Origin of the sequence: Aureisphaera galaxeae (genome assembly GCF_028561275.1) — a bacterium.
Taxonomy (GTDB): domain Bacteria; phylum Bacteroidota; class Bacteroidia; order Flavobacteriales; family Flavobacteriaceae; genus Aureisphaera; species Aureisphaera galaxeae.
In genome coordinates, this window is the sequence record NZ_JAQQTF010000002.1 from 1,038,086 (window position 1) to 1,122,520 (window position 84,435).

An 84,435-nucleotide genomic window follows, 5' to 3' on the forward strand; every position below is an offset into this window, starting at 1 on the left:
GATGCTCTTTCCGGGAAACATATGAACCGTACAGTTTTCCTGTACATTCACACCATCCTCTAAAATGATCTCGCCCCAGTCACCGCGAATGGCAGCTCCCGGACCTATATAGCAATCCTTTCCAATAATCACATTACCCGTAACCGCAGCTAGCGGATGCACGAAACTTGACTCGTGAACTACAGGTATATGTCCTTTAAAGGAGTAAATCATTATTTAAATCTCTTCAATGTTTCTTTTGTGAAATCAGAAAGCACTAGTCTCCCTGAAATGGCAGCTCTTTCAGCCAATAAATCATCCCAATCTTCCGTTCCTTTCCAGAAGATTTTTTTCATTTCGCGCATGGCTTCTGGATTGTAATTACAAAGATTCTCTGCAAATGCCTGAACGGCTTCATCCAAAGCCTCAGTCGATTCATACACTTGGGCGAACAATCCTTTCTGTCGTGCCCATTCGGCATCATAAAAAGAATTGGCATCGATGGCTATTTGGGACATTCCCGTTAATCCCAATTTACGTTCCACGGCGGGTCCCACTACAAATGGGCCAATCCCTACATTCAATTCACTCAACTTGATAGAGGCATATTTCGTGGCCATACAGTAATCCGTAGCTGATGCTACTCCAACTCCACCGCCAACGGTCTTCCCTTGAATCCTTCCAATGATGAACTTTGGGCATTTGCGCATGGCATTGATTACATTGGCAAAACCACTGAAAAACACACGCCCTGTTTCGGCATCGTTGATATTGATAAGTTCCTTAAAACTAGCTCCTGCACAGAAGGTACGATCGCCACCACTCTTAAGGATAATTACTTTTACTTCATCATTATTTCCGGCATCTGTAATCGTTTGGGCCAATTTGGCCAAAATATCCCCCGGCAAACTGTTATGGGCCGGGTGAAAGAATTCTATGGTTGAGATTCCGTTTTCTATATGTTCTTTTACGTATGGATCGCTCATGTTTTTTATATTCTATCCATTAGGTCTCGACTGCCTGCCCGTCCTGCAGGCGGGCGCTCGACCAGACATTGTTTTAATTAATCTAATAGGTTAAACTGTTCGAAATGGTGGTTTAGATGCTTTCGCTCCAATAAATACCATTCGAATTTATTCAGTTCGCCAAACACCACATTCTTGGTTCTGGCTTCTGGGTTTTGCTTGAAATAGGCTAAGTATTCTTCTCTAGCCTCTAACAATTTAGCTTTCGCCGTTTCCAAATCGGGATGCTTGGCCTTGGTAATCTCAGATCGTTCGGCTAATGGAAAGTCATATCCCGATGGCATTTTCTTATAGTTGTACAGCGTTGCATGTACCTTTTCTAAAATCTTTTCAGGTGTAGAAATCTCAAAATCCTGAATTTCTCCCGATGCAATTCTATAGGTATACTCCAAATGCTCCAACATGGTCTGGGGCGTTAAATCTCCCCAATTTGGTTTAGCATCTTCGGTTAGCTTGGCAAGGCATTCATTTATCTTTTCGGAAGTCATTTCGGTAAAGGTGGTCTGCTTCTTCTGTACCATGGTCAATACCGTAACAATGGCCACCAATTCGTCATCTTCATCGAATACTTCTCCATACCATTTTACAATCCCGCTTGGTAATTCGGTTCCGCGTTGCTCGCGATCTATCTTCTGCTTACAGGTAAGTCGTACATAAATGGTGTCATTGTGATAAATAGGGCGTAAGAATCGGCAGTCTTCCAATCCATAATTCGCCGCTACAGGTCCTTTGTTGGGATATACGAACAATCCTGCTGCTGCACCTAAAATGAAATATCCGTGGGCAGTTCGCTTTTCGAAAATACTTCCGTCTAAAGAAGTAATATCCGTATGCGCATAAAAATGATCCCACGTAAGATTAGCGAAGTTTACAATATCGCTATCGGTAATGGTTCGCTTATGGGTTTTCATGGACATTCCTGGCTCAATATCCTCCCAATGGTATTTAAAAGGATGTTGTTCTGCCTCTTTATAAGCTCCTTTAGGCTGATAAATACCCGTCACCTCAGTTAAAGTTGTAGGCGTCCCCTGAATGGCGCAGCGCTGTAAATAGTGTTTTACCCCACGCATTCCTCCCATTTCTTCTCCACCTCCGGCACGACCTGGGCCTCCATGCACCAAAGTTGGCAACGGAGAACCGTGCCCCGTACTCTGTTTAGCATTTTCTCTATTCAGAATGAGGATACGTCCGTGATGGGAAGCCGCATTTACGGTATATTCTTTGGCGATCTTATCGTCGAAAGTACAGATGGAGGATACCAAAGATCCTTTCCCCATTTGTGAAAGAGTAATGGCTTCGTCCAAATTCTTATACGGCATTAAGGTGCTTACCGGACCAAAGGCTTCTGTAACATGTGCCGCTTCATTTTTGAAAGGATCATCCTCACGAAGTAAGATCGGCTTAAGGAAAGCTCCTTTTTTGGCATCAGCTCCAATGGTTTCTACCTCATCTAAGTTTCCATACACAATATTGGCAGATTCCGCGATCTTGGCTACTTGCTCCCTAACGGAAGCACGTTGCGCATCGCTTACCAAAGCTCCCATTCGCACTTCCTTCAGGCGGGGATCTCCAATAGTGACACGATCCAGCTGCTTACCAAGCGCGATCTGTACGTCTTCCAATACACTTTCTGGAGCAATAATCCTACGGATGGCAGTACACTTTTGCCCAGCCTTTACGGTCATTTCTTTTCGAACTTCTTTGATGAACAAGTCGAACTCAGGAGTCCCAGGAACCGCATCTTCACCCAGAATGGAAGCATTCAAACTATCCGCCTCCATGGTAAAGGGAACAGATTCCTCTATCAATTGTGGGTGGTTCTTCAGTTTTCTTCCAGTGAATGCAGATCCTGTGAATGTAACTACATCCTGAGATTGCACCGTATCCAATATGTTTCGTGCCGTTCCACTAATTAATTGAATGGCACCTTCCGGTAAAATTCCAGAAGCTATGATTTCTTTTACAACCGCTTCGGCCAAATAGGCCGTTTGCGGCGCAGGCAATACAACCGCTGGCATTCCAGCCATCCAGTTTACTGCACACTTTTCTAACATTCCCCATACTGGGAAATTAAATGCATTGATGTGCACGGCAACCCCTCTTTTGGGTACCATGATATGATGGGCCATGAAACGCCCGCCACGGGACAAATCGATTGGGTCTCCTTCTACATGATACGGCTGATTGGGAAACAGTTTTCGCAGGGAAGCATTGGCAAATAAATTACCGAATCCTCCTTCAATATCGATCCAACTGTCAATTCTGGTAGCACCCGTTCTGTAGCTCAGTTCGTAAAATTGTTCTTTACGCTTATTAAGGTACATTGCCAATTTCTTGAGCATCAATCCGCGTTCCTGAAAGGTCATTTTACGAAGGGTATCTCCCTTATCCCTTCCGTACTGAAGGATATCCGGAATATCCAAGCCTTCAACGGTGACACTTGTGAAATGCTCACCCGTAACGGAATCCAGAATAGGAGTTCCTTCTCCCTGGCCGTCTAGCCACTGTCCTTGAACGTAATGTTGTGTTTTTTGCATCATTTTATAGTTTCATAATCTTGAAGCCTCTCGACTGCGCTCGAGGCGACAAAATTTTTATGCGTTTACTCGTATGATTTGTCCGTTGATTTTCCCTTCCACACTTTTGGCATATCCGTTCACCACTTTATTCATAGAAACAGGATCGTGCCCAGGAAAGTAATCTTTATATTTTTCGAAAGCATCTTCTACCAATCCTGCCGATACGGAATTGATCCGAACACCTTCCAATTCCAAGGCTACAGCCTTCACAAAACTGTGAATTCCACCGTTTACCATAGCGGCACTCGTGGTCATATCTACCGGATCATCGGCCAAGATTCCGGTCGTGAGGGTGATAGAGCCTCCTTTTGTTAGGTAATCTTTCCCAATTCGAACGAGATTCACTTGGCCCATCAGTTTACTTCTAATTCCGATGTAAAAATCTTCTTCTGAAAGGTTCTCGAACTTATCCCATTTGGCCTCTCCAGAAACATTGACAATGGCATCCAATTCTCCGATTTGATCCAAAGCCTTTTTGATGGAATCGGAATCGGAAATATCAATCGAAATATCACCACTACTTCTTCCGCCGATAATTACATTGTGTTTCTGTTGAAAGTAAGCTGTCACTTTCTTTCCAATGGTTCCGTTTCCGCCAATGATTAATATTTTCATAGTAAAACCTCTCGACTGCGCTCGAGGTGACTTTTATAAGTTTACATTTTCGATAATAGCAGCATATCCCTGTCCCACTCCTACACACATAGTGATAAGCGCATAGCGTTTTCCTGTTTCCTGCAACTCCAACGCAGCGGAATAGGCAATTCGGGTTCCTGTAACACCCAATGGATGTCCAATAGCTATGGATCCGCCATTCGGGTTAATTCTCGGATCATCATCGGCCAAGCCCCACTCGCGGATACAAGCTAGAGCTTGAGAAGCAAAAGCTTCGTTTAATTCTATCACGTCCATATCCTCCATCTTCAATCCGGCTTTCTCCAATGCCTTATTGCTCGCCTGTACAGGACCAATTCCCATGATTCTAGGCTCTACCCCGACTACAGCAGAACTAACGATGCGCGCCAATGGCTTCAAATTGTATTTCTTTACAGCTTCTTCAGAAGCAACAATGGTAGCGGCTGCTCCGTCATTCAATCCTGATGAATTTCCAGCAGTCACGCTTCCCCCTTCTTTTTTGAAAGCAGGTCGAAGCTTCGCCAAAATCTCTTTGGTAGTCGTTGGTTTTATGAACTCGTCCTGTGCAAAAACAATAGGATCTTTCTTTCGTTGCGGAATGCTTACCTCAACAATTTCCTTGGATAATCTTCCAGATTCCCTGGCCTTGGCAGCCTTCATCTGACTCCAATACGCAAAAGCGTCCTGATCTTCGCGGGAAATATCATATTTCTCCACCAAATTCTCGGCGGTATTTCCCATGCCGTCGGTACCGTATAATTCATGCATTTTCCTGTTCACGAAACGCCACCCGAAACTGGAATCATACATTTTACTGTCGTTTCCAAATGCTGAAGATGGCTTAGCAATTACGTAGGGCCCGCGGGTCATGTTTTCAACCCCCCCAGAGATAAACAGATCGCCATCTCCTGCTTTAATAGCGCGATTGGCTTGAATGATGGCTGACAATCCACTGCTGCACAGCCTATTGACTGTTTCACCGGGCACGGTGAAGGGCAGTCCTGCCAGCAGCAGCGCCATACGCGCTACATTCCTATTATCCTCTCCTGCCTGATTGGCACAGCCCATAATAACATCGTCATAGGCTTCTTTGGGAATATTGGGATTGCGATCTACCAATTCCTTAATAACATGAGCGCCCAAATCGTCTGTACGTACTGGACTTAGGGTTCCTTTGTAATTTCCAATGGGAGTTCGTACTCCGTCTATGATATATGCTTCCATTTTATATTTTCTATTCTTCCCAGTCCTTGCTGGTTCTATATACAACTCCTTTAAAAAGGGCTACTATTTCTTCTCCTCGTTTCACTTCGATCACATTAAAGCCCACTTTCTTTTTTTGCACATCGATCACCGCTTCTGCCGTTAAGTAATCCCCGGCTTCCAAAGCCTCGATGTGATTTACGCTGGTTTCAATAGAAACCGCATATTTTCCATGGGTATTGGCTGCAAATCCGAAAGCCGTATCTGCCAACGAATAACTGATACCTCCATGGGCATATCCCATGCTATTCAACATTTCGGGACGCACTGTTAAAGCCACCTTACATCTACCAATCTCGCACTCCAATATTTCAATCCCGAGCCAGGTACTAAAGGCATCGAGGGATAGCATTTTATAGGGTATCTTTTCTCCTTGCATATTATCTATCGCTATAAATTCTGGCTTCAACTCCTCCAAAATCGGAATGTCTAATTCGCTTCATTTCGTCTTCATCAATACTATCCACCAGAACCCCAGTCTTCCTCTTGTCAACATCTTCTATTCGAATAGGATTTCTACTAAATTCAATCCCTAGTACTTTCCTTCTCAGTAATTCACTCATAAAAGGAAATTCTATGATATCACCTGTTATAAAATCCCCTTCCATAATATGTCCGGCAAAAACCAATCCTCTGCCGGTGATAATAAATTTATCCTCTATATAGTACTTAGCAACTTCCTTCATTAAAAGAAAGATTCCTGGTTCTTATGCATTCTCCTCAATAAAGGCGAACATCTGTATCGATCTTCATGGTATTCGTCATACAAGGCATCTAATTTCTCCACACACCAGTCGATTCCCTGCTCATCGGCCCAAGCCAGCAATCCTTTAGGGTAATTTACCCCTTTGGTCATGGCATTATCGATATCCTCTGCTGAAGCTATGTTCAAAAACAAGGCATCGGCGGCTTCATTAATAAGCATCACCAGCACACGATCAAATATCTTTTGTGCCAAAGCAACATCTTCCTTGGGTTGGGGTTTCTCTGCCCCTTCCGAATAACTGTAATACCCTTTTCCTGTTTTTCGACCCAAATACCCTGCTTCGCTCAAACGCTTTTGGGTAAAGGAAGGTTTGTATCGCGGATCGTAATAGAATTCCTTAAAAACAGTTTCCGTAACCGTGTAATTCACGTCGTTACCAATGAAATCCATCAACTCGAATGGTCCCATTCGGAAACCTCCCAAGCTTCGCAATGCCCAGTCGATGGTAGCGAAATCGGCTATCCCTTCTTCATAAATGCGCAGTGATTCCCCATAAAATGGACGAGCCACACGATTTACAATAAATCCGGGAGTGTCTTTTGCCAATGCTACGGTTTTATTCCAACCTTCTATGGTTTCCATCACCACTTTAGTAGCCTTACTCGAGGTCTGCACTGCAGGGATTACCTCAACCAACTTCATTAAGGGTGCAGGATTGAAAAAGTGAATCCCAATACACCTTTTTGGTCTTTTTAGGGATGCCGCTATGGATGCTATGGACAAGGAGGAAGTATTGGAGGCAATGATGCATCTTCTGGAGACATAGCTTTCCAACTCTTGAAACACCTTCTTCTTAATCTCCAGATTCTCAATAATGGCTTCTATGGTAAGGTCAGAATCGGAAAGGTCTTCCAAAGAATGAACATAGGTAATGTTCCCTTCGATTCTACTTTTCTCATCGGCATCGATCCTTCCTTTCTCTACCAAACGGTTCATGATCTTTACTAAACTGGCCTTGGCTTTTTCCAAAGCTTCTGGTTTTGTATCGAATAATTTTACCTTACAACCAGCCGTGGCTGCAACCTGTGCGATTCCACTTCCCATGGTTCCGCTTCCAATAATTCCGACTTTATGAATTGGAGAATGCTGATTGTTGATTCCTGATTGTTGAGCTGTCATTAACTAAATGATTATTTTGAATTTTATTTTAGTTTCGAACTTGCCGTTTTTATACTCGCCACAAAAATGGAAATGAGTTCATTATTTTCTATAAGTAACTTATCTAATCCTTCTGAATCCAAAATAAGGTTTGCCCCCTTCTGAATTTTCATGTTAACTCCGGTTTCCCTTAGTTCTTTTAAACAAATCTTCATTTTATGCAAAAAAATCTCGTGTTGATTCTCCAGATCTTGCTTCACCATAATTAAGAGCCGAAGAAGTTGCCGAACGAATGAGCTGTTTTGCCAAATGCTCCGCTGCAAACGAGTTATCTAAGCTTTTACACACCGAAATTACATCTATTGCAAATTGTATTAATCTATCTTCAAGGTTGTTCGCTTTCATTCTAAAATCACCAATCAAACATCATAAATCGTTAATCACTTTCCGGTAAAATTCGGTTTGCGTTTTTCTACAAAAGCAGCTACGCCTTCCCTGTAATCATCGCTTTGGGCCGCTTCTATTTGATATTTGGACTCCATGTGCAATTGCGACTGCAAATCGTTGGTCATGGAAGCATTCATCAATTCTTTGGTCATACCTAATGCTTTAGTAGGCATTTGGGCTAATGTATTGGCCAATTGTGAGACACCATCAGCAAATTCCTCTAAGGATAACACCTTGTACACCATTCCCAGTTGTTCGGCCTCTGAAGCGGATACTTTATCACCCAACATCATTAATGCAGATGCTTTCTGAAAACCGATCAATCTTGGTAAGAAAAATGTTCCAGCACTGTCGGGAATCAGTCCGATTTTACTAAAAGCCTGAATAAAACTTGCCTTTTCCGAAGCCACGACAATATCGCAAGCCAAGGCAATGTTGGCTCCTGCTCCAGCTGCTACACCATTCACCGCAGCGATAATAGGCTTTTTGATGTTTCGGATTCTTGAAATAATGGGATTGTAGTGCTCTTCCAATATTTTTTTGAAGCCGGGGTTCAATTCGGGAGTGGTTACCTCCTTTAGATCCTGTCCGGCACAAAAGGCCTTTCCACTTCCTGTAATGACAATAGCACGGATAGCTTCGTCTTTTTCGGCATGATCTAAAGCCGATTGAAACGCCAATGCCATTTCCCTGTTGAAACTGTTGAAAACTTCAGGGCGATTCAAGGTTAGCCTCGCCACACCGTTTTCGATGTTGGTTAGTATTGTTTCCAATTGTTTTGTAGTCTTTATTAACATCCTTCCGTGCCCTTAACGTTTCGACTGCGCTCAACGCAGGCTCGCTCAGGGTGACATCTTGGATGACGTTTATTTTAAACATTTGAAATAATCAAATGGCTCCAAGCAATCATCGCACTTAAAAAGTGCTTTGCAGGCCGTAGAACCAAACTGACTTACCAAATGGGTATTTGTACTCCCACATTGTGGGCACTTTACTATTCTTTTATTTCCTAGCAGCGCATCTTTATCGGCCGTTTCCTCTAAGGGAGCGGCAATACCATAGTCTTCCATCTTGCGCTTACCTGCTTCACTAATCCAATCGGTAGTCCAAGCCGGGGCAAGCACTAATTCTACATGGACTTCTTTTCCAACCTTGGCAAATGCAGTTCTTAGATCATCTCCTATCACATCCATTGCCGGACATCCCGAATAGGTAGGTGTCAATTTAATCTGAACCACACCATCCCGTTCAACCGCTTCTCGAATCACACCCAGATCTAGTACCGTTAATACCGGTATTTCGGGATCTGAAACCAATTCTAAGGTTTCTATTAAGTGAGAATCGATATTCGGATGCAAGGCAATTGTCATGGATCACTAGGTTTTTACCACTGCATATTCGGATAGGTACGCTGCATATATTGTAAATCGGATAATAGATATCCCATATGCTCGGTATGTATGCCTTTCTTTCCTCCATAGCTGAAGTACTTCCGTTCCGGAACTTCCAAAGTAGCTTCCGAAAGTAACTCAGACACCTCTTCATAGTAAGCTTCCTTCAACTTCGAAAGATCAACGCCTATTCCTTCAGTGGCCATTTGCTGATCACCTTCAGACATTTCGAACAATTCATCTGTATATCTCCAAAGTGCGTTAACGGCTTCCTGCATTTTTTTATGACTTTCCTCAGTACCGTCTCCCAAACGTTTTACCCAATCACCGGAAAACCTTTTGTGATAGCTTACTTCCTTGATTCCCTTCTTGGCGATGGCCGAAAGGGTCTCGTCTTTGCTATGCTGTAATTCATTCAGAAATAAAAGATGGAATACATCGAACAGATACTGACGGGCAATTACAAACCCGAAATGTGTATTGGGTTGTTCTACCAACAATACATTTCGGTATTCCCGTTCAAGTCTCAGAAAAGCAACATCGTCCTCAGTGATTTCTTTACCAGAAACCTTAGCAGCATATTGATAATAAGTTCTAGTCTGACCAATTAAATCCAAAGAAATATTGGTACAGGCAATATCCGTCTCCAAACTTGGGCCATGCCCACACAATTCTCCCAATCGCTGTCCTAAAATAAGGCTGTTGTCGGCCAATCCTAATATGTAGGTATATAAAGCTTCGTTCTTCATATTACATGTGCTTTACCTCATCGGGGAGATCGTAAAAAGTAGGATGACGATATACCTTATCCTGAGCAGGTTCGAACATTTCGCCATTGTTTTCGGGGTTTGAAGCCGTAATGTGTTTACTTTCTACCACCCAAATACTCACTCCTTCATTACGACGGGTATATACGTCGCGGGCATTTTCCAGTGCCATATCGGCATCGGCTGCATGCAAACTTCCAAAATGACGGTGCTCCAGTCCATTTTTACTACGGACAAACACTTCCCATAAGGGCCAATTTTTCTTCATATCGCTCAATTAACTTGCTTTAGATACTTTTTTCTTTTCTTGCTTTTCGGCATAGGCCATAGCGGCATCACGCACCCAAGTTCCTCTTTCCCATGCGCCCACACGAGCATTCATACGCTCTTTGTTACAGGGACCATGCCCTTTTACCACTTGCCAGAATTCGTCCCAATCGATTTCACCAAAATCGTAAGATCCTCTTTCCTCGTTCCACTTTAAATCGGGATCGGGAACGGTTATTCCTAAAATATCGGCTTGGGGTACGGTCTGATCTATGAATTGTTGGCGCAACTCATCATTGGTCTTACGCTTCAATTTCCATTTCATGGATTGTTCGGTATGCACAGATTCTGCATCTGTGGGCCCCAACATCATCAAACTAGGCCACCACCAACGGTTCAATGCATCCTGAGCCATTGCCTTTTGCTCTTCGGTTCCATTGCAAAGGGTAAGCATAATTTCATACCCCTGACGCTGATGGAAACTCTCTTCCTTGCAAACACGAACCATGGCACGGGCATAGGGTCCAAAAGAAGTGTTGCACAATGGCACCTGATTAATAATGGCCGCTCCGTCTACCAACCAACCAATGGCACCTATATCGGCCCAAGTCACGGTAGGGTAGTTAAAAATGGAAGAATACTTTGCCTTACCGCTGTGTAACTGATCATACAGTTCGTCACGGGAAACACCCAAGGTTTCGCAGGCAGAATACAAATACAATCCGTGCCCCGCTTCGTCTTGAACTTTGGCCAATAAAGCAGCCTTTCTTCGCAAGGACGGAGCTCTGGTGATCCAATTTCCTTCCGGGAGCATTCCTATTATTTCGGAATGGGCATGTTGGGAAATTTGTCGGATATGTGTCTTGCGATACTTCTCCGGCATCCAATCTTTAGGTTCAATCTTCTCATCGCGTGCAATGCGCGCTTCAAAAATCGCTTCTAGGTTTTTTACTTCTTTTTCACTCATATCTTATGCTTTAAGCTTTTCCAAGCTGTTACACATCAAAATCTACTTTCACCGATTCGGAAGTGGGCACTGCTTGGCAGCTCAGTACAAAATTTTGAGCCACCTCATGTTCTTCCAAGGCATAATTTATTTTCATTTCAACATCACCGTCCAGTATCTGGCACTTGCAGGTGCTACATACCCCTCCTTTACATGCAAAGGGAAGATCGGCACCAGCACCCAAGGCGGCGTCCAAAATGTTGTCATAGTCATCGGTCATGGTGAAGTGGAATTCCTTTCCTCCATCGATAATGGTTACTTCCACTCCTTCCACGCTTTGTTGAGCCAAACGTTCGGCCCGTTTCTTGTCTTCTTCCGAAAGCCCTGTTACAAACAGTTCGAAATGCACCAGTTCTTTAGGCAATCCTGCCTTCACTAAATAATCACCTACGTAATTCACCATTTCTTCAGGTCCACATAAAAACACTTCACTGGTATCCGGAATGTCTATAAACGTTCCCACCAACACTTCCATTTTCGCATCGTCGAAGCGGCCATTGAAAAGCTCGATATCACGTCGTTCCTTGGTCAGGAAATAATAGATTTCCAGCCTTCCAAAGTACTGATTACGAAGCTGTTCCAATTCTTCCTTAAAGATAATGGATTTTGTGGTTCTATTTACATAAAACAGCTTGCAGGTGGACTGTGGTTCTTGGGCCAAATGAGCCTTAATCATGGAGAGTACAGGGGTAATTCCACTACCTGCTGCGAAAAACAGGTAATTCTTGGCAACATCGGTTTGGCAGTCCACACCAAAAGTACCACTAGGAGCCATCACTTCTAAGGTATCTCCTGTCTTTAGCTCTTCATTTACGTAAGTCGAAAATTTCCCACCCGGAATCTGCTTTACAGCCACTCGCCAAGCCCCTTCCAAAGGGCTGGAACATAAACTGTAGGATCGGCGGGTATCTTCGCCAGCGATCTCGGCTTTTAAGGTGAGGTGCTGTCCTTGGCGGAAAGCGAATTCGGAAGTTAATGACTCTGGGATATCGAAGGTGATGACGCTGCAATCGGTGGTTTCCTTATAGATATCTTTGATCGGTATTTTATGGAATGTTGCCACTATATTTTCTGATTGAGGAACACAAAACTAACAATTGTTAGTTAGATATGCAAATGGCGATTCTCCAGACCTTACGTAATGCCGTGTAGCAGTACTTCGGCCATGTCCTTTTTCAGGACATTTACATCCAATTTGCCTCTTTTCTGATACCACAAATACAAGGTTCGAAGGGTAGAAAGAATAGAAAACAAAATGACTTCGGGATGCCGCGGCTGTATTTGCCCCAATTCCACACCTTTTCTAATGATATTTCTGAAGTTCTCTTCGTAATCTTCTCGCATTTGTACAAAATCGATCAAGTCCTGTCCCTGTAGGTGCATCCAATCGTTATTGAGTGCCGCCAGGGCTTCGGAATGGTTCACAGTAATATCAATATGCAATTCGATAAGAGCCTTTACCTTTTCCAAGGGCGAGGAATTGGCTTCTTGTACTCCATTCATGCCCTTGGTGAAGTCCCTTGCCAATTTTAGAATAAGGGATGAAAGGATTTCTTGTTTACTACTTATATGATTGTACAGACTGGCTGCTTTTATGCCCATTTCCTGGGCAATATCCCTTACAGAAACCGCTGTAAACCCTTTTTCTTCAAAGAGCCTAGAGGCTACCGAAATGATCTCTTCCTTACGTGTAGTTCCTTTCATCGCGTGCAAGTTACAAAAATAAGGACGTACATATTTTGGATAGAATGACGGACTGCTTTACTTTTGATTGTCTATGGAACAGAAGATTGAAAGCAACGAATTGATCGACCGGTTACCACCGCACCTTAAGCAGTATATCAAACCGCAAAACTATGAGCAGTACACGCCCATTAATCAAGCGGTTTGGCGTTATGTAATGCGCAAAAATGTAGATTACCTCAGCAAAGTGGCGCACGAAAGCTATGTAGAAGGTTTGCAAAAAACGGGAATCTCCATCGATTCCATTCCGTCCATGTATGGGATGAACCGAATTCTAAAAGAAATCGGTTGGGCTGCCGTAGCCGTAGATGGTTTTATACCACCCAATGCTTTCATGGAGTTCCAAGCCTATAAAGTGCTTGTCATCGCTAGCGATATTCGTCAGTTGGAGAATATTGAGTACACACCAGCACCCGACATTATTCATGAAGGTGCAGGACACGCACCCATCATCGCCAGTCCAGATTATGCGGAATATTTACGTCGTTTTGGAGAAATTGGTGCCAAGGCCATTACCAGTGCCCATGATACTGAAATGTATGAGGCCGTGCGGGAGCTTTCCATTCTGAAAGAAGCCGAAGGAACTCCGCAGGATCAAATCGATGCGGCAGAGCAAAAGGTAGAAGTACTTCAAAACAAAGAAGTAGAACGTTCTGAAATTTCGTTGATCCGTAACCTTCATTGGTGGACGGTAGAATATGGCATGGTAGGAACGGTTGAAGATCCCAAGATTTACGGAGCTGGATTATTATCTTCTATAGGCGAAAGTGAATGGTGCATGAAGGAAGAGGTGAAAAAGATGCCTTATTCCATAGATGCTGCCTACCAAGATTTTGATATTACGAAACCCCAACCTCAACTATACGTAACTCCAGACTTTGCTTACCTACAAGAAGTACTGGAAGAATTCGCCAACACCATGGCGGTTCGTAAAGGAGGGTGGCGTGGCCTTAAAAAGTTGATCGGCTCTAAACAGTTAGGTACTATCGAAATAAGCACGGGGCTTCAAATTTCTGGAGTGTTCACGCGAATGATTCAGAATGAAGACAATGAAGTGGTGTATTTTGAAACCGAAGGCCCCACAGCACTAGCCTACAGAGAAAAAGAAGTTATAGGTCATGGCGTAAGCAGACATACTAACGGATTCCGTTCTCCTTTGGGAAAACTGAAAGGCATTAACCTTGCCATTGAAAATATGGGACCAAGGGACTTACAGGCGTATAATTTTTATGATGGCAAGCCCATTGCGTTCGAATTTGAAAGCGGTATCACCGTAGAAGGTATGAATGTAACGGGAATGCGTAACCTTGGTGGGGAACTGATGCTGATTCAATTTACCGATTGTACAGTTAAATACAAAGGTGAAGTCCTCTTTGCTCCCGAAGATGGTGATTTCGATATGGCTGTAGGAATGGACATCGTATCTGCCTTTGCGGGTGCAGCGGATTATTTAAGTTTCGATTTGGCCACGCATCAAATAAGTGAAACAGAAACGGTGCGGGTCGCACAATCGGAAGAAGAACAAAAGCTCAATGCGCTTTATGGAAAAGTTAGGGACATTCGGGAAGCAGACACACTTGACACAGAATCGCTATTAGCAATTTCTGAAGCACTAAAGAAAGATCATCCCTCAGATTGGCTATTGCCCCTCGAACTATTTGAACTTACCTCTAATTCCTCCATTCTTCAACATTTAGAGGCATTGAAAACCATTCGGCCTGAAATTGCTCATTTAATTGACGGCGGATTGGAATTATTAAAAAAAGAAACTATTCAGTAAAAACGCTATGGGACTATTCGGTTTATTCGGAAATAAGAAAAAGAAAATCGCCGACTTTCAAAATCGTGGCGCCATCATTTTAGATGTGCGAACCAAAGGAGAATACAACAACGGAGCCATTCCTGGCTCTAAGCATATTCCATTGCAACAGGTGTCCGTGCGAATCGCAGACATAAAAAAGTGGAATAAGCCTGTAATTACTTGCTGTGCCAGTGGTGTACGCAGTGGTAGTGCAGCTTCCATTCTACGAGCCAACGGTATAGAAGCCATTAATGGCGGTGGATGGGCCTCTCTTTACAAAAAATTAGAGCATTAGGTCGTTTAAGGACTCTTGAGACTCCAGCACCTCTCCCTTGTACTCCAAAGTCCATCCCATAGAATTGGTGAGGATATAGATTTTCTGTAATTCGGAGATCAGTCTGTTTTGCGCATTGGAGGTTAAATTGGAAGCCTCAATCTTCTTACGTAAAGAATCATCCACCCTCGAAGCAATAACATTAAGGTCTTCGGCAGTGAATTTATTGAAATACCCTTCCTCCATATCATAGTACTCAATTTTCGGGTATACCTTCAATTCCGGCTCAGGGATGTGGGTGATAGTCACCGTTTTCATCTCTTCGGAAATTTCTGTTTGAATAAGACTTAGATCGTACGAAATGGTCGCTTCGGCATTCACAACTACCAACGCTTTTTTGGTGGAAAAGAAATCGAAATAGAGTTTTTTAGAGTCTTCGTAGCTCAATACCTCTGCATAAGAACCTTCGGTAACTACAAGCTTCCCGACATTCTTGAGTTGTTTCTGAATGATGGAGCTATGGCGAATAACGCGTTCCTTCTCATCCTTGCGGTATTCGCAATACTGAACACCAAAAACAAGTACCAATGCTATACCAATGCCGAATAAAATCTTACGCATCCCGAAGTTTTTCAGAAAGATACTGAAAATTTGAGACCGAGTATCAATTTGCCAATTCGACATAAAACAACCCTCCTTCGCTACCTACTTCACCATAGTAACATGGTTACGAAGGTTGAATAGCTCCAGAGGGTTCTCTACTTACTAACCAAATATTGATCTTACTCTTTGATCAGTCGCTTGGTAATCTGTCCACCACTGCCCTCGATGACCAGGGTATAACTGGCCGTGGCTAGGTTGGAGATGTCGAGCGATGTCTCTATCCCTGAATTCCTCAGATCATAGCTCGCCACCTTCCTGCCCACAAGATCGAACACTGTCACCTCCTCAAGTGCAATGCTCTGTGGGTTGCTGATGAACACAACATCCGTCGCGGGGTTCGGGTACACAACGATAGTGGACAGGTCGACCGGAAGGTCGTCCAATCCAAGAGTGCTCTCTACCGTCAGTTCGAACTCGCAGGTGGATGCATTACCATACTCGTCCTCTGCCGTCAGCGTGATGGTGTACACGCCATCCGGCAACAATGTGCCCGCGGCCGGGTCCTGGGAAGTGACCGTCACAGGGTCGGTACAGTTGTCGATGGCCGTGGCCTCGCCCGTAGCGAAGTAGTCCGGCACCTCATAGAACAGCATGCCCGGTCCCGGGTCCACCGTTTGGTCCGCTGGACAGGTGATCACCGGTGCAAGGGTGTCCACTACCGTTACCACTGCGGTACAGCTGGAAAGGTTCCCGCTCGCGTCGTTGGCGAATATCTGCACCGTTACCGGGGTCCCCACATCGTCACAGCTGAACTCGAAGATATCGATGGCCGTGGTAAGCACGCCACAGTTGTCCGAGATCGTCGCCACGTCCTCCGGGGTGATAACGGCCATCCCGTTCTCGTCCAGTTCCACCGTAATGTCCATACAGGCCACCACGGGGTCTATAAGGTCTTCTACCGTTACAGTTGCCGTACAAGTGGCACTGTTGCCGTTCACATCGGTCACCGTTAGGGTAACGGTGTTGTCCCCGATCATGGAGCAATCGAAGGTGTCGATGTCCACCTCGTAGGTATCGATGCCACAGGCATCCGTGGAACCGTTGTCGATATCCGTTGCCGAGATGGTCGCCATCCCGTCGTCATCCAACTGGATGGTGATGTCCTGGCAGAGCACCTCCGGAGCGGTCACGTCCTCAACGGTCACGATGGCCGTACAGGTAGATGTGTTCCCGCTGGTGTCGGTCACGGTAAGGGTCACGGTGTTGTCACCGACGTTGCTGCAGTCGAAGGTATCCATGTCAATGGATGTGGAGGCTACCCCGCAGTTGTCCGCGTTGACCCCTGCGACGTCGTCTGCGGTTATAGTAGCGACTCCAGTATCATCCAATTGTATCGTAATATCCTGGCAAACGGCCACTGGATCCTCATCGTCGTTCACCGTGATGGTGAAGGAACAGACGGTCGTGTTCCCGTTCACATCGGTGGCGGTAAATTCTATAGTGTTCACGCCCGTCGGGAAGTCGCTCCCGGACGGCAGCCCGGCCGTCTGGACAACGGAAAGGATACCGCACTCATCGCTGGCGATGGCATCGCTGAAGACTACCTGGGCGGAGCAAACCCCGGGATCGGTGCCTGTCACCACATCTGCGGGGCATGAGATCACGGGTGCCGTGTTGTCGATCACCGTCACCACAGCGACACAGCTGCTCACGTTTCCGTTGTTGTCGGTCACGGTGAGCGTCACGTCGTTCGGCCCAACATCGGCACAGGTGAAGTCGGTGATGTCGATGGCAAGGCCAGCAACACCACAGGCATCGTTGGAGCCCCCGTCCACATCGGCCGGGGTGATAGAAGCGTTACCGCTGGCATCCAGGAACACGTCGATATCCATGCACACCGCCTCCGGAGCCACGTTGTCCTCAACCGTTACCGTGGCGGTACAAGTACTGCTGTTTCCAGATGGGTCGGTAGCCGTCAGTGTTACCGTATTCGCACCCACATTGCTACAATCGAAAGTGTCGATATCTAGGCTTAGCGTCACACCACAGGCGTCTGAGGAGCCGTTGTCCACATCAGCTGGGGTAATGGTAGCCATACCGTTAGCATCCAATTGTACTGTGATGTCTTGACAAACCACCGTTGGTGCAATATTGTCTTCAACAGTTACTGTACTGGTACAAGTCGCAACGTTTCCATTTACATCGGTCACCGTCACTGTCACTGTGTTGTCCCCAACATCGGCACAGGTGAAATCTGTCTGCGACAGTACCACTGTGTCTACGCCACAATTATCGGATGGATTTAATGGCATAAAGGCCACATAGTCATTGGTAACAGCCCAAGAGTCAAAGTTTCTTCCAGACACAATAGTGGCCTGCGTTCCATCTATATTCTCAATTCCTTGTGTCATGCCATTGTTAGAAGTAACATCGGCACTGTGAATTTCAATAATATTGCTTCCTTCATACAATTTAATCTGGCTCGTTACAATAGGAGTGGAATCGCAACATGCAGGAACATCGGTGAAATCGATGATCAAGATTCTATCAGGAGCGGTTCCTATAGTTTCATAGCTCACCGAACCTGCCCCCGGAGGGAAAAGATCATCCCATGCCAACGCAATAAGATTGTTTGGAGTACTTGTATTGGGTAATTGTTGTCCTTCGCAACATCCACTATCTGTACTACTATTAAACGTTACAAACCCATTGGAAGAAATATAGAAATCGGTATAGGTGTTTCCATAGAAATCAAAGCTAAATCCGATAGGCAATGCCCCAGATACTTGATCATCACTCAATGTAACTAAAGTTCCTGTTGCGGAAATGTCCGTAGGGTTGAATGTACCGGACATGTCTACCGCATAATCGGTGGTAAGCGCAGTTCCCAAAACATCATCTGCGGTAATACTTGCCATCCCATTAGCATCTAATTGAATGGTAGTGTCTTCACAAACAACTTCTGGAGCTTCTGTATCGTTCACTGTAACATTCAAAGCACATGTAGTCGTGTTTCCACTACCATCTTCGACCGTATAGGTAACCAAAGTGGTTCCCACGGGGTAGAAATCGGAAGCACTCTGGCCTCCATTGTAATCGTTGGTAAGGGTGATATTTGAAAAAGTCCCTTGTGACAATTGATAGTAGCTTTCGCAAGAACCAAGGTCATCCACCGAAGTGTCTGCTACCAAAGTAAAGGTTAAATCGGTTCCAAAAGTGGTGATCCATCCATTCCAAGTGGCTTGCGTTACCGTAAAGGATCGGTTAAAAGTACCGCACTGAGGATCCATGTCACATTCAAAGAACACTTGGCTTCCGTCTGGACCATTCAATTCGAAGCATTCAGAACCTGAATTGAAATCACCATTCAATAAAATATCTATAGTAACATCCGCAGAGGCTGTCTCGGCATTAAAATAAACCGTCGGTGTATCTGCCAATTCGCCATTTCCATCGAACACAAAAGGTGTTCTAAGGGTTCCTTCGAAACAATTATCCATTATATCGGGTAATGGAACAGTAACATTTGCACCACATAATCCTAGATCGTTGTCTGTAACTATATCCGTTGGACAAGAAATTACTGGATCTTCGGTATCGTTTACCGTTACATCAAAGGAACAAGTCGAGGTGTTTCCAGCAGCATCGGTTATTTCGAAAGTATTGGTGGTGGTTCCTACCGGGAATTCACTTCCGCTAGGCAATCCAGCGGTTTGCGTCATTGGGAATCCAGCGACCTCGATCACATATTGTCTCGTCACCGTTGAATTAATGTCATTCCACTCTCCATCGGGTCGAATTACCGTGTAATCTTCACCCGCACCTGCATCATTAGGCTCCCCAGATCTCCAATTGGTATAGGTAGACGTATCTCCACTATGCCATTCGAAGGTTCCCTCGGTAACGCGATCGGTGAAACCAATAATGACCTGGCCAGCTCCTTGGGCATCTAATGCCTGACGTAACCAATCATTGTGATCTTGAGAAGTTATCGTCGCAGCAAACCCGTTTTGTGCTTCCGCACTGGTAAACGCATTGGGCGCATTGCTGGTTCCATCGGAAAGGTAATAGGCCATCCCATTGTAATTTCCTAAATACGTGAAACCTGTTATTGGAGTCGCCTCACAATTATCAAGGGCCAAAGGTGTATCATAAGTAACGATCGCTCCACAAACTCCGGCATCATTATCCACAGCTATATCCGTAGGACAACTCGTTACAACAGGAGCCTCAATATCATTAACAGTGATGACTTGGGTACAACTATCTACGTTTCCGCCCACATCGGTGTAGGTCCATACCACATTAGTAGTTCCTACGGGATAGGTATCGGAAGCATCGGCTGTATTGTTATAGTCATTCACCGCCACTGGGCAAAGACTTATATCATCCACATAATACAGTGGGATTGCACTTGGGTTAGGATCATTTCCGAAGGCATTCGTAATCGGGAAAAAGTTAATAGATCCCAGCGTCATTAGTCCATTGTTACCATTTGTTTGGTATCTGAATGGGTGGCTAATGATGGATACACCATCTATAAAGAACTCACTATGATCTCCATCGATATTAATAAGGTATTTCACTTCGAACCATGCGTCCTGTGGAAATGTAAAGGAGGTAAAACCGCCATTGACATTATAATCTGCTGTACCGTCTGAATTATACTGAATCTGGTTCGCCCATTGCGTTCCCGACGTTTCTGATTTTTGGATATTGGTGTAGGCGGCATTCCCAGAAGGGATGTACAGATTGAAAGTTACTTCCCAAGCACCAAAAGATCGATTGCCAAGGTTGTAAACCATATCTGTAGGTCCTCCTGAAGGTACACCTTCCACTTTTACACTTTGTGTCCCACTTAAGGCTTGTTCGTTGGAAACCTCAAAACTTTGGGCTGGGGTATCGGGAGTCCATGTCTGCCAATCACCTCCTTGTCCATACAATTGACCTAGTGTAAAGGATTCGATATCATCGCTCTGCACACAGGCCAAACAGTTATCGGCCACCACTGGAAGTGGCACGCTTACATCGGCTCCACAGATTCCTGGATCACTATCGGCAGTAATATCTGCAGGACAGGTAATGGTAGGAGCTTCTACATCATTAACAGTTACATTCATGGTACAGGTATTCGAATTTCCATTCAAGTCTGTTACTGTCCATGTTACTGTAGTAGTTCCAATAGGATAGGTGCCTGACGCATCTGCTGTACCGTTAAAGTCATTGGTAGCAATAAGTGCTGAAGATGTATCTGTAATCACTTCCAATTGGTAAGTGTCATCACATCCTCCAAAACCACCGTCCACACTGGAGTCTGCTAACAGTGTGAAGGTAAGATCACTTCCATAGGTCGCAATCCATCCGTTCCAAGTAGCAAAGGAAATAGTTAGAGAACGATTTGCCGTATCGCAATCGGATGTAGTTAGCTCGCATTCAGAAAATATAGTACTGGCATCTGGTCCTGTAAGCACAAAGCATTCCGAGCTACCTCCGAAGTCTCCGTCAACAGTGAAATTCATTGTAACATCACTCGTAGAAGCAGCTAGACCTGTTAATGTGGTTGGCGTATCTATCAATTCATCATCGACATTAAAGTTAAAACTAGTCACCGGACCGGTTACGGTTACGAGAGACGTACCAGCTCCATATGGGCAATTATCTGCGGTAGTGGGCATGGGAATGGTAACTAGAGCGTTACAAACTCCGGCATCATTATTAACCGTAATATCTGAAGGACAACTTATCGAAGGGGCTTCCACATCATTTACCGTAACATCTACGGTACAGCTTGTAGAATTCCCTGCAACATCTGTAGCGGTAAAGGTTACCGTCGTGGTACCCACGGGATAAAAGCCCGAGGCATCTGTAACGTCATTCTGGTCGTTGGTGATATTGACGTTTCCTCTTCGGATTAATTGGATAAAGTTGTTCGCCGGTCCAGAGTCGCCACAGCCTCCATCGTCTACGTTATCATCGGCTAATAAAGTGAAGGTTAAATCAGATCCATAGGTTGTTATCCATGAATTCCATGTTGCAGCACTAACCGTAAAGGTTGGATTTGTGATAGAACCACAGTCTCCGTCATCCACGAAATCACAGCCAAAAAACACTTGGCTTCCATCGGGTCCTTGAATATCCATACATTCTGAAGAACTGGTAAAGTCTCCTTGGTAATTAATTTCTATGATTACCAATTCAGAAGCAGTTGTAGCACCCGCAAATACAACAGGTGTATCTGCAAGTTCATCATTGATATCGAACACAAGTGGTGTCACTGCTCCAGCAATAGAGGTCATAAACCCACCACAGTTGTCTGCCACTGTAGGAATGGGTATGGTCACATTGGCGCCACAGAGTCCTGTATCGTTATCGACAGTAATATTTGTTGGACAACTAATCGTTGGTGCCTCCGCATCGATTACGGTAACCGTAAAGGAACAGGTTGCCGTGTTACCCAAACCATCCATGGCTTCATAGGTAATCGTTGTATCGCCTACTGGGAAAGAAGATCCAGAAACTGGCCCTCCTGTTTGAGTAATGGTAACCCCTCCGCCACAACTATCGGTTGCCGTAGCATCGGCAAAAGTTACTACCGCTTCGCATAGACCAACAGTGTTGTTCACTGTGATATCTGCAGGACACGTAATGACGGGAGCTTCGTTGTCTTCTACAGTAACATCCATGGTACAGGATGCCATATTACCTCCTGAATCTGTAACTGTCCAAGTTACTGTAGTAGTTCCTAAAGGATAGGTACCAGATGCATCACTGGTTCCATTAAAATCATTTGTTACCGTTAATGTAGAAGGTATTCGTGGATCATCGAAATTAGAGTCACAACCAGACCCTCCACTCAGATCGAAATTGTCAATGGAACCATTGTTATCTCCACCTGCCAAATCGTTCAACGTGGTTACCCCAGAATTATCTGCACATGGCGTTCCTTCATCGAAAGTATATAAGGCAACAAGTCCTGTTTCGCTCCCTGTTAGGGTAGCATTGTAATTGGCAAGGATTTCCGGTTCCGTGCGAACGGTGTTCCATACACGCAACTCATCAATGTTTCCATCGAAGTAACGGTTGTTACTCCATGAACCAATGTTAAAGGGAACGCCTCCTACAATAGGATTTGCGGTGGTATAGGTACGGGTAGCTGCCAAAACTCCATCTACATAATATAACACATTGTTTGTAATACTGGAATACACAACAGAGATCGTATACCACTGACCTGTAACAAGGCCTGCATCCACCACTTGATCGGTGGGTGTGTTATTATTAATGGACCATCCTATATTCCCATTGCTCATTTGAAAATGGAGGTATCCAGGTTGCCAACCATCATAGTTCAGAAGCACATCGAAACCTGAATCGGTTTCCATGAAGATTCTCGCTTCTATTGTAGTTTCGGTCAATGCGCTACCAAAACCATTGGCCACATTTATCTCATCGTTTGCCCCATCAAAATGTAGGGAAGCAAAACTCAAAGAACCACAGTTGTCGATTGCCGATGGGGCAGGAACCGTTACATTGGCCTCGCACAATCCGGGATCGGTACTCGTTGTGATATCTGAAGGACAGGTGATGGTAGGTCCTATATTGTCTACTACGGTTACAGTAGCTGTACAGGTATCTGTATTTCCTGCAGCGTCCGTGGCGGTCAATGTTACTGTATTGGCACCCAAATTGGCACAATTGAAAGTATTTGGGCTTACACTTAATGTAACTGAACCACTATCGTCCGTAGATCCACCATCTACATCACTTGCAGCGATAGTAACACTTCCTGTGGCATTCAATTGAGCAGTAAAGTTGCTACAAACCGCTGTTGGATCTACTTCGTCTACAAAGCCTATAATAAATCGAAAGTCTAAATCGGGACTAGTGGCGGGATTGAATGAACCTCCCGAGTTCCTAAGATTATCTCCTGCGGGATATGGATCGCCTCCGCCCATGCTAAGACCAAACGATATGGATCCTGGGTCAACCATGTAGGTATAGGTACTTCCCGCGGTAACAGGTACTGGCGTTGCAAAGGTAGCTGTAATCTCACCTCCCGCTGCGGGGATATTCATCGTGGTAGTACCAATAATGTTAACACCAGTATCTCCGGCATGTATGGTTGCCGTTGCTGTTCCAGCAGCGGAAACGTTAAATACGCGAATGGTAAGCGACTCAATCTGTCCAGTACAGGGAGCAACAAAGCTGTTTCCTTGTTCAGTCGAAGAAGCCACCAATCCTGCGGTTACAACATTTTGATTAATATTTTGGCCGGGGCCACATTGTGCATAAGTAAAACTTAATGACGCGAAGAGCATCAAAATAAGTAAAATAGTTTTTTTCATAAAAGGGTCGATTATAAAATGGTTACTGAAATTCTATTTTTTTTAGTGTCGCAAGTTTAGTTTTAATGTGGTTAGTAATTAAAAAATGGAGGGGTGCAAATAGGGGTTCACCCTATAATTTTTCCACCCCAACCATTAACCTCAACAAAATATGGTCATACCAGGCTCCAACTCCCCATTTGGAACCTGGTATTATTTAATCACATCTTTTAATTTTTCTTCCATCTCCTCAAGGGCATCCAATTTGGCATTCAACACCTCCTCTTCCTTTTTCAATTCGTCCAAGGTTTTATCCTCCCCACTATCCAATTCGGATGAAAAAAGTCTATTGATTTTTTTAAAGAATGCTCGTATCATTTTCGTTTGAAAGATTCTTAGGCAAGATTACGCGAGCAAAAAAAATCCGCCAAAAAATTTGGGCGGACAAAAAAGCGGACAAAAAGCTAATTAACTAATATTCAATTAATTAAATTTCTGTTACATCTGGAATTATTTCTTCAGAAAGGTAGGTGTTAAGATCTATATGATCTTCTAAGGCCATTTTTTTTCGAATACGATGCCTGGATTTTCTAACTGCTTCGACGGAGGTATTCCGTAATTTGGAAATTTCATTTCTGTCCAAACCGATACGAATGAAAGAACATACTTCAATATCCGTTTTCGAAAGATCTGGATGGGCAGATTTGAGGGCTTTTATAAACTCATAATTGGCCTGCTCAATATTTTGTTTTACGAGCATTAATTTAGAATCATCTACTTTGCTGGCATTAATGTCTGCAATAATACTTCTAAGGGTAACCCCCTCTTCTTCCTTGGATAGCTTTTGAAGGTTTTCGGCAATTTGCTCTTTCGATTTGATATGCTGAATGGTCTCGGCAAGCAACTTATTTACCTCTTCCTCCTTCGTCGCTACTTTATTATTGAGCAGTAAATTTTGATAGGCTTGCTCCTTAATTTTCTCCTCACTTCTGTAGTAGGTCATCGTGCTCACGGCCAACATTAAAATCAAACCACATATTAAAGACCAAAACACGGTATTGGCTTTCTTTTGTTTTTCTAACTTCTCAATCTTTCTTTCTGAAGCGGTTTGCATACTGTCCATGGAACGCTGCATTTCAGCCTTTAACGCATCTATTTCGGCTAATAGTTGCTTAGTCCTTTCTGGTGAATTGTTATCGGCACTAGGGGTAGCTTTTATCAACTCTTCCAATTGTAAGCTATCCTGTGGGGTGGAGTTATTTTGAGCTACACACAATAAAGTGCAGCAAAACAGTGCTAGGCATACCAATAAGTGAGTTGTATGACGCATTGAGGGTTAATAATAGGCTTGTGTCGCAAAAGAACGAAATAGTGGGGGATTCTGAAAGTATAAAATAAAAAACCCTCCTTCGTCAAAGACTTCGGAGGGTTTTGTTATTACATTATTGATGTTTATTCCTTCATCAACTGTTTAATTATTTGTCCGTTTTCACCAGAAATCACTACAGCATAGGTAGCTGTAGACAACAGTGAAATATCGATGGCCTTCTCGGCACCCATATCCCTTAGGTCGATGGTTTGTACCAGTCTTCCCGTTAGGTCATAGATCGCAGCACTTTCCAGTGCGATCTGTCTTGGGTTGCTTAAGTAAACCAATTCGGTTGCTGGGTTCGGGTACATGACGATGGTCGAAAGGTCGATGCCACTATCATTGATTCCAAGTACACTTTCTACCGTCAATTCGAATTCACAAGTAGATACGTTTCCGTACTCGTCCTCAGCCGTCAATGTAATGGTATATACACCATCGGGCAATAATGTGCCTGCAGCTGGATCTTGAGACGTAATCGTCACAGGATCGGTACAGTTATCGATTGCCGTGGCCTCTCCCGTTGCAAAGTAATCGGGCACCTCATAGAATAGCATACCCGGTCCTGGGTCTACCGTTTGGTCCGCTGGACAGGTGATTACTGGAGCAAGGGTATCCACTACCGTTACTACCGCAGTACAACTAGAAAGGTTTCCACTTGCATCGTTGGCAAATATCTGTACCGTTACCGGAGTTCCTATATCATCACAACTGAACTCGAAGATATCGATCGCCGTGGTAAGTACCCCACAGTTATCTGAAATCGTTGCGACATCCTCAGGGGTGATAACGGCCATTCCGTTCTCGTCCAATTCTACCGTAATGTCCATACAGGCCACTACGGGGTCTATAAGGTCTTCTACGGTTACGATCGCCGTACAGCTGGTGCTATTTCCATTTACATCGGTCACTGTTAAGGTAACGGTGTTGTCCCCGATCATAGAACAATCGAAGGTATCGATGTCCACCTCATAGGTATCGATACCACAGGCATCGGTAGAACCGTTGTCGATATCGGTCGCGGAGATAGTCGCCATTCCGTTGTCATCCAACTGGATGGTGATGTCCTGGCAGAACACCTCTGGAGCGGTTACATCTTCTACAGTTACCGTTGCGGTACAAGTAGATGTATTTCCGTTTACATCGGTCACGGTCAAGGTTACTGTATTATCCCCTACATGGCTACAGTCGAAGGTATCCATATCGATGGCCAAGGTATCTACACCACAAGCATCGTTAGAACCTGCATCTATATCTGCTGCTACGATGGCAGCATTTCCAGTAGCATCTAATTGAATGGTAATGTCTTGACAAACCGCTATTGGCGCTTCGTTGTCTTCAACAGTAATGGTGAAAGAACAAACAGTAGCATTTCCACTATCATCGGTTGCTGTAAACTCTACCGTGCTTACCCCGACAGGGAAGGCACTTCCTGAAGGCAATCCAGCCGTTTGGGCAACAGTTACATTACAGTTATCGCTCGCTAACGCGTCCGAGAAGACCACAATGGCAGAACAAAGTCCCGCATCGGTATCGGTTACCACATCTGTTGGACATGAAATCACAGGAGCCTCATCGTCAATTACAGTCACCACTGCGATACAGGTAGAGACGTTTCCGTTGTTATCGGTCACGGTTAGGGTTACATCGTTTGGCCCAATGTTGCTACAATCGAAGGTATCTATATCGATACTCAAGTCTGCAATGCCACAAATATCATCAGATCCTCCATCTACATCGGCAGCAACAATCGTTGCCATTCCGGCAACATCCAAGATCACATCGATGTTCTGACAAACAACTGTAGGTGCAATGCTGTCTTCTACCGTTACGATAGAAGTACAGGTGGATACGTTTCCGCTGTCATCGGTTACTGTAAGCGTCACAGGGTTAGGCCCTACATTACTACAATCGAAAGTAATGGACTCGTCCATGTCGATTTCAAAGATAATATCACCCCAGGCACAACAACCGGAAGCAATATCGTACCTCCAGATAAATTCTCCTCCTGGATACTGATTCGTCCAAGCATAATAGATATCAGTAAATCCTTCGAAGATGAAGCTATACTGATTTCCAGCCACTACAGGGAAAGGAGTGGTTAAGGTAACTTCAGTCCAAACAGTACCGCCATTACTATCTACAAACGCAACTCCACTTTCTGTGTACGCAGGAGTAGCCACGCTATCTACTGTTCCACTTCCAGTTCCACTGTTATAGAAATGGATATTTCTACCAGTGCTATTTCCATTCACCATGAAACGAATCGTCTCTACAAATCCATCGGCAGTAGCAGTAAACGACTGTCCATGTCCAGGACTGTTATTGTTTGTGTTGAAAGTAGGCTGTGAAATATCATCGGATGCACCTAATGACACTGTGAAACCACAATTGTCTGAGCTTCCACCATCAAGATCGCTGACAGCCACAGTTGCCATTCCAGAAGCATCCAATTGTACCGTAATATCATTACAAACGGCTACAGGAAGTTCCGTATCATTCACGGTTACATCCATAGTACAGGTAGATACATTTCCAGAACCATCAGTTGCCGTCCAGGTTACTGTCGTAGTTCCTATAGGATATACCCCTGAAGCATCATCGGTTCCATTAAAATCATTGGTAAGTGTCACCGACTGTAATATTGAATCATTAAAGTTAGACTGACAACCTCCCGCTCCACTTAGATCAAAATTCGACAACGTTCCATTGTTGTCTCCACCAGCTCGATCGGTAATGGTAGTCACTCCAGAATTGTCAGCACATGGAGTACCTTCTTCAAAATTATATAGGGCAAGCAATCCAGTTTCAGAACCTGATAATTGTGCATTCATTGATGCCTGAATTTCAGCCTGAGTTCTAGCTGTATTCCAAACTCGAATTTCATCCATACTTCCGTCGAAACGACGACTATTGTTCCATGAACCAATAGTGTATGGACGATCACCTCTTACAATCCCCGCATTTGAATATGTTCTGGAAGAAACCAAGTTTCCATCCACATAGAAATCTACAGTACCAGCGGTGCTGGAATAAGATACGGCAATATGATACCATTGGTTGGTATTGAAGTTCACGGTTACTACCTGATCGGTTGGAGAGTTTCCATTTACAGACCAACCCAATCCTCCGCTAGGATAGATTTGGAAATGCAGGTATCCCGTAGCCCAACTATCATAATTTAAAATGGTGTCCCAGTTGCTTATGTTTTCTGGATTGATCCAAGCCTCGACCGTCATTTCGGTCATATCAACACCTCCTAAACCATTAGCTACAATCATTTGGTCATTGGAACCATCGAAATTAAGCGAGGTCCCGGCAAAGCAATTATCTGTTAGTGCAGGCGCAGGAACCGTTACATTAGCTTCACATGCTCCTGGATCATTACTTACCACCACATCTGCTGGACAGCTAAGTGTTGGCGCGATAGTGTCCTCTACATTCACAATTACATCCATACTAACTGCGTTTCCTTGGGCATCGGTAGCCGTATATTGAATGGTATTGGCTCCAATGTTTGAACAATCAAAGGTGGATTGGCTAATAGTATAGGTAGGAGTACTACAGTTATCGGTAGCTGTAATGTTGAAATCGGCAGGAGCCACGGTAACACTTCCCGAAGCATCTAACTGCACAGTAATCTCAGTAAATGGTATGGATGGATCTGGCGAAAGATCTCCACGCACCCATACACGGTGTATGGTGCTGAAGTTATTTACTCCAAAGTCATCCACTTCCCAGCGGTTACCTAATCCACGGATTCCCCAGTGCGCTTGTCCGCCTCTCCAGAATGGGAAATTGGTCAAGGCAAAATTTCCTTGGTTGGCAAACTCATTCGGTGCATTTTGTGGGATACTTGCTGTATGACTTCCTAATAGGGTATAGTTCGCAGCATTGTTAATTCCGTTAAAGGATCCCGATCCTGTCTTCACGTAGCTGATGGCATTTGTATAACCTGTGGTGAAGTCGATAATATCGTTAGGATCACGGGACGTTTGACCGTAGAAACGCAATTCTTCAAAATCGATATCGGCTGCCAAAGCATTCCCGAAGTGTCCCCAAGTAGTTGAGCCAGCTTCGCTGGTACCCAAAACAGAGGCTCCCATAAGAGGAAGGTCTGTATTTCTAACTACTAGTGCAGAGTTATCTCCTGCTTGGTGTACATAGTTAAGAATCATTAACCATCCACCTCCTGCATTGTCATTATCCAATTCTCCTTGGAAAGTACTTCCGTTGAAATTGAAATAATAGGTTCCGCTGGGTACGGATCCCGTTATCGATGGCAGCAAGGTTAAAAATGGATTGGCTAGGGAACCATCTCCTCCTGGAGTATTAAAGACAGGAGCCATAGTGTCCTGTACTGTCACAATAGCGGTACAAGTACTTTGGTTTCCATTACCATCCCCTACTCTTAGGGTTACGGTATTAGGCCCAATATTGGTACAATCGAACGTGTTTGGAGTTACGTCCAAAAGTGGAGCAAAGCCACAGTTGTCGGTTGAGCCTCCGTCCACATCGGCAGGAACAATACTAGCATTTCCTGAAGCATCTAATTGAATGGTAATATCTTGGCATACTGCCGTTGGAGGAATGATATCGTCTACAGTTACGTTTGCGGTACAAGTAGATGTATTTCCGTTCACATCGGTTACGGTAAGCGTTACAGGAATGGTAGCTCCTTCCTGTGCACAGTTGAAGGTATCGGGAGATACGCTCATAGAGGCAATTCCGCAATTGTCGGTAGATCCACCGTCTACATCGGCGGCAGTAATAGAAGCGCTTCCAGAAGCATCTAGTTGTACCGTGATATTCTGGCATACCGCATTGGGTGCTGTATTATCCTCTAGCGTTATGGTAGGCGTACAAGTTGTGCTTCTTCCATTAACGTCTAAGGCCATAAGTGTTACTGTATTAGCTCCAATATCGGAACATGTATAAGCCATATTTGAAGCCAATACGCTATATCCTACTGTTACATACAAACGCTTAAAGGTTCCAAAGCAAGGGTCTCCGAAAACGGCATTGGTTGCTGGTATGGTAAACGTATTATTCCCAAGAGCAATATCTTCCACTATGGCAACTGAATTTGTAGCATGACAACCTCCAATTGTATAAGATCCATTTGAGCCGTTTGGTGTACCATAACTGGCAAAATCGACCGAAGTGATTACAGCTCCGGCAGGAGCAGTAATCGTTAGGTTTTGGTTTTCATCAACCTCGGCAAAAGCTGTGCCTGTTGATTCAACAAAAGCAATAGTATCAATCATACAGTTATCAAACGCACCTGCATTGAGAATAGTTGCAGGGATATTTACACTACCCGAAGCGTCTAATTGCACAGAAAGGTCCTGACAGGTAATCGTAGGTGCTACAGTATCGCGAACAGTTACGGTAGCCGTACATGTATCTGTATTTCCAGCCGCATCTGTAGCCGTTAGGGTTACCGTATTCGCTCCTATGTCGGAACAGTCGAAAGTATTTGGGCTTACGCTTAAGGTAACAGAACCACTATCGTCTGTGGATCCTCCATCAACATCAGCTCCTGTGATGGTCACATTCCCTAAGATATCCAATTGAGCAGTAAAGTCGCTACAAACTGCTACTGGATCCACTTGGTCTACAAAAGCGATTAGAAAGCGAAAGTCTGAAGTCGCACTCGTGCTGGAAAAAAACGTCCCCCCATTATTCCACAGATTTTCTCCGTCGGGGTAGGGTTCACCTGTCCCCAATGAAAGTCTGTAAAATGCAGTTCCTGGATCTGCCATATATGTATATGTGCTTCCAGCGCTCACCGGAATTGGTGTAGCGAATGTTGCAGTAACATCGCCAGCACCTGTGATTGCAAAGGTTGTTGAACCAAGAGGATTAACACCGGTATCGCCGGCATGAACAGTCATTGTCGCTGTTCCAGGCGTTACATTGTTTACTCGGATGGTGACGGATTCAATAAATCCATTACAGGGAGCAATAAAGCTATTTCCTTCTTCTCTTGTTGAAGCTGTAAGGGCCGCATTGACGAAATTTTGATCAATATTTTGACCAGGGCCGCACTGCGCGTTTAATACGGGTATCGACAAAATCATTGCCAATATCAGTAAGGTAATTTTTCTCATAATTTAAGGATCAGTTACTTGTAAATTTCGCGCGAATATATCCCTTTACTCCCTATTTAAAAAGTGGCAAAAAGTGTTAGGGCTCTCAGTAAATTCCTACATATTTGACTGTGAACGCCTTAAGAATCTCAATGCCCTGAAAACAACCTAATAATCATAAAATTTTAACATTTGGACATAAAAAAAGGGAGCGATTTGCTCCCTTTTCCTCTTATTAAACCCAATTATTTCTTGTTTACCTGAGCAGCAAGTACACCGCTCACAATTTTCAAGATATCATCCAATAAGGATTCGTTGTTCTTAAAAAGCTCAAGTAGTTTTGCTACCATCTTGGTAATTTCACCTCCGGTATCGCAAAACCCCAGAGCATCGGAAATCCGTTTCGGGTTTTCCTTTACACTTTTTAAAAAGGTTTCATTGGTAAGCATTCCCCTGAGTAGCTCCAATCGCCTTTCTTTTAATTCGGCTGCCATGACCTATTTCTTGTTGGAGGTTCTACTTGTTTTTGGCTCCTCCTTCCCTGCTTTCTTCTTGGCATCCTCCAGATTGCGAACCTTGTGCTTTTTCTCAAAGTCTATCTTATTCAGAATTTCTTTGAGCAGCTCTAGATACACCTTCGCTTGCGAAAGTTCGTGTCTGGCTTTTGTATCTTCATCTTGATTGTGGTATTCCACAAACTTTTTGAAGTGCTCTTTGAACTTTTCCCAGTTTTTCTGGGCCTCTTCAATGCGCTTCACCTCCTGTTCATCGGGTGGTAATTTCGCATTGTTCTTGTTCATTTCCAGAAGTGTACTCGTAATGTCCATGATTTTGCCATGAACCTGGTCTTTCTCCTGGTTACGCTGATCTTTGGATTTTTTCTCATCCAAAAGCTTGAGAAGACTATTGATGATTTCAATAATACTCTCGATGGTTGAAGTCTCTGCCATGATTTTTGATTTTTAAATTAAACTTGACAATTATTACAACCTAGCTAACCTGCCACAATATTAGTGCTCCCCACTTCGAAGAACAAAGGCAAAACCCTAGTTTTACCAGCGGAAATTTCACCAAAAAAGAATAGGGTAAATAGCTCAAAAACAGCACACCTTCACAAAAAAACCGATCAATTATTTCATTGTATCTGTAAAAATTACGGTTCGCTTACGACAGAGGTAGGCGTAAACCCAGCAGATTATGAAACCGTCTCGACTCATCATCCTTTTTATGTTTCCGGTCATCATTTCGGGCTGTATTGGAAACGATTTTCTGAACGATCGCGTAGAAGAGCGTATTGTAATTAACAATCTTATCCGGGAAATCCAGATAAACAATACCTACGAACTCATGGCTACCTTCTTCAACTTTATTGGAGAAAGTACAGAAGTCACTTTTTCATGGGAGTCCAGCGACCCTACCGTCTTGAGCATTGATAATGAAGGGGTCATTACTGCCTTGGAAGTAGGAGCTGCTACCATTACGGTATCCACATCCTTGGAGGATGGAACCTTGGTTACGGAAGAAATAACCATAGATGTCATTACCGAAGAAGCCAATAATGATGGTCCTATCGTAAAGTCGGGCGTTATTGTCACGACAAGCTCCTATACCCTCACAGGAGATTTTACACTATCGGAAATTGAAGATTCGCCCAATTTGGACCTTCAGATCGCCGAAAATTATGTGGCTTCAGACAACCTGCCGGGACTATACTTGTACTTATCCAACAATCCGAACTCTGTAGATGTGGCCTTAGAGATTGGTCCGGTGAGTGTGTTCGAAGGGGAACATAGCTACCTTATAGAAAATATAGGCATAAACGATTACCAGTACCTATTGTATTGGTGCGAACCCTTTGCAGTAAAAGTAGGTCACGGAGAAATTGAAAACTAAGATGAAAAAACTATTTATAGCATCGCTACTCATCCTTACATCTTTTCATGCCATGGGCCAATGGTCCAAGGGAAAAGGGAATGGGTTTTATAAATTATCGGCTTGGTACTTGCAAAGCGATCAGCATTATACAGACACAGGACGCATAGACCCTAATGTAACCCGTACCCAATTCAATCTAAGCTTTTATGGGGAATACGGTGTTTCCGAATCATTGGACCTTGTTGGATATATCCCTTTTTATGCAAGGGCCGCTCAGAACAACATTCTTTCAGAGACCACGGGAAATACCATTCAGGAAGGAGAAGCTATCAATTCCATAGGTGATATCGATTTGGGAGTAAATTATCGTTTCTTCCAAAAAAACAAATGGTCCGCTTCCGCCAGGCTATTACTAGGATTGCCTACAGGCGAAAACAGTGGAGGAAGTGATGGCAGTTTTCAAACAGGAGATGGAGAGTTTAATCAGTACCTTTCTGCCCTACTTGGATATTCAACCACGATCGGAGACCTTCCCTTTTATGCCAAAGGATACTTCGGATTCAACAATAGAACGGAAGGCTTTTCAGATGAGCTTCGGTTTGGGGTGGAATCGGGAATAAATCTCTTCAATAAAAAATTCTGGATTTTGGGAAAAGCGAATATTTCCGAATCCCTTCAGAATGGAAATCTATCTGCCCGAAATAGCCCGCAGGGAAGCATTTTTGCCAATAATATTGAGTTTTTCAGCTTAGGAGTTGAAGCCAGTTACCTTTTTACCGATAACATTGGGGTTTCGGTAGGCTTCGACTCCGCTGTAAGCGGAAGGATCATTGCTGCCAATCCTTCCTTTACAGCAGGTGTTTTTCTGGATATTAAATAGCGCTTACAGATTGTATTTTACCACTAACATAACAATACGCGGCAATACGAAGTATTGATTGGTGGTATTGAATTGATCATTAAAACTATCGCTATTGGTAAATTCAACATTCAAGATATTGGTGGCCTGTACCGAAAGTTCCCAAGGGCTCTCCCCTTTCTGATAGAACAGCTTCGCATTTAAAAAGGAGTACTCATTTTCAATCGTATCGGCCTTATCGGTATAGTTGTAGAAGTCCCATTCGGCATTCAGGTAAAAGTGCTTTAAGAAACTAATGTCCACATTGGCAAAGGGACGATGGGTGTAGAAAGTTTGCTCTAAACCACCATTGTCATAATTGTTCACCGTAAAGCCGTATCCCACTTCAAAATTGGGCCATTCCCTAAAGGTACTTCTCAAAGAACCTCGATAATTCTGGGTGAAGCTCTCACTTTTCTGAACCAGATTATTGAAAATGTTATACGAAGTACTATAGTTCACATTCACATTTCCTGTGAACTGAAGCCGCTTGACCCGCTTACTGAAACGTCCGAAGGCCGAAAAGGTCTCGTCGGGGAAGTTACTATCAATATTCTGAACGGTAGTAGCTTGGTTGATCCTATCGATACTACCATTGCTCTTAATCCCTTCGATTCGCTTGGTATAACTAATATTCGCATTCACATTCGTATAATTGAACATATTGAAACTGAAATACGTTAGGTTATAGCTATGCGAGAGGGAATTTTCCAAATTGCGATTTCCACGGAACAAGCTGTTGTAATTGTTGAAGATATAGGCTTCAGCAAAATTGTTGACGTCTGTATACTCAGCCGTCATGGCGTAGTTGAACCGAAGACTTTCACTCTTCTTGATATCGAAGATCGCATTGAAATCCGGTAGTACGCGCCAATCGTTTTGCGTGGTTTTCACTCCTAATTGCTCGTTGCTAATATTGTAATTATGCAAGGTTGCTCCAGGTGTCAAAGTGAATTTTCCGGTCTTCAATTTATAATGGAATCCTAGGTAAAGATCCCGAAAGTTGAAATTCACATCATTTACCAAAGGTTCCGTTTCTCCATCTACTTCTTGGGTTTCGTTTAAATCCAACTGATTGCCATTGCCCAACAACTGGAAAATGTTCGAATTGAATTTCTGATTGCTAAAAGTACTCCCCAAGCTGATATTGATATTGCTCGTATTGTTGAGCACATGATAATAATCGATCTTGGTATCCAACTGATGCGTCTTTACATTGCGCTCCTGATTAAGATCGTAGCGATTTTGGGGAATATCCAAAGGCAAGATATTTCTGAAAGGAATAGAATCCTGCACTACATTGTAAAAAGGATCCTCGTCTTGCCACATGTGCTGGGCATATCCCGCAAATATGTTTTTCTCGTCTAAGGTGTAGTAGGCGTTCACATTCTGACTAATGGAAGCCGGTTTGTTTTCCATGGCCTCATCGATATCGTTTACTGCATTTCCAAATTGGGAAAGGGTATTGGACTCCTCCGTTTGTTTGGATACTTTGATCAATGCGTCGTAGTCCAGCTGAAAATTGGAATTGGGTTTAAATACACTGCTCAATTTCAACATTCCCAACTGATTGCGCTGATCGGTATCGTCTGTCGTATTCTCTATCGTTCCGGTGGAAATGTACTGTCGAATGGCATTGGTCACAATATTGGTTTTGTTGTCGCTTAAAATGGCAAAACCACTTACATCCCATTTAGGGCTGGCACGCCAACTGAAGTTTCCTGCCAAAAAGTTCGATTCTATCGCATTGGCTCGATTATTTTGGGCAATGGCAAAGCCCAAACCACTATCGCTTACATTAAAACTGGTTCCGCCTCCACGAAAATTTCGGAAGCCTCCCGTAAAGTTGAAATAATCCCGCCATGTAAAGGGCACTTCTCCTATATCGTTGAAGTCGGTAATGATATTAATGCTATAATCCGGACTGTAGTAGAACAATTTGGGATGTACCAAATACCGTGCTTCCGACTCATCATCCAATCCTCCTCCGGCAGTAATTTCACCAAACCAGAACCTTTTCTTTCCTTCTTTCAGTTTGATGTTAATGGCTACATTGTCTTGGTCATTGCCTAAACCACGCATCTGGTCCACCTCATTGTAATTACGTAACACCTCAACCTTATCCACAGCATCCGCTGGGATATTCTTGGTTGCCAACTTCGAATCGCCATCGAAGAAATCCTTTCCCTCGACCATGACCTTTTGTACCGGTTTTCCTTCTACTTCAATCTCGCCCTCATCATTCACCTCAACCCCAGGAAGATTTTTCATGACATCACCCAATTTCTTTTCATCTCCCCGATTGAAGGAATCGGCATTGTATACTATGGTATCTCCTTTTACGGTCACTGGCATTTCATACACGATTTCCACTCCTTCCAATTGTGCTGCCGATTGCCTCAAGGTGAAATCTCGAGTCATATCTTCGGCATCCTCTGGCACTGTAATGGTCGCTTCGGCATTATCGTATCCCAAAAAACTCGCTTTTAAAATATAAGTATCACCCTTTCCCAAATCCAAACGGTACTGACCATCACTATTGGTAATGGCATAGGATTCAATATCTCCAGATTCGGCTTTGGTGGCAATTACATTGGCCAATTCCAACGGATTTCCGATGGAATCCTTTATGACCCCTCGCACTTTGATGGTTTGGGCCGAAAGCCCTGTAACCGTCAATAAAAACAGGCAAAGTAATAGGTTCTTCATTCTTCTTTTTTATTCGTTTAACAACAATTCTATCCCGCTCCCAAAAAAAATTGGGAGTTTTTATATGGTTGTTATAAGCTATGTGAATTATCCACCGAATCGACGGCCGCCACCTCTTCTTCCTCCACCTCTCCAGTTTTGGCGCATTTCTTCGGTTTTTTCTTTTACTATGGCATTGTACTCTTTTCGGGTAACTTCTTTCCCTTTTGTGGGTTCCTTGATTTCTTCTGTTTCCTCTGGATTCAAGACTATTTTAGAACACAGAATGGTAGTTCTGTCGATATTCATTTCCAAAATTAGCCCTGGCAATCCGCCGTATTCCCCAGGTCCGTTCTTTACAGGAATCTGTGGCGTAAACCAAGCTGTAACCAATACTTCCTTTGGCACTTCTATTTCATCCATCGGATCCCGCACCTCTGTACTATCTTTCACCTCTTCCGTCCCTTCTTTCTTTTCGGCATCGCGATCCCGGTTTCTTCTTCGGCGTGCCATACTGAAATCGTTGGGGTCTACCTGCTTAATTGCCGTAGCCCTTATGGCAAGGTATTGTCCTATCATTTTCGATTCCTTGCCCACCTGCCATTGTAAATTGGTGATGGTATCATTGATCAGGAACTGCTTTCCAAAAAACTCGCGCTCTTCTAAAATCTGATTCTTTTCAATATTCTTGTATTGCTTACCGGCAGTAAAACTGCTCATCATCCTTCCAAAACCGCCACTTCCTGCGCCTGCCTCCAACTTCTCTTCTTCCTTATACATGGATTCATTTCCACTAAAAGTAAGAATGTAGGTCTTCTCGAGCATGCTCTTCATACGTTCGGCAATTTGACGCTTTTGATCTTCGCTCATGCGGCCTCCACCCCAATTGCTCATGTCGACAGTGGTTTTCGATTCGTAATACGCCTTCCCGCTTATATTCTGGGCAATGGAAATCGATGAAAAAAGTAATAGAATTATGAGGTACAAGGATGATTTCATAGTCTTGATTTTTGGAATACTTGTAAAGTTATTACAATATCCTTAGACTACAGAAATCTGAAAAGGTTTAATCGGGTTAAAATTATCCTCCAATTCTTATTTCCACCTCATTACCATGGTTCCCCTTGCGATTATCGCTTTGATAGCGCTCGTTCATTTCCTTCATCTTCTTATCCATGATCTCACGGTATTCCTCGCGCGATACCTTTTTCCCCTGGCTGGGCTCCTTAATATCCAATCCCTTTTCAGGATTCAAAACTACCTTGCTACATAAAATGGTAAGGTCGCCATCCCCAATTTCTAGAATAAGTCCTGGAAGTCCATCATAATTTTCTGGGCCATTCTTTACAGGAATTTGCGGGGTGTACCAAGCCGTGAGTGTTACAGTTTCTGTGCTCTCCTCTTCTTTGCTATCCTTATCTCCATTTTCGTTGGAATTCACCATGCGCATCACCGTTCTGTCATAGGTAGTGGTGGCCTTAAAGCAAGTGTACTGACCAATGTTTTTGGTTTCCTTTTCCAGTTTCCATTCCCTGTCTTCTATGGCATCTTTAATTAGAAACAATTTGGAGAACGATTCGGTCTGATTCGCATAGCGGTTTTCTGCCAAGTTCTTGTACAAAACCCCTTCTCCTCCAGAGCCAACCACTTCAACCTGAACCCAAGCATTACCTCCCATTCCGGGTTCTTCCAGTTTTGGCACTTCCTTATATACAGATTCGTCGTTGGTAAATTCTAAGGTAAATTCCTTTTCGAACTGCTTCTTCAACATGGCCATTAATTGCTTTTGCATGGCATCGTCCATTTGAGTGCTGTCCAATTCTACATCTACCTTTCTTTGGCTTTTATAGGTAGCTATTCCTTTTATGTCCTGCGCCCATACCCCTGCAGGTACTAAAAAGGCGAAACACAATACTATTCTTACAAGTGATATCATAATCTAGGTTTTAAAATTTTACATGACAAAGATGCAAAGGAGTAGTGTTTTTATGAGTTAACCAGTGTTAACGAGTGTTAACCGTTTTGGCAGGGAGGCTATCATATTAGTACATTTGACCCATGAATGCATTGCAGTACAAAGGAATACTTTACTTCATCACCTCGGTGATCGTGGCTACTTTTTGTATTCAGGTGTATTGGAATTATAAAAATTATACTTCCAGCAAGCAACAACTCATTAACGACGTACAGACCAGTCTGGATAACTCGATTGACCAGTATTTCACTGGACTGGCTGTCGAGAATTCTTTCGAATTCATCGGGTTGGAACCGCCTTTTCACGATTTAATTAAGCGCGATTCAAACCCCAATGTACATATTAAAGGAGGCAAAACATTTGTTTTACGCGACACTAGCCACATTAAAATAGACACGCTTCAGTACAAGGATACACTGGGCGGATCTATAACCATATTAAAAACCAACTGGGACGATAGTTTAAAAATGGATATCGAGTATGGAGCGCAATGGGACTCCATTAAATTAAACCCAGCGATAAGGGAAACTTTTACGGCAACGCTCGATGTGAATTCCGTTTCGGCTCTTTCCAATAAGATCATGGTTTCATTTTCTGAAGAGAGCCTATCACTTCCCAAAATAGACAGCTTGTTTTTGGAAGAACTGGACCGAAAGAACATTTCCATGGACTATGGTCTTACTTATAAAAACATTTTTGGAAAGCAGGACACCTTGCGATCTGTGGAAGTGGAAAAGGCAAGCCTTTCTACCTTATCCCAATCGCCTTATTTCCTTCACAATGATGATCTACAAGCCCATTTTTCGAACATCACCTTAGCGGTATTGAAGAAGAATACCTTCGGTTTGCTACTATCCTTTATGTTGATGGCTGCTGTGATAGGATGTTTGTTGTACTTGTTGAAAATCATTCAGCAACAAAAGCAATTGGCCGAAGTGAAGAATGATCTTATTGGTAATATTACCCATGAGTTTAAAACTCCTATTGCTACCATTGGCGTGGCGATGGAAGCCATTCAGAATTTCTCTTCCGAAGAGGATAGGGAAAAGAATCTGCGATACGCCAAAATATCGAGCGAACAAGTGGACAAACTGAATGTCATGGTCGAAAAGCTTTTGGAGACCGCCACTTTAGATAGTGAAAAGCTGGAGTTGAATCCCGAACCCTCCAATTTGGTGGAGTTGCTTCGGAAGGCATCCCAAAAAGAATTGTTTTCTAACGTTCCCAAAGAGATTACCTTTCAGTCCAACGAAGACACGATTATACACGCCGTGGATGCCTTTCACTTCGAAAATGCCATTAATAACATTATCGATAATGCCATAAAATATGGTGGGGATCGCATTCAGGTTTCCATAGAAAAAGGAAAGGGTGCCATAGAAATCATCATAAGTGACAGCGGCAACTCCCTAACCGAAGCCCATAAAAAGCAGCTCTTTGAAAAATTCTATCGGGTACCCAAGGGAAATACCCATGATGTAAAGGGCTTTGGTATTGGACTCTATTATACCAAGACCATTATCGAGAAACACGGCGGAACCATTCAATTGCAGATTAAGCCCAATACCGCCTTTAAAATAAGCTTGCCACATGGATAGCATCGCCAAAATATTACTGGCCGAAGACGAACCTGCTTTAGGACAGATTGTAAAGGAAAGTCTGGAAACCAAAGGGTTTCAAGTATTACTTTGCAAGGACGGACAGGAAGCTCTGGATGTGTACTACAAGGCAAAACCACAGCTTTTGGTGTTGGATGTTATGATGCCCAAAAAGGACGGATTTACTTTGGCCAAGGAGATACGCATGCAGGATGAAAACATCCCGATTATTTTCCTCACGGCCAAGTCGCAAACCCAGGATGTGGTAGAAGGGTTTACCTTGGGAGGAAATGATTATTTAAAAAAGCCTTTTAGCATGGAGGAGTTGATCGTTCGCATCAAAAATCTGCTCAACCACCGAAAGGACAATGCTCCATCCCAAATGAACATTGGGGACTATACCTTCGGATTCCGACAGCAAACCCTTGCCTATAAGGATGAGGAGCCTGTAAAACTCACGCATCGAGAAGCTCACTTATTGTATCATTTGAACAATAACAAGAATCAGGTGTTGGACCGCTCCATCATCCTCAAAAAATTGTGGGGTGACGACGACTTCTTCAATGCGAGAAGTATGGATGTTTTCATTACCAAGCTCCGAAAGAAGCTGAAAAAAGACGACAGCATTCAGATCGTGAACGTACGTGGATTCGGATACAAACTCATTTGTTAGAACGCTGCTTTAAACAACCCCACAAAAGGGGTGGTTGTTCCCTCAAAATCGTAACTTTTTAATGTACGATTTTGGGGGGAATTTCCGTTTTACCCCCAACGCTTCAATGCAAGAAGTATGGATGTTTTCATTACCAAGCTCCGAAAGAAGCTGAAAAAAGACGACAGCATTCAGATCGTGAACGTACGTGGATTCGGATACAAACTCATTTGTTAGAACGCTGCTTTAAACAACCCCACAAAAGGGGTGGTTGTCCCATCAAAATCGTAACTTTTTTAATGTACGATTTTGGGGAAACTTTCCGTTTTATCCACAAACCTTCAATCCTATAAGCTGGTATGTCTTCAAAGCTGTCGATTAGAAACACATTTGTTAATCTTGGCTGGGTTTTTGTATCTTGTTCGAGTATGAAATGGCTCCTACTATTCCTATGCTGCTATGTTCCCCTTCAGGCACAACAATTGACTCTGAAGACTTCCGAACCGATTGAAATGGATCAATTCATTGGCGTAGACTCCTACCAACACACCTATTACATAAAGGAAGGAGTCTTGCATAAAAAAGGGAGCTTGGGCGAATTTGTTTTTCAGGATTACCAATTGGGCCCCATTGCTCATGTCGATATCATCAACCCACTCAATGTAGTCGTTTTTTATGCCGAAGTAAATACGGTGGTCTTTTTAGACAATCGTCTTAACGAAACGGAACGGGTAAACTTTAACACCCTTAGCAATTTCATTAATGTAGGCGCGGCTACCAATGCTGGGAACAATCGTTTATGGCTGTTTAATACAGATACACAACAACTGCAGTTGTTCGATTATAGAACCCAACGGGAAACCGTATTCTCGCAACCCTATGAGGGAATTCCAAAGGCAGTGGTCAGCAATTTTAACGATTGCTATTTATTAACGGAGGATCGCATTTGGCAGGTAAACATCTACGGAAGTCTTCTTTCGGAAAAGGCATTGGAGGGCTACGAAAAGTTGGTTCGCAATGGGGATAGCCTTATTGGCCTCAAGGAAAACCAGCTGTACTGGATTACACAAGAAGCGGTTAGTCCATTGGAATTTCAATTGGCCGAAAACCAAATAAAAGACTTGCAGTTAACGAAGGAATTCCTTTATATTTATGACGGAAAACTCCTCTACAGCTTGACACTAACTCAACCAAAGAAGTAAGCTTTATGCACGTTGCAATCGCAGGAAATATTGGCTCCGGCAAGACCACTCTCACACGCTTATTAGCCAAACATTACAAATGGAAAGCACATTTTGAAGATGTAGAAGACAATCCTTATTTGGATGACTTTTACAATCAGATGGAACGCTGGTCTTTTAACTTACAGATCTACTTTCTTAACAGTCGTTTTCGTCAAATCATGGAGATTCGGAAAAGTGGTAAAAAAGTAATTCAGGATCGAACCATTTATGAAGACGCTTACATATTTGCGCCCAACCTTCATGCTATGGGCCTTATGACCAATAGGGACTACGAAAACTATCGTTCCCTTTTCGATCTTATGGAAAGTGTAACCGAAGGGCCTGATCTTCTTATTTATTTACGAAGTACCATTCCCAATCTAGTGAACCAAATTCACAAAAGGGGACGGGATTATGAAAACTCCATCAGTATCGATTACCTAAGTCGATTGAATGAACGCTACGAAGCTTGGATTCACGATTATGATAAGGGTAATTTGTTGATTATTGATGTTGACAACCTCAACTTTGTAGACAACCCCGAAGACCTCGGAGAAGTAATTAATAAGATCGATGCAGAATTGCACGGGCTTTTCTAGCACAGAATACATTAAAAATTAGGCAAAAAAAAACCGAGCACTTAGGCTCGGTTTTTTTTTTATGTAAGAGAAATTATTGCGTAATTTCTTCTTCTACTTCTTTAATCACTTCTTTTCCTTTTGAAGCGACAAGTTCTTTCAAGGCCTCGATCTGCTCTTTCACTTCTTCTTCAGTTCCTTTGAAAGTTTTGGTTTCGGTAGATTCTACACCGTTTGTGGTGGTTGTAATGGTTACATCTCCTACGGTGAGTCCGTCTTCTTCAGAAAGTTCAACTTTGATCTCCTTCTGAACTTTGGCGGTTTCCTTCACACCTTCAGCAGTGATTTCCATTTTGGTTCCTTCTTCCGTTACCATAGAAACCTCATCACTTCCATGACCTCCGAGAATAGGAGCAATTACCAAACCTACCAAACAAGTAAGCTTAATTAAAATGTTCATAGAAGGACCAGAAGTATCCTTAAATGGATCTCCAACCGTATCTCCTGTTACAGCAGCTTTGTGTGCATCACTTCCTTTGTAAGTCATTTCACCGTTGATTTCAACACCTGCTTCAAAAGACTTCTTGGCGTTGTCCCAAGCACCACCGGCATTGTTTTGGAAAATAGCCCACATTACACCACTTACACATACACCTGCCATATATCCTCCTAGTGGCTCTGCCCCGAATACCAATCCAATGATGATTGGAGTTACGATGGTAATTAATCCAGGTAAGATCATTTCCCTAAGGGCGGCTTTTGTAGAAATATCTACACACTTGGCATATTCTGGAGTTCCAGTTCCTTCCATAATTCCAGGAATTTCCTTGAACTGACGACGTACTTCCTGCACCATTTCCATAGCTGCTTTACCTACACTCTTCATAGCCATCGCAGAGAATACTACTGGGATCATCCCTCCAACGAATAGCATCGCCAATACATCGGCTCTAAAGATGTTAATTCCGTCAATTCCTGTAAAGGTTACATAAGCAGCAAAAAGCGCCAAAGCTGTTAAGGCAGCAGAAGCAATCGCAAATCCTTTTCCAACCGCAGCAGTTGTATTTCCTACGGAATCCAAAATATCGGTACGCTCACGTACGTGAGGCTCTAATTCACTCATTTCGGCAACACCTCCTGCGTTGTCAGCAATAGGACCAAAAGCATCGATCGCTAACTGCATCGCAGTAGTCGCCATCATTGCGGAGGCAGCCAATGCCACTCCGTAGAATCCAGCTAGTTCGTAAGAACCGTAAATCGCAGCAGCAAACAATACTACAGACAAGAAAGTAGACTTCATCCCTACTGCCAATCCAGCGATGATATTGGTAGCAGCTCCTGTAGAAGAGTTTTGCACGATATCCAATACTGGTTTTTTCCCTAGACTCGTGTAGTAAGCGGTTACCATAGAAATGAAAGCTCCTACCGCCAATCCGATACATGCAGCGAAGAATACGTTAATAGAAGCCACCTCACGGGCACCTTCTCCAAAGAAATTCATTGTCATGCTCGCTGGCAACATCCAGTCGATCAAGAAATAACTAGCAACCAAGGTTAGGACAATAGCTGTCCAGTTACCCAAGTCCAAGGCTTTTTGTACTTGCGCTTCTTTTGCATCGTTACTAGATATTTTCACTAGGAAAGTTCCGATGATAGAAGCCAAAATACCTACCCCAGCAATGACTACTGGTAATAGGATGGGGCCCATATTATTAAATGCATCGGTAAACTGAGCTCCCGCAGACATGTCACGGATTACATAGTTACCCAATACCATAGCTGCCAAAACGGTCGCTACATACGAACCAAATAAGTCGGCACCCATTCCCGCTACATCACCTACATTGTCCCCTACGTTATCTGCAATCGTTGCAGGGTTACGAGGATCATCTTCTGGAATACCAGCTTCAACTTTTCCTACCAAGTCAGCACCTACGTCGGCCGCTTTGGTGTAAATTCCACCACCCACACGGGCAAATAATGCGATACTTTCTGCACCCAAAGAGAATCCAGCAAGTGCTTCCAATACCACAGTCATATTGTTATAAAAACTTCCTTCGCCTCCCATGAACTGGCCTACGAAGAACAAGAAGAACAAACTCAATCCAAGTACTGCCAATCCGGCAACACCCAGACCCATTACGGTACCTCCGCCGAAGGAAACCTTCAATGCCTGAGGCAAACTGGTTTTAGCAGCCTCTGCAGTTCTTGCGTTGGCTTCGGTAGCGATTCGCATCCCAATATTTCCTGCCAAGGCAGAGAAAATAGCACCAAAAATGAAGGCCGGTACGATCATCCAACTGGTAGTGTCTACCATTACAGATACCACGTACAATAGTACAGCAGCGATGATAGCGAAAATAAGAAGCAATCTATATTCTGCATTCAAGAAGGCCAAAGCTCCCTCTTTAATGGCTTTAGAAATACCCTGCATCTTTTCGTTACCAGCAGCTTGTTTCTTTACCCAGCTCATTTTAACCAGCATGAACAACAAGCCCAATACGGAAAGTGCGATAGGTACGTAAATAATGTTTTGTTCCATTATAAGTTATTTAGTTATAAATCTATTTGAATTTTGCGGGGCAAAAGTATGAAAATAGCGGAAAACAAAAAAGCAATAACACCTAGGTTATTGCTTTACAAACTATTAGTTAAACGACATTAGCGTATGCTCACATCGGTTACAGGAACATTACTCGCTCTAAACCGATCGATACATTTGGCTACAATTTCCTTGGCTTTACTTACATCGCCCCAGCCACCAACATCTACCTTCTTCTCTTCCAAGTCTTTATACACTTGAAAGAAATGCTCGATCTCCTTAATGAGGTGTGGGTTGAGTTCAGAAAGGTCCTTAACACGACTTGCAATAGGATCACTCACAGGAACACAGATCACTTTTTCATCGGGACCTTTTTCATCGGTCATATGGAACACCCCAATGGGGGCTACCTCGATCACACATCCTGGAAAGGTAGGTTCGGTTACCAATACCAAAACATCCAACGGATCCCCATCCAATGCCAAAGTTTCTGGAACAAAACCATAATCGGCGGGATACATCATGGAAGAAAATATCATTCGGTCGTAACGAATCTTCTTCAGTTTAAAATCGTATTCATATTTATTTCGGCTTCCCTTCGGAATTTCCACCAATACATCGAAAGTGGTTACTTGATCTGCAGTCATATATCTTTTCAATTAAATTTTTCAATAAAAAACACCCCTTAAAAAGGGGTGCAAAAATACGAAAATAGTATGGGTTTTTCGTTGTAATTCGACTTTATTAAACCGTTAATAAATAAATTCCATTCTTCTGAAAGTCATATATTTACTCCACAACCAACTTAACGTTACTAGTGCCCAGCTCGGTAGTAACCACTACAAAGTAGACACCGCTATGCAATTCGGAAATATTGAAGGTCGAAGAACTGGGGTTTTGAAATTGGAGAACGGTCTGTCCTAACAAGTTCACAAACGCTATCTGTTCAATATTCGATCGAGAAGAAACCTCAAGCTGTCCCTGCGCAGGGTTGGGAGCTATGGAAAAGCTATTCTGTGCATTTTCTGAAACCGATAAAATCTCAGGATTCTGAATCGCTGCCCAGGCCATTTGGGTTCCAGATTCACTCGGTATCAGATTCCCAAGAAGTGTAGTGAATCCGTTCCCTAGATCTACCGTACGAACTTCCCCTTCAAATATCCCTGCATTATAGCATACCATATACATGGTTCCAGAACTATCGTCCCATTCTAAATCCTGTCCAAAATTAGCATCGAAACCAATAGGCCCCAATAAGGTGGCTGCTCCCGTAGACGTATCGATACTGTAAAAATTATCGTCAACAACATCATAACTGTACATATCCCCTGAACTGGTAATCGCAATAGAAATGGCACCCTGCATTCCTGTATCTCCAACCAACGTATAACTCATGCTTCCTACGTCTATCGTAGAAAGACTGGAGGTACCGCTGAAATCAGAAGAAATTCCGTACAAAGTTCTTGTGGCAGGATCAAACTCCAATCCATTCCAATCCTGTCCGGGTGGCGGACTAATGGTTCCCATGGAGGTATAGGTCCCTGTAGTGATGTCTATACTATTAAACTCTCCAGTGGATAAAGTAAGCACATATCCCATCGTCAAGTTACTGGGGTCGATATCTCCCGAGGATTCAAAATCGGCTGTGACTAAAGACGGCCCTATGGTATTGAATACTGTCAGATCGGTGGGATCAAAGCTCCCGAATTCGGCAGCATTATTGCGTGGCCCATAAATAAGGGCCCCACCGCCTTCTTGGGTGTCTTGTGAAGCATTGGTTTGCAAGTACTCCCTTAACATGGACTGTTCTTCCTGCGTAAAATAATGGGAAGGCGACTTTCCATTAGTCTCTAGGTTGGTATAGCGGGTTAATAAATCTTCTGAAATAGATTGGGCATTGATAAAGACACAACCCAATAGACAAAAGGCTGAAAAAAGTAGAAATCGTTTCATATCTTACTGGTTTTTAGTTACATAAATGTATCGAAAAAACCGTAAAATGTGAGCACAAAAAATTAAAAAGAAAATCCGAAAGCTCCCGTTACCCCGAATTTACGGGCATCGGGATTGTCTAAATAATTCCCTCGAAAGTTGAAATCGATCCTAAAAATCCTGAAAATATTACCTACCCCAACACTCCATTCCCAGTAAATCTCATCCGAAGGCGCCAATACATTGGGAAGCAGTGGACGGCCATCGGCAATGGATTCGAAAGCAGGGCGACTTAGATCAATGTTCTCTTGGGAAAGCTCCCCATACACCGCCCTAAATCCAATGATTTCACGTAAGTTGAGCTTACGCAACAACGGAACCCTAGAGAAGATGCGCCCTCCAAAATTGTGTTGTAGATGAAAGGAAGCATAGGTATCGCTCACGAATTCATAGAAATCCAGATTCGTGAACGTATTGTAAATACTGAATAGTGTCTGATTCCCAGGAATAGGACTCAATAAACTCAATGGCACTGGATCGAACGTCTTTCCTAGCTCAATGGTCGTGTACATCCTACCCAGTCCTCCAATATTCCAAGGTTGTGTATAAAGTCCTTGAAGTCGGGAATATTCGAAGTCACCTCCCAAAATCCCTTTCAATCCATAGGTATACCCAAAATAAATACTGGCAAAATCGCCATCATTCACAATGACCCTTTCCACTCCATAACCAGAGGTTTTTCGTTTCGGTGTATAGAAAAAACCTAGTTCCACTTCGGGTTGCTGAACTTCATTCTGAATGTTTCCATCGGAATCGAAATAATCGATTTTAAAGGTATCTGTAGCCGATTGGAGGGTACGGTACGATCCTGTAAGTCGGACATTGAAGTTTTTAGCGGGTTCTAGGGAAAATCCAACGGTACTCAGATTAATTCTTGTGAGTCGGTCGTTGGCCCCAACAGAAATAAGAGAAGAAGAAGCTAAATTTCGCCCCAACACATCATTACTCACCGTGAGACTGGCCCCGGTTTGCTCTACATCCTTTCGGTTACCACCGTAAACAGTAAGTCGTGATTTCCGATCGAGCAACCATTTCCCAGAAACCCCATATTTGAAACGCTGATCCCTGAAACCATAAGCTCCGAAAACTTCCAATCGCCAAGGGTCATTCTGTCCAAAATAGGTCCTTCCTCCCAAACGGATACGCATTCCTTCAGCCTCATTAAATCCAAACACAGAAAAAACGGGACCAATATCCAGATTACCTACCTGATAATATCCACTGGCCAAGGTGGCACCTATATTATATAAAGTCTTGAACCGAGGGACTGTTTTTAGGGTATCCAGCATTTCGTACACACCCTTTTCATCTTTACTCAGCTCTTCCATACGGCGTTCTTCCCAAAACTCGTCCGGTCGGTTGTAAATCTCTTCGTTATAAGGATCTACCTGTTCACCATAGAAGCTCTTTTCCTTGGGAATATCGAATACGTAATTATCGTATAAGGTGGTACGCTTCCCATAAATTCCTTGTGCCTTCTCTTTCTTCCGAAGGGAGAAATCACTCAAGAAATAATCACGGGTAATGAGGAAAATGGAGTCGTTGAGCACATCGAACTCCTGTTCAATGTACACTTCCCGCACCCAGTTAAGATTAGCGCTTTTGGAAGCCTGTAAATTGATTTCCTTAATGGCCCAAGTCGTATCATTTACCCAAAAATCCCCTTTAAAAGTAAGTTCGTTCTTTCTCCGTGGATAATAAACAATATTGTAGCACCATTTGTTATCGCGATAGGCACTATCCAATAATACATAATTGTATACATCGATCCCTGTTCGGGACAATGGACTCGTAAAGGCCTTATCGAAAAACTTCAGGTAATTATCGTAAACATCGTACTCTTTATACAGGTCCTTCACAAAGGCGATCAGTGTCTGATTGTTACTAAACCCAGAGTTCTTATTCCCTTCTAAAATCTCCTTTTCCTGTTTCATCACATTATCTCCGTACACTTTAGAGATAGCCTCATTCACAAAAATGGGTAGGTAGGAGTTTCCGGTGATATTGGAAGTATCAATCTGTTCCCAGATGAATTCCATTCCCTTAAAAACCTTACTTTTTATTAAGGAAGAATCGATGGTATTGAGATCGAACTCCAACTTCTCGTATTTATCGAAACTGTATTGTTTGAATTTCTTTACACCATTTTCTCGGCGATTTTCCCAGATTTTTCGAAGAATGGTAATGGCAGGATTGTCCTTTTTCGAAGTTTTTCCGCTAAAGACCACCACCTCATCTAACTTGGCAGCTTCTTCCTTAAGCACAATTTCCATTTCATATGTGATCCTCTTTTCTAGAGGGACCACTTTTAATTCGTAACCCACGAAGGATACCCAAAGTGCATCCTGATTATCTTCACTTTCCAAGTAAAATCGACCATTCTCATTCGTAATGGTTCCTTCGTTTGTATCCTTGAAAATAACATTAGCAAAGGCTACAGGGTCACCGTACTCATCCTTTACTTCCCCGCTCACTTTGGTTTGTGAGAGCATTACTGAGGTTAAAATGAGGGAAAAGAAGAGTAGTGTTTGCTTCATAGCAAGTATAAAGGTGACAGATTTGGAAACGGAAATATCCTAAAAAAAGTGTGATTATTATTTATATAACACTTTTTTAACAGCCTTGATCACATCGTTACTATTGGGCAACCATTCTGCCAGTAAAGCAGGTGAATAGGGAGCTGGGGTATCTGCCGTATTGATCTTCTCGATCGGAGCATCCAAATAATCGAATGCTTGATTCTGTACCTGATAGGTGATTTCGGTAGCTACGTTTCCAAAAGGCCAAGCTTCTTCCAAAATAACCAAACGGTTGGTCTTCTTCACACTATCCAAAATGGCTTTGTGATCCATAGGACGTACGGTACGCAAATCGATGATTTCACACTCAATCCCTTCCTTGGCCAACTCATCGGCTGCTTTGTAAGCTTCCTTAATGATTTTTCCAAAGGAAACGATGGTTACATCTTTCCCTTCACGTTTAATATCGGCCACTCCAATAGGAATGAGGTACTCACCTTCTGGCACTTCCCCTTTATCTCCGTACATCTGCTCACTTTCCATGAAAATCACAGGGTCGTCATCGCGAATGGCACTTTTTAGAAGTCCTTTGGCATCTGCCGGATTACTAGGTACTATTACCTTAAGTCCAGGACAGTTGGCATACCAACTTTCGAAGGCTTGGGAGTGTGTCGCTGCCAATTGACCCGCAGAAGCCGTAGGTCCACGGAAAACAATGGGACAATTGAATTGTCCCCCGCTCATCTGACGGATTTTTGCAGCGTTGTTTATGATTTGGTCGATACCCACCAAAGAGAAGTTGAAGGTCATGAATTCTACAATAGGGCGATTACCGTTCATGGCAGACCCTGTAGCAATCCCTGCGAAGCCCAATTCGGAAATAGGGGTGTCTATAACACGCTTAGGACCAAACTCGTCCAACATTCCCTTACTGGCTTTGTATGCACCATTGTATTCGGCAACTTCCTCCCCCATTAGGTAGATGGATTCGTCCCTGCGCATTTCTTCGCTCATCGCCTCACAAACAGCTTCTCTAAATTGTATCGTTTTCATAATTGTTCTGAAATCTAGTTTTTCGGGAAAACAAAAATAATACTATTTCTTATTCTGGTGTAAATAAATTACGAAATGGCGCATTCTTGCGAACGAAAACGTTTCAGATCATAAAAAACCGTCAAAACATACGCTTTGACGGTTCTCATTATGAAACAAATATGGATTAGAATGAAAACCTAACTACTAGGTTAGAATCCATCCCCTTATTTAAAGTAACACTGCCGATGTCTTGTTTAAATTCGTCGCCCTGTTCATTAGTAAATGTAGTGCTGCCAAATTCTGCCAATTGCAAATTCAATCCCAAACCAATACTTTCAGAAAATTGCAAGTTCAGACCTGTATGGATTCCCACGGTAAAACTTGTGAGATCGTCTTTCCGACCTTGGTTTTCGATATTCCCCATACCATATTGAGCGGACACTCCCTGTACCCAATTAAGACACGGTAATATGGGAGTCCTATTCTCGGCAATAACACCTCCGTAGAGCATAGTTTGGGTTACCTGTCCATCTTGGGTCTCTGCTCCCATATACCCAGCTTCTACCCCGCCAAATATTCTATTACCACCCCCTATGGATCCAAAATCGCGCATGTACTGTACAGCAACGTCGTAACTTGTATCTTCAAAATTATTGATAAGGGCAATCCCGGCCGAAACCCCAAAGGTGTTTTTAGGCATTTCGTAATTACAACAATAGGCTTCTCCCTCTTGATCATCATAGTATCCCTGATCTTTATTTTCCTTATCAGAATCATCACCTTCCTTATCGGAATCCTCACCTCCTCTATTCCCTTCACTTCCAGAACCGGAACCTCCTTCTCCATCTTTGGGCGCATCATCCCCTTCCTTCTTTCCGCAACATTTGTATTTAAAGATTCGAAGTTTGGACGGCTGGGATCGATTAAAATTGAGTTTCCGCATATTCTCATCCTTAATGGCCGATTCCACTTCGCAAGTAAACTCCATATCCCCACTTTTGAACTCCTTGAAATTCTCCTCATTTTCACAATTACACGCCAACCGTACATTATGAAGTTTGAATTCCCATATTATTTTATTTCGAAACATATCGACACTTTTCAATCGTGCCGAAATCCCGAAATATGCCTTGCAATTTTTGGTAATATCAAATTCCCGCAGCGTGGTCAAGATTTTTGCCAAACGTATTCGCTTGTAATCCTCAAAAAGGTTTTGCAAAATAAAAGGCTCATGTTTATCATCACTTAGGGTACCATTCTTCGAAAATTTTTCAATAAAGTCGTCAGCGTCTTTGGACTTCTTGATTAAATCCAAAATCTTAGCTTTTTTAGGATACTTAGAACCCGGGTAGCGAGAAAAGTCTACACCTTTGAAGAGTTCTTTATCATCGGATGCGTACTGAACCGCACTAAAAAAGATAACGGACTGAAAGGCCTCCGTGGAGGCTTCCTTAAAGATCCCCTCGGGTAATTTGAACTTTCTAAGCTTTGCCAAAAGATCGTCATGGCATAACAATTGTTCTTTGGCCTCCACATCTATAAAACCTCCCCAATTAATGGTTTCGAACATTTTATAGAAGGACGCCATACTGGCTTCAAGATCTTCTTTTGCCTGAGCGTGTGTCGAATAGGACTGTAGCAGCATGAGCAGCGTTAGCCCAAGGGTAACTATCATTTTCATGGTGAATCATTTTTAGGTTACAGATCACTAATCTATACCTTCCATGAAAGCGAAATGGGACTAGTGAGGCGTTGCTGCTCCTCATCCAGTAAATGGACGTTTTTTAGGGGTGGTTGAAAAGCAAAGAGGAAATTACCCTATAAGTTGATAGAGTATTTTCTTCTTACTACTGGCCACGGGAACGGAAGAATTGTCCTTTAAGATTACGGCATCTCCCGATTTATGTAGTGCTTTGATTTTGGAAAGATTGATTAAATAGGAATGGTGGCATCTAAAGAATTGAAATGGCGCCAACTGATCTTCAAATGTCTTCAATGATTTGGAAACCAATATTTTTCGATCAGTGCAAAAAAAGTGTGTGTAGTTATTGTCGGCTTGGGCGTACAGAATCTCATCCATTTCCACCACATGGATCAGATCGTGGTTCTTCAACACAATCCGTTTTGGTTTTTCTTGGGCTTCCATATTATGGAGTAGCACTTCCAATTGTTTATGATAATTTTCTTGATGAAGTATATTCAATGTTCTTTGAATTTGAACCACTAATTCTTCTTCAGCATAGGGTTTCAACAAATAACTCAACGCACTAAATTGAAAGGCTTCGATGGCATACTCTGAATGCGAGGTTGTGAAAATAATTTTTGAAGTCAATTGTGGAAACTCCCTTAAAATTTCGAAAACCAGACCGTCTCCCAAATGTATGTCGGCAAGGATAAAATCTGGAGTAGACAATGCCAACATATTCTTGGCTTCGGCTGCATTAAAGGCAAAGGAAACCGAAGTGATGCTGGGAAAGTGCTGCTGTAAAACATGGGCAACGCGTTCCCTTTCCTTAGGATTGTCCTCTATGACTAAACAAGAATATTCCATTTATGCTTTTTTATATTTCACCGGAAATTCCAGGGTAACCAAGGTGCCTTTCCCACTACTGCTTTTTATGTTCTTTTTTATGGTAAACCGATGTAATTTTTGGTACGTCGCTATACGCTGATCTATGATAGAAGTCCCCATAGAAGTATGCAATTCATTCCCGGAATGCCCGGATAAAGACGAGAATCCTTTACCATTATCCTGAATGGTGACACACAACACTTCCCCATTCAGAGCATAGTGAACAGAAATATTTCCCCCATCCATTCCCTTAATCCCATGAAGCACGGCATTTTCCACAAAAGGTTGGGTTAGCATGGGTGGAATCACCATAAATCGAACGTCTATCTCTTCGGCTACCTCAACATCATACATAAATGTGGTTTCATGCATCAATTGTTGTGTCTCCAAAAATTTTGAAATCAAATTCACATCTTCCTTAACACTCACAAATTCCCTTGTCGAGCTTTGAAGAATGTTGCGCATGAGCGCACTATAGGACAACAGGTTTTGGGAGGCCACCTCTTTGGTCTGGGAGTCCAGGTTCAGATTGATTTCATTAAGCGCATTAAACATGAAATGAGGGTTCATCTGGGTTTGCAACAACTTAAAATTAAGCTGAGTATAGTTCAATTCCTGTTTCGTACGATAACTTCTGTAACCAAAAAATCCGATAGCCAACAGAAGCAAACTCCCTCCAAGTACTGCGAAAAGGGTAGTTCTTTGTTGAGTAATTTTAGATGCATTTAAGGCGTTTTCGGCGCTTAAGGTTTTAATTTGTTCAGCCTGCAATTCCGTTTCAAATTGAGCCATGACGGTAGCAATCGATTTTTCGCGTTCCCGAACGTCTATTGAGTCTTTTAATCGCGTATAATCTTCCAAAGCATTCAAGGCCTTTTCTGCATTCCCTTGCTTTGCATAGACCGACTTCATTCCTTGGTGTATTTCCAACCGCAATGTATCGCTTGCTTTGGGCAATGCCTTTTGGTATAATTCCAATGCTTTTTGAAATCTGTTCTGATGCGCATAGATATTGGCGATTGAAGTCCAAGTATTCGAGGTGGTCGAAGAAAAATCTATTTTCTCCCGAATGACCAATTCCTTTTCGGCATATTCCAGAGCCTTGGGAAAGTTCTTGACCCTGAAGTACTCTTTTCGAAGATCCGAATAAGCCGTTGCCAAAAGAAGATCATTGTTTTGACGCTGAGCAATTTTGACAATATCCAATCCGAGTTCGATGACTTTCTCCACAGAAACGGGACGGTTATCCTGCCCTGTGATGAGTTCCTTATGTTTTTCGACGAGTTCGGTATTTGTCGAATACTTCATCGACTTATCGTAAAAATCGGAAGCCATTAGCGTATCGCCCAATTTTGTATACGTAAGCCCAAGTGCCAAATAGGTAAGGGAAATGGTTCGTTGATCCTCCGCTTTCTGCGCTGTTTTAAGCGCTTTTATATAATTGACCAAGGCACTATCGGGCACCCATTTCAATTTATAGACATGACCTATATGTTGATAGGTACGCCCCAACAAACTCAAATCGATTTCGTCTTTGTTTTCTAGGTTTGGGGTAAGTAACTCGAGAATGTCTTCGTAATTATCCTTTCGCAACAACAACCAAGAGGTTTGTAGGGCATGTTCCGCAAATAAATTTGGATCTTTTTGTTTTAAAATATGGGGTTTTATTTGTTCTAGCAAAAGCTCCGCAGAATCCATCTTCGTTTTGCGAAGGGATAATGATTTTTCCAACACTGCATTCAACTCCTCAACACCCATAATAGAATCGGTGATTTGAGCTTGCCCTAAAAAACCTAAAAACAGGGCCATTAGCATGGAAACAAATCGGAACATCGGGGAATTAGTTAGTTGACTGTAATTTACGAAAAATCCCGTTATTATTGATTTTGTGGGATAATGGAGACAAATGGAAACTGCTCTAAAAAAAGATATAAAATTTATTATGCATGCATAGGAAAATTCATATTATAGTTGTATCTTCGTCAACCGAAAAAATACAATCAACATTACATAAATTCCGATATGAAAATATTAGTCTGTATAAGCCACGTACCGGACACGACTTCTAAGATCAATTTCACCGACGGAGACACAAAATTCGACACTAATGGAGTGCAATTTGTGATCAATCCTAACGATGAATTTGGACTTACCCGTGCCATGTGGTTCAAAGAAAAACAAGGAGCCAGTGTGCACGTAGCCAATGTGGGAGGACCTGAAACCGAACCTACCTTACGTAAGGCTTTGGCTATTGGTGCCGATGAAGCCATTCGCGTAAACACTGTTGCTACCGATGGATATTCTGTTGCTAAGCAATTGGCGAACGTTGTAAAAGAAGGAGGATATGACCTTGTAATTGGAGGTCGCGAATCTATCGACTACAACGGCGGAATGGTTCCTGGGATGATTGCAAAGCTTACCGGTGCTAACTTCGTTAACACCTGTATTGGTTTGGAGGTAGACGGATCTACTGCGACCGCAGTGCGTGAAATTGACGGCGGGAAAGAAACCCTTAAAACCGAACTTCCTTTGGTCATCGGAGGGCAAAAAGGATTAGTTGAAGAGAGTGACCTACGTATTCCTAACATGCGTGGAATTATGCAGGCCAGAAGCAAGCCCCTTCATGTAAAAGAGCCTATCGATGCGGCTGCCGAAACACAGACAGCTTCCTTCGAGAAGCCAGCACCTAAGGGAGCTGTGAAGTTGGTAGACAACGTAGACGAACTTGTTAATTTATTACACAACGAAGCAAAAGTGATTTAAGATATGTCTGTACTAGTATATGCCGAATCCGAAAACGGAAAATTCAAAAAAATAGCCCACGAAGCTGTTTCTTATGCCAAAGGAATTGCAGATATGATGGGAACCCAAGTAACCGCAGTAACCATTAATGCTGGAGACACTTCCGAATTGGGAAATTACGGAGCTTCTAAAGTATTGGAAATTGCCAATGACGGCCTATCTTCTTTCGATGCCGAAGGATATGCCGATGCAGTAGCCCATGCAGCCAAAAATGAAGGTGCAGAAGTAGTTGTACTTACTTCCAGTGCCGACGGAAAATTTATGGCCCCTCTAGTAGCTGTAAATTTGGAAGCAGGTTATGTTCCTAATGTAACCGAATTGCCTTCCAGTACCGCTCCTTTCAAAGTAAAGCACAGTGTGTACACCAATAAGGCGTTTTCCCATACCGAAATCAATACCGCTACCAAAGTGGTTGGACTTGCTAAAAATGCTTACGGAGTTAAAGAAAATGCGACCAGCGCTGCTTCGGAAAGTTTTGCTCCTTCTATAAACAAAGGAAACGTAGAAGTGGTTTCTGTTGACAAGGCAACCGACAAGGTGACCATTGCCGATGCAGAAATTGTGGTTTCTGGAGGACGCGGACTAAAAGGGCCCGAAAACTGGGGATTGATCGAAGATTTAGCACAAACCCTAGGAGCCGCTACCGCTTGTTCTAAACCTGTGAGTGATATGGGATGGAGACCACACAGTGAGCACGTAGGACAAACCGGTAAACCTGTAGCTTCTACCTTATATATAGCTATCGGAATTAGCGGTGCGATCCAGCACTTGGCAGGAATCAACTCTTCTAAAGTAAAAGTGGTAATCAACAACGATCCAGAAGCACCTTTCTTTAAAGCTGCGGACTACGGAATCGTTGGAGATGCCTTTGAAGTGGTTCCTCAACTCACCGAAAAATTAAAAGCTTTTAAAGCTCAAAACGCATAATTTTTTAGTATTTTGTGCCTTGAAAAAGGGCTGTTTAAATAGGTAAAACCCTTGTTTAAACAGCCTTTTTACGTACCACTAAGCAATCTTTGGATGTATGAGCCTCATTAGACTTAATATAAAAGGTATTTCGTATAGCCAGACACAAAATGGAGCCTACGCCCTCATTCTTAGCGAAGAAGAAGGTGAAAGAAAGCTTCCTATTGTGATCGGTGCATTTGAAGCACAATCCATCGCTATTGCTTTGGAAAAGGAGATTAAACCTCCCAGACCCCTTACCCACGACCTTTTCAAAAACTTTTCAGATCGGTTCGAAATCGTCGTTAAGCAGGTCATTATTCACAAATTGGTAGATGGAGTTTTCTACTCCAGCATTATTTGCGAAAGGGATGGCATTGAAGAAATCATCGATGCCAGAACTAGTGACGCCATTGCATTGGCACTGCGGTTTAAAGCTCCTATCTTCACCTACAAAGCCATTCTGGACCAAGCAGGGATCTATCTTAAAACACCTTCCAAAGACGAAAGCCAACTCTCCGAACGTGAGGAAGAGGTGATCGAAGGTCTTTTGTCTGAAGACGAAAAAGAACCGGTTCGTGTGGTTTCCGAAGATTTCACCAAATATTCCCTAAAAGAACTCAATCAGATGCTCGATGAAGCAGTCGCACAGGAAAACTACGAACGCGCTGCTGCCATTAGAGACGAGATATCCAAACGCCACTAATAGCCTGCCTATGCGCAAATCTATTTTTCTAAGCCTTTTCCTATTATTATCGGTAAGTCTATTTTCTCAAAATCTTGAAAAAACCTGGAATTTTTCAAGCATTAGCGATGCCCAAGGCAATTCACTTTTTTCCATTAATGAAGAAGCCGACCATTTTACCCTAGACAACGGAACGTTCTTTTATAGCTTGGAAGCTAAGGATAGTTTGAAAGCCTCAGGAGACTATATAATTCAGAATAACCTTTTGGTGTTGTTTTATAATCAACCAAAAGACACTATTCGCAGGTACCGCATTACGCAATCTACAGATAGTACACTTATTTTTACTGAGAATACTATTTCCTACGCCTTCACAACAAAACAGAAAAGAACTGGAGCTAGAGGAGATATAAAGGTAGGAGATTGGCAATTACACACCCATGAGGTGTACGAAGAATACCCAGATTCAATTCAACAGAAAGTCGAGTTCGAAAAAGGCAAGGAGTCGCTTTCACTCAATGAGGATGGATCCTATACCTCCTACCTAAACGGCGCTTTCACGGAAGGTTTCTGGTTACAAAACAACAACCTTATTGTTTTTAAACAGAAGACCCCCAATGCAATAGATGTGTACTACGAAATCGTAGACATTTCTAATGATGCCTTAAGTCTTAAAAAAGGAGATACTGTTTTCACTTTCATTAACGAAAGCCATTCGGATTACTTTGTAAGCGAGGTAACCGCTGATGAAATAATTGAAAGCAAAGGATTTAGCATCAATAGCATTTGGCGTGGTCTCTTGGGAATGCTTTCCCTCATATTCATCGCCTTCATTTTTAGTGCGAATAGAAAAGGAATTAATTGGAAAACCGTAGGAATTGGATTGGCATTTCAATTGGTCATTGCCATTGGGGTATTAAAAGTACCTTTTATACAAGGAATTTTTGAAGGAGTTGGAAAAGTATTCGTTAAGATTCTCGATTTCACCCGATCCGGAAGTGAGTTTCTTTTCAGCGGAGTAATGGATGTAAACTCCTATGGATTTATTTTCGCATTTCAGGTATTACCTACCATCCTATTTTTCTCGGCACTTACTTCTGTACTGTTCTATCTAGGGATTATACAAAAAATCGTAAAGGCCTTTGGATGGCTACTTTCCAAGCTTTTGAAAATTTCGGGAGCAGAAAGTTTGAGTGTTGCCGGAAATATTTTCCTAGGACAAACCGAAGCTCCTTTGTTAATCAAAGCCTATCTGGAAAAGATGAACAAATCTGAAATCCTTTTGGTGATGATTGGCGGGATGGCCACTGTAGCCGGAGCCGTACTTGCTGCCTATATTGGATTTCTAGGAGGTGACGATCCCGAGTTACGATTGGTATTTGCTAAACACTTATTGGCCGCTTCCGTTATGGCGGCACCCGGAGCTATTGTCATTTCAAAAATATTATATCCACAAACCGAAGAAATCAATACCGACGTACGCGTCTCTACCGATAAAATAGGAAGCAATCTGTTAGATGCTATCGCTAATGGCACTACAGAAGGTCTTAGACTGGCAGTAAACGTAGGAGCCATGCTATTGGTGTTCGTAGCGTTCATTGCCATGATTAATGGTATTTTGGGCTGGATTGGCGATGTTACCTCTTTAAACGAAACGATCGCGGCTGCTACATCCTATGGCGGCTTATCCCTAGAGTTTTTGTTAGGGCATATTTTCGCCCCTCTCATGTGGCTTATCGGTGTCCCTTCAGAAGATATGATGATGATGGGGCAATTATTGGGGATAAAACTGGTTGCCAGTGAGTTTGTCGGATACATTCAGCTAGCCGACTTAAAAAACCCAGCCAATGCCATTCACCTCAACTATCAAAAATCCGTGATCATGGCGACCTATATGCTATGTGGCTTTGCCAATTTTGCTTCCATCGGAATCCAAATTGGAGGAATTGGGTCGTTGGCACCTGGGCAGCGTAAATTGCTTTCCAAATTCGGGATGCGTGCGTTATTGGGAGGTTCTATTGCTTCCCTTATTTCCGCGACTATTGCTGGGATGATAATTGGTTAATAACTTTTCTAATAAAAGTCTTCTTTTTACGTTTTAGAAATCGGTGTAGTTTTCTACATTTATCCATCTAATTATTTGATTGAAGATGAAGCAATACCATGACCTTGTTACCCATGTGTTAGAACACGGAAATGAAAAGAGCGACCGTACGGGAACCGGCACCAAAAGTGTATTCGGCTACCAAATGCGTTTCGATCTCAGTGAAGGATTTCCAATGGTAACCACCAAAAAACTCCACTTAAAATCCATTGTTTATGAATTGCTATGGTTCCTGAAAGGAGATACCAACGTACAATACCTTCAGGAAAATGGGGTTCGTATTTGGAATGAGTGGGCCGATGAAAATGGAGATTTGGGGCCAGTCTATGGCCACCAATGGAGAAATTGGAACAGTGAGGAGATTGATCAGATAAAAGATGTTATCGAAACATTGAAAAATAATCCAGACAGTCGCCGTATGTTGGTAAGCGCTTGGAATCCTAGCGTAATGCCGGATACGAGCAAACCGTTTTCTGAAAATGTGGCTAACGGGAAAGCTGCTTTGCCTCCCTGCCATGCCTTCTTTCAGTTTTATGTAGCCGACGGCAAACTGTCCTGTCAGCTATACCAAAGAAGCGCCGATATTTTCTTGGGAGTACCCTTTAATATTGCTTCTTATGCCCTTTTCACCATGATGATGGCTCAAGTATGTGGATACGAAGCCGGGGACTTTATCCATACCTTTGGAGATGCCCATATTTACAGTAACCACATGGAACAATTGGAGTTACAATTATCTCGTGAACCTCGCCCCTTGCCAAAAATGTTGCTTAATCCAGAAGTAAAGGATATATTTGGCTTCACTTTTGATGACTTTAAACTTGTTGACTACAACCCACACCCTCACATAAAAGGAGTTGTAGCCGTTTAAACTAAAACCTAACTTATGAAAAAATTGCTTTTTATTGCCTGTCTTTTTGTGTCTACTATTGGCGTTTCCCAAGAATGGGGTTCGGTAAATAGAAATACCGTAACCATGAAGGAAGTAGCTCCTGTTTGGCCAGGTTGCGAATCGAAAAAAGGAGCGGGCATCAATGCTTGTTTTAAGCAAAAATTGGCCAATCATATTGCCAAAAACTTCAAGTACCCAGGAGAAGCGTATAAGCAGAACCAACAAGGTAGAGTGATTGTAGAATTCTACATCACCGAACAGGGAACCGTAGATATTAAAAAAGTTACCGGTGGAACCCTATTGCTTCAAGAAGAAGCCCGAAGAAACATTAACCTCATTCCTAAAATGAGTAAATCGGGAAGGCTTGCTGGTAAACCAAGAGCCATAAAATACACCGTACCCATTACCTTTAAGACGGGGAAATAGTACGAGACGATAACTGGAAGTGCCAATTTAAATTGGCACTTTTTTTGTGCCTTCTTGTAAAATGACCACCCAGATGAAAGCTGCATTTTTACTCACCTTTTCCCTATTACTATTGCATATTGGGCATGCGCAAGAAGCAAACAATAACAATAAGCCTACAATCGTGAAGGTTCCTTTTTCGACCGTCGAAATAAGCCCTGTTTATCCAGGGTGCAAGGGATCCACAAATGAAGCGATAAAAAAATGCACCCAGGAAAGCATCCGTTCCTTTTTACTGGCCCATTTCAATCAGGAACTACTCAAGCATCGAAACAAGAGATTGGGCATCCATTTTCTAATTACAAGCTCAGGGGCAATTACGGATATTTCCGCCACGATCCCACATAAATATCTGGAGGAAGAGATCATCCGAATCGTGTCTCTCCTACCGAATATGGAACCCGGGGAAAGAAGAGGCGAAAAAGTAGGTGTTTTATACGGTACAATTTTAGACTATTCCGAAAGGGAGAAGTCTTAACATCTCTTAAACAGGTACAGCGATAAGATTTCGTATCTTTAAAGAGTCGACTCCAATGTTGACACTTTTTTCATGATATCAACCCAAAACTTAGTTTCCCTTTTACTTGAAACACGTCAACGTACCGAGGTGCTTTGTAAGCCCTTGGAAATAGAAGATTACGTGGTGCAACCCATTATAGACGTATCCCCTCCCAAATGGCATTTAGGGCATACCACATGGTTTTTTGAAGAGTTTATCCTAACCCGTCACAAACCCAACTACAAGCTATTTCACGAGGATTTCGCATTTGTGTTCAACAGTTATTATGAAACCCTGGGAAAGCGCGTTATTCGAAGTGATCGCGGAAACCTATCCCGTCCCGGCGTAACCAAAGTATACGATTACAGGCATTATGTTACTAATGAATTGAAGGAGTTTCTTACCGACGGAATTCCCGAAGACTTGGAAGAAGTACTGCTCATTGGTATTCATCACGAAAAGCAGCACCAAGAGCTGTTGATGACTGACATAAAATACATTTTGGGGAACAACCCCTTGCTTCCAAAATATAATGACACATTTCTGGAACACGCACAGAAATCAGAATCGGCCGATTGGATTTCTATGGAAGAAGGCATATACGAGATAGGGCATGTAGGTTCGGACTTTTGCTATGACAATGAATTGGGAAGACATAAGGTGTACTTGCCCGATTACAAAATATGCACCAAAGAGGTCACCAATGCCGAATACGTCGAATTCATTGAAGAAGGCGGCTACCAAGACTTTAATCATTGGCATGCCGACGGTTGGGAATGGGTAAAGCTAGAGCAAATTACCCAACCCATGTATTGGCATAAAATTGACGGGGAATGGCATCATTACACCCTGCAGGGATTGCAAAAATTAGATCCAAATGCACCCGTTTGCCATGTCTCGTACTACGAAGCCTTTGCCTATGCCCAATGGAAAGGGTATCGCCTTCCAACAGAATTTGAATGGGAAGCCGCTCAAGCCCAATTTCCTTGGGGACAACGTTGGGAATGGACCGAAAGCGCCTATGTACCCTACCCGGGATATACCAAAGCACCCGGTGCCATTGGGGAATACAATGGAAAATTCATGGTGAACCAAAAAGTGCTTAGGGGGAGTTCGGTCGTAAGTCCGCCCAAACATATACGACCTACCTACCGAAACTTTTTTCAACCCAATCTTCGCTGGCAATATACCGGTATAAGATTGGCCAAATAACTACTACAACTCCTCTATGAATCCAACCACCCCAACAATGCTGGACACTGCATTCAAAAAAGATGTATTCGAAGGCCTCAGCAGCTTTCCGAAGTATCTGTATTCAAAATATATATATGATGCCCAAGGGGACAAGTTGTTTCAAGACATCATGGCCCTACCGGAATATTACCTCACCAATTGCGAATTCGAAATATTGGATACGCATAAAGGTGAAATAGCCTCCCTTTTTAGAGGTAGTGGCAATGGCTTTGATCTTATCGAATTGGGAGCCGGCGACGGACAAAAAACAAAGGTCCTACTCCGTTATTTTGCGGAGAACCAATTTAGTTTTGTGTACAAGCCTATTGATATAAGCCAAAATGCCATAGATGATCTTACGGCTTCCCTGGCCCAAGAACTTCCCTCGGTACAAGTAGATCCTGAAAAAGGGATGTATTTCGAGGTATTGAATCGCATTAAGCAATACAACGAACGGAAAAAGGTACTGATGGTATTGGGTTCTAACATCGGAAATTTACTGCATCCAAAGGCCATTGAATTTTTAAGCAAGTTGAAAGATGCCATGAATCCTGGTGATCTCTTGTTCATGGGGTTCGATCAGAAAAAGGACCCGCAGACCATTTTAGATGCCTATAACGATCCGACAGGGGTAACAGCCGACTTCAATAAAAACCTACTTCATCGAATCAATAAGGAACTGGACGGTAACTTCGATACGGATGCCTTCAAGCATTGGGAAGTATATGACCCCGAAACAGGAACGGCCAAAAGTTATTTGGTCGCAACCCAAGCCATGCAAGTTCGTATTGAGGCGTTGGACTTAACCATCGATTTTGATCCTTGGGAAACCATTCATACTGAAATTTCCCAGAAATATGACGACAAAGTAGTAGCATGGTTGGCCAATGAATCGGGATTGGAAATTGAAACCTTCTTTTCCGACGCCAAAGGATATTATAAAAACTATGTGTTTCGAAGAAAGGAGCACGAATAAACTGTGAAAAATGAAAGCAATTTGGAATGGTCAGGTCCTGGCCGAAAGTAACGATACTGTGGTAGTGGAAAACAATCATTATTTCCCTGCCAATAGCATAAACAAGGAATATTTCAAAAACAGTGACACGCATACGGTTTGCCCATGGAAGGGACAGGCATCCTACTATTCGCTGGAAGTGGAAGGACAAACCAACGCGGATGCTGCTTGGTACTATCCCGAAACTTCACATGCCGCCAAACCCATTGAAGGGTACGTAGCTTTTTGGCGCGGTGTGGAAGTTGTTGAATAAGCTACCTATTCTTTAGCACTTCAACCAATTTATTCAAATCGTCTTCCGTATTGTACATATGGAAACTTACCCGTATGCCTTCGCCCCGAAGGGAAGCAATGATGTTTTGACTTTTCAATTGTTCAAATAGGACCATATCTCCTTTTAAGTTGAAAATAGTAGAAAGGTGTTCCCTACTCGAGGCCATATCCGTAAGTAAACCCATCTCCATAAAACGTTCCTTGGCTTTGGCATTCAGCCCCATTAAATAATCTTCAACCGTATCCATTCCCAAGGAATCCAAAAACCGAATGGATTCTCCCATACTCCCGTAATTAAGGGTATCCTGATGTCCGGGTTCCCAATGCCCTACGAACTCGATGGCATTCCTTTTGCTGAAGTCGGCATCGGCCGAGTTATATCCTATGGTCTCAGGAAATAATCTGCCTTGCAACGCTTCCTTCATTAGAAAAAGGCCACAACCATAGCCTGAAAGCAACCATTTATAGGCGCTGGCCCCTATGATATCGAAAGCACTTTCTTCGAAATGGAACTGGGTTGTACCTAAAAATTGGGTACCATCTCCAATAATAAGTAGATCGGGGTATTTGCTTTTCAATTCCTTCAAAAAATTCAAGTCCACCTTAACCCCACTAATGTATTGTACAATGCTCAAGGCCAAAACATCGGGTCGGTGCTTGGCGACTGCCGCCGCAATATTATCTTCCAATTGAACATCGATATCGGCATAGCGCACATCGAAATCGCGATTTTCAATAGGCCAATTCACCGATGGATAATCGCCTTTCAGCAATAAGATCTTTTTACCCTTTGGCAATCCATCCAGCAAGACATTCATTCCAAAAGAAAAATTCGGAACTAAAGCCACCTGCGAAGGGAGAGTATGAAAAAACCGGGCAATCCCTTCCCGTATCTCTCGAATATGATGCTTATGTAGATCCCGAAACAAGCTCCCTCCTTCCATTAATTTCTGATCGTGCTGTGTTCTCCAATCGACAAGCGGTTTCGAAAAAAGCCCACAGGAGGCGGTATTTAAGTAGGTATGTTGTTGGGTTACGGGAAATAAGGTTGAAAGGTTATTCATAAAACAAGGATACAAATTGAAAAAATGGTATTTTTACGAAGGTTATAAAAGTAACCAACAATGTTTTCAAAAGCCAACAAATCATCTAGAATCGATCCAGAACAGCGAGAGCAATACGAGTATGCCCGCAAGCGCGTAAAGCAGAAAAAGCGTCTCATGCAGCATTTTGTGCTGTTTCTGGCAGGATCTGTATTACTCATCATCATTAATCCCATTCTAGGAATAGGAAAGGATTTCTTTATTAAGGATTGGTTTGTTTGGGCTATACTTATTTGGGTGCTCTTCTTTTTAATTCACCTACTCAATGTACTTCTATTAAGCAAGTTCATGGGCAAGGAATGGGAAGACCGACAAATAGAAAAGTTGAAAGCAAAGCAGGAAGCCCGAATTGCAGAACTTGAAAAAGAGGTGCGGAAAGACGTAATTACCCAAGAAGTACGTGCTGTAAAGGAAGCTTCTGCAGACGATCTAAAAAAAAAGGAAGAACACGACCTACCCCCTCCAGAAGATTTATGATTACGATGATTGCCGCCGCTGGCGAAAACAACGAACTGGGCAAGGACAACGATTTGGTTTGGCACCTGCCCGATGATTTTAAACGCTTTAAACAACTTACTACGGGACACCATATCATTATGGGACGGAAAACTTTCGAATCCTTCCCCAAACTACTCCCCAATAGAACCCATATTGTGATTACCCGAAATACAGCGTACCAAAAGGAAGGGATAATCGTGGTTCACACCTTGGAAGATGCCTTGAAAGTGGTAAAAGATGACGACCAACCCTTTATTATTGGCGGTGGTGAAATCTATGCCCTAGGCATGGAACACTCCCATAGAATTGAATTGACCCGAGTACACGGCACTTTTGAGGCAGATGCCTTTTTCCCCTTGATTCCAAAGGAGGACTGGCAACTGGTTGCTTCTGAGTTTCACGATACAGACGACCGTCATGCCTATGCATTCACTTACGAAACTTGGGAGAAAAAAACGCAAGACTAACGTAAGGCATGAACGCTTTTTTCGAACATATCGGTTCGATACTACAAACCCCTATTCTCAATACATCTCCACTGGTCGGAGGAGATATTAATGAAGTCCTTTTACTAAGCACTCCTAATGACAAGTTTGTTCTGAAAAGGAATGCCAATTCCAACCTCATTGGCCTGTTCGAGAAAGAAGCCAAAGGGCTAAAACTCTTGGCGCAGTCCAATTCCTTTCGCACCCCCAAAGTAATTCATGAAGGTGCTTTTCAAGGTATGGCATTCTTACTTTTGGAATATGTTCCTTCGGGTAGCGCTACCCCTTCGTTCTGGGAATCCTTTGCGCAGAACTTGGTAAGCCTTCATCGCAGTACAAATAGCAAATTCGGACTGGACCATAACAATTATATAGGCAGTTTGGCCCAGCACAACCATTGGTGCGAAACAAGTTCGGAATTCTATGTTACCCAGCGATTGGCACCTCAATTGAAAATGGCACAAGAAAAGGGATACGTCTTTCCGAGTTTGGATCGATTCTTTAAAAACATTGCTGATATCATTCCGAAGGAACCGGCCTCGTTAATTCATGGGGACCTGTGGAACGGCAATTTCCTCATTGACGTTACCAATAGACCGGTACTAATAGATCCTGCAGTAGCTTACGCACCCCGGGAAATGGATTTGGCCATGATGCAATTGTTTGGCGGTTTTCCTCGAAAGGTGTTCGAAATCTATGATGAAGCATTCCCACTTCCATTAGAATGGGAGTCCCGAATATCTTTATGGCAATTGTACTATATACTGGTCCACCTCAATCTTTTTGGCTCCGGTTATCTTTCCCAAACCCAAGAAATTATTTCGAGATATAGTTAGAAAATCGAAGTATTAAAGTCGTATTTTTGCAGCCATAATCAACCGTAATTTACAATTATGAAAGCATATGTTTTCCCAGGACAAGGGGCACAATTTACAGGTATGGGTAAGGATCTTTACGATGCCTCCGAAAAGGCTCGTGAGTTATTTAACCACGCTAACGAGGTACTTGGATTTGATATCACAAAAATCATGTTCGAAGGCACGCCAGACGAACTTAAGCAAACCAAGGTGACTCAACCCGCCATATTCCTTCACTCTGCCATTCTTGCCGAAGTTATGGGAGATAGCTTTCAACCCGACATGGTTGCGGGACATTCCCTTGGGGAATTGTCTGCTCTGGTAGCCAACAAAACCCTTGCCTTTAGTGATGGATTGCAATTGGTTTCCAAAAGGGCCCAAGCCATGCAAAAGGCTTGCGAATTGAAACCATCTACCATGGCCGCTGTCTTGGGATTGGATGACAATGTAGTAGAAGAGGTATGTCAAAATACAGATGGTATCGTAGTAGCTGCGAACTACAACTGTCCGGGACAATTGGTGATCTCGGGGGAAATCGAAGCTGTGAATGCGGCTTGCGAAACGCTAAAGGAAGCTGGAGCACGAAGAGCACTGCTTTTACCTGTGGGAGGAGCCTTTCACAGCCCCCTTATGGAACCTGCTCGAGAAGAGTTGGCTGCAGCCATAGAAAGCACCCAATTTTCGGATCCAGCATGCCCCATTTATCAAAATGTGAGCACGATTGCAGTAACCGACCCTTCAGAAATTAAGAAAAATTTAATATTTCAATTGACCGCTCCAGTGAAATGGACGCAGAGCGTAAGGAATATGATTGCCGACGGTGCCGACGAATTTATCGAAGTGGGTCCAGGTAAGGTTTTACAAGGGCTGGTAAAGAAATTGGATCGCGACATGAAAACGGAAAAGGCTTCCATTTCCTAAGAAAAATCGCATCTTTCCTGACGTTGTTTTACTCGAAAAGTGGTATTAGGACTGAGTAAACCTTTATCGGATTTGCCCAAATTTTAACATTTTGCCCATAAGTTAGATTCAAAATTTAACGCTATGGACAAACTATCAATTACATCCATTGAAAAAACAACAATCCCTTATGTAGAAGCAAATGACACCTCTACACTGGAACAGGTTTTTTCTCCTAAAAGATTCTTCTTATCAATTATCGCACAACTGTCTTTAAAGTTATATTATTTTCATGAGGCACGTCAGGAACATTACAAGAAAGTAAATGAACGCCTAAAGCGGAAGTTAAACCCGCAACCTCAGCATGAGGAAGTGGACTATACCAGTCTTGGTATCTCGAAAGAGATTCTCGAAGGGGTGATCTTAAAGATTCATTCTTTCGAGACCCAAAGAATGTTCCTAAGTCAGGATGTAAGTTTAAGTTCTTTGGCGAAAGAACTGGGTACCAATAGTAGCTATCTTTCCAAAATCATCAATCACATTAAAGGAAAATCGTTCAAGAACTATGTCAACGATCTTAGGATAGAACATGCGCACCAAGATCTGTTAGAAAATCCACAAAAGCGGAAATATACCATCGAAGCCATCGCTTATGACAACGGGTTTAAGAGTGCCGAAAGTTTTTCCAAAAAATTCCGGGAAAAATACGACATCTATCCCTCCGCTTTCTTGAAAGGTTTGGTGGCATAAAAATCGTTGTGTAACATTTTCTCCAGAAAGAATACATATCGGTAAGGCATTCAATATTTTGAACGCTTGCACGTTATAATTAGCGTGATCATAGGATAGGGTTTCGGCAAAATCGATTTGAAATTTGATTATAAAACCCTATCTTAGCAAAGCAATAAGGACATCCTTCCCTCCATATAAATGTCCTCATTATTGCAAGTAATTACATTTTTTTCCCTCCTCGAAATCCTAAAAAGGCGAAAGAAGAAATTAGGACTTTTTCGCTTATAAGGTAGATCGTTACGAATTTGAAGTAATTCGCTACGCTTATAAGTTTCCTATTTCCTTTTTCAAGAATATTGGGCAATTTGAACAAGAATCGGCTCAAAAACGTCCTTAGGATGGGCAATGTCGTAACATTACAAACAACAATAGAAAAGGAAAAATTATGTCTTTACAACTCAACTCCAGCTATCCCGGTGTAAATCACAGCTCCAATGGGCAGAACATTGGGATGGACTCAACAAAAAATGGGCCTCAAGTAGGTAACACATCGCTTTTATCTGCACAATTAAAAGCAACCAGTTATTTGTACGAATACCACAAGAAAAAACAAGCGCAGCTTAAAAAACGCTTGGATTGGCTATCCGAACAATTAGGTGAAGATTTTTTAATACCAGAAAAAAACAAAATGAGTGTTCCCAAAAAAACATCCGATAAAATCGTTAAAAAACTAATGGAGTTCGAAAAGAACAAGGAATTCCTATCCTCCGATATCTCCTTGCAGCAACTGGCGAAGAGTTTTGGCACCAACTATAATTACCTTTCTAAGGTGGTTAATTCGGAAAAAGGGAAGAATTTCTCAAATTACATCAACCAGCTTCGGGTAGATCACATCTACAATGAGTTGGCAGCTAATTCCCTCTATCGGAAGTATACGGTAAAGGCCATTGGGCAGGAAATTGGTTTTAAGAGCACAGAATGCTTCTCCAAAGCTTTCTATAAAAGCTATGGGTTATATCCATCGGAATACTTACGGGAACTTAGAAGCGCTTAATTCTTGTAAATAACGCCTTCTTTCATTACGAAAACTACGTTTTCCATGGTCGAAATGTTTTGGGTAGGATCTTCGTTCACTGCAACAATATCCGCCACATATCCCTCCTTTAAAACACCCAAAACACCTTCCATATCCAGAAGTTTTGCATTCGTAATAGTAGCAGACTGAAGGGTTTTCATAGCTGGCATTCCGGCTTCCGCCATATAGCGGAACTCCTTGCCATTCTCCCCATGTGGAAATACACCCGCATCGGTTCCGAACGCTATATTCACCCCTTCCTTATAAGCCATACTATACATGTCTTGAATTTTCGAACCAATTTCCAATGCTTTGGGAACGATGATCTCAGGATAGTATCCTGGTATCTTGGCCTTTTCGGCCACATATTTACCTGCCGATATGGTAGGCACCAAATAGGTATTATACTGTTTCATTAAGGCAGCGGTTTCCTTGTCCATTAAGGATCCATGTTCTATGGTGGCAACCCCTGCTTTAATGGCACGTTGCATACCTTCTACCCCGTGGGCATGAGCGGCTACTTTCATACCGTATTCCTTGGCAGTACTTACAATCTCATTTACTTCCTCTTGGGTAAATTGTGGATTCTGGCCACTCTTGGCAACACTCAAGACTCCTCCCGTAGCGGTAATTTTTATCCAATCGGCCCCATTCTTATAACGCTGTCGCACCGCCTTGCGGGCATCTGCCGGACTATTAACCACTCCTTGGGCGGGCCCAGGATCTCCCATAAGATCCTTTTTACGACCATTAGTGGGATCGGCATGCCCTCCTGTAGTCCCAATTGCCTTTTCGGCTGTAAAAATTCGTGGCCCAGGTATCTTTCCCTTAGCAATGGCATTGCGCAAAGCAACGTTCACTCCGGTTCCCCCTAAATCACGAACCGTCGTAAATCCAGCCATTAATGTTCTCTTAGCTATGTTGGCAGCATCGAAAGCCACATCGGCATCATTCTTCGTAAATGCATCCAAATACTTGGTCGGGCTGGTTTCGCCTTCTATGTGCACATGCATATCGATAAGACCCGGCATTACCGTTTTACCCTTTAAGTCAATTACCTTATCCTGAGCGTTCGAAGGGGAAACATATCCATTTTCAACCTTTAGAATTTTGTTTCCCGATACGACAATGGTCTTTTCGTTAAGCACTTTCCCACTTTCCGTATCTATCATCTTTCCACAGTGCAAATACGTATCCTGAGCCTGTAAACCAAAACAGGCGAACAAGCTTAGTAGCAATAATCCTAAAGATCTCATATGAATAATTTTAAGTTAGTCCAATCCCCTTACCTTCTTTTCCCACGACCAAGCAGAATCCAAGGCCTCTTCCATGGTTCTTTTCGTTTTCCACCCCAACACCTCATTGGCTTTTTGGGTATCAGCATACACGGCAATGACATCGCCGGGACGTCTGTCTACTATCTTGTAATTCAGCTTCTCTCCTGAGACATTTTCGAAGGCATTCACCACTTCTAACACCGAACTACCGCGACCTGTTCCTAGATTGAAAATCTCGAAATTTGCATCGTTCTTTTCACCAATAATTCGCTGCAAAGCCACAACATGGGCCTCGGCAAGATCCACCACGTGAATATAGTCACGAATACAACTTCCGTCGGGCGTGGGATAATCATCCCCAAAAACCGACAATTGTTCGCGTAAACCCGCTGCAGTTTGTGTAATAAAGGGAACTAGGTTTTGTGGAGTCCCTTTGGGTAATTCCCCTATGGCCGCAGAACTATGTGCTCCTATAGGGTTAAAATAACGTAAACTAATTGCCTTTAGGCGTTCATTGGCATGGCAAGTGTCACGCAGCACTTCCTCACTAATCTGTTTGGTGTTTCCATAAGGTGAAACAGCCTCCTTTACGGGTGCTGCTTCGGTTATGGGCAATGCATCAGGTTCTCCATAAACTGTACAAGAAGAACTAAAAATGAAGTTATGAATGTTGTGTTGCTCGCACTGTTGTAACAAATACACTAAGGTGTGTAGGTTATTCTCATAATAAAGCAAGGGGTTTTCAACGCTCTCCCCTACAGCTTTACTAGCAGCAAAGTGAATGATGCCATCCACCGAATAATTATCGAAAAAGTCTTCAACATCCTTTTTTACCCTAAGGTCTATATTTTCAAAGGCAGGACGTTTTCGCGTAATACTTTCAATTCCATCCAAAACGGAAACTTCAGAATTGGATAAATTATCGATCACAACGACCTCAAAACCTTCTTCCTGAAGGGCTACCACTGTGTGGGAACCTATATATCCCAAACCTCCGGTAACAAGAATTCTCTTCATAAAAATGCTATTGATTTTAGCGTATTAACCTAGGATACAAACTCGATAACCGCTTGGGTAATATACTCAATTTGCTCGTCATCCAACTCTGTATGCATAGGCAGTGAAATTACCTCTTTCACCAACTGATTGGTCACTGTAAAATCGGCTTCATTGTATCGCTCATTCTTATAGGCTTTCTGACTATGTAATGGGATCGGATAATATACACCACATGGAATTCCTTTGCCCTGTAAATGCTGTACCAAAGCATCACGGTCCGTATTCAATACGCGAAGTGTGTATTGGTGGAATACATGGCAATCGCACTGATCGCAGATGAACTCTTCGGAACCACAGCTTCCCTTTGGAGTAATGATGTCATCGACCCCTTTAAATGCCTCCGTATATTTTCTAGCTGCGTTACGACGCGCTGCGTTGTATTGATCTAAATTGGGCAATTTGGCTCTTAGAATAGTAGCCTGAATGGAATCCAGACGTGAATTCACACCCACCACATCATGATGATAACGCACATACATTCCATGGTTCACAATACCTCGAATGGTATGGGCTAGGTCATCGTCATTGGTGAAAATGGCACCTCCGTCTCCATAGCATCCCAAGTTTTTTGAAGGGAAAAAGGAAGTGGAAGCTACATGGCCTATCCCGCCTGCTTTTCGCTTGGATCCATCCTTAGATGTATAATCTGCCCCAATGGCCTGCGCATTGTCTTCTATGACATATAAATCGTGTTCCTTGGCCAACTCCATGATTTCGTCCATAGGTGCTACCAAACCAAAAAGGTGTACAGGAACAATGGCTTTTGTTTTTGGTGTTATGGCACGTCTAACGGCATCCACATCGATATTAAAAGTAACTGGGTCTACATCTACCAAAACTGGAGTCAATCCTAGTAAGGCGATCACTTCTACCGTAGCGGCAAAAGTAAAATCGGCCGTAATAACCTCATCTCCCGGTTTCAAACCCAATCCCATCATTGCCACTTGCAAGGCATCCGTTCCATTAGCACACGGAATCACGTGTTTTACCCCCAAGTACTCCTCCAGCTCTTTCTGAAATTGATGCACCTCGGGTCCGTTTACAAAGGCTGCGGATTCTATGACATCCAGTACCGACTGATTCACTCGTTCCTTTATGTGCTCGTACTGACCCTTAAGGTCGACCATATGTATTTTTCGCATGGAATTCTTCAAATAAGTTCTGGGTAAAATTACGAAAATTGTCCTCCACTATGGGCAATCAGCGTAGAAATTGTATTCCAAAAATCCATAAGGCTTACCAACGGTTATTTAACAAATAACAACTATTTTAGCTCTATGAGGAAACTCTACGATCTCCTTTCCAGAGCTACATATGCCCATTTACAGATTGCACAAGGCTTCAGTAAAAAGCTGAAACTATTTGTGCAGGGGAGAAAATCTTCTTTTCCAACCTTGACCTCTCAAATACAAGCCGGAGACAAGACAATATGGTTTCACTGCGCATCCTTGGGCGAATTCGAACAGGGAGTTCCTATCATGGAATCACTTCGAAAAGATTATCCCGAATGTAAAATCCTGGTTACTTTCTTTTCACCCTCCGGGTATGAAATAAAGAAGAACACTCCACTGGCAGATACAGTAGTGTACCTTCCATTCGACACCCAAAAGAATGCCCGTAAGTTCTTGGAAATTGTAAACCCCGTACTTGCCCTATTCATTAAATACGAAATATGGCCCAATTATCTCTTGGAGTTACAACTACGAAACATCCCGACCCTATTAGTGTCCGGATTGTTCTCCAAGAAGCAAGTCTTTTTTAAATCGCATGGCGGATTCATGCGCAGCGCCCTAAAGGCTTTTGACCATTTCTTCGTTCAGGATAGAAACTCGGTGGAACTGCTAAATGGATTGGGGATCGAAAATGTGAGCATAAGTGGCGACACACGGTTCGATCGGGTTTCCCACCAAATAGAACAGGATAATTCGTTGGACTTTATGGACGCCTTTAAGGGCAATTCCCTTTGTTTGGTCTGTGGAAGTACTTGGCCCGAAGACGAAGGCGCCCTACTTCCCTATATTAATGATAGCCAAGATGATATTAAGTTTGTTTTGGCACCCCACAAAATCGAACCGTCCAAAATTGAAGACTTCCGAAAGAAACTAGCTAAGCCTTCTGTATTATATTCGGAAAGGGAAGGAAAAAATCTAAATGAAGCTTCGGTGCTTATTGTGGATACTATTGGATTGCTTTCCAAAATTTATAGCTATGCGGATATAGCCTATGTAGGGGGTGCGATGGGATCTACCGGGCTGCATAATATCTTAGAACCCGCCACTTTTGGTGTCCCTATCATTATTGGTAATAATTTTGATGGATTCCCTGAAGCCAAGAGATTACAGCAGTTGGCTGGGCTCTTTTCCATTTCGAACGAAACAGAATGCAGTGATATTCTGAATAAGCTGGTTACAGACAAAAACTTCAGAAATAAAACTGGAATGATCTGTGGGCATTTTGTGAACAGCAATACAGGAGCCACCCGTATCATTACTCAACACATTACCCAACTATACGCTAACGGCCTCGTTTAAGTATCTTCTAAAGGGAAGTAATTCTTTATACACCTCCATCACTTTTTTGTCAAAATCCTTTGCCATAACGTCTTTTCTGGTGAAATAACATCCCGCTGCAAAGCACTTCATTTTCAACAAATCTATATGTGGATGTTCTTCGTCGAAGCCTTTTGGAGCCCTTGTCAGAGTATCGGCTGGAATCATGCCTCCAAACATTTTTTTGAAGCTGGGTTTTTGCAGAACCGCCTTCAACTCTTCCCCATTGTAATCGATGGCGTCTCGTATACTCTTCAGCAATTTAGAAGAAGGATACCAATAGCCTCCTCCCAAAAAGCTTTCTTTCACTCCTATTTCAATGTAGAAATCCCCTTGTTTACTCACCTGATCCAAACCTGCCCCAAAATGGTCCTTATAGATGGGCTTGTTGGGAAAAAACATGAGGTTATTGTTTATTCTATTAATGGCCTTCTTCCCTGGAGTATCAAAATAATCATCGTCAATAGCCGCCAAACGGGTATTTAGATCATCCAGCCAAGCAATAAAAAAATCGCGAACGACATGATACTCCTTACGGTTTGCGTCCATCCATTCTTTGGTATTGTTTTTCTGAAGACGATCCAGAAAATCGAACAATTGTGAAAATCCCATATTACGCCTGAAGATTGGTCACCTGCTTTTTCAGCTCTTCCATAGATTGCTGCAACTGTTGAAGCAACAGGCTGTCGGAAGGTTCCTCAATGCCAAAGGAAAGTTTACTGTTTACTTGCCAAAGTTCTTGAATATCCTTTACCTCAACATCGATGGGTAAATAGGCTGGATTCAACGAAATAAGTCGTACTTTTTCTGGGGTAGCAGGTACTTTTTGAAGTTTTTTTACCAGTACGGAATCGTGCAGTACGACAATATAGATACGACTATCATTCGCTTCTGAAACATTCGCTACCGCCTTGCCCAATACCCAATCGTTGGGACGAATGTTGGGTAACATACTATCTCCTTCTACCTGAAAGCCTCTATAAGTAGCATTGCGGTATTGTGGTAGCGGAATATCGAAAGTAGGCAGGGTTTGGAACCATTCCACATCTTGAATGTTATGCGGGTATCCGGCAGCGGCCTTTTGGTTGACCAAAACAATGGAATCATTCCCATCCTTATCCAAAGTCACCACTTTGGGACTTACATCACCCCCTTCAATATCGACCGTTTTTTGATAGCTTTTTCCGAATAACCACAACGGATTTACTTGGTACCGCTGTAAAAGCTCCATGACGATCTTTCCAGAGATTTTGGTTTTCCCTCGTTCAATATCGGCCGTAGTAGCGCCAATACCAAGGAGTTCGGCAAAAGATTGTTGGGTATGATGTTGCTCTTCCCTTATTTTTTTGAAGCGTTGGGCTTCTATAGATAGCTCTTTGTCCATACCCAAATATATCAATTAATTGGAATTATTCCAATTTACAACAGGAATTATTCCAATGAGCATCAAAAAGATAGGGCCATACTGTTAGTTGACTAGTATGGCCCTGGAATCAAGGTCAGTTAATTGCGGGGGATTACTTTTCTACAATTATAAATTCAGACCTACGGTTGAGTTGGTGTTCTGTTTCACTACAAGGCACCCCGTCCGAACAACGATTCAGGAGTTGGGATTCCCCATATCCCCGGCCTGTAATTCGGCTGCGGTCTATGCCTCCAATGTTGATGATATATTCTACAGTAGACTTCGCGCGTGCATCCGATAGTCTCATGTTGAACCCAGCACTGGAACGGCTGTCGGTATGCGAACGCACATCAATTTTTAAGGTAGGATTATCGCGCATCGCAGTGATTACTTTCTGAAGCTCTACAGCAGCATCGGGACGGATGAACGACTTACTCAAATCGAAATAGATAGGATTCAAGTTAAGCAACACCCCAAGGTCTTGCCCTACTTCCATAATGTCCACTTCTTCATCCGGGTCTAGGTACAATGTCTTCTTAGATACGCCATCATATTCTCCAGTTGTGGTGAATAGTTTCTCGCTATTTCCAAAACCTTCCTTACTGGCTCTTATAGCATATTTGGTGGTACATTCGATCACATCGAAATTGAATTTTCCTTCCCTGTCCGAAGTAGTTTCTTCCAACACATTGGCATCACCATCCAACAGGATCACTTTGGCCCCTGAGATGAGGTCCTGTGTATCGTTATCGCGAACTTCTCCCTGCAGGGATTGTCTACATTCTTTGATGAGCCCTGCAGTCTGTTCGAAGGAATAGATGTCGTCTCCACCTTTACCACCCTCACGATTGGAAGCAAAATATCCCAATCCCGTAGAACTATTAATCACAAAAGAGAAATCGTCTGCCTTGGTATTAATAGGCTCTCCAATATTGAATCCTTTTTCATAATTCCCTTGGTTATTGAGTTCGGCAACGAATATGTCCAAACCTCCCAATCCTACATGTCCATCGGAAGCGAAGTAAAGGTCTCCGTTGGTATCAACAAATGGGAACGTTTCACGTCCCTCGGTATTTACGGCATCTCCCAAACTCACAGGTTCACCAAAACTATCGCCTTGGATTTCCACTTTATACAAATCGGAAGCACCTTCACCCCCAGGCATATCGCTGGCAAAAATCAATTCACTCTCATCGGCACTCAGAGCAGGATGTGCTACGGAATATTCATCGCTATTGAAAGGCAACTCTTCTGCATCGCCCCAACCCTTATCCGTACGCTTTGCCCTGTACAATTTAAGGTTGGTGTGTCCGTTTCCATCCCTTCCGCGTTTCCCTTCGGTAAAGTTATTACGGGTAAAGTACATGGTCTGTCCATCTTTTGTGAAAACGGCAGAAGATTCGTGGTACCTCGTATTGATTCGGTCCCTGTATCGCTCTGGATTTCCCTCTTCACTAACGGTAATGGAATACAGTTCGGAAAAGGGCTCATCATCCCAATCGTGGAAACGCTGGGAAGCAGTTCTCGTTTTTCTATTGGAAGTGAATATAATTTCACCTCCATTCAGTGTCGGTGCAAAATCTGAATACTTAGAGTTAAAAGGCACCGTAGATACATTGAATCTTCCGGATTGAAGCTCAATCAGTTTCAGGTAGTTTCGTTCTTCAACAAAAAGATCGGCACGGTCGTCTGTGGCTGCCACTTCGTCCAGCTTATCCATAATACGATCTGCCGTAGCATACTTTCCAATGGTCTTCAAGGACTGGGCATATCGATAGATATATTCACTTTCTATGTCTTCGGAATAGGCAAATAACGCACCGTACCATTTAGAAGCATCTTCATACTCCCCGTTGAAATAATAAGAATCTCCCAATCGAGCCAATAGGTTCTTAGAACGATACCCATTATCTACCGCGCGAATATAGGCCTCGCGGGCATCCATAAAGGCATATTCTTCGTAAAAACGATCTCCTCTGGCTTCTTTATTGTTTTCGTTCGCTTCCTGTGCTCCTGAAGTGAATGACCCCAGCGCAAAGGCCAACAATAGTATATAATGTCTTTTTCTCATGTCCATCGTATTTTAGAAGAATCTTGGGTTTTTCAATCCTTTATCCCTTTTGAAAAGTTCGAATCGCAAGAACACCTCGTACGAACCATCGTTGTACTGTTGAAGGTCTGTGGTCTCGCGATCATAAGCAAACCCTATCATAATCTGATCACTTACCTGAAAACCAGCCAATCCACTTAATGCAGCACTCCAGCGGTATGCAGCTCCCAGCGTAAGCTTCTTATGGATTAGGAAGTTTGCGGATAGGTCTACCTGTAAAGGTGATCCCTGCACCAATTTGGTAAGTACTGCGGGTTTGAAAAGCAGATTTTCTGTGATATCAAAAGTGTACCCAGACATTAGGTAATAATTCACTCTTTCCTCGGCTGTCGCACTGGAATTGTTACTGTTCGCAGATTCATCGAAATGCTCTGTTTCCAAAATATTCGGAACACTGAAACCAAGGTAGAACCTGTCCGTATAATAGAAGGCTCCCGCTCCGATTTGTGGTGAAAACTTATTGTCGATGAATATTTCGGCCAGGGGATCATTTGGGTTGAAGGTCCCTGTATTGGCCTTATTCGAATCTATATTCAGCAAATGCGCCCCTCCCTTAATTCCTAAGGATAATCGAGCCTCTTCCGAAACCGGTAAGGTATAGGTAAAGATGGCATCGATATAGGATTCGTCCGCAATGAAAATTTCGTCCCTGGTCACATTTAAACCAAGCCCTACTCGTTTTCCAACTGGAGAGTGGAGTGAAAAGTTCATGGTGGTAGGAGCTCCATCAAGTCCCACCCATTGGCTGCGATACAGCCCAACGAAGCTAAGAACGTCCCTAGAACCTGCATAGGCGGGGTTTACGCTCAAGGGATTGTACATGTACTGGGTGTACTGGGCATCCTGCTGTGCATGCATTTCCATAGAAACCCCTATGGTTGCAATGAGCGCTACGGTTACTAAAAATCTTTTCATAGGTTTCAGTATTTCACCCACCGGAAATCCGGTGGGCATTTTTATATGATTTTATCTTCTGTTAATGTATAATGGTCCTGCCAATTGCTTGCTTTCTCCTTGACGGTTCACATAGTTCAGTACATAGTAGTACGTTCCTACTGGCAATCGGTCTCCTCGATCTATGGTTACACGTCCATTAGATAATCCTCTAAAGAAGTTATCTCCCTGTCCGTATCCTTCGGTCTCGTACACCTTCACACCCCAACGGTTGAATATCTCCAACGTATTGTTCGGATAGTTCTCGATATTTCTAATTACGAATACATCGTTCAATCCATCTCCGTTTGGTGTCATGATATCGAATACTTCGAGATTGTCCTCTGCATCTGGATCTCCATTATTCACTTCAACATGATCTGGAATACCATTGTCATTGTTGTCCTGAGTATCTGTTGGATCTCCTTCATCATCGATCACAACTTCGTCACCGTTCGGTATTCCGTCTCCATCGCAATCCAACTCTAACCACTCATCGCTTACAATGGTGATATCCTGATCTTGCCAGTTGAAGTCACATGGATCTGCCGGATCAGTTGGATCATTATTACCATCGGTTGGATCCACCTCAGTACCGTTTGGCACACCATCGCCATCACAATCGATATCGTTCCAAGCTTCACTTGGTGGTATGGTCTGACTCTCAAGGATGAAGTCACAGATATCCAGCGGATCGGTTCCATCTTCCACTTCCTGTCCATCAGGTACTCCGTCACCATCGGTATCAGGATCTTGCGGATCGGTTCCTATCTCGATCTCATCACCATTTGGCAATCCATCACCATCACAGTCAAGGGCTTCCCACTCTTCAGAAGGTGGTAATGTCTGACTTGTCAATACAAAGTCACATGGATCTAATGGATCGGTTCCATCTTGATCTATCTCAGTTCCATTAGGCACCCCGTCTCCGTCACAATCCAAGGCTTCCCATTCTGGGGTTTGTGGAACAGTAGTATTCTCGAACATAAAGTCACAAGGATCTACAGGGTCTGTACCGTCAATGATTTCATCTCCATTGGTTACACCATCACCATCACAGTCACCATCAATCCATTCTGGACTAGGTGGAACAGTCTGACTCGTATGAACTAGGTCACACTCATCCAATGGATCAGTTCCATCTAGTATCTCATCTCCATTCGTTACACCGTCTCCGTCACAATCCAGATCGTTCCATTCTTGACTTGGTGGTAAAGTTTGGCTTGCCAATACGAAGTCACATGGATCAGTCGGATCCGTACCATCGACGATCTCATCACCGTTAGTCACACCATCGCCGTCACAATCGGCATCGTTCCATTCCTGGGTCGGCGGGGTATCCTGATTGGCAACTACTAGATCACAAGGATCAAGCGGATTGGTACCATCTATTACTTCCTGTCCATTACTCACTCCATCGCCATCACAGTCTAATGCCTCCCACTCTGGAGTTTGTGGAACTGTAGCGTTCTCTAACATAAACTCACATGGATCGGTCGGATCTGTACCATCGATGATCTCATCTCCGTTGGTCACCCCATCTCCATCACAATCTTCGTCTTCCCATTCTTGAGAGGGTTCTGTATCCTGATTATCGGCAACCAAGTCACAGTCATCTAATGGATCGGTACCATCTAGTACCTCTTGTCCATTACTCACCCCATCACCATCACAATCTAAGTCGTTCCACTCCTGAGTTGGGGTCGTATCCTGATTTGCTAGGATGAAATCACAAGGGTCAATAGGATCGGTCCCGTCAAGAACTTCCTGACCATTGCTTACCCCATCTCCATCACAATCCAAGTCATTCCATTCTTGGGTTGGCGTTGTATCCTGATTCGCTATTACTAGATCACAAGGATCAAGCGGGTTGGTGCCGTCCAATATCTCCTGTCCGTTGGTCACTCCGTCACCGTCACAGTCAAGCGCATCCCATTCAGCTGTAGTTATTGTGATATCCTGACTGTTCGGATCGTAGTCACAAGGATCTGTTGGATCGGTATTGTCCAATACCTCCTGTCCGTTAGTCACACCATCGCCGTCACAATCTCCATCGTTCCACTCTTGGCTTGGCGTCGTATCCTGGTTGGCAACCACCAAATCACAATTGTCAAGTGGATCAGTTCCATCCAATATTTCTTGTCCATTGCTCACTCCATCTCCGTCACAATCCAAGTCATTCCACTCTTGAGTTGGGGTCGTATCCTGATTTGCTAGGATGAAATCACAAGGGTCAATAGGATCGGTCCCGTCAAGAACTTCCTGACCATTGGTTACTCCATCACCGTCACAATCCAAGTCATTCCATTCTTGGGTTGGTGTTGTATCCTGATTGGCCACCACTAGATCACAGGGATCAAGTGGGTTGGTGCCATCCAATATCTCCTGTCCGTTGGTCACTCCGTCACCGTCACAATCCAAGGCATCCCACTCGGCAGTGGTTATCGTGATATCCTGACTGTTCGGATCGTAGTCACAAGGATCTGTTGGATCGGTATTATCCAATACCTCCTGGCCGTTGGTCACACCATCGCCGTCACAATCTCCATCGTTCCACTCTTGGCTTGGCGTCGTATCCTGGTTGGCAACCACCAAATCACAATTGTCAAGTGGATCAGTTCCATCCAATATTTCCTGTCCATTGCTCACACCATCACCATCACAGTCAAGGGCTTCCCAAGCTGGGGTCGGTGTTGTATCCTGACTCGCCAATACGAAATCACAAGGATCCGTTGGGTCAGTTCCATCGGTAACCTCCGTGCCGTTGGTCACACCGTCACCGTCACAATCAAGGGCATCCCAAGTCGCGGTAGGTGTAGTATCCTGGTTGGCCACCACAAGGTCGCAAGGATCGAGCGGGTTGGTGCCGTCCAATATCTCCTGGCCGTTGGTCACTCCATCACCGTCACAGTCAAGGGCATCCCAAGCTGCAGTCGTAGTTGAAGTATCCTGACTCAATGGGTCGTAGTCACAAGGATCGGTAGGATCGGTATTATCCAATATCTCCTGGCCGTTGGTCACCCCGTCACCATCGCAGTCTGCATCGTTCCACTCTTGGCTTGGTGTTGTATCCTGGTTGGCAACTACCAAATCACAATTGTCAAGTGGATCAGTTCCATCTAATATTTCTTGACCGTTGGTCACTCCATCGCCGTCACAATCTAGGTCGTTCCACTCCTGAGTCGGAGTCGTATCTTGGCTTGCAAGTACGAAGTCACAAGGATCCGTTGGGTCCGTACCATCGGTCACCTCAGTGCCGTTGGTCACACCGTCACCATCACAATCAAGGGCATCCCAAGTCGCGGTAGGCGTAGTATCCTGGTTGGCCACCACAAGATCGCAAGGATCGAGCGGGTTGGTGCCATCCAATATCTCTTGTCCATTGGTTACTCCATCACCATCACAGTCCAAGGCTTCCCATGCCGCACTGGCAGGTACGCTCTGAGAGCTCAATTGGAAATCACATGGGTCGGTTGGATCCGTTCCATCGGTTACCTCATCACCGTTCGTTACTCCATCACCGTCACAGTCTGCATCGTTCCATGCGGTACTTGGTGGCACCGTCTGGCTGGCAACCACAAGGTCACATGGATCGAGCGGGTCTGTTCCATCCAATATTTCCTGGCCGTTGGTCACACCATCACCATCACAGTCAAGGGCTTCCCAAGCTGGGGTCGGTGTTGTATCCTGACTCGCCAATACGAAATCACAAGGATCTGTTGGGTCCGTACCATCGGTAACCTCCGTGCCGTTGGTCACACCGTCACCATCACAATCAAGGGCATCCCAAGTCGCGGTAGGCGTCGTATCCTGGTTGGCAACCACAAGGTCGCAAGGATCGAGCGGGTTGGTGCCATCCAATATCTCCTGGCCGTTGGTCACTCCGTCACCGTCACAGTCAAGGGCATCCCAAGCTGCAGTCGTAGTTGAAGTATCCTGGCTCAATGGGTCGTAGTCACAAGGATCGGTTGGATCGGTATTGTCCAATATCTCCTGGCCGTTGGTCACACCGTCACCATCACAATCCAAGGCATCCCAGGTCGCTGTAGGTGTAGTGTCCTGATTAGCCACTATTAGATCACATGGATCGAGCGGGTTGGTACCATCTAATACTTCCTGTCCATTGGTCACACCATCACCATCACAGTCAAGGGCTTCCCAAGTTGGGCTCGGTGTTGTATCCTGACTCGCCAATACGAAATCACAAGGATCCGTTGGGTCCGTACCATCGGTAACCTCCGTGCCGTTGGTCACTCCGTCACCGTCACAATCAAGGGCATCCCAAGTCGCGGTAGGCGTCGTATCCTGGTTGGCAACCACAAGGTCGCAAGGATCGAGCGGGTTGGTGCCATCCAATATCTCTTGTCCGTTGGTTACTCCATCTCCATCACAATCCAAGGCTTCCCATGCCGCACTGGCAGGTACGCTCTGAGAGCTAAATTGGAAATCACAAGGATCTGTGGGGTCCGTACCATCAATAATTTCATCTCCGTTCGTTACTCCATCACCGTCACAGTCTGCATCGTTCCAAGCGGTACTTGGTGGCACCGTCTGGCTGGCAACCACAAGGTCACAGCTATCCAATGGGTCCGTGCCATCGGCAATCTCGTCACCGTTGGTCACTCCGTCACCATCACAGTCAAGGGCTTCCCAAGCTGGGGTCGGTGTTGTATCCTGACTCGCCAATACGAAATCACAAGGATCCGTTGGGTCCGTACCATCGGTAACCTCCGTGCCGTTGGTCACACCGTCACCATCACAATCAAGGGCATCCCAAGTCGCGGTAGGCGTCGTATCCTGGTTGGCCACCACTAGATCACAGGGATCAAGCGGGTTGGTGCCGTCCAATATTTCCTGTCCATTCGTTACACCGTCACCGTCACAGTCCAATGCCTCCCAAGCAGGGGTCGTTGGAACCGTCTGGCTCGACTGCATGAAGTCACAGGGATCGGTCGGGTCGGT

Annotated in this window: 69 protein-coding genes and 1 pseudogene (1 of these 70 running past the window's edge); 26 read left to right on the forward strand and 44 right to left on the reverse strand. The window is 43.4% G+C overall.

Going from position 1 to position 84,435, the window contains the following annotated elements:
- From POV27_RS04460 to POV27_RS04540, 17 genes are all read right to left on the reverse strand, one after another.
- A protein-coding gene (locus POV27_RS04460; protein ID WP_272861523.1) for an acyltransferase crosses the window boundary here: on the reverse strand, nucleotides 1–213 show its start. It extends 387 nt beyond the left edge of the window; 213 of the gene's 600 nt are visible here — the first part of the coding sequence; the start codon lies at nucleotides 211–213; its stop codon lies off the left edge, out of view.
- The gene (locus POV27_RS04465) at nucleotides 213–965 is read right to left on the reverse strand and encodes an enoyl-CoA hydratase/isomerase family protein (RefSeq protein ID WP_272861524.1); all 753 of its coding nucleotides are present in this window, start codon (nucleotides 963–965) and stop codon (nucleotides 213–215) included. Before POV27_RS04465 ends, POV27_RS04460 begins: the two co-directional genes overlap by 1 nt.
- Before the next feature lie 77 nt (nucleotides 966–1,042).
- Nucleotides 1,043–3,541 (reverse strand): phenylacetic acid degradation bifunctional protein PaaZ, encoded by a 2,499-nt coding sequence (gene paaZ, locus POV27_RS04470; protein WP_272861601.1) that lies wholly within the window; start codon nucleotides 3,539–3,541, stop codon nucleotides 1,043–1,045.
- Between the two features lie 57 nt (nucleotides 3,542–3,598).
- Nucleotides 3,599–4,198 carry a short chain dehydrogenase gene (locus POV27_RS04475; protein ID WP_272861525.1) on the reverse strand — a complete coding sequence of 200 codons (600 nt, stop codon included), beginning with the start codon at nucleotides 4,196–4,198 and terminating at the stop codon, nucleotides 3,599–3,601.
- A 33-nt stretch (nucleotides 4,199–4,231) separates the two neighbouring features.
- Nucleotides 4,232–5,443 (reverse strand): 3-oxoadipyl-CoA thiolase, encoded by a 1,212-nt coding sequence (pcaF, locus tag POV27_RS04480; RefSeq protein ID WP_272861526.1) that lies wholly within the window; start codon nucleotides 5,441–5,443, stop codon nucleotides 4,232–4,234.
- 10 nt (nucleotides 5,444–5,453) lie between these two features.
- Nucleotides 5,454–5,861 (reverse strand): PaaI family thioesterase, encoded by a 408-nt coding sequence (locus tag POV27_RS04485; protein ID WP_272861602.1) that lies wholly within the window; start codon nucleotides 5,859–5,861, stop codon nucleotides 5,454–5,456.
- A 1-nt stretch (nucleotide 5,862) separates the two neighbouring features.
- Nucleotides 5,863–6,168, reverse strand: a complete 306-nt coding sequence (locus POV27_RS04490) for a hypothetical protein (protein WP_272861527.1) — start codon at nucleotides 6,166–6,168, stop codon at nucleotides 5,863–5,865.
- Nucleotides 6,168–7,367, reverse strand: coding sequence for a 3-hydroxyacyl-CoA dehydrogenase NAD-binding domain-containing protein (locus POV27_RS04495; RefSeq protein ID WP_272861528.1), 1,200 nt, complete (start codon nucleotides 7,365–7,367; stop codon nucleotides 6,168–6,170). The genes POV27_RS04490 and POV27_RS04495 overlap by 1 nt, the downstream gene beginning before the upstream one ends.
- A gap of 23 nt (nucleotides 7,368–7,390) precedes the next feature.
- Nucleotides 7,391–7,519, reverse strand: coding sequence for a hypothetical protein (locus POV27_RS04500; RefSeq protein WP_272861529.1), 129 nt, complete (start codon nucleotides 7,517–7,519; stop codon nucleotides 7,391–7,393).
- A 43-nt stretch (nucleotides 7,520–7,562) separates the two neighbouring features.
- Nucleotides 7,563–7,751, reverse strand: a complete 189-nt coding sequence (locus POV27_RS04505) for a four helix bundle protein (protein WP_272861530.1) — start codon at nucleotides 7,749–7,751, stop codon at nucleotides 7,563–7,565.
- Between the two features lie 35 nt (nucleotides 7,752–7,786).
- Nucleotides 7,787–8,566, reverse strand: coding sequence for an enoyl-CoA hydratase-related protein (locus tag POV27_RS04510; protein ID WP_272861531.1), 780 nt, complete (start codon nucleotides 8,564–8,566; stop codon nucleotides 7,787–7,789).
- A gap of 93 nt (nucleotides 8,567–8,659) precedes the next feature.
- Nucleotides 8,660–9,163 carry a 1,2-phenylacetyl-CoA epoxidase subunit PaaD gene (paaD, locus tag POV27_RS04515; protein WP_272861532.1) on the reverse strand — a complete coding sequence of 168 codons (504 nt, stop codon included), beginning with the start codon at nucleotides 9,161–9,163 and terminating at the stop codon, nucleotides 8,660–8,662.
- 14 nt (nucleotides 9,164–9,177) lie between these two features.
- The gene (gene paaC, locus POV27_RS04520; RefSeq protein ID WP_272861533.1) at nucleotides 9,178–9,933 is read right to left on the reverse strand and encodes a 1,2-phenylacetyl-CoA epoxidase subunit PaaC; all 756 of its coding nucleotides are present in this window, start codon (nucleotides 9,931–9,933) and stop codon (nucleotides 9,178–9,180) included.
- A gap of 1 nt (nucleotide 9,934) precedes the next feature.
- Entirely contained in the window at nucleotides 9,935–10,219 is a 285-nt protein-coding gene (paaB, locus tag POV27_RS04525; RefSeq protein ID WP_272861534.1) for a 1,2-phenylacetyl-CoA epoxidase subunit PaaB, read from the reverse strand.
- A gap of 9 nt (nucleotides 10,220–10,228) precedes the next feature.
- Entirely contained in the window at nucleotides 10,229–11,185 is a 957-nt protein-coding gene (gene paaA / locus POV27_RS04530) for a 1,2-phenylacetyl-CoA epoxidase subunit PaaA (protein ID WP_272861535.1), read from the reverse strand.
- A gap of 28 nt (nucleotides 11,186–11,213) precedes the next feature.
- A complete protein-coding gene (locus tag POV27_RS04535; RefSeq protein WP_272861536.1) occupies nucleotides 11,214–12,287 on the reverse strand; it encodes a 2Fe-2S iron-sulfur cluster-binding protein in 1,074 nt (357 codons plus the stop codon).
- Nucleotides 12,288–12,358: 71 nt separating this feature from the next.
- Entirely contained in the window at nucleotides 12,359–12,928 is a 570-nt protein-coding gene (locus tag POV27_RS04540; protein ID WP_272861537.1) for a TetR/AcrR family transcriptional regulator, read from the reverse strand.
- A 73-nt stretch (nucleotides 12,929–13,001) separates the two neighbouring features.
- On the opposite strand from POV27_RS04540, the gene POV27_RS04545 reads away from it, so the two are divergent.
- Both POV27_RS04545 and POV27_RS04550 read left to right on the forward strand, forming a co-directional pair.
- Entirely contained in the window at nucleotides 13,002–14,747 is a 1,746-nt protein-coding gene (locus POV27_RS04545; protein WP_272861538.1) for an aromatic amino acid hydroxylase, read from the forward strand.
- A 7-nt stretch (nucleotides 14,748–14,754) separates the two neighbouring features.
- Nucleotides 14,755–15,063, forward strand: coding sequence for a rhodanese-like domain-containing protein (locus POV27_RS04550; RefSeq protein ID WP_272861539.1), 309 nt, complete (start codon nucleotides 14,755–14,757; stop codon nucleotides 15,061–15,063).
- Here the strand turns inward: POV27_RS04550 and POV27_RS04555 are convergent.
- From POV27_RS04555 to POV27_RS04585, 7 genes are all read right to left on the reverse strand, one after another.
- Nucleotides 15,052–15,663, reverse strand: coding sequence for a DUF4230 domain-containing protein (locus POV27_RS04555; protein WP_272861540.1), 612 nt, complete (start codon nucleotides 15,661–15,663; stop codon nucleotides 15,052–15,054). The genes POV27_RS04550 and POV27_RS04555 overlap by 12 nt on opposite strands.
- A 161-nt stretch (nucleotides 15,664–15,824) precedes the next feature.
- Nucleotides 15,825–23,990: an HYR domain-containing protein gene (locus POV27_RS04560; RefSeq protein WP_272861541.1), complete on the reverse strand. Its 8,166-nt coding sequence runs from the start codon at nucleotides 23,988–23,990 to the stop codon at nucleotides 15,825–15,827.
- Between the two features lie 192 nt (nucleotides 23,991–24,182).
- Nucleotides 24,183–24,347 (reverse strand): hypothetical protein, encoded by a 165-nt coding sequence (locus POV27_RS04565; RefSeq protein WP_272861542.1) that lies wholly within the window; start codon nucleotides 24,345–24,347, stop codon nucleotides 24,183–24,185.
- A 109-nt stretch (nucleotides 24,348–24,456) separates the two neighbouring features.
- On the reverse strand, nucleotides 24,457–25,299 hold the full coding sequence (locus tag POV27_RS04570) for a helix-turn-helix transcriptional regulator (protein WP_272861543.1): 843 nt from the start codon (nucleotides 25,297–25,299) through the stop codon (nucleotides 24,457–24,459).
- Between the two features lie 122 nt (nucleotides 25,300–25,421).
- Entirely contained in the window at nucleotides 25,422–31,451 is a 6,030-nt protein-coding gene (locus POV27_RS04575; protein ID WP_272861544.1) for an HYR domain-containing protein, read from the reverse strand.
- Between the two features lie 224 nt (nucleotides 31,452–31,675).
- On the reverse strand, nucleotides 31,676–31,924 hold the full coding sequence (locus tag POV27_RS04580) for a hypothetical protein (RefSeq protein ID WP_272861545.1): 249 nt from the start codon (nucleotides 31,922–31,924) through the stop codon (nucleotides 31,676–31,678).
- 3 nt (nucleotides 31,925–31,927) lie between these two features.
- Entirely contained in the window at nucleotides 31,928–32,380 is a 453-nt protein-coding gene (locus POV27_RS04585; protein WP_272861546.1) for a hypothetical protein, read from the reverse strand.
- A 247-nt stretch (nucleotides 32,381–32,627) separates the two neighbouring features.
- Between POV27_RS04585 and POV27_RS04590 the strand changes: the two genes are divergently transcribed.
- On the forward strand, nucleotides 32,628–33,323 hold the full coding sequence (locus POV27_RS04590) for an Ig-like domain-containing protein (RefSeq protein WP_272861547.1): 696 nt from the start codon (nucleotides 32,628–32,630) through the stop codon (nucleotides 33,321–33,323).
- Between the two features lies 1 nt (nucleotide 33,324).
- On the forward strand, nucleotides 33,325–34,185 hold the full coding sequence (locus POV27_RS04595) for a hypothetical protein (protein WP_272861548.1): 861 nt from the start codon (nucleotides 33,325–33,327) through the stop codon (nucleotides 34,183–34,185).
- Between the two features lie 3 nt (nucleotides 34,186–34,188).
- On the opposite strand, the gene POV27_RS04600 is transcribed toward POV27_RS04595, so the two are convergent.
- From POV27_RS04600 to POV27_RS04610, 3 genes are all read right to left on the reverse strand, one after another.
- Nucleotides 34,189–36,912, reverse strand: coding sequence for a TonB-dependent receptor (locus tag POV27_RS04600; RefSeq protein WP_272861549.1), 2,724 nt, complete (start codon nucleotides 36,910–36,912; stop codon nucleotides 34,189–34,191).
- A gap of 87 nt (nucleotides 36,913–36,999) precedes the next feature.
- Complete coding sequence (locus POV27_RS04605; RefSeq protein WP_272861550.1) at nucleotides 37,000–37,890, reverse strand: GLPGLI family protein; 891 nt, start codon at nucleotides 37,888–37,890, stop codon at nucleotides 37,000–37,002.
- Between the two features lie 82 nt (nucleotides 37,891–37,972).
- Nucleotides 37,973–38,827 (reverse strand): GLPGLI family protein, encoded by an 855-nt coding sequence (locus POV27_RS04610; protein WP_272861551.1) that lies wholly within the window; start codon nucleotides 38,825–38,827, stop codon nucleotides 37,973–37,975.
- A 122-nt stretch (nucleotides 38,828–38,949) separates the two neighbouring features.
- Between POV27_RS04610 and POV27_RS04615 the strand changes: the two genes are divergently transcribed.
- The 5 genes and pseudogenes from POV27_RS04615 (at nucleotide 38,950) to POV27_RS04635 (ending at nucleotide 42,938) form a co-directional block, all read left to right on the forward strand.
- A complete protein-coding gene (locus POV27_RS04615) occupies nucleotides 38,950–40,464 on the forward strand; it encodes a sensor histidine kinase (protein WP_272861552.1) in 1,515 nt (504 codons plus the stop codon).
- The gene (locus tag POV27_RS04620) at nucleotides 40,457–41,137 is read left to right on the forward strand and encodes a response regulator transcription factor (RefSeq protein WP_272861553.1); all 681 of its coding nucleotides are present in this window, start codon (nucleotides 40,457–40,459) and stop codon (nucleotides 41,135–41,137) included. The genes POV27_RS04615 and POV27_RS04620 overlap by 8 nt, the downstream gene beginning before the upstream one ends.
- Nucleotides 41,138–41,239: 102 nt before the next feature.
- A pseudogene (locus POV27_RS04625) lies at nucleotides 41,240–41,353 on the forward strand (winged helix-turn-helix domain-containing protein); the annotation flags it as partial.
- A gap of 191 nt (nucleotides 41,354–41,544) precedes the next feature.
- Complete coding sequence (locus tag POV27_RS04630) at nucleotides 41,545–42,318, forward strand: hypothetical protein (RefSeq protein ID WP_272861554.1); 774 nt, start codon at nucleotides 41,545–41,547, stop codon at nucleotides 42,316–42,318.
- Between the two features lie 5 nt (nucleotides 42,319–42,323).
- On the forward strand, nucleotides 42,324–42,938 hold the full coding sequence (locus tag POV27_RS04635; protein ID WP_272861555.1) for a deoxynucleoside kinase: 615 nt from the start codon (nucleotides 42,324–42,326) through the stop codon (nucleotides 42,936–42,938).
- 73 nt (nucleotides 42,939–43,011) lie between these two features.
- Here POV27_RS04635 and POV27_RS04640 read toward each other — a convergent pair whose 3' ends face one another.
- The 8 genes from POV27_RS04640 to POV27_RS04675 all read right to left on the reverse strand — a co-directional run bounded on the left by POV27_RS04640 (nucleotide 43,012) and on the right by POV27_RS04675 (nucleotide 55,410).
- The gene (locus POV27_RS04640) at nucleotides 43,012–45,459 is read right to left on the reverse strand and encodes a sodium-translocating pyrophosphatase (RefSeq protein WP_272861556.1); all 2,448 of its coding nucleotides are present in this window, start codon (nucleotides 45,457–45,459) and stop codon (nucleotides 43,012–43,014) included.
- A 119-nt stretch (nucleotides 45,460–45,578) separates the two neighbouring features.
- The gene (locus POV27_RS04645) at nucleotides 45,579–46,106 is read right to left on the reverse strand and encodes an inorganic diphosphatase (RefSeq protein WP_272861557.1); all 528 of its coding nucleotides are present in this window, start codon (nucleotides 46,104–46,106) and stop codon (nucleotides 45,579–45,581) included.
- Between the two features lie 142 nt (nucleotides 46,107–46,248).
- Nucleotides 46,249–47,412: a T9SS type A sorting domain-containing protein gene (locus tag POV27_RS04650; protein ID WP_272861558.1), complete on the reverse strand. Its 1,164-nt coding sequence runs from the start codon at nucleotides 47,410–47,412 to the stop codon at nucleotides 46,249–46,251.
- A 62-nt stretch (nucleotides 47,413–47,474) separates the two neighbouring features.
- Nucleotides 47,475–49,988 carry a DUF5686 and carboxypeptidase-like regulatory domain-containing protein gene (locus tag POV27_RS04655; protein WP_272861559.1) on the reverse strand — a complete coding sequence of 838 codons (2,514 nt, stop codon included), beginning with the start codon at nucleotides 49,986–49,988 and terminating at the stop codon, nucleotides 47,475–47,477.
- Between the two features lie 57 nt (nucleotides 49,989–50,045).
- Nucleotides 50,046–51,023, reverse strand: a complete 978-nt coding sequence (locus POV27_RS04660) for a pyruvate dehydrogenase complex E1 component subunit beta (RefSeq protein WP_272861560.1) — start codon at nucleotides 51,021–51,023, stop codon at nucleotides 50,046–50,048.
- A 166-nt stretch (nucleotides 51,024–51,189) separates the two neighbouring features.
- Entirely contained in the window at nucleotides 51,190–52,686 is a 1,497-nt protein-coding gene (locus POV27_RS04665) for a hypothetical protein (protein WP_272861561.1), read from the reverse strand.
- A 132-nt stretch (nucleotides 52,687–52,818) separates the two neighbouring features.
- Nucleotides 52,819–53,556 (reverse strand): LytR/AlgR family response regulator transcription factor, encoded by a 738-nt coding sequence (locus POV27_RS04670; protein WP_272861562.1) that lies wholly within the window; start codon nucleotides 53,554–53,556, stop codon nucleotides 52,819–52,821.
- The gene (locus tag POV27_RS04675) at nucleotides 53,557–55,410 is read right to left on the reverse strand and encodes a tetratricopeptide repeat-containing sensor histidine kinase (RefSeq protein WP_272861563.1); all 1,854 of its coding nucleotides are present in this window, start codon (nucleotides 55,408–55,410) and stop codon (nucleotides 53,557–53,559) included.
- Between the two features lie 189 nt (nucleotides 55,411–55,599).
- On the opposite strand from POV27_RS04675, the gene POV27_RS04680 reads away from it, so the two are divergent.
- The 10 genes from POV27_RS04680 (at nucleotide 55,600) to POV27_RS04725 (ending at nucleotide 64,470) form a co-directional block, all read left to right on the forward strand.
- Entirely contained in the window at nucleotides 55,600–56,340 is a 741-nt protein-coding gene (locus POV27_RS04680) for an electron transfer flavoprotein subunit beta/FixA family protein (protein ID WP_272861564.1), read from the forward strand.
- Between the two features lie 3 nt (nucleotides 56,341–56,343).
- On the forward strand, nucleotides 56,344–57,306 hold the full coding sequence (locus POV27_RS04685; protein ID WP_272861565.1) for an electron transfer flavoprotein subunit alpha/FixB family protein: 963 nt from the start codon (nucleotides 56,344–56,346) through the stop codon (nucleotides 57,304–57,306).
- A gap of 97 nt (nucleotides 57,307–57,403) precedes the next feature.
- The gene (locus tag POV27_RS04690) at nucleotides 57,404–58,030 is read left to right on the forward strand and encodes a bifunctional nuclease family protein (RefSeq protein ID WP_272861566.1); all 627 of its coding nucleotides are present in this window, start codon (nucleotides 57,404–57,406) and stop codon (nucleotides 58,028–58,030) included.
- 10 nt (nucleotides 58,031–58,040) lie between these two features.
- Entirely contained in the window at nucleotides 58,041–60,074 is a 2,034-nt protein-coding gene (locus POV27_RS04695; protein ID WP_336375830.1) for a NupC/NupG family nucleoside CNT transporter, read from the forward strand.
- Nucleotides 60,075–60,159: 85 nt separating this feature from the next.
- Nucleotides 60,160–60,984, forward strand: a complete 825-nt coding sequence (locus POV27_RS04700; RefSeq protein WP_272861567.1) for a thymidylate synthase — start codon at nucleotides 60,160–60,162, stop codon at nucleotides 60,982–60,984.
- A 15-nt stretch (nucleotides 60,985–60,999) separates the two neighbouring features.
- Nucleotides 61,000–61,431 carry an energy transducer TonB gene (locus tag POV27_RS04705; RefSeq protein WP_272861568.1) on the forward strand — a complete coding sequence of 144 codons (432 nt, stop codon included), beginning with the start codon at nucleotides 61,000–61,002 and terminating at the stop codon, nucleotides 61,429–61,431.
- 73 nt (nucleotides 61,432–61,504) lie between these two features.
- Nucleotides 61,505–61,948: an energy transducer TonB gene (locus tag POV27_RS04710; protein WP_272861569.1), complete on the forward strand. Its 444-nt coding sequence runs from the start codon at nucleotides 61,505–61,507 to the stop codon at nucleotides 61,946–61,948.
- Nucleotides 61,949–62,020: 72 nt separating this feature from the next.
- Complete coding sequence (gene egtB, locus POV27_RS04715; RefSeq protein ID WP_272861570.1) at nucleotides 62,021–63,181, forward strand: ergothioneine biosynthesis protein EgtB; 1,161 nt, start codon at nucleotides 62,021–62,023, stop codon at nucleotides 63,179–63,181.
- A 16-nt stretch (nucleotides 63,182–63,197) separates the two neighbouring features.
- Nucleotides 63,198–64,178 (forward strand): L-histidine N(alpha)-methyltransferase, encoded by a 981-nt coding sequence (locus tag POV27_RS04720; protein ID WP_272861571.1) that lies wholly within the window; start codon nucleotides 63,198–63,200, stop codon nucleotides 64,176–64,178.
- Nucleotides 64,179–64,188: 10 nt separating this feature from the next.
- The gene (locus POV27_RS04725) at nucleotides 64,189–64,470 is read left to right on the forward strand and encodes a DUF427 domain-containing protein (protein ID WP_272861572.1); all 282 of its coding nucleotides are present in this window, start codon (nucleotides 64,189–64,191) and stop codon (nucleotides 64,468–64,470) included.
- Between the two features lies 1 nt (nucleotide 64,471).
- Here the strand turns inward: POV27_RS04725 and POV27_RS04730 are convergent, their stop codons facing one another.
- Nucleotides 64,472–65,554, reverse strand: a complete 1,083-nt coding sequence (locus POV27_RS04730) for an aminotransferase class V-fold PLP-dependent enzyme (protein WP_272861573.1) — start codon at nucleotides 65,552–65,554, stop codon at nucleotides 64,472–64,474.
- Nucleotides 65,555–65,614: 60 nt separating this feature from the next.
- On the opposite strand from POV27_RS04730, the gene POV27_RS04735 reads away from it, so the two are divergent.
- The 6 genes from POV27_RS04735 (at nucleotide 65,615) to POV27_RS04760 (ending at nucleotide 70,119) form a co-directional block, all read left to right on the forward strand.
- Nucleotides 65,615–66,070 (forward strand): 2TM domain-containing protein, encoded by a 456-nt coding sequence (locus tag POV27_RS04735; protein ID WP_272861574.1) that lies wholly within the window; start codon nucleotides 65,615–65,617, stop codon nucleotides 66,068–66,070.
- Nucleotides 66,067–66,558 carry a dihydrofolate reductase gene (locus tag POV27_RS04740; protein ID WP_272861575.1) on the forward strand — a complete coding sequence of 164 codons (492 nt, stop codon included), beginning with the start codon at nucleotides 66,067–66,069 and terminating at the stop codon, nucleotides 66,556–66,558. The genes POV27_RS04735 and POV27_RS04740 overlap by 4 nt, the downstream gene beginning before the upstream one ends.
- An 8-nt stretch (nucleotides 66,559–66,566) precedes the next feature.
- Nucleotides 66,567–67,412 (forward strand): fructosamine kinase family protein, encoded by an 846-nt coding sequence (locus POV27_RS04745; protein WP_272861576.1) that lies wholly within the window; start codon nucleotides 66,567–66,569, stop codon nucleotides 67,410–67,412.
- Nucleotides 67,413–67,469: 57 nt separating this feature from the next.
- Nucleotides 67,470–68,354: an ACP S-malonyltransferase gene (gene fabD / locus POV27_RS04750; RefSeq protein ID WP_272861577.1), complete on the forward strand. Its 885-nt coding sequence runs from the start codon at nucleotides 67,470–67,472 to the stop codon at nucleotides 68,352–68,354.
- Nucleotides 68,355–68,477: 123 nt separating this feature from the next.
- Nucleotides 68,478–69,083, forward strand: coding sequence for a helix-turn-helix domain-containing protein (locus POV27_RS04755; RefSeq protein ID WP_272861578.1), 606 nt, complete (start codon nucleotides 68,478–68,480; stop codon nucleotides 69,081–69,083).
- A 427-nt stretch (nucleotides 69,084–69,510) separates the two neighbouring features.
- Nucleotides 69,511–70,119, forward strand: a complete 609-nt coding sequence (locus tag POV27_RS04760; protein ID WP_272861579.1) for a helix-turn-helix domain-containing protein — start codon at nucleotides 69,511–69,513, stop codon at nucleotides 70,117–70,119.
- Here POV27_RS04760 and POV27_RS04765 read toward each other — a convergent pair.
- Genes POV27_RS04765 through POV27_RS04775 form a run of 3 tightly spaced genes read right to left on the reverse strand, consistent with a single transcriptional unit; the run spans nucleotide 70,116 to nucleotide 73,618 of the window.
- Nucleotides 70,116–71,396 carry a metal-dependent hydrolase family protein gene (locus POV27_RS04765; protein ID WP_272861580.1) on the reverse strand — a complete coding sequence of 427 codons (1,281 nt, stop codon included), beginning with the start codon at nucleotides 71,394–71,396 and terminating at the stop codon, nucleotides 70,116–70,118. The two genes, POV27_RS04760 and POV27_RS04765, sit on opposite strands and share 4 nt — an antisense overlap.
- Nucleotides 71,397–71,411: 15 nt before the next feature.
- Complete coding sequence (galE, locus tag POV27_RS04770) at nucleotides 71,412–72,434, reverse strand: UDP-glucose 4-epimerase GalE (RefSeq protein ID WP_272861581.1); 1,023 nt, start codon at nucleotides 72,432–72,434, stop codon at nucleotides 71,412–71,414.
- 29 nt (nucleotides 72,435–72,463) lie between these two features.
- Nucleotides 72,464–73,618 (reverse strand): DegT/DnrJ/EryC1/StrS family aminotransferase, encoded by a 1,155-nt coding sequence (locus POV27_RS04775; protein ID WP_272861582.1) that lies wholly within the window; start codon nucleotides 73,616–73,618, stop codon nucleotides 72,464–72,466.
- A 135-nt stretch (nucleotides 73,619–73,753) separates the two neighbouring features.
- Between POV27_RS04775 and POV27_RS04780 the strand changes: the two genes are divergently transcribed.
- Nucleotides 73,754–75,007, forward strand: a complete 1,254-nt coding sequence (locus POV27_RS04780) for a 3-deoxy-D-manno-octulosonic acid transferase (protein WP_272861583.1) — start codon at nucleotides 73,754–73,756, stop codon at nucleotides 75,005–75,007.
- On the opposite strand, the gene POV27_RS04785 is transcribed toward POV27_RS04780, so the two are convergent.
- From POV27_RS04785 to POV27_RS04805, 5 genes are all read right to left on the reverse strand, one after another.
- The gene (locus POV27_RS04785; protein WP_272861584.1) at nucleotides 74,984–75,637 is read right to left on the reverse strand and encodes a DUF2461 domain-containing protein; all 654 of its coding nucleotides are present in this window, start codon (nucleotides 75,635–75,637) and stop codon (nucleotides 74,984–74,986) included. The two genes, POV27_RS04780 and POV27_RS04785, sit on opposite strands and share 24 nt — an antisense overlap.
- A gap of 1 nt (nucleotide 75,638) precedes the next feature.
- The gene (locus tag POV27_RS04790; protein WP_272861585.1) at nucleotides 75,639–76,409 is read right to left on the reverse strand and encodes a LexA family transcriptional regulator; all 771 of its coding nucleotides are present in this window, start codon (nucleotides 76,407–76,409) and stop codon (nucleotides 75,639–75,641) included.
- Between the two features lie 133 nt (nucleotides 76,410–76,542).
- Nucleotides 76,543–78,501 (reverse strand): OmpA family protein, encoded by a 1,959-nt coding sequence (locus tag POV27_RS04795; RefSeq protein WP_272861586.1) that lies wholly within the window; start codon nucleotides 78,499–78,501, stop codon nucleotides 76,543–76,545.
- Between the two features lie 12 nt (nucleotides 78,502–78,513).
- Nucleotides 78,514–79,455: a PorP/SprF family type IX secretion system membrane protein gene (locus POV27_RS04800; RefSeq protein WP_272861587.1), complete on the reverse strand. Its 942-nt coding sequence runs from the start codon at nucleotides 79,453–79,455 to the stop codon at nucleotides 78,514–78,516.
- A gap of 51 nt (nucleotides 79,456–79,506) precedes the next feature.
- Nucleotides 79,507–84,435, reverse strand: a 4,929-nt coding sequence (locus POV27_RS04805) for a T9SS type B sorting domain-containing protein (RefSeq protein ID WP_272861588.1), incomplete at its 5' end; no start/stop codon positions are given.

What these genes read in the sequence shown, in the direction of transcription:
- POV27_RS04465 (WP_272861524.1), bottom strand. Translation starts at nt 965, where the DNA reads ATGAGCGATCCATACGTAAAAGAACATATAGAAAACGGAATCTCAACC.
- paaZ (WP_272861601.1), bottom strand. Translation starts at nt 3,541, where the DNA reads ATGCAAAAAACACAACATTACGTTCAAGGACAGTGGCTAGACGGCCAG.
- POV27_RS04475 (WP_272861525.1), bottom strand. Translation starts at nt 4,198, where the DNA reads ATGAAAATATTAATCATTGGCGGAAACGGAACCATTGGAAAGAAAGTG.
- pcaF (WP_272861526.1), bottom strand. Translation starts at nt 5,443, where the DNA reads ATGGAAGCATATATCATAGACGGAGTACGAACTCCCATTGGAAATTAC.
- POV27_RS04485 (WP_272861602.1), bottom strand. Translation starts at nt 5,861, where the DNA reads ATGCAAGGAGAAAAGATACCCTATAAAATGCTATCCCTCGATGCCTTT.
- POV27_RS04490 (WP_272861527.1), bottom strand. Translation starts at nt 6,168, where the DNA reads ATGAAGGAAGTTGCTAAGTACTATATAGAGGATAAATTTATTATCACC.
- POV27_RS04495 (WP_272861528.1), bottom strand. Translation starts at nt 7,367, where the DNA reads ATGACAGCTCAACAATCAGGAATCAACAATCAGCATTCTCCAATTCAT.
- POV27_RS04500 (WP_272861529.1), bottom strand. Translation starts at nt 7,519, where the DNA reads ATGAAAATTCAGAAGGGGGCAAACCTTATTTTGGATTCAGAAGGATTA.
- POV27_RS04505 (WP_272861530.1), bottom strand. Translation starts at nt 7,751, where the DNA reads ATGAAAGCGAACAACCTTGAAGATAGATTAATACAATTTGCAATAGAT.
- paaD (WP_272861532.1), bottom strand. Translation starts at nt 9,163, where the DNA reads ATGACAATTGCCTTGCATCCGAATATCGATTCTCACTTAATAGAAACC.
- paaC (WP_272861533.1), bottom strand. Translation starts at nt 9,933, where the DNA reads ATGAAGAACGAAGCTTTATATACCTACATATTAGGATTGGCCGACAAC.
- paaB (WP_272861534.1), bottom strand. Translation starts at nt 10,219, where the DNA reads ATGAAGAAAAATTGGCCCTTATGGGAAGTGTTTGTCCGTAGTAAAAAT.
- paaA (WP_272861535.1), bottom strand. Translation starts at nt 11,185, where the DNA reads ATGAGTGAAAAAGAAGTAAAAAACCTAGAAGCGATTTTTGAAGCGCGC.
- POV27_RS04540 (WP_272861537.1), bottom strand. Translation starts at nt 12,928, where the DNA reads ATGAAAGGAACTACACGTAAGGAAGAGATCATTTCGGTAGCCTCTAGG.
- POV27_RS04545 (WP_272861538.1), top strand. Translation starts at nt 13,002, where the DNA reads ATGGAACAGAAGATTGAAAGCAACGAATTGATCGACCGGTTACCACCG.
- POV27_RS04550 (WP_272861539.1), top strand. Translation starts at nt 14,755, where the DNA reads ATGGGACTATTCGGTTTATTCGGAAATAAGAAAAAGAAAATCGCCGAC.
- POV27_RS04555 (WP_272861540.1), bottom strand. Translation starts at nt 15,663, where the DNA reads ATGCGTAAGATTTTATTCGGCATTGGTATAGCATTGGTACTTGTTTTT.
- POV27_RS04560 (WP_272861541.1), bottom strand. Translation starts at nt 23,990, where the DNA reads ATGAAAAAAACTATTTTACTTATTTTGATGCTCTTCGCGTCATTAAGT.
- POV27_RS04565 (WP_272861542.1), bottom strand. Translation starts at nt 24,347, where the DNA reads ATGATACGAGCATTCTTTAAAAAAATCAATAGACTTTTTTCATCCGAA.
- POV27_RS04570 (WP_272861543.1), bottom strand. Translation starts at nt 25,299, where the DNA reads ATGCGTCATACAACTCACTTATTGGTATGCCTAGCACTGTTTTGCTGC.
- POV27_RS04575 (WP_272861544.1), bottom strand. Translation starts at nt 31,451, where the DNA reads ATGAGAAAAATTACCTTACTGATATTGGCAATGATTTTGTCGATACCC.
- POV27_RS04580 (WP_272861545.1), bottom strand. Translation starts at nt 31,924, where the DNA reads ATGGCAGCCGAATTAAAAGAAAGGCGATTGGAGCTACTCAGGGGAATG.
- POV27_RS04585 (WP_272861546.1), bottom strand. Translation starts at nt 32,380, where the DNA reads ATGGCAGAGACTTCAACCATCGAGAGTATTATTGAAATCATCAATAGT.
- POV27_RS04590 (WP_272861547.1), top strand. Translation starts at nt 32,628, where the DNA reads ATGAAACCGTCTCGACTCATCATCCTTTTTATGTTTCCGGTCATCATT.
- POV27_RS04595 (WP_272861548.1), top strand. Translation starts at nt 33,325, where the DNA reads ATGAAAAAACTATTTATAGCATCGCTACTCATCCTTACATCTTTTCAT.
- POV27_RS04600 (WP_272861549.1), bottom strand. Translation starts at nt 36,912, where the DNA reads ATGAAGAACCTATTACTTTGCCTGTTTTTATTGACGGTTACAGGGCTT.
- POV27_RS04605 (WP_272861550.1), bottom strand. Translation starts at nt 37,890, where the DNA reads ATGAAATCATCCTTGTACCTCATAATTCTATTACTTTTTTCATCGATT.
- POV27_RS04610 (WP_272861551.1), bottom strand. Translation starts at nt 38,827, where the DNA reads ATGATATCACTTGTAAGAATAGTATTGTGTTTCGCCTTTTTAGTACCT.
- POV27_RS04615 (WP_272861552.1), top strand. Translation starts at nt 38,950, where the DNA reads ATGAATGCATTGCAGTACAAAGGAATACTTTACTTCATCACCTCGGTG.
- POV27_RS04620 (WP_272861553.1), top strand. Translation starts at nt 40,457, where the DNA reads ATGGATAGCATCGCCAAAATATTACTGGCCGAAGACGAACCTGCTTTA.
- POV27_RS04630 (WP_272861554.1), top strand. Translation starts at nt 41,545, where the DNA reads ATGAAATGGCTCCTACTATTCCTATGCTGCTATGTTCCCCTTCAGGCA.
- POV27_RS04635 (WP_272861555.1), top strand. Translation starts at nt 42,324, where the DNA reads ATGCACGTTGCAATCGCAGGAAATATTGGCTCCGGCAAGACCACTCTC.
- POV27_RS04640 (WP_272861556.1), bottom strand. Translation starts at nt 45,459, where the DNA reads ATGGAACAAAACATTATTTACGTACCTATCGCACTTTCCGTATTGGGC.
- POV27_RS04645 (WP_272861557.1), bottom strand. Translation starts at nt 46,106, where the DNA reads ATGACTGCAGATCAAGTAACCACTTTCGATGTATTGGTGGAAATTCCG.
- POV27_RS04650 (WP_272861558.1), bottom strand. Translation starts at nt 47,412, where the DNA reads ATGAAACGATTTCTACTTTTTTCAGCCTTTTGTCTATTGGGTTGTGTC.
- POV27_RS04655 (WP_272861559.1), bottom strand. Translation starts at nt 49,988, where the DNA reads ATGAAGCAAACACTACTCTTCTTTTCCCTCATTTTAACCTCAGTAATG.
- POV27_RS04660 (WP_272861560.1), bottom strand. Translation starts at nt 51,023, where the DNA reads ATGAAAACGATACAATTTAGAGAAGCTGTTTGTGAGGCGATGAGCGAA.
- POV27_RS04665 (WP_272861561.1), bottom strand. Translation starts at nt 52,686, where the DNA reads ATGAAAATGATAGTTACCCTTGGGCTAACGCTGCTCATGCTGCTACAG.
- POV27_RS04670 (WP_272861562.1), bottom strand. Translation starts at nt 53,556, where the DNA reads ATGGAATATTCTTGTTTAGTCATAGAGGACAATCCTAAGGAAAGGGAA.
- POV27_RS04675 (WP_272861563.1), bottom strand. Translation starts at nt 55,410, where the DNA reads ATGTTCCGATTTGTTTCCATGCTAATGGCCCTGTTTTTAGGTTTTTTA.
- POV27_RS04680 (WP_272861564.1), top strand. Translation starts at nt 55,600, where the DNA reads ATGAAAATATTAGTCTGTATAAGCCACGTACCGGACACGACTTCTAAG.
- POV27_RS04685 (WP_272861565.1), top strand. Translation starts at nt 56,344, where the DNA reads ATGTCTGTACTAGTATATGCCGAATCCGAAAACGGAAAATTCAAAAAA.
- POV27_RS04690 (WP_272861566.1), top strand. Translation starts at nt 57,404, where the DNA reads ATGAGCCTCATTAGACTTAATATAAAAGGTATTTCGTATAGCCAGACA.
- POV27_RS04695 (WP_336375830.1), top strand. Translation starts at nt 58,041, where the DNA reads ATGCGCAAATCTATTTTTCTAAGCCTTTTCCTATTATTATCGGTAAGT.
- POV27_RS04700 (WP_272861567.1), top strand. Translation starts at nt 60,160, where the DNA reads ATGAAGCAATACCATGACCTTGTTACCCATGTGTTAGAACACGGAAAT.
- POV27_RS04705 (WP_272861568.1), top strand. Translation starts at nt 61,000, where the DNA reads ATGAAAAAATTGCTTTTTATTGCCTGTCTTTTTGTGTCTACTATTGGC.
- POV27_RS04710 (WP_272861569.1), top strand. Translation starts at nt 61,505, where the DNA reads ATGAAAGCTGCATTTTTACTCACCTTTTCCCTATTACTATTGCATATT.
- egtB (WP_272861570.1), top strand. Translation starts at nt 62,021, where the DNA reads ATGATATCAACCCAAAACTTAGTTTCCCTTTTACTTGAAACACGTCAA.
- POV27_RS04720 (WP_272861571.1), top strand. Translation starts at nt 63,198, where the DNA reads ATGAATCCAACCACCCCAACAATGCTGGACACTGCATTCAAAAAAGAT.
- POV27_RS04725 (WP_272861572.1), top strand. Translation starts at nt 64,189, where the DNA reads ATGAAAGCAATTTGGAATGGTCAGGTCCTGGCCGAAAGTAACGATACT.
- POV27_RS04730 (WP_272861573.1), bottom strand. Translation starts at nt 65,554, where the DNA reads ATGAATAACCTTTCAACCTTATTTCCCGTAACCCAACAACATACCTAC.
- POV27_RS04735 (WP_272861574.1), top strand. Translation starts at nt 65,615, where the DNA reads ATGTTTTCAAAAGCCAACAAATCATCTAGAATCGATCCAGAACAGCGA.
- POV27_RS04740 (WP_272861575.1), top strand. Translation starts at nt 66,067, where the DNA reads ATGATTACGATGATTGCCGCCGCTGGCGAAAACAACGAACTGGGCAAG.
- POV27_RS04745 (WP_272861576.1), top strand. Translation starts at nt 66,567, where the DNA reads ATGAACGCTTTTTTCGAACATATCGGTTCGATACTACAAACCCCTATT.
- fabD (WP_272861577.1), top strand. Translation starts at nt 67,470, where the DNA reads ATGAAAGCATATGTTTTCCCAGGACAAGGGGCACAATTTACAGGTATG.
- POV27_RS04755 (WP_272861578.1), top strand. Translation starts at nt 68,478, where the DNA reads ATGGACAAACTATCAATTACATCCATTGAAAAAACAACAATCCCTTAT.
- POV27_RS04760 (WP_272861579.1), top strand. Translation starts at nt 69,511, where the DNA reads ATGTCTTTACAACTCAACTCCAGCTATCCCGGTGTAAATCACAGCTCC.
- POV27_RS04765 (WP_272861580.1), bottom strand. Translation starts at nt 71,396, where the DNA reads ATGAGATCTTTAGGATTATTGCTACTAAGCTTGTTCGCCTGTTTTGGT.
- galE (WP_272861581.1), bottom strand. Translation starts at nt 72,434, where the DNA reads ATGAAGAGAATTCTTGTTACCGGAGGTTTGGGATATATAGGTTCCCAC.
- POV27_RS04775 (WP_272861582.1), bottom strand. Translation starts at nt 73,618, where the DNA reads ATGCGAAAAATACATATGGTCGACCTTAAGGGTCAGTACGAGCACATA.
- POV27_RS04780 (WP_272861583.1), top strand. Translation starts at nt 73,754, where the DNA reads ATGAGGAAACTCTACGATCTCCTTTCCAGAGCTACATATGCCCATTTA.
- POV27_RS04785 (WP_272861584.1), bottom strand. Translation starts at nt 75,637, where the DNA reads ATGGGATTTTCACAATTGTTCGATTTTCTGGATCGTCTTCAGAAAAAC.
- POV27_RS04790 (WP_272861585.1), bottom strand. Translation starts at nt 76,409, where the DNA reads ATGGACAAAGAGCTATCTATAGAAGCCCAACGCTTCAAAAAAATAAGG.
- POV27_RS04795 (WP_272861586.1), bottom strand. Translation starts at nt 78,501, where the DNA reads ATGAGAAAAAGACATTATATACTATTGTTGGCCTTTGCGCTGGGGTCA.
- POV27_RS04800 (WP_272861587.1), bottom strand. Translation starts at nt 79,455, where the DNA reads ATGAAAAGATTTTTAGTAACCGTAGCGCTCATTGCAACCATAGGGGTT.